The following is a 114942-nucleotide window of genomic DNA, read 5'->3' as shown; positions in this document are numbered from 1 at the left end:
CGAATCCGATCGAGCGCATGGGCACAGAGGCCTTCGCCAAGGCGGCGAAAGAAGCCGGGGTGGACGGCGTGCTGGTTGTCGACTATCCGCCAGAAGAGTGCGCTAACTTCGCCGAACAGATGCGATCTGCTGGCATCGATCCGATTTTTTTGCTTGCGCCCACGTCCACGGACGAACGTATCGCCCAAGTCGGTAAAATTGCGAGCGGTTACGTCTATTATGTGTCGTTGAAGGGCGTGACCGGCGCGGCAAATCTGGACGTTTCCAGCATCGCGAGTAAAATCCCGGCCATCAAGTCGCACGTCCCCCTGCCGGTGGGCGTCGGTTTCGGCATCCGCGACGCGCAAACAGCGCGTCTGGTGGCCGAAGTGTCCGATGCCGTCGTGATCGGCAGCCGTATCGTGCAGTTGCTCGAACAAGCGGCGCCTGAAGCTGCCGCCGAGACGCTCACGCGCTTCGTCGCCGAGGTGCGCGAGGCGATCGACAGCGTCGCGACTGCCCGATAACAGTTATTTTTGTCGTCTGTAGTGTGAACGGCGGGTTTGTCCCGCCGTTTGCGCAACCGCTGACCCCAGAAGGATTCAATATGAGCTGGATCGATAAGCTGCTCCCGCCGAAAATCAAACAAACCGACCCGAAGAACCGCAAGGGAATTCCGGAAGGCCTGTGGATCAAGTGCCCGTCGTGCGAAGCCGTGCTGTACCGCAACGACGTCGAGGCCAATCTGCACGTTTGCCCGAAGTGCGACCACCACATGCGCATCGGCGCGCGTGAGCGGCTCGACAGCCTGCTCGATCCGGAAGGCCGCTACGAGATCGGCCAGGAAATCGTGCCGGTTGACGCGCTCAAGTTCAAAGACAGCCGCAAGTACCCGGACCGCCTGAAAGAGGCGATGGACGACACCGACGAAACCGACGCCATGGTCGTGATGGGCGGCGCCATCCACACGCTGCCAGTGGTGGTCGCATGCTTCGAGTTCTCGTTCATGGGCGGCTCGATGGGCTCGGTAGTTGGGGAGCGCTTCGTGCGCGGCGCCCAGAACGCGCTTGAACAGAAGGTGCCGTTTATCTGTTTCACCGCTTCGGGCGGCGCGCGGATGCAGGAAAGCCTGCTTTCGCTGATGCAAATGGCGAAGACCACGGCAATGCTGACCAAGCTCGCCGAAGCCAAGCTGCCGTTCATTTCCGTGCTGACCGATCCGACCATGGGCGGCGTGTCGGCGAGTTTCGCGTTCCTGGGCGACGTGGTGATTGCCGAGCCGAAGGCGCTGATCGGCTTCGCCGGCCCGCGCGTGATCGAGCAAACCGTGCGCGAAAAGCTGCCGGAAGGCTTCCAGCGTGCCGAGTTCCTGCTGACGAAGGGCGCGGTCGACATGATCGTCGACCGTCGCAAGCTGCGTGAAGAAATCGCGCAATTGATGGCGCTGTTGAGCCATCAGCCGGCTGACGCGGTCGCGTAAGCTTCGCATCAACAGCCGCGCCGTGCGCTTTCAGGCGCGGCTGCCATCGGAAAAGCAGTAAAAAAATAGCGCGCCGCGAGAGTCATCAAGCGGCGCGTTGTCATTTCCGGGATAATCACGGTCTCGCAACGCAGCACAGATTCACTCGATGACCACATTCCCCACCCTCGACGCGTGGCTCACGCACCTTGAATCCGCGCATCCTGTCGGCATCGACATGGGATTGGGCCGTATCACGCAGGTACGCGACGCGATGAAGTTGTCGTTTGAGTGCCCGATCATCACGGTCGGCGGCACCAACGGCAAGGGCTCGACCTGCGCGATTCTCGAATCGATTTTGCTGCGCGCGGGCTTCACGGTTGGCTGCCACACGTCGCCGCATTTGCTGTCGTTCAACGAGCGGGCGCGCGTGAATGGTGAAATGGCGAGCGACGCAGACCTGCTGCCGCATTTCGAAGCCGTCGAAGCCGCACGCCTGAGCCTCGCCGAACCGGTCACGCTGACCTACTTCGAATTCACGACGCTGGCGATCATGAGCCTGTTCGCCTCGCGCGGCCTGGATGCGGTCATTTTCGAAGTCGGCCTGGGCGGTCGCCTCGACGCGGTCAATATCCTCGACGCGGATTGCGCGATCGTGACCAGCATCGATATCGACCACACCGAATATCTCGGCGACACGCGCGAGAAGATCGCCTTCGAAAAAGCCGGTATTTTCCGTCCGGGCAAGCCGGCGATCTGCGCCGATCCGGTGCCGCCGCAAACCCTCATCGATCATGCCGAGAAGATTGGCGCCGAACTGTGGCTATTTGGCCGCGATTTCCGCTACGAAGGGCAGGCGGGCAGCGAACGCCAGCAATGGAGTTATGTAGGGCCGACCATGCGCCGTTCAGCGCTCGCCTACCCGGCGTTGCGCGGCGCGAATCAGTTGATCAACACGTCGGCTGCGCTGGCCGCTCTTGAAGCGCTGCGCGACCGTTTGCCCGTGTCGGCGCAGGACATCCGGCTCGGCCTCGCCAACGTCGAATTGCCGGGACGCTTCCAGGTCCTGCCCGGCAAGCCCGCCGTGGTGCTCGACGTGGGCCACAATCCTCACGCTGCGGCGGTTTTGGCGCAGAACCTCGGCAATATGGGCTTTTTTCCGTACACCTACGCCGTGTTCGGCGCGATGCGCGATAAGGACATTGCCGGCGTACTGACCCATCTGAAAGGCGAAATCGACCACTGGTGCGTGACCGATTTGCCGACCCCGCGTGCGGCTTCGGCGGAAGAACTCGAAGCGGCTTTGCGCGAGCAGGGCGTGAGCGACGCCAACGACAGCAGCGTGACGCGCTACGCAACACCGGCGGAGGCATTCCAAGACGCGCTAAAACGAGCGTCAGAGAATGATAGAATCGTGGTTTTCGGCAGTTTCTATACGGTAGCAGGCGTTATGGCCTACCGTAAATCGCAGCAACACTGAACGGGCGCCAGGCTCGAACCAAGCGATTCATGGGAATTTTCTCGTTCGGCAAGAAAGACGACGCGCCCACCCGGCGCGGCGCAAATACCAGTTCCACTCGGGCCGCTCGTGGCGAGCGCGTGGAGCGGCGAACCCGCCGCACGGAGCGCGCCGTGGATGCCGATGCGATGCTGCTCGACCCCACGTTGCCGGAAAAGCAGCGTGCTCGGCGCAGGCTCGTCGGCGCGATCGCGCTGGTCGTCGCGGCGGTGGTAATTCTGCCGATGGTGCTGGATTCGCACCCTAAGCCCGTCACGGACGACATCTCCATCGACATTCCAAGTCGTCCTGCGCCGAAGGTCGCCAAGACCGACGAAGATACGCAGGCCGGCGTAGCCCCGGATAACCCGGCGCCTGATACGGCACTTGCCGCTTCCAGCCTGGCGCCGACAACGGCAGCCACGCAAGGCCAGTCCGGCGCGGCGAAGCAGCAGAGCGCCGCTACCAGCGCCGCGCCTGCCGCCAAGCCGGCTGCGAAAGCGCAGGCACCGGCCGTTGCCGCCAACACGGCGCCCGCCAAGCCGGCCAAATCGACCAACACACCCGCGCCCGCCGCGCAAAGCGTGGCGAACGCGCCAGCAACGAGCGCGGACAGCACGAATACCGCCGCCGCGAGCGCCGATGCGAATTCCGGCACGCCGGCTTCGCCGCCGGGCAGCCGTTTTGCCGTCCAGCTCGGCGCGTTTGCGAACGACGCTAACGCGCGTAATTGGGCCGCCAAGTTGAAAGCGGCTGGTGTGCCCGCATATACCGAACATCGGAAACAGGCCGACGGCTCGACGCTCACGTTATTGCGCGCTGGTCCGTTCGCCGATCGTGCAGCGGCTTCCGCCGCAATTGCGAAGGTTCGTGAGGCCGGCCTGACGTCGGGCGCGAACAGCGGCGCTGCACAGTAAGCGAGCGATGTTCACTGCCTTCGACTACGCTGTAATGGCGGTGATCGGTTTGTCAGCCTTGCGCGGCACCTGGCGCGGGTTTTTGTCCGAGATATTCGGGCTGATCGGCTGGATCGCGGCGTTTTTCATTGCGTGCCGCTTCGTCGGGTATGTCGTGCCTTTTATCCCTGCCACGTGGCCGGGGGGCGCGCTGACCCAGTGGCTTCTGGCGTTCGCGTTGGTGGTGATCGGCGTGGTGCTGGTGGCAAGCGTGCTGAACGCATTGCTAAGCCGCATTGTGCAGGCAACCGGCTTGAGCGGCGTGGACCGCTCGCTCGGTTTGATGTTCGGCCTCGTGCGCGGGGTCATTCTGGTGCTGATTCTGGTCGCCCTTGCAGGCTTGACCGAACTGCCCCAACAGGAATTCTGGCGCAACGCCTTGCTTCGGCCCTATGCGGTCGAGGGCGTGCACATAATGAAACCGCTGCTTCCCGAGACGCTCGCTGCCTACGTCCACGTGTGACGATCAGGCGGGTGGCCACGGGAAGCTTGCAGGACTCCGGCGCAATCCGGTTGCCTGTACGCACCGTCGCGTACTCACGCGGAGCATTGCAGGCACCGGCCGCCGTTACGAATTTCGTACCTTTGAAGGACATGCCATGTGCGGCATCGTAGGCGTAGTTTCCCACTCTCCGGTCAATCAGCTGATCTATGACAGCCTGCTGCTTCTGCAGCACCGCGGTCAGGACGCCGCCGGCATCGCAACCGCGAACGGCAGCAATTTCCACATGCACAAGGCCAATGGCATGGTGCGCGACGTGTTCCGCACGCGCAACATGCGCAGCCTGCCCGGCACCACCGGGATCGGCCAGGTCCGTTACCCGACCGCCGGTTCTGCATCGAGCGAAGAAGAAGCCCAGCCGTTCTACGTGAACGCGCCGTTCGGCATCATCCTCGCGCACAACGGCAATCTGACCAACTGGCAGCAGCTGAAAGATGAGATGTTCCGCATCGATCGCCGCCATATCAACACCAACTCCGATACGGAAGTGATGCTCAACGTGCTCGCGCACGAACTGCAGCTTTCCAGTTCGAGCCTGCAACTCGATCCGGCCGCGCTGTTCAAGGCCGTGTCGGGCGTGCATCGACGGGTGCGGGGTTCGTACGCGATCGTGTCGCTGATTGCCGGCTACGGCCTGCTCGGTTTCCGCGACCCGTTCGGGATTCGCCCGCTGTGCCTCGGCAAGCAGGAAACGCCGGAAGGCGTCGAGTGGATCCTGGCGTCGGAATCGGTTGCGATCGAAGGTATCGGTTTCGAATTCGTGCGTGATATTGCGCCGGGCGAGGCCATTTTCATCGACCTCGAAGGCAACCTGCACTCGCAGCAATGCGCGACTAACCCGAGCCTGAACCCGTGTATTTTCGAACTCGTGTATCTCGCGCGTCCGGACTCGGTGCTCGACGGCGTGCCGGTCTACAACGTGCGTTTGCGCATGGGCGACTACCTCGCCGAGAAGATCAAGCGTGAATTGCCCGACGTCGAGATCGACGTCGTGATGCCAATTCCCGATTCGTCCCGTCCGGCCGCGATGCAGGTCGCCAAGAAGCTGGGCGTCGAGTACCGCGAAGGCTTCTTCAAGAACCGCTACGTGGGCCGCACCTTTATCATGCCGGGCCAGGCGATGCGCAAGAAGTCGGTGCGCCAGAAGCTCAACGCCATGGGCATCGAGTTCAAGGGCAAGAACGTGCTGATCGTCGACGATTCGATCGTGCGCGGCACCACCTCGCACGAAATCGTGCAGATGGCACGCGACGCAGGCGCGAACAAGGTGATCTTCGCTTCGGCGGCGCCGCCGGTGAAGTACCCGAACGTCTACGGTATCGACATGCCCACGCGCGGCGAACTCGTCGCCCATGGCCGCACGGACGACGAAGTCGCGCGCATGATCGGCGCGGACCATCTCGTTTATCAGGACGTCGACGCCCTGAAGCAGGCAGTGCGCGATATCAACCCGGCGCTGAAGGAATTCGAGGCCTCGTGCTTCGACGGCAATTACGTGACCGGCGATGTCACGACCGAGTATCTCGACCGCATCGAAACCGCGCGTCTCGCGCCGTCCTCGCAATCGGACCGCGACGCCGCCAGCGAAGCGGCCGAGGGCGGCCCGTCGCGTTCGCAACTGCATCTGCAGTTGTCGGTAGGTTGAGTGATAACGCTTACGGCGTGGCGCGCTGCACGCCACGCCGCGAGCGTGTTAGCATGACGGCTTGCGTCGATTTGATCTCAGCTTGCGGACGCGGGGCAACCCAAAACAGCTAAAGCGAATGGTGGAAAAGCCGCAGTCATCCGCCTCCGCTCCAGCTTTCCCCGCACATGAAGCCCGCTTATGCCGACGCAAAAGCGGGCTTTTTTGTTGCTGTCGTTTGGCGTTGTTGAACTCGTCTAACGCGAGCCGCCGACGCTGAACCCAGCTATGGAACATTGGAAACCAGAACTAACATGGACGACTCCCTGAACTTCGATACGCTGGCGATCCGCTCGGGCACAGCGCGCAGCGACTTCAACGAACATTCGGAAGCGATTTTCCTGACGTCGAGCTTCGTCTTCGCGAGTGCCGCGGACGCTGCCGAAAAATTCAAGAATTCCGAAGACAACTACACCTACTCGCGCTTCACGAACCCGACGGTCTCGATGTTCCAGGACCGCCTGGCCGCGCTCGAAGGTGGTGAAGCGTGTATGGCCACGGCTTCGGGGATGGCGGCGATCATGTCGGTGGTAATGTCCACGCTGCAGGCCGGCGACCATCTGGTCAGCTCGCAGGCGCTGTTCGGCTCGACGCTCGGCATGTTCTCGCAAATCTTCAGCAAGTTCGGCATTACCACGACCTTTGTCGATCCGACCGATCTGGATGCATGGAAAAACGCCGTGCGCCCGGAAACGAAGATGTTCTTCCTCGAAACGCCGTCGAACCCGCTGACCGAAGTCGCGGACATCGAGGCGATCAGCAAGATCGCGAAGGCGGCCAATGCGGTTTTCGTGGTCGACAACTGTTTCTGCAGCCCGGCCTTGCAGCAGCCGCTGAAATTAGGCGCCGACGTCGTGATGCATTCGGCCACCAAGTTCCTCGACGGCCAGGGGCGTGTGCTCGGCGGCGCGCTGGTGGGCTCGAAGAAGTTCATCATGGAAAAGGTGTTTCCGTTCGTGCGGAGTGCCGGGCCGACTCTGTCCGCATTCAATGCATGGGTGCTGCTCAAGGGCATGGAAACGCTGTCGCTGCGGGTCGACAAGCAGTCGGCGAATGCGCTCGAAATCGCGCGCTGGCTGGAAACGCATCCTGCCGTGAACCGGGTGTTCTATCCGGGGCTTGAATCGCATCCGCAGCACGCGCTGGCCATGCGTCAGCAAAAGTCGGGCGGCGCAATTCTGTCGTTCGAACTGAAGGGCGATACGCCTGAGCAGATGCGCGCGAATGCCTGGCGCGTGATCGACAGCACGAAGATCTGCTCGATCACCGGCAATCTCGGCGATACGCGTACCACCATCACGCATCCGGCAACCACCACGCACGGTCGCGTAACGCCGGAAGCGCGTGCCGCGGCGGGGATCAGCGAAGGTCTGATCCGTCTTGCCGTAGGTCTGGAAAACGCCGGCGATATCCGCGGCGATCTGGAACGCGGTCTGGCGGGTTAAGCGTTCAGCGCGCGGGGCAGCGGTAGCAAGCAACGGTAGCAAGAAGTGCGAGCCGCCTTTTTCAGGTGGCTCGCGGATCGCCCGAACGCAATCGTCAATGACGCGGCGCGCGCCATTGACCGGGCGCCAGCCCGAAGCGCCGCGTGAAGGCGTGGGTGTAGGCGCTCTGATCGCCAAAGCCGATTTCCAGCGCGATATCGCTCAGCGACAAGCGTGGATCGGACAGCAAACTCAGCGACGTATCGAGCCGCAGACGCTGCAAATAGCGATGCGGCGTTTCGCCGAAGGCTTCGATAAAAAGCTGATGGAAGCGCCGCATGCCGAAGCCGCAATGCGCGGCAAGGTCGGCGATACGCAGCGGTTCCGAAAGATGGGTGCGCAGCCAGCGGTCGATGCGCGCGAAGTCGAGGCCGGCGCCGTATGCCTGCGCTGCGGCCATGGTGCCGGTATCGGCCACCAGCGCAGCGCCCAATCGTGCGGCTGCATCCCATTGAAAACGCCGGGCGTCCAGATTGCTGGTCTGAGCGCCGCCTGTGGCGTGCCCCGCAATCCGATGCACGAGCTGCGTGAGCGAGGCATCCACGGTGACCGCCCGCGCGCGGTCGAACAGACGCTCCGGCACGGCCAGCGAGGCGGCCGGCAGATCCAGCACCAACTGCCGGTTCTCGCCGATACCCGCGTAGTTGTGCCGCGCGCCTGCCGGAATGAGCCAGGCGGAACCGGCGTCGATCTGTTGCGCGACGCCGTCTACCGCCATCACCATCGCGCCGTCGAGTCCGAGCACGACCTGGTGAAAATCGTGCACGTCCGACGCTTCGACCGTGCCGTAACGGCGCAGCGAAACGCTAGGTGCGGTGATGGCGGCGTGACCCATTGGCTTAATGGCGCAATTACAAAACAGTGAAAACTTAGACGTCGAGCAGTTCGACTTCGAACACGAGCGTGGCATTCGGCGGAATCACGCCGCCCGCGCCACGTACGCCGTAGCCGAGTTGCGGCGGAATCGTCAGCTTGCGCGTGCCGCCGACCTTCATGCCTTGCACGCCTTCATCCCAGCCCTTGATGACCATGCCGCCGCCCAGCACGAACGCGAACGGGTCGTTGCGGTCCTTGCTCGAGTCGAACTTCTGACCGTCGGTCAGCCAGCCCGTGTAGTGCACGCTGACGGTCTTGCCGGCAACCGCTTCGGCGCCGGTGCCTTCAACGATGTCTTCATATTTCAGGCCGGATTCGGTAGTCACAGTCGACATATGTCGCTCCTTAGGTCAAAAACGTAAAACCGACATTGTAGGCGTGTTGAGGTCGTATCGCCGAGGATTGGAAGGTGGCATGCGGTTTGCGTCCACGTTAGCCGTCCGGCCAGGCTGGTTGCCCAGGACGGCATGCCTATAATGGGGTTTCGTTCAATATTCCATGTATTGCCTGAGAGGGCTCGATCGTGACAACGTCTTCCACCGGGACCACCGGCGCCAAGCCGGTTTCTTCCGGCCTCGTCGTCTCCGAACGCACCGCGCGTCTGCGCGCGGAGACTGCGCTGTTCATGCGCGATCACGTGCTGTCGCTTGTGTCACACGACCTGCGCGGTCCGCTGAACGCCATCCATAGCTGGGCGTACGTGCTCGAGCGCAAGCTCGATGCAAACGATCCCAATTCGCAGCGCGCCGTCACCGGAATTCGTAATGGCGTGGACCAGCAGGTGAAGTTGCTGGAGACGATTGTCGATGCCACGCGCGCTGAGACCCGATCGCTCGCACTTGAGTTGGCGCCGTTTCCGCTGCATCCGCTACTCGATGAAACCGTGGAGGAAGTTCGCTCGGGGTTGGCTCGTGCGCGTGGCGTCGAGCTCACGGTCGAGTCGCAACTTGCTACCGAGCAGCTCAACGGCGACCGCGAGCGTCTCGCCGCCGCGCTGTGGGTGATGCTCACGTTTGCCGTCGAAGCGAGCTCAAGGGGTGCCGCAGTCACCCTGGCCGCGCGCGCGGACGCCTCCCGGTGGTACGCCACGGTCACTTTCAATCAGAGCGCCGCCGCTCTGGACGATGCTTCGGTGCCCCATGTGCTGGAAGCTTTTGCCCTCAAACAGGCGGGTGAACCGCGCGAGGCCAAGCGGATCGCGTGGGTGTTCGCGCTGTGCAAGCGCGTTGCGGAAGCACACGGCGGCAGTTTCGAGCAAAGCGACGCATCTGAGGGCGAAACTGTTACGCTCGCGCTGCACGTGCCACTGAGTGCATCGACTCCCACGTGAGCGGCGGTTGTCGGCGCACTTCCTGGGCACGATTAACTTTCATCTTGCTTTCGCGTCTTATACTGACAACTTTTGTTGCCGGAGCCCCTCGCTTTGATCCAGGTTGTCGCCCTTATTGGTGCATTGTTTCTCGTCGCCCTCAACGGTTTCTTTGTCGCCGCCGAATTTGGTCTGGTGAAGCTGCGCCAGACGCGCGTGCAGAGCCTCGCGGCCAAACACGGAATGCGTGGGCGTTTGCTGGCGAAGGTGCATGGACGGCTCGACGCCTATCTGTCGGCCTGTCAGCTTGGCATTACGCTGGCATCCCTCGGGCTCGGCTGGATCGGCGAGCCGGCGTTCGCGGAACTGCTCACGCCGGTCTTTAGCCTGCTTGGAGTGGAATCGGAAAAGCTGATCCACGGCATCTCGCTGTTCTTCGCGTTCTCGTGCATATCGTTCCTGCATATCGTGGTGGGCGAACTGGCGCCGAAATCGCTGGCCATTCGTGAAGCGGAAAAGGTTTCGCTGTGGGCCGCCACGCCGCTCTACGGTTTCTACTGGGCGATGTATCCGGCGATCTGGGTGCTCAACTCCAGTGCCAACGCGGTGCTGAAACTTGCGGGCCTCAACGGCGAGCACGGCCACGATTCGCATTACTCGACCGACGAACTCAAACTGATCCTGCGTGGCCGCCGCGCCAACGTCGCGACTGAACTCGGTTCACCGGATGGCGCCTACAGCCAGGACGAGTGGAACACGATCGCGCATTCGCTGGATTTTTCGCGCATGACGGTGTCGGATCTGATGCGTCCGTCTTATGAAATGGTCGGCCTGCGGCGCGATTTGCCGCTGCGCGAAAACATGCAGGTGGTGGCGCGGCATCGTTTCAGCCGCTATCCGTTGTTCGAAGACGCTTCCGGCGAGCGCGTGGCCGGCATGATCCATTTGAAGGACTTGCTGCTGGCGCGGCACGCGGGCAGCACGCTCGACGACCTGTCCAGATACGCGCGCCCCGTGCAGTACGTCAAACCGGATATGCCGGCGCTCGAACTGTTTCGCCGCTTCCGCAAAGGTGCGCCGCATTTCGCGCTGGTGGGCCATAAGAACGCGAAGCCGATCGGCTTTCTCACGCTGGACAATCTGCTCGGCGCGCTGGTCGGGCAGATCCACGACGAATTCCGCCAGGGCGACGCCGACTGGACGCGCATGGACGACGGCACCTTGATGGGCAAGGGCAGCTTGCCGGTGGTCTCACTGGAACGTGCGCTTGGGATCGACATCGACGAAGGCCGGGCCGAATCGGTTGGCGGCCTTGTGATTCAGGCGCTCAACGATCTGCCTACCGAAGGGCAGCGCATCGAATTCGATCGCTTCGACGTAGTGATCAAGAAGATGAAGGGACCGCGCATCGTGCTGGTGCGCGTTTATCCGAAAACGTTCGACGATGAGGGCGGCTAAGCCGCCTCAAGCCGCCCTACACCGCCTTGAACCACTTTAACCGGCTTCGTCACCGTACTCGTCGTAAGTCGACCGCGGCATGGCTCAAGTAAAGTCGCCGTCCGTACCACGGAGCGACACGGGATATTTGCTGCTGCTATACGTCGGCTTGCCGGCCGGCACGACAACAGCTTACTTGCGGTTTGCCGTATTCCGGTTCCTGTCAGCCGTCAGCGCGCCGGCCATGCTTTCAACGAGCTTCAATGCGTCCGCTTTCATGGCGACGGGATCGTCCGCGCCATCGAGCAATTGTGCCGCTTCGCACACCATGCTGCCGATCATGCGCGCGGCGAGATACGCCTTGGCTTTTTCCTTGCCGGAGGCCTGGTTCGTCAGCGCACCGATCAGCAGACCATACACGTGCGCTTCTTCGATCTCGCGGCATCGTGCCGGACCGAGCACGGCGGGCGCGGTTTCAATGACGAGTTGCCGGTAGGCGGGCTCGGTGCAGATCTCCAGGAATTCGCGAATGCCCGCGCTTATCCGCTTTGCCTCAGGAACTGCCTCGGCGGCGGCTTTGACTCTGGATGCAGCGTCCGCCTGAAGAGCCTGCACCAGCGCGTCGAACAACTCGGCCTTGTCTGCAAAGTGATGATAGAAGGCGCCACGAGTCACGCGTGCGCTGCGCGCGATGGCTTCGATCCCGACTTGCTGGTACCCCTGCGACGTGAATAGCTCGGCCGCGGCGGCGATGAGCGCCTGCCGGGTCGCGTCCGCATATTCCTCGCGACGGGATTTTGGGGTGGGGGCTGCGCTTGGCATGAGCTTCGTTTATATCCCTTGATTTTTCACATTCTGATTGTAGTATACATACACGATGTATGTGAAAATCGAGTTGTATGTAAAATCAACCTTCTGGCCGCGGCCTGAACCCCCGGGCAACAACACCGTAGGTAAGCAACCCATTCAGGAGCAAACCCACATGACGTCAGCAGAAAAATACCTTCCCCCGAGCGCGGAGCAGTTGGCCAACGCCAGGACCGCTGTGCAACGTTTCGCTTCGGAGTGGCAGCACCCCGTCGCGGATAACCTGGAAGCCCTCATGCACGAAGACACACAAAACCTGATCCCACCCATGACGGAGCCGGCCGACCGGAAAGGCGTCATCGAACATTTCCGTCAGGTCCTGGCGCAACTGCCGGACTTGAAAGTCGACGTCCTTCAATGGGCGCCCACCGGCGACGCCGTCATGATCGAATGGCGGGCATCGGCCACCGTGGCCGGGCAGGCACTCAACTGGCAGGGTGTCGACCGCTTCAACTTGCGCGGCGACCGGATGTACAAAGGGCAGGTGTACTGGGACACGAGGCGTGTGGCGGAACAGATGGCCGAAGCCGTCAAACGTGCACAGCAAGGCGGCTCGTCGGCGTGACGCATAGCGCTGAGCGCGCCGGTCAGGGAGCCGTTGCGTGAGCCGACAAAAAAGGCGGTTAAAGCACGTGTGCTTTCACCGCCCCTGCAAGCCAGGCCTTCAGCAAACGCGCATCAACTGCGTGGCACACCGTCTTCCACCAACACCGCGATAGGCATTGCGCCTAACGCATCGCGCAGATACAGCAAGCCGTTTTCGTCGACCTTGGGTGCCGCCGGACTCAACCAGTCGAATAGCGCTCGTGCGGCCAGATCCGCCGGCATCTCGATGGCTGTATCGCCCCATTTAGCCGGATCGACCATCGGCAGATCATCGGGTTCGCTGGTGTCGCCGAGCAAGCCGGCAGCAAGCCGGCTCGCCACCACCACGGCCCACGCATTCCCATGCCGCCGTGCGAACGCGATCACATTCGCCGCATGCGGACCGCGTACCTCCAGCGGCAGATACGTGCTTTGACTCAGCAACTCCGGCAAATGGGCGCGCAAGGCCAGCACCCGTTGCACCACGGCGAGCTTGACCCGTCCATCGCGCCAGTCCGCGAGGAAATCCGAAGGGGGTGTCTGCGCCAGCAACGCTTCACGTTTGGCAAAATCGACGGGCCGGCGATTGTCTGGATCGACCAGACTGAAGTCCCATAACTCCGTGCCCTGATAAAGATCGGGAATCCCAGGCGACGCCAGCCGCAACACCGTTTGTTGCAGACTATTGAGCGCACCCGCGCGGCTGATCCGCGTGACGAACGTGGACAATTCGCGCAGGAATCCATCGCGCCGCTGCGGCGCCAGGATGTCGAACAGGAAAGCGCGGCAGCCGGCTTCGTAGGCTTCGTCGGGGGCGAGCCAGTTGGTCTGCAGCTTCGCTTCCCGCAGCGCCTTCAACTGCCATTGTGCGACCCGTTCGGCGAGTTCCTTGATGCCGGCTTCATCGTCCGCTTGCAAGCCGGGCGGCCAGCAACCCACCAGGGTTTGATACAGCATCGCTTCAGCGGCCGGGCCGGGTGCCCAGTCGTAGCTGATGTCGTGGCTGACGCTGCTGATCGGTGTACCGTCCAGAGCACGGCGATGTGGTGCGTTTAACGTCGACCACGCGCGCAACTTCGCGCTCCATTCGTCGGCGATTTCGCTCAACACCGCAAGGCGCGCGCGCACGTCTTCGCCACGCTTGTGGTCGTGCGTTGCCGTGGCGAGCATCGCGTGAGGAAAGCGCTGCGAGCGCTCGAGATTCGCCGCATGAAACTGCTCGACCGACAACGCGAACTCGCCCGGGTCCGAGCCCACTTCATTGCGCGACAGCAAACGGCCATAGCGATAGCACGCGGTATCTTCAATCGCCTTTGCGGCGACTGGTGCGGTCAGTTGCGCGAACAGCGTTTGCGCGGTGCGCCGTGCCGAACCTGCATGACTCGGCGGCGCGCCACCTGGACCCTGCTGCTGCGCTTGCGCATTGCTGCGGGCATTCGGATTCGATACTTCTTCGGCGCTCTCGCCAAGCCACGCGTTCACACGGTCGAGCACTTCATGATCCGCGCGCGAAAGCGTCTGTTTCGCGCCTGCCAGTGCCTGATCGAAATACACGTTGTCGGCGGCGCTGCGCACGCCGTTCTGCGAATAGATCCGATATACCGGAAAATGCACGACCAGTTCGGTCAGCACGCGCCGCAACGCGGTGAAGGTGAAATCACGTGTCGCGAGCGAGTCGCGGGCAATCCGATGCAACGCGCGCGTCGCGCGGTCCAGTTCGGCGGAGAGGTTCTCCGCGAGAATCTTGCGCCGGGCGGGCAACGCTTCGTCGGCGAAGCGCGGGCTGCGGGCAGTGAGTTCGGTCCACGTCTGCGCGAGCGGTTCGGCACCGGCCGGATCGTGCAAGAGGGCGCCCACGTCGTTCATGAAGTCGTAGCCGGTCGTGCCGTCCACGGGCCAGTCGTCGCGCAGCGGTTCGCCGCGGCCGAGAATTTTTTCGACGACCACATATGGCGTGGTGTCGCGCAATTCGGTGAGGCGTTGCCGCAGACGCTGACAGTACTCACGCGGTTCAGCCAGACCGTCCACGTGATCGATCCGCAAACCGTCCACGACGCCTTCCTGATACAGACGGAAAACCAGCGCATGCACTGCCTCGAATACCTCGGGCCGCTCCACGCGCACGCCGGCCAAAGTCGAGATGTCGAAGAAACGCCGCCAGTTCACTTCGTCTGAAGCAGTGCGCCACCAGGCAAGACGGAAATGCTGCCGTTCGATCAATCGATGCAAGCGGTCACGCGTCACCGGATCCGCGGGTGAATACGCTTGCAGGACCAGCTCGATTGCCGAGGCACCGTTTTGCGCGACGAACTCGCGCAACATGTCGCGTCCTTCGGCGGCGCGCGGCTGATCGGTCGGCTGCGTCGTCAGACCCTGGAAACGTTCGGCCAGCGCGTTGAGATCGGCGCGGTCGGCGCTTTGCAGAATCGCTGCGTAGTCGGTCGGACACACGGGAAATACGTGCGGGCCGTAGCCGATATAGAAGCGTCCACTATCGGCCGCGAAATGCAGCGCAATCCGGCCCTCGGCGAGTTCATCGCCGTACGGTGCACCGAGTGTCGGCAACAGCACCTTGCCACGCAGGGCTGGATCGGGCGAATGCCAGTCGACGTCGAAATGGCGCGCGTAGGCGCTATGCCTGCCCCATTCGAGGATATCGAGCCACCACGCATTGCTCGAACCGCCGACGCCCATATGGTTCGGCACCACGTCGACGATCAGCCCCATGTTGTGTGCGCGCAGTTTTTCGACGAGGCGTTTCAAGCCCGCTTCGCCGCCGTATTCCGGGTTGACCTGGGTGTAGTCGACGGTATCGTAGCCGTGCATCGAGCCCGGCTCGGCGGTGGTGATCGGCGACGCGTACAGGTGGCTGATGCCGAGCGCGGCGAAGTAGTCGACGTGCTTCGCGGCATCGTCGAAGGTAAAGCCTCGATGGAACTGGAGGCGAAGCGTGGAGCGCGGGACGGTCATGGCGTATCAGGCTCCGAAGAAACGTTGGTGGAGGCGGGAACGGTTGCGCCGCGGCGCGCGCGGTCGACGGCCAGCAGGCGATCGTTGAAGGCGTCGTCCTCGAACAATGCGTCGATCGGCAGACTCACGCGGCGGCGCCAGTTCGGATGCTCGTCGATCGAGCCGGGCAGATTGGGCTGCTCGACGAGGCCCAGCAGATCTTCGAGCGGGAATGTGACGAGCGGCCCAGGCGTGGCGGCGACGAAGGCAAGCGCTTCATCCACGGGCGCCTCGTCGGGCGGCGGCGCCGCCACGCCCGGCGCGGCGACGCCGGCCTGCTGGAACGCTTGCCAGAGCAGCGCGCGATCGGCGGCGCGTTCTTCCAGCGCCACTTGCTCCGCATCGCGGCCATCGGCGCGCGCCATGGTCTGGCCGATCCGGTTGCGCCACGTGATGTCGCTGCCGCGCCACCAGCCCGCCACGGTCGGCAGGTCGTGGGTCGTGGTGGTGCCGACGGCATTGCGATCCCACGCGTACGGCGGTTTGAAGCCCTTGCCGCTTTCCGCGCCTTCGAACCACAGCACGCGAATGCCGGCGAGACCATGCTCTTCGAGCCGTTCGCGAAAGCCGGGCGGCACGGTGCCCAGATCTTCGCCGATCACGATTGCGCGATGCCGCCACGATTCGAGCGCGATCAACCGCAGCAGGTCTTCGAGCGGATAGCGCAGATAGGCGCCGTTGCGCGCGCTCTCGCCTTCGGGCACGAGCCACAGGCGCCGCAAACCGAGAATGTGATCGATGCGGATGCCGCCCGCATGCGCGAACGCCGCGCGCAGCATGTCGATGAAGGCGGAGAAGCCCTGCGTGCGCATCGCGCGCGGCGAGAAGGTGGTGAGCCCCCAGGCCTGTCCGGCCTGGTTGAACAGATCGGGCGGTGCGCCTACCGAAACACCTTGCAGCATGTCGTCGCGATACGACCATGCATGGCTGCCGGCACTATCGCAGCCGACGGCGAGATCGGCGATCAGGCCGATGGCCATCCCGGCATCGGTCGCGGCCTGCTGCGCGTGCGACAGACCCTTGGCGGCGAGCCACTGCAGAAACAGATGAAAATCGACTTCATGCCGATGCGCTTCGGCGAAGGCTTCGACTTCCGCGCTGCGCGGATCGCGCAACGGCTCGGGCCAGTCGCGCCAGTGGCCCTTACCGTCCTCCTGCGCCAGCTGCACGGCCTGCAACGCCTCGAAGCGCGCATGATCTTCGAGCGCGCGACCGGCACGTTCACAGAAACCGTGAAATTCGAGCGCGCGCGGTGTGCCGGCTGCGCGTTCCTGAGTGCAGAAGTTCTCGTACAGCGCGCGCAAAACCTTCAGTTTCAGCACCACTGCGCTCGGCCAATCGATCAGCGGCAAGTCTTCGAGCGCCGACCATGCGCTGGTGGCCTGCGCGGCCTCCAGCGCGGCGCGCGCAGCATCCTCGCCGAACACGGCGGCAGGGTCGATATGCGTGACGTTCAGCCACAAACGCGACGACGGCGAATACGGGCTGAAGCGACCCGGTTCGGCGCTGAACATCGCGTGCGTGGGGCTGACGGCGAGCGCATGCGCGCCGCGCTTCGCGCTCTCGGTCGCCATTTGTGCGAGGGCCGTATAGTCGCCGAGGCCGCCGTCGCCCGTGCGGCGCAAACCGTACAACTGCGCGGCAATGCCCCACAGCGGCGGCGTTTGTGCCGGTTGCGCTGTTTGCGCGGCGCCGCCATGCAGCGTGCGCCATGCATCCGCGACGGTATAGCAGCGCGACGGCGCCACGGCCAATGTCATGCGTTGATCGTTGATCACCAGCGTGTGGTAGCCGGGCTCTTCGATCGGCGTGAGCAATGCTTCCGCGCCCTTCGGCACCGTGAAGCGGCCGTCGATGATCGAACCGCTTTCGAGTTCGATCCGGTAGTGACTGGCGGATTTGATCGCCGCAGCCGGCAGCGCGATGCCGCGGTCGACCTCCGCGGTCATCAACGGCGGCAATTTGCGCCCGGACAGTTCGGCGTCGAGCGTGGCCGCGCTGTGCCGGATCTGCGTGGCGTTGGCGCAGGGCAAGCCCATCCGTTCGAGCAGCACGGCGAGCGTGCTCTCCGGTACATGCTGCGTCGTATGGTGCGCATCCTGCCACTCGACCTCGAAGCCGGCGCGCGTGGCAAGGGTAGTGATCGTATCGGTCGGGCGTCGGGTGCTCACGCGTGGCGCTCCTGTTGGCTCGCGATGCGCGCATCGTGACCGATGGCGTAATCGCTGACGTCGCCGCTTACCCACGCGACAAACGCGTATGACGGCAACACGTTGGCGTCGACCTGCTCGCGCACGCGCGGTGGCGTTTCGAAAATTACCTTGCCGGCTGGCGGATCGGGAAACGCGACGTCTTCTTTCGAGAGATTCAACGCGATCGACAAGGTCTCGCCATCGCCGAGTTTCCAGCGGGCAATCAGCGCATCGGCATCGTCGCCGTTTGCGGCGGTGAGCACGGTTGCGCCGAGCGCTTTCGAATGCTTCAGGCGCGGCGTGATCAGTTTTGCCCGCACGGCAAGCGCGGATTTGTAGAAGTGCATCCAGTCGAGCCGGTCTTTCGCGTTGTCGTCCGCGGACGCGCTTTGAACAGGCTCAGGCGGCGACGAGGCCTCGAAGGTTTTCGGGTCGTTCGGATCGGGAATCTGCGCGCGACGCTGTTCGTCGCTGAACGCGGAAAAGCGGGCGAATTCGCGGCGCCGTCCTTCACGTACGGCGTCGGCGAGTTCGCCCGTGTAGTCGGTGAAAAACAGAAACGGCTGGGTCGAGCCGTATTCCTCGTCCATGAACAGCAGAGGAATTTGCGGCGACAACAGCAGCAAACCGGTGGCCGCCCGCAAGGCATCGTCCGACGTCAGTGTGCGCAGGCGTTCGCCGAATGCGCGATTGCCGATCTGGTCGTGATTCTGCAGGAACATCACGAATGAAGTGGTCGGTAGATGCCCGCTCGACTCACCACGTGGCGCGCCTTCGTGGATGGGTGACGGTTCGCCCTGATACGCGAAGCCTTCCGACAATACGCGTGCAAGGCGGCGGATGGGCTGATCTTCATAGGCGTGGTAGTAGCCTTCGGTTTCGCCCGTCAGCAGCACATGCAGCGTGTTGTGTGCGTCGTCGTTCCATTGCGCGTCGAAATGCGTTTCCAGCAGGCTTGCACTGTTGCGCTCGTTTTCCAGCACCAGATGTACATGCCGCCCGTGCTGCACTTTCGCGCGGATATGGTCGGATAAATCGCGCAGCCATGCAGGATTGTCGATGGCATGCACCGCATCGAAGCGCAGGCCGTCGAAGCGGTACTCGTTGATCCAGTAGACGGCGTTGTCGGTGAAGAAGTCGCTCACTTCGCAGCGGTCGAAATCGATCGCGGGGCCCCACGGCGTGTGCGTGCCCTCGCGGAAGAACGAGCGGGCGTATTCGTGCAGATAATTGCCGTCCGGGCCGAAGTGGTTGTACACCACGTCGAGAAATACCATCAGGCCGAGGCCGTGCGCGGCGTCGATCAGCGCTTTCAATTCTTCGGGGCGGCCGTACGCTGAATCGGGCGCATAGGGCAACACGCCGTCGTAGCCCCAGTTGTGCTGGCCGGGAAAATCGTTCAACGGCATCAATTCGATTGCCGTGACGCCGAGCGCGACCAGCGCGGGCAGACGTTTCATCACGCCGGCATAACCGCCCATCGCGCCGACGTGCAATTCGTACAGCACCGTTTCTTCCCACGGACGGCCATGCCAGTTCGTATGCTCCCAACGGTACGCGCGCGGATCGATCACTTCGCTCGGTCCGTGCACGTCTTGCGGCTGGAAGCGCGACGCGGGATCGGGCACCGCCTGTCCGCCATCGAGGCGGAAGCGATACAACGTGCCCGCGCCGCTCTCGACGGTCGTTTCGAACCAGCCGTTGCCCGTGGCGGTCATGTCGTGCGTGCCTTGGGCCGGTCCGTTTTCGATTTCCACCTGCACCGTCTTGCACGAAGGCGCCCAGAAGCGAAACCGGGTGCGCGGCTTCGCGCCCGTTGCGCCCAGCAACTGCGCGCTGAACGGCAGGCAATGCGCGTGATGGTGCGCGTGCGGATCAATCGGACTTTCGGACATGATTCATCACCATTCGGTTTTGCTTCCCGCCTACGTGGACGGCGACGTATCGCTACCGGGCATATGCGCACCCGGATCGGGCGGCAGGGCGGTCAATAAGCGCGGCCCGTGCTGCGCGCCGGCCTTCCAGCCCGTCTGCCAATCCGCTTCGCCGACCGGTTGCGCCGCCAGCATCACGAGGCTATGCGCGGCCACTTCGATGTCGGGCGTGGTCAGCGGGTGCGGCGCGCTTTCGGGCTCGGCCGTGTCTAGCAGCACGTGCCATTCCAGGTGCGGCGCGGGCGGCACGAAACGCAAGGTGTCCGCCGAAGCGTTGAGCATCATCAACAATACTTCCGTTTCGCCATTCGAGCCCGGACCCGCGCGACGCAGCGTGAACGCGCGGCCTTCGGGGTCTTGCCAGGCTTCGATAGTGAGCGGGTCGCCGTGTTCATCGAACCAGCCGACGTCGTACAGACCGGGCAGTACTTCGCGGTCGCCGAACAGAAAGCGCGTTTCGCGCAGTAGTGGGTGCTGTTTGCGCAATGCAATCAGACGCGCGACGAACTCGGTCATCTGCCGCCCGTCGGGCGACTCCATGCGATCCCAGTCGAGCCATGATAGTTCGTTATCCTGGCAATACGCATTGTTGTTGCCGTGCTGCGTGCGCAGCGATTCGTCGCCGGCCAGGACCATCGGTGTGCCGAGCGCCATCAGCAGAGTGGCGATCAGCGAGCGGGCCACGCGCTTGCGCGTTTCGAGTATCGCCGGATCGTCGCTCGGACCTTCCACGCCCCAATTGCGGCTGCAGTTTTCATTGTGGCCGTCGTTGTTGTCTTCGCGATTCGCTTCGTTGTGCTTGTGCTCGTAGGCCGTGACATCGGCGAGCGTAAAACCGTCGTGCGACGTGACGAAGTTGATCGAAGCCCATGGTTTCCTGAAGCGCCGGTTGAACAGATCGGCGGAACCGGTCAGCCGCGCGGCGAGATCGGGGCGCAGGCCCGCGTCGCCGCGCCAGAAGCGGCGTACCGTGTCGCGGAAACGGTCGTTCCATTCGGCGAACCCCGGCGGATGATTGCCGAGTTGATAACCGCCCGGGCCAATGTCCCACGGCTCGGAAATCAGCTTGCGTTCCGACAGGATCGGGTCCTGGCGCAACGCGTCGAAGAAACCGGAACCGGGATCGAAGCCGTGTTGCTCGCGGCCGAGTGTCACGCCGAGATCGAAACGGAAGCCGTCGATATTGAACTTCGTCGACCAGTAGCGCAGCGAATCCATCACCATCTGCAGGACACGCGGGTGCACTACGTTGACGGTATTGCCGCAGCCGGTGTCGTTGATATGGTGGCGTTCGTCGCCGGGAACCAGGCGGTAGTAGCTCGCATTGTCGAGGCCGCGCCACGAGATGGTCGGCCCCGCCTCGTTGCCCTCGCAGGTGTGGTTGTAGACCACGTCGAGGATCACTTCAATGCCGGCAGCGTGCAACTGGCGCACGGCGATGCGCATTTCGTCGAGCCGGTGCGTACTCAGATAAGACGGCTCCGGCGCAAAAAAAGCCGCGGTGTTGTAGCCCCAGTAATTGCGCAGGCCGCGCGCCACCAGAAAGCGGTCGTTCAGAAACGCGTGCACCGGCAGCAATTCGACTGCGGTGACACCCAGCTTCAGCAAATGCTCGATGAATTCCGGCGCAGCCAGCGCGGCGAACGTGCCGCGTTCGTGCTGGCGCAAATCGGGACGCAACATCGACACGCCGCGCACATGCGCTTCGTAGATGACGGTTTCGCCCCACGGTACATTCGGGCGCTTGTCGTGCGACCAGTCGAAAGCCTCGTCGATCACGACGCACTTCGGCATGGCCGGCGCCGAATCGCGCCGATCGATCGAGAGGTCGGCACGATTCGAGTGCACGCGATAGCCAAACAGCGCGTCGGACCAGCGAAACTGCCCGACCAGTTTGCGTGCATACGGATCGAGCAACAGCTTGTGCGGATTGAAGCGATGCCCATGCTGCGGCTGATACGGCCCGTGCGCGCGGAAACCGTACGCGGTGCCGGGGTGCGCGTTGGGCAGATAGCCGTGCCAGACTTCGTCGGTGCATTCGGGCAGCGTGAAGCGCCTGATCTCTTTGCGACCGGTGGGATCGAACAGGCAAAGCTCGATTTTTTGCGCATTCGCCGAGAACACCGCGAAGTTGACGCCGAGGCCATCCCAACTGGCGCCGAGCGGATAGGGCGAACCGGGCAGAAGCCGGTCGGGCATTGCGTGCGACATGATTCCCGTTCCTTGTTCTGTTTTATGAACGCTCTCGTGGGATTTCATGCAACGAGCGCGCAACCTGTCGGCCGCGCGCTCGCCTTACTCTTCATCCGTCAGTCCGCGCGCAGCACGATCGTCGCCAACGGCGGCAGCGTCAGCGCGGCGGAATGCGGCCAGCCGTGGCTCGAGGTGTCGTCGGTATGGATCACGCCACCGTTGCCCATGTTCGAGCCGCCATACACGCTGGCATCCGTGTTCAGCACTTCTGTCCAGCGGCCGCCGCGCGGCATGCCGATCCGGTAGCCGAGGCGCGGCACCGGCGTCATGTTGCACACCACGACAAGTTCGCGCCCCTCGCCATCGCTGCGGCGGTAGGCATACACGCTGTTGCCGCTGTCGTCGCCGACCAGCCACTGGAAGCCGCCTGGCTCGCTGTCGAGCCGATGTAGCGCGGGGTCCTCGTGGTACAGATGGTTCAGATCGCGCACGAGCATCTGTACGCCGTGATGGTTCGGATCGTCGAGCAGATGCCAGTGTGGCGACGCGTCATGGTTGAATTCGGCCATCTGGCCGAATTCGCCGCCCATGAACAGCAGCTTCTTGCCCGGATGCGTCCACATGAAGCCGAAGTACGCCCGCAGGTTGGCGAATTTTTGCCACCGGTCGCCGGGCATCTTGCCAAGCAGCGAGCCTTTGCCGTGCACCACTTCGTCGTGCGAAAGCGGCAGCACGAAACGCTCGGAATACGCGTACACCATGCCGAACGTCATCATGTGATGATGGTATTGGCGGTACACCGGGTCTTCCTGCATGTAATGCAGCGTGTCGTGCATCCAGCCCATGTTCCACTTGAACTGGAAGCCGAGGCCGCCGTCTTCGACGCGCGCCGTCACCCCTGGCCATGCGGTCGATTCTTCCGCAATCGTGATCGCGCCCGGAACGCCTGGCACATAGCCGACTTCATGATTCAGCCGCTTCAGAAACGCGATCGATTCGAGATTTTCGCGGCCGCCGTAAATGTTCGGCACCCACTCTCCGGCGTTGCGCGAATAGTCGCGATACAACATCGAGGCGACCGCATCCACGCGCAGGCCGTCGACGTGATAGCGCTTCAACCAGGCGAGTCCCGACGCCACCAGGAACGCGCTCACCTCGTTGCGGCCGAGGTTGTAGATCATCGTGTTCCAGTCCTGGTGATAGCCTTCGCGCGGATCGGCGTGCTCGTAGAGCGGCGTGCCGTCGAAGTCGATCAGGCCATGCGCGTCGTTCGGGAAGTGCGCCGGCACCCAGTCGAGAATCACGCCGAGACCGGCCGCGTGTGCCTTGTCGACGAACAGCGCGAACTGCTCGGGCTTGCCGAAACGGGCGGATGGCGCGAACTGTCCAAGCGGCTGATAACCCCACGAGCCGCCGAACGGATGCTCCGCGATCGGCATGAACTCGACATGCGTGAAGCCCATGCTTTTAACGTAGGGAATCAGCCGTTCGGCGAGTTCCTCCCAGGTCAAACCGCGCTGCCCCTCTTCGGCGACGCGCAGCCACGATTCGGCATGCACTTCGTAGATCGAGATCGGTGCGCGCGGCGTCTGTTTGTCGGCGCGCGATTGGATCCACTCGTGGTCGGTCCACGCGAACTGCTCGATTTCGTCGACGTGCGCGACCACCGACGCGGTGCCCGGCGGCTTTTCCGTTTGCATGGCACACGGATCGGCCTTCAACGGCAGCGGATGGCCGTCACGGGCAAGCAACTCGTACTTGTAACGCGTGCCCGGGCCGACGCGCGGCACGAACAATTCCCACACGCCGGCCTGGTGACGCAGTCGCATCGGATGACGGCGCCCATCCCATGAATTGAAGTCGCCGACTACCGACACGCGCCGCGCATTCGGCGCCCACACTGCGAAGCGCACGCCCGGCACGCCGTCCACTTCCATCGGGCGTGCGCCGAGGCACTCGAGCACCGCATAGGGATCGCCGCCAGCGAGACGCCCGAGCGGTTCGTCGCCGAGAATGGGGCCGAACGAATACGTATCCTCGATTTCCTGCACGGTGCCGTGCCAGTCGATACGCAGACGATAGGGCGCCGCCGAACTCACGCGACCGGCGAACAGCCCCGGTTTGAGCTGTTCGAGTTCGCCGAGCGTCGAACCATCGGCACGCGCGATAACCTTGACGTGCGAAGCGTTCGGCAGCAACGCGCGCACTACCGGACCCGCGTCCGTCTGATGCATGCCGAGCTGCGAGAAAGGATCGGGGTGACGCGCTTCGACGAGCGCGTCGATATCCAGTGGTTGGAGGCCTGCGGCCGGATCGTGCTCACTCATAATCGCCCTCGGCCGGGGTAGGCGGTGCGGCGGCGCCTGGCGCCTGGGTTGACGGATCGTGCTTACCGGTGTCGCCGAGCAGGCGGCTGGTGAGCGCGGCAAGGCCGCGTACCGGCAGACTGAGCCACGTCGGCCGATTGGCCGCTTCGTAACGGATTTCGTACGCGGCTTTCTCGATCAGGAACAGATCGAGCAGAGCCTGTTCGGCTTCCGGCGCGACGAGTTGCGTCGGCGAAGCGGCGGCAGCGGCCCGGTATTCTTTCAGGAATGTTTCGGTGGCGTGCGCGCGGAAACGCTCGAAAAGGGCGCGCTTGCGATCGGCGGTCTGCACCGGCGCGCTTTCCGTCGTGGACTGCGCCGCGGCGCTCGCATAGGACAGCGAACGCATCAAGCCGGCGACGTCGCGCAGCGGACTCGATTTCTGGCGCCGCTCCTCCAGGGTACGCGCGGGCTCGCCTTCGAAGTCGATCAGATACGCGTCGCCCTGCGCGACCAGCACCTGCCCCAGATGGAAGTCGCCGTGAATGCGCGTGCGCAACGCGCCTGCGTTGCCCGATATCAGTTTGCTGACCGCGTCGACCAGCGCCGCGCGACGGTCGATCAGGCTTTGCGCCAACGCTTTGGTGTCCGGATCGCTCATCTGCTCGATACGCGGCGCAAGCAGATCGAGCGCGCTCGCGAGCATGGATTGCGTGCCGTCGACCCACGCCTTCACCTGTTCGGCGCTGGCGGGTTCGGGGGCGAACGCCGGGTCGTCGGACGGCGAAGCGAGCGCCACGTGCAATTCGCCCAGGCGCTTGCCGATGATGCCGGCGAGCGCACTGTAGCCGTCCACGAGAATCGCTTCGTTGTCGCGGTCCGGCGATTGTGCTTCCGTATCGACCGCGATGGCGAGTTCATCCACCGAGCGGCGCAGGTAGTCGAGCGACCAGTTCCACGCGTCGCCCTGGTTGTCGATATAGCCTTGCAAGATCGCGAGTGTATGCGGCACGCCTTCGGGATCGACGCGCACCACTTCACCATACAGCGGCGCGGTGTTCGCGTAGCCGAGCTGGGTCAAGTAGCGGCTGATTTCGGCTTCCGGATGGATGCCGCTCACCAGACGCCGGACCAGCTTCAGCACCGCGGCATCGGCGATGATTAACGAGCTGTTGCTCTGTTCGGCCGCCAGCCAGCGAATCTCGGGCTGCTCGCCGAGATGAGCGAGTTCGGAGAAACGCTCGGTCGGGATGAACCTGATCTCACTCTTCTGCACGGTCGGAATCACCGCGCGCTCGCGCAGCTTGCGCAATACCCCGTGGGCGAAGATCGGCAGCGCGAACGCGTCGGTCAGATGGCCGACATTGCGGCCACGGCGAACGCGCGCCAGCGCCAGTTGAAGGAATAGCGGCGTCGTGGTTTCACCGCCCCATGTGATCGCGATCGGCACGACGTAGCGTTCGGTATGGTCGCCCACGTCGGCTTCGATTTCGGTGAACGCGAAGCCGCCTTGAGGAATCGTGGTCAACGCGGCGAGACGCACCGCGTGCATCTTTTGATCCTTGGAGGCAAACCAGCGGCGCCGGCTCAGCCACGACGGCAGCACTTCCGATTCGAGCAAGCGGACGTTTTCCGGTGTCGGACCGACCTGGCCTTCGCGGATCACGATCGTGACGAATTCGGGCAGTGGCTCGGAATGCGCCTGCGCCCAGGTCGGGCGTTGGCCGCCTGAACACAGCAAGAACCACAGGAAACCGTACGGCGGAAAGGTCAGCAGATAGGTGAGCTGGCCGATCGCGGGGAATACGGAATCCGCGGTCATTTCAACCGGCACCGCGCCATTGAATTCGGATAGATCCAGCTCGACCGCTTGCGGTGCGCGTGACAGATTCGCCACGCACAGGATCGGCGGCTCGCCGGGTAATTCGCGGAGATACGCGAGGATTTTGCGGTTCTCCGGCTTCAGGAAACGGATCGTGCCGCGTCCGAAAGTCTGTTTCGCGCGCCGCGTGGCGAGCATGCGCCGGGTCCAGTTCAACAGCGAATGCGGGTCGCGGCTTTGCGCTTCGACATTGACGGCGTCGAAGCCGTACAGCGCGCCCATTACCGGCGGCAGCACCAGTTGCTCGGGATCGGCGCGCGAGAATCCACCGTTGCGATCCGACGACCATTGCATCGGCGTGCGCACGCCGTCGCGGTCGCCAAGGTGGATGTTGTCGCCCATGCCGAGTTCGTCGCCGTAATAGATCACGGGCGTGCCGGGCATCGACAGCAGCAGCGAGTTGATCAGCTCGATGCGGCGGCGATCGCGCTCCATCAGCGGGGCGAGACGGCGGCGAATGCCGAGATTCAGGCGCGCGCGCCGATCGCTTGCATAGGTGTTCCACAGATAGTCGCGCTCGGAATCCGTGACCATTTCGAGCGTCAGTTCATCGTGATTGCGCAGGAAAATCGCCCACTGATTGCTGGGGGCGAGGTCCGGCGTCTGGCGCATGATGTCGGTAATCGGGAAGCGGTCTTCGCTCGCAATCGACATATAGATGCGCGGCATCAGCGGGAAATGGAACGCCATGTGGCATTCGTCTTCGTCGCCGAAATATTCCTTCACGTCTTCCGGCCACTGGTTCGCTTCGGCGAGCAGCATGCGGTTCGGGTACTCGGCGTCGATGGTCGCGCGAATCTTCTTCAGCACCTCGTGCGTTTCCGGCAGATTCTCGTTGTTGGTGCCTTCGCGTTCGACCAGATACGGCACGGCGTCTAGCCGCAGCCCGTCGATCCCCATATCGAGCCAGAAGCGCATGATCTGCAGCACTTCCTTCAGCACGGCCGGATTGTCGAAGTTCAGATCGGGCTGGTGCGAATAGAAGCGGTGCCAATAGTAAGCACCCGCAACCGGGTCATGGGTCCAGTTCGACGGCTCCGAATCGATAAAGATGATCCGCGTTTCCTGGTACTTCTGATCGGTATCGGACCACACGTAGTAGTTGCGATGATTCGACCCCGGCTTGGCGCGGCGGGCGCGCTGAAACCATGGGTGCTGATCCGACGTGTGGTTGATCACCAGCTCCGTAATCACGCGGATGCCGCGTGCGTGCGCTTCCTGAATGAAGCGTTTCACGTCGGAAAGCTGGCCGTAGTCCGGATGCACATTGCGATAGTCGGCGATATCGTAGCCGTCGTCGCGGCGCGGCGATGGATAGAATGGCAGCAGCCAGATCGCATTGACGCCGAGTTCGGCGATGTAATCGAGCTTCGCGATCAGGCCGGGAAAGTCGCCTACGCCGTCGTTGTTCGCGTCGAAGAACGACTTGATGTGCACCTGATAAATGATCGCGTCTTTGTACCAGAGCGGATCGTCGCTCAAGGCCGCGGGTTTGCCGCGCCGATGCGAGCGTGCTTTCGCGGCGCTGCCGGTGCTCACGTTGGTCGAGGCTTGCGGCGGAGTTTGGGCTGGATCGTCACGCTTCATGTGCGCCTTCCGTAGAGGTGGGGTTGCCAGCGTCGTCTGCGTGATAGTCGCTGTCGGCAGCAGCGGGGCGCTCGGCGGGCAGGCCGCCAAGCGGCGCGATGCGCCAGATCGAAAACGGTTGATCCGAACCGAGGCGGACATGCTGCCAGCGGCCGTGCCATTCGAAGCGGGCGCCCGTCATCTGATCGGTCACTTCCAGTGCGCCATGATCGTGCAGATTCCAACGCTGGAAAGTGTCCCACGACAATTCGATATCCGCCCCCTGTTCGTTGAACGGGTCGAGATTGATTGCCACCAGGATGACGTTATCGCGTGCTTCGGTCGCTTTCTCGAAGAACAGAATGTTGTCGTTGTGCGCGGTGAGGAACGTGAGGCCGAGATGCGTGTGCAGCGCCGGGTTCGCGCGTCGAATCCGGTTCAACGCACTGATTTCGCCGACGATATTGCCCGGCCGGTTCCAGTCCCATGCACGCAACTGATACTTTTCGGAGTCGAGATATTCCTCGCTGTTCGGCAGCGCGGCGGCCTCGCACAATTCGAAACCGCTATACACACCCCATAAACCGGCGAGTGTGGACGCGAGCGCCGCGCGAATCAGAAAGCCCGAACGCCCCGACGATTGCAGATGCCGCGGGTTGATGTCCGGCGTGTTGACGAAGAAATTGGGCCGGTAGAAATCGCGCGCGCCGGTTTGCGTGAGTTCGGTCATGTACTCGATGAAATCGCGCTTCGATTCGCGCCACGTGAAGTACGTGTACGACTGCGAGAAACCGATCTTGCCGAGGCGGTTCATCATGCGCGGCCGCGTGAAGGCTTCGGCGAGGAAGATCGTGTCGGGATAGCGCGAGCGCACGTCGTTGATTACCCATTCCCAGAACGGCAGCGGCTTGGTGTGCGGATTGTCCACCCGGAAAATATGCACGCCGGCTTCGATCCAGAACAGGAAAACGTCGCGCAGCGCGAGCCACAAATCAGGTTTGGCGTCGTGCGCATAGAAGTCCGGATTGACGATGTCCTGATACTTCTTCGGCGGATTTTCCGCGTAACGCAGCGTGCCGTCGGGACGCCACGCAAACCAGGTGGGATGCTCCTTGAGCCACGGGTGATCCGGCGAGCACTGGATCGCGAAATCGAGTGCGATTTCGAGGCCGTGCGCGTGCGCGGCGGCCAGCATCTGCTTGAAGTCGTCGAGCGTGCCGAGTTCGGGGTGCACGGCGGTGTGGCCGCCTTCGGCCGCACCGATTGCATACGGGCTGCCGACATCGCCCGGTTGTGCATTCAGCGTGTTGTTGCGGCCTTTGCGGTTCGTCATGCCGATCGGGTGGATCGGCGGGAAGTACAGCACGTCGAAACCCATGTCGCGGATGCGTGGCAATTTTGTGACGACATCGGCAAAGGTGCCGTGACGCGACTCGTCGTCGCTCATCGAACGCGGGAAGATTTCGTACCAGCTGGCGAAACTCGCGGCGGTCCGCTCGGCGTCGATCTTGTAGACGATCGGATCGCGGCTCAGGAACGGCCGGTGGCGCGCGGCGCTCATGGCCTGCGCGGTGGCCGGCTCGAGCAGCAAGGCGAGCTTCGTTGCGGCGTCCGCCTTGGTGAAGCGTTTGACGATTTGCTCGAGCGGTTCGGTCACGGCGCCCTCTACCGTTTCCACTTCGGCGAGCACGAGTGCGAACAGATGCGCGGCTTCTTCGAGTTCGAGTTCGACGGTTTGGCCCGCTTTCAGCTTCTTCTGGATATGCTCGACCAGCGAAGCAAAGTCGTCGCGCCATGCAATGACCGTGAATTCGTGGCGGCCGAGCCGTTCCAGCGGAATGCGCGCGCTCCAGATATCCAGGCCAGCCGGTTGTGCCGGGCGCATCGGGACTTCGTGCCAGGCGGTTTCGTCGGCTGCGCGCCAGATGACGGCAGCGGCGATCTTGTCGTGTCCTTCGGCGAAGATCGCGGCGGTGATTTCGGCGCGCTCGCCCACCGTGCGCTTGGCGGGAAAGCGGCCGTTGTCGACCGCGGGCGTCACGCTCTCGATCGCCACGCGCGGCGCGTTGATCGCTTCGAGCACCGTCTTGTGGCCGCTGCGCTTGCCGGTCGCCTTGTCGATCGGCGGCGCGAGCCGGATCGGCTGCTCGGCGACGCCGCGGAACAAGCGCACGGCGCCGGCTGCGAGCGTGAATGGTGTCAACGTGGCGGGCGTGGCATGTCCGGGCGCGTCGAGCGGCACGAAGCGCGTGAAATTGCCCGGTACGCCCGCCAGGAAGCGCGCGGGATCGACGCGCACAGGCGCACCGAGTTCGGGATTGATGGCGATCAGGATTGCTTCGCCGGCGTCGCGCAGATCGGCCGTGTCGGCGCGCAGCAACACGGCTGCCGGCGCGCCGGGCCCGCTTAGCGGACGCAATTCGCCGTTGCTGTGCAACGTTTTCGTCTTGCTTACCAGTTGGTTCGCATGGCTGATCCGCTCGGAGAGATCGAATCGCTTCGACTGGCTGGCAAGCGCGAACTGCGCCGCGTCGCCGCGTGTTTGCGACATCGGCTCGGCGATGCCGTACTCGAAGCCCATCGGCATCATCCAGCCGGTGCCGATGGAGGCCGACGCGAACAGCGCGCGCCGGTAGGCCCGCTCGACGATGGCGGCGTCGTGCGCCTCGCCGAGGTCGGCGGCAAGGCGGGTGCCGTAAGGCGCTTCCGGAAAGGCGACCGGGGCGGCGATGCGGGCGAGGGCCGCATGTTCTTCCACCATCCAGCTGGCGCGGAAGTCCCACCAGCGCACTGACGAAAACACGCTGTCGAAGCCCGCGCCTGCGAGGCCGAGCAGATCGCCACGGGCGAGACCCGGCGTCGCGGCGAGGAAGCGCACTTCCGGGTGCTTTGCGCGAACCGCGTCGCCGAGTTGCCGCCAAACGGCGGCCGGCACACGGTGTGGTGAATCGAAGCGGAAGCCGCTCACGCCCGCGTCGGCGAGTGCCAGCAGTTGCTGGGTCCACCAGCCAACTAGCGCCGCACGGCTGGCGCCGTCGTTGAAGTTGGCATACGCGACGTTGTCCTCGCGGTGCACGTGGCGCGGATCGAGGCGTGCCTCTTCAGACTCGAATGGGTGGAACCAGTCTGCATGTTCTGCGTATAGCACGCCATCGGCGGCCATCCGGTCGATCACCAGATCGACCAGCAAGGCCAGGCCATTCTGGCGAGCGGCCTGTGCCAGCGTGCGGATCGCTGTCGTGGCAGATTGCTGGGTCTCGAACACAGGATGCAGCCGGCTGTGGTTGCCGACCACCTGCCCATGCCCGCCTCGCCCGGGCTCGAAGACGCTGCCAATCAGCGCGTGATCGAAGCCCAGCCCGGCTGCGTGAGCAAACTGTGCGGGCCATGCATCGAGCGGCCCGACGAGAAGTGAATGAAAAAAGTAAATCCGCGGCGCGTACCCGTTTGGGGATTCCATCGGTCGTTTCCAGATTCGTCCTGCTGCGGTGTGGATGCAATTGACATGCGATCACAGCGCTCATTGGGCTTCCAGAGCCGGATACCGCGCGATGCGCAAAGCGAGGGCGCGTACTGGTCAATGTAGTGCAAAGATCGTCACGCCGCTGGCCAGTAACAGGTGCTTTGACGCCAGGCGTCGAAAGCGCGCGAGCGGCCAGAACTATTCGCAAGACGCAGCAAACGTTGTGCCAGTGCGTTTTTAGACCGGATGGACCGAAGCGAAAAGGTGGGGATGCGCGCCTGGCAGGAAGGGGCGCGGAAGTGGCATCGGGGCGAAGTTGCCCGCGGGCGCGGGCGGCCCGCGTGTAAAACGGGCGGGCGTCGTCCGGGTTTTACACGGCTACGAACCGAGCAGGCCCGCTGCGATGTTCACGCACAAGCCGAGCACGGCGACGTTGAAGTAGAACGACAGGATCGACTGTGCGAGTGCCGCGCGGCGGATCGACCGCGAGCGCAGCACGACATCCGAGGTTTGCGAGGCCACCGCGATGGTGAACGAGAAATACAGAAAGTCCCAATAGTTCGGCTGGAGCTTGTGGTCGGGAAACAGCAGCGCGGTTTCCGTCGTATCCAGGTCGTAGTACAGCCGCGCGTAGTGCATCGTGAAAATGGTCGGAATCAGGAACCATGCACCGAACAACGTGAGCCCGGTCAGAAGATAGTGCCAAAGCGTCGAGGCGCCGGCCGTGCCCTTCACCGAGGCAAGTTCGAGCACGATCGCAACAATACTGGCGATCGTGGCTGCGCAGATCACGACCAGCACCACGCCGGCGTTTTCATCGTCGCGCCGTGCGAACTCGCGGACCCGGCCTTCGTCGGCCATAGCCATGTGCATCCAGATCAGCACGAGATAGCTCCATACCGCGGCATCCCAGCCGGCCAAGGTGCGCGCCATCGGGCTTGCGTGTTTGGGGAGCAGCAGCAGTGCGACCACGAGGCCGACGGCGAGGCCCACCAGCATACGTGGTCGATTGCGAAGAACCTGTGGATAGTATTTTATGGACATGTGATCAAGGGAAGGCCGACTGTGTCGCGAATTCTACTCGCGCTTCGAGCGCCATTTGTCGAATCGGTGAATCACAGGCTATAGTCTTTTGCAGTGGTCCAGCTTACGGGGTCTGATTGAAAGGCGATTGGCAGGCGGCACGCCTGTCGCCTTGCATACCGTGCGCCCAGGCCGGTCACGAGCCTTTCATCAACACAACGTAATGCGCTTCGCATCGGCATCATGCAGTCTCACGAGACCGCTTAAGCGGCGCCAGGCCAGATTTTTTGGGGTAGAGAAATCGAGGTAACGCGCGGGCGCTTTTCGCGCCATGCCACATTACGGCGGCGTTGCCCGTTGAGAATGACTCACGATCGACTCACCATCTGGAGTCCCCATGACAGATGCTTCCGAGAACAAAGATGCGCACCACGAAGTGACGCATTTGGCCCGGTTCCCGTCGTCTACTTCATCGTCCTCGCAGTCGCCTCCGCTTCAAGTTTCGCGTTCGTTTTCAGCCTCGCGCCGGGCGTGGGTGCTGGGCGCGTGTGCCGCTGCCGCGGCGCTCGCGTTTGCCGGCGCGGGCCGTTCGTTCTCGTGGGTCGCCCCGGCGTTTGCCGACGCGCCCGCCGGCGGCGGGCTCGACGCTTTCCTCGCGCTCTCGCAGCGTCTCACCGGCCGCACGGGTTTCGACGCCGTGCTCGGCAAGCGGGTCTATGACGCGCTTGCGAAATCCGACAGCCAGTTCGCGCAGAACGTCGCCGCGCTCAACACGTGGCTGCAAGGCCACGGCGGGGTGCCGTCCGACACCGTCACGCAGGCACTGGCGGCCGATCAGCCCGCGCTCGCCAAGTCCGTCAGCGCGATCATGCGTGCGTGGTATCTCGGTCTCGTGGGTGACATGCCGCATGTCGACGTGGTCGCTTATGAAAAAGCGCTGATGTTCGAACCGGTCAAGGACGTGCTGACAATTCCGTCCTATTGCCGCGACGTGCCGTTCTATTGGACGCAGAAACCGGTGAGCACCTGAACGACGTTCCTCTCGCGCGTGCCGTATCGATTGTCGTAGCGCCGGATCGCCTGACTGAGCCGTTCGACGAAACGCCGGCACGTGGGATCAGCAAGCAACGATAAGCCAGGATAAGAGGGCAACAATGGCAAACTCAAATTCCGCCGACATCGTCGTAGTCGGATCGGGCGTGGCAGGCGGGCTGGTTGCACATCAGATGGCGCTGGCCGGTGCGTCGGTGATTCTGCTCGAGGCCGGCCCGCGAATTCCGCGCTGGCAGATCGTCGAGAACTTCCGCAACTCGCCGGCCAAGTCCGACTTCGCGACGCCCTATCCCTCCACGCCTTACGCGCCGCATCCCGAGTACTCGCCGGCCAACAATTACCTGATCCAGAAGGGCGACTATCCGTACAACTCACAGTATGTGCGGCTGGTGGGCGGTACGACGTGGCACTGGGCGGCCGCCGCCTGGAGGCTGTTGCCGGCGGACTTCAGGTTGCACACGCTGTATGGCGTGGGACGTGACTGGCCTTATCCGTATGAGACCCTGGAGCCGTGGTACCAGGCGGCCGAGGTGCAACTGGGTGTTTCCGGCCCGGACAGCACGGTCGACCTCGGTTCACCGCGCTCGCAACCTTATCCGATGAGCCAACTGCCGCTTTCGTACATGGATCAGCGCTTTAGCGACGTGCTCAACGCGCAGGGCTTCAAGGTGGTGCCCGAGCCGGTCGCGCGCAACAGCCGTCCCTACGATGCACGGCCCACCTGCTGCGGCAACAACAACTGCATGCCGATCTGCCCGATTGCGGCGATGTACAACGGCGTGGTGCATGCCGAGAAGGCCGAGCAGGCCGGTGCGAAGCTGATTGCCGAGGCGGTTGTGTACCGCGTCGAAGCGGACAACAAAGGGCTCATTACGGCTGTCCACTACAAGGACCCGAACGGCAACAGCACGCGCGTGACCGGCAAGCTGTTCGTGCTCGCCGCAAACGGCATCGAAACGCCGAAGCTGATGCTGATGTCGACCTCCGACAAATTCCCGCACGGTGTCGGCAATAGCTCCGACCAGGTGGGCCGTAACCTGATGGACCATCCGGGCACCGGCGTCACCTTCCTCGCCAACGAACCGTTGTGGCCTGGGCGCGGGCCGATGGAAATGACCTCGATCGTCAACTTCCGCGACGGCGCGTTCCGCTCCGATTACGCGGCGAAGAAGCTGCATCTGTCGAATGGCGTGCCGACCATGGGTGTGACCGCCGACCTGCTGAAAAAGGGTGTGACGGGCGCCGAGCTCGACCGCCAGATTCGCGATCGCGCGGCTCGCACGCTGAACATCAACAGCTTTCACGAGCATCTCCCTGAGCCGCAGAACCGCGTGGTGCCATCGGCGGATCACAAGGATGCGCTGGGCATTGCGCAACCCGAGATCTACTACTCAATCAACGACTACGTGAAGAAGAGCGCGGCGAACACGCATGAGCTTTACGCGCAGATCGCCGCGCTGTTCGGCGGCGCCGAGGTCTCGTTCGACGATACGTTCGCGCCGAACAATCACATCATGGGTACCACCATCATGGGCAGCGATCCCGGGGATTCGGTCGTCGACGTGGATTGCCGCACGCACGATCACTCGAATCTGTTCATTGCCAGCAGCGGCGTGATGCCCACTGCAGCCTCCGTGAATTGCACGCTGACGATCGCGGCCTTGTCGCTGAAACTGGCGGACAAGCTCAAGCGTGAAATCTGAGCCTGAACGGAGAGCCAACATGATGAAAAACACCTCTCGCGTGCAGCCGGCCGCTCTGCCTGTTCGGAGCATGCGTCGTCGCCGTTTGCGGGTGGCGACGCTGGCGGCCATTTTTGCGCTATTCGCGCTGTACGTTGCGTGGCACGAAGCACGTGGGCCGGGCGAACGGCATAACGATGAACTGCCGATCACGCAGGCTCACGCGGACGATGCCTCGCAACCGTCCAATGCGGCGGGTACGCCGGCGGCGGTGGCCGGCGGCGATCTCGTGAAGCGCGGCGAGTACCTTGCGCGCGTCGGCGATTGCGTCGCGTGTCACACAGCGGACAAATCACGCCCGTTTGCGGGCGGCCTGCCGATCAACACGCCGGTCGGCACGATCGTGACGCCCAACATCACGCCGGATCCGGACACCGGTATCGGCCAATGGAGCGACGCCGATTTTCTGCGCGCGATGCACGAAGGTATCGGCAAGGGCGGCGAGCGGTTGTATCCGGCGTTTCCGTACGTGGAGTACACCAAGGTCACCGATCAGGACGTGATGGCGATTCGCGCGTATCTGAAGACACTGACGCCGATCCATTACGCGCCGCCGGGCAATACCCTGAAATTCCCCTTCAACCAGCGCTGGCTGATGGTGTTCTGGAATCTGTTCAATTTCAACGAAGGCCGCTTTGTTCCCGATCCGAAGCAAAGCGCCGAGTGGAATCGCGGCGCGTATCTGGTCGAGGGACTCGCGCATTGCGAGGAGTGCCATACGCCGCGCAATTTCATGCAGGGCTTGAAGACGAGTTCGCGTTTCTCCGGCGCGGTGCAGGCCGGCTGGCACGCGTACAACATCACACCGGATAAGAACAGCGGCGTGGGCAACTGGAGCGATGACGAACTGGCCACGTATCTGTCGACCGGGGCGGCGCCGGGCCGCGCCAATGCGGCCGGCCCGATGGCCGAAGTCGTGACCGACAGCACGCAATACCTGACGCAAGAGGACGTCGGCTCAATCGTCAAGTATCTGCGTTCGCTGCCGCCGATCAGCGGCGGAGAATCCCGTCCGCGCGACCAGTGGGGCAATCCCGCCGCCGACGACGTCACCACGTTGCGCGGCACCACGGTCAATGCGGTGAACGGCGCGCAGCTGTTCATCGCCAATTGCGCGACGTGCCATAACTGGACGGGTCAGGGCATCGGCGCAAGCGCGCCGGGGGCGTACCCCTCGTTGATTCACAACTCGGCGGTCGGCGCGAGCGACGCCAACAATCTGGCGATGGTGATTCTGCACGGCGTGACTCGTACGACGAAACAGGCCGATGTGCTGATGCCCGCCTTCGGCACCGAGCTCACCGACGATCAGGTGGCGGCGATCACCAACTACGTGACCAAACAGTTCGGCAATCCGCAGTCCACGGTGACGGTGGATCAGGTGGCCAGGTTGCGCACTCAGCAATAACGACTGCGTCAATGGCGCGTTTCCCGGTAAGTTATGCCGGCGGCGCGCCATTTTTGCGTAGTTTCTACGTGATCCCGGTGCTTTGGCACGCCAGGAAAAGATAGGGAGCGCGCATACGCATTTGTGCATGCCGATCTATCATGAACGCATGGCTTCCGTACCCGTCAATCCCGTCCAGCATCATTTGACCAATTCAAGCGGCCGCGACTTTGTCGTAGGCGATTTGCATGGCTGCGTCGATGCATTGCGCTATCTGCTGCGCGACATCGCGTTCGACCCGGCGCGCGACCGGCTGTTTTCGGTCGGCGACCTGGTGGACCGCGGCGAACATTCCGAGCAGGCGCTGGCCCTGCTCGACAAGCCCTGGTTTTACGCGGTGCTCGGCAATCACGAAGACACCTTGTGCGCGGTCGTCGATGGACGCATGCGGCGGCAGTGGTGGTATGGAATCGGCGGGACGTGGGCCGCGAATGTCCCCGACGAACGCTTGCAGCAGTACGCCGAACGTCTCCGGACGCTGCCGCTCGTGCGGGTAGTGGGCAGCGGTAAGGAGCGCTTCAATATTCTGCATGCCGAATTCTTCGGCACGGACGCTGAACTCGACGCCGGGAATTATTCCGACGAAACGCGCCAGCAATTGCTGTGGGGGCGCGATCTGGCCGTGGGCAATGGCGATCCGCAGCGCCAGCGTGGCCTTTCGCTGACCTATTGCGGTCATACGCCCGTACGCGATATCCAGCAGATCGGCTCGCAGGTGTTTATCGACACAGGCGCATTCGGGCCCGGCGGCAAGCTGACGATTGTCGAGCCGCTGGCGTTACGGCGCTGGTCGATCTCGGTCGAGGCGGCGCGGGAGAGTGGCGCGGCGGCGTTGGCCCTGCCCTGATGGCCGCTCAACCCACCTGATTGAGCTCGAACACGATATCGACGGTGGTGCCGTTCCAGTTGTATTCCAGATACGCCGCGTGATGGCAGTCGCGCAGCAGCGTGGTTCTGAACGCGGCGAGGCATTCGCCTTCGTCATCCCGCACCGACGGATACACAATGCCCGGCGCGCCGGCCTCGCGTACGGCGCGGCCTAGCGATTGCCCGGCGACGTAATCGTCGGGCGACAGCACCGCCGGATCGAGCGACGCGTCGCCGCGGATATCGACCACATTGCCTTGCGCCACCACGGTATAGAGGCGCATCTGCTGGCGCATGGGCGGCTCCGCGGTTGCCTCCAGAAACTTCCCTGTGTGATAGCGCGTCTCGGCGATTGCCGTGGCCCGTGAGCGGGCACAGTAGAACACGCCATACGTGCCGTCCGAGAAGCGGCTGCCGAGTGGATTCAGGTGCGTCAGCGCGGCCATGATCGGGCCGTATCCAGGGCCGAAACGGCGCTCTTCGCGGGGCACGAGATCGAGTTCGCCGACTTCGGTGCGCAAGCGGTCGTTGGTCATTGCTTCGAGCGCATAGAGCGCGTCGAAGTCTTCGGGCGAGGCGACCCGATCGAACAGATTGACGGCCGGAAAGCGCGTGGGAATCACGCGATACGCGGGCGACCAGTCGAGCGGCGCGCTGCGCCAGCGGTCCTGCCAAAGCGGTTTTGTCACGCCCAGCCGCCTCGCATTGCGTCGAGATACTGGCGCACGGCCACGAGATCGCTGATGTTGCCGGCCAGCATGCGGTCGAGCGCGCGGCGGCCGCCGAATGGCGGCGCGCTATTGGGGCGCTTGACCCAGGTGTCGGCGGCGCCGGGTTGCGGCAGCAGGATTTGTAGCGACTTATAGATGCCTAGCAGCAGCGACAGGCGTTCCAGCGTGTCGCGCCCCAAGCGTGCCGTTTGCGGGGCGGATTTCCATTTGAAATAGGTGGAGCGGCCCGGCGAGCCTAGCAATACGATCTGCTCTTCGGCGCTCAAATCCCAGTCTCGCGCGATATTGAAGAACGCGCGCAAGCCTGCCGCCGACATTTCGGTAAGCGTGGGTTCCGAAGCAGGCCGACGAATCGGCAGTTCGGGTTGCGTGGCGCGGGCAGCGTGAGCCATGACTGAGTGAGTCCTTATCTGTACTTGTGATTGATATTAGTCTAAAAATGGATTTTTGCAAGAGAATATAATCCCGGCTCGTTATGAGGCCGAAGATCAGGAGAAGCAGGAGATGTGGGTTCGTGCAGTAGCAACAGCAGTTGCAGTGTGGTGTGTGTCGGGTGCGGCAATGGCCGCTGGTTATGCGGAAGTGTGGAACCCGCCCGAGGCGACCGGGCACGCGGCGAAGCACGCAAAGAAAGCGGCAGGTGCCACCAAGGTCAAGCCGGTCGCCGGCGCAAAGACGGGTTTGACGCACGCGGCGAGCGCTCAGCATGGCGCGCAACGGGCTGCGTCGGCGTCGAAGAGCGGCGTGCATGGCGACGTAAAGAAGGTCGCCAGCAAGAATGTTGGCCACGGCGGCGCGCTCAAGGGCGCGGGCAAGCCTAAGTCGAAAACAGCCGTGATCGCGCAGGGTAAAAAGCCGCACGCAAAAATCGCTCAGGCGAAACCGGGGAAACCGGGCCAAGGCAGGGTCATGCGCGCCAACCTGATTCAAGGCCATGCAGCACCTACTCACGCGGTCAAGGTGACGGCGAAAACCGGTGCTTCGACCTCAATGAGCGCGCCGGCCAAGGCCGTAAACGGAGCGCCGGGCCCCGCTGCCGCGAACGTCACCGCAAGTCCCGCAGGCTCAAACACTAATCCCGCGACCGCCAGCAGCGGTTCGTTGCCACCGATCCTTCACTAACTATTCACCGGTTCAGGCGGCGCGTTTGCGTTTGGTCTTTGCCCCCGGCGGCCCAAGCGCGGCGCGGCCGAGTTCGACGATGCGCGCCGAGAGCGTTTCGAGCCGTGGCGACTGGACCTTCCAGGCATGCCAGTACAACTCGACGTCGGTGGGTTGCTTCGGCGCGAGATCGACCAGTTCGCCGCGTTCCACCGCGTCGCCGAATTCCAGTTCGGGCACCATGCCGTACGCCAGGCCACGCTGGATTGCCATGTAGCGCGGCACCGGTGCGGGCACGTAATGGCACGGATAAGCCTCCGGCGGCAGACCGAAGCGTGTCTCGAGAAAGCGCGCCTGCAACGCGTCCTTGCGTGAGGACAGGATGACCGGCGCGCGCCGCGCGCTTTCACGCGTCAGGCCATTCGGAAACCAGCGCTCGACGAACGCAGGCGACGCCACCAGCCGGTAGCGCATCGCGCCGAGCCGTTCCGCGAAACAACCGCGCATGGGAGCCGGTTCGGTCGTAATGCAGCCGATCGCGAGACCGGAGGCGAGCAGCGCGTAGGTGTGATCCTGATCGTCGACGGTCAGATCCAGCAGGACGTTTTCCCGCAGAAGGATCTCGGCGAGCGCGGGGAAAAACCACGTGGAGAGCGTATCCGCGTTGACGGCCGCGGCGACGTTCAGCAGCGCTTCATTGGCGCCTGCCAGATCGCTGGCAAAGTCGTCTTCGAGCAGGGCGGCGCGACGCAAATACTGCAATAGGCGCTGGCCCATCTGCGTTGCGCGGCACGGGCGGGTGCGCACGATCAGCGGACTGCCGAGGCGTGTTTCGAGCGCCCGCACACGCTGCGATACCGCCGACGACGTGATGTTCAGGCGCGCGGCGGCCTGCTCGAAACTGCCGGTTTCGATGACCGCGCGCACCGCGGTGGTTTGTCGGGGGTCGAGGTCCACTAAGTGCCTTTGCGGTGATAAGCGGTGATAACCCTCATGCGGCCTTTCGCGGCCGGCCGCCTTTCTTCCCGTTCTCGCGCGCAGCCGCCGATTTCGCCTCGGATTTCACGCTGCCGCCAGTACGGCCAATATCGCGCATCCATGCTTTTGAGCCGAACACACCGTCGATCAGACCATGCACCGACACGACCACATCAAGCGCCGGAAAAACGAGCGCCGAGCCGAGACCGAAAATCTCGATCGAGCGCAAATCGACAGCCGACGCATTGTGCAGCCCCTCAATATAGGCGACGGGCACTAACAGCGAAATGTCGTTGGTCAGCGTGATTTCGAGCCGTTTCGTGCGCGGTTTATAACATGCGCTGCGCGCGGCCGGACGCCTGGCGGTTTCGGCGCCGCGCTCCCGCGCAAGCCGCCATTCTTCGCTGCGATTCATGAGTGGATTCCTTTCCATGCGGAGCACAGGAACGGCACCATTTCGGTAATGCGTTTTGCCAGCCGGCGCGCTTCGCGTTCTGAATACCTTCGGGCCTCGCGGATGGAAACCGGGCCGTTGGGACAATTCAAGATAAAGATAATCTCACCATCCGGACCTAGAACATGAACATGAACATGAGGCGGGGCGTGATCGTGAGGGTAGATAACCACGATCAGCCCGTCGATCCGGGCAATGATGGGCATGGCAACGATTATATACCGTAGCCGCTTGGGTTTTTATGAAAGCGCGTCTGAATGCCTCAACCGCTGGCCAGGCCGTTCGTCACCAACCGCAACGTCTCCATCGACCGCTTGTCCCGCACCCGCGAATGCAGCGTCACGCGCGATTCCGGCAACTGCGGCAGCCCTAGCCGCAGACCCACATCGACCAGGCCTCGCGGCGCGACTCTACGCGCCAGCGGCGACACGGCGAGGCCGGCCGAGAGCGCGGCGCCGACCGCCGCCACGCCGCCGCCGACGAACACTTCCTGCCACGCCAGCCCCGCCTTGTTCAGCGCGTGCAGCGCGACTTCGCGCACGTTGCATGGCGGACTCAGCAGCGCTAACGCCAACGGCTCGCCAGTACGCGGCAGCCATTCCGGCGTGGCGAGCCAGCCAAGCGGCTCGCTGAACAGCACCTGCGCGTCGTCACGCGGAGGCTCGTCGGCGCCATAGCGAACGATCACCGCGTCGAGGCGGCGCTCGTCGAATTGCGCGACTAGCGCCGCCGACGTGCCCAGATGCAACTCGACCACCAGACCCGGATCGTGCGCGTTGAGCCGCGCCAGCAACTGCGGCAAATTCGGTCCCGCGACATGCTCGCTCAGCCCCAGCGTGAGCCGCCGGCGCTCGACCGACAAGGAACCGAGCGCCCGCTCATGCGCGCTCAGCAGATCGCGAGCCGCGACAAGGAACGCGTTGCCATCCGCGGAGAGACGCACCACGCGCGGCGTGCGCGCGAGCAACTGCTTGCCGAGGTGGGCCTCCAGCCGCTTGAGCTTCAGGCTGACGGCCGATTGCGTGGTGTCGAGCGCATCGGCGGCCCGTGTGAAGCTATGCAGGTCGGCGACCAGCACGAAGGCACGCACCGCATCGAGATCGAGGACTTTCATTTCAATTGAATATAGATGAAATAGCCAGTGATGTCTGTTTATTATGAATGAGCGCGCCTAAGCTGTGTTTACCCCATCACAGCAAGCAAGGAGTTTCACCATGCCGCTCACACGAATCGCATTGCGCGCCGGCAAGCCGGCGCAATACCGGAAGGCGCTGACGGACAGCATTCAGCGTTCGCTCGTGGACACCTTCAATGTGCCGAAAGACGACATCTTCATGCTGATCACCGAGCACGACGCCGGCAATTTTGTCTACGACAAGCAGTATCTGAACGTCGAACGCAGCGACGATCTTGTGATCATTCAGATCACGTTGAACAACACGCGTACGCTCGAACAAAAGAAGGCGCTGTACCAACGCATGGCGGATGAACTGGCGGAGTCGCCGGGGCTGCGGCGAGAGGATGTGTTCATCAATCTCGTCGAAGTGCTGAAGGAAAACTGGTCGTTCGGAAATGGGATTGCGCAGTACGCGCTTTGAGTGAGCGGCGGGCGCGGCAGGCGGCGTGACGAACCTGATGCGCTGCCGCCGGAGAGTACCGCGTCGCTATAATGGTTCGCTGTCCTTTCCTCGCACAACGAACCCGCCGCCATGACATCCCACCGCATCGATCCGCCTCACGAATCCCTTGAACTCGGTGGCTCCATCTGGTTTCAGGCGGGCGCGCAAACGCTCGGCGGCGCGGCGCGAATCGCGCTGCTTGCGGCGATCGGCGAGACCGGTTCAATCACCAGCGCGGCGAAAGCCATCGGCATGAGCTACAAAGGCGCGTGGGATGCCATCGACACGATGAACAACCTCGCTGGCGAGCCACTCGTCGTGCGCTCCACCGGCGGTAAGGGCGGTGGCGGTACGACGCTCACGCCGCGCGCGGTGAAACTGATCGACACGTTTCGCGCGGTCGAGCGGGAGCATCGGCGGTTTCTTGAACGAGCGGGTGCGGCCATTGAGGGGTTTGCGACCGAGTGGGATCTGATCGGCCGCATCGGCGTCAGAACGAGCGCGCGTAATCAGCTCTATGGAACGGTATCGGCGATCACGCGCGGCTCGGTCAACGACGAAGTGTCGCTGGCGCTGCCGGGCGGCCACACGATTGTGGCCGTGCTCACGCATGAAAGTACCGAGACGCTGGGGCTTGTTACGGGCGCGCCGGCGTTCGCGTTGATCAAGGCATCGTGGGTCGTGCTGCTGGTGGAGAACGACAACGGCGCGCCGCTGCAACTGTCCGCGCGCAATCAGTTGCGCGGCACTGTGCAGAGCGTGAAGCGCGGGGCGATCAACGCGGAGGTGTCGTTGGTGCTGGACGGCGGCACGGTGATTACCGCGGTCGTCACGAACGAAAGCGTCGACACGCTCAAGCTTGTGGAAGGCGGCATCGCGGTTGCGGCATTCAAGGCGTCGAGTGTGATTCTGGGCGTGAAAGACTGAGTGAGCCAGGGCGCAGGGCGCGGAAAGGGCGCGCCCTGTGCTCAAGACTCACTGCGTACGTAGCCCGCGAACGTCTGATTCTCGCGCACGCAGCCATCGCTGACCTGTACGACCTGATCGCCGAAGGCGGCGACGTCGTCGGGATCGTGCGTGATCAACACCATCGGGATATCGAGCCGCGTTTGCAGGTCCGACAACTCGCTGCGCATGCGCTGACGCAGCGCGCTATCGAGCGCGGAAAACGGCTCGTCGAGCAGCAGCAACTGAGGCTGCGCGACCAGTGCCCGCGCTAGTGCTACGCGCTGCTTCTGTCCTCCCGAAAGCTGCGCAGGATAATTGCCGGCCACGCTTTTCAATTCGAGCGCTTCGAGCCAGTAATCCACTTGTGGATGCGAGAATCGCGCGCGCGGATTGAGCCAACTCTGCTGCAAGCCGAAGCCGATGTTTTGCCGCACATTCAGATGCGGAAATAGCGCGTAGTCCTGAAACAGATAGGCGATCTTGCGTGCCTTCGGTTTCTGATCGACGCCGCGCGCGCTGTCGAATAGCGCGTTGCCATGCAGTGTGATCGACCCTTCGTCGGGACGCAGCAAGCCGGCGATAGCCTGTAGCGTCAGGCTCTTTCCGGCGCCGGACGGCCCGAACAGCACGACCCGCTGCGTCGTCGTCCTGAACGCGACATCGAGCGTGAAACGGCGCTCGGCGCTCTGGAAGGTCTTGCGGATGTCGACAGCAAGCGGCATATCAGCGGGACGTCAAAAGCGTGTGCTGCGGCACCAGACGGCCCGCGAGCAACAGGATCACGACACACGTCACCGAAGTCACGAGCACGAGGAAATTGGCGGTGCTGTCGTCGCCGGCCTGCACGGCTGAATAGACCGCCACCGAAAGTGTCTGCGTGCGCCCCGGCAAGTTGCCCGCGATCATCAGCGTCGCGCCGAATTCGCCGAGCGCCCGCGCAAACGCCAGCAATCCGCCGGCGAGAATGCCGCGCGCGGCGAGCGGCAGCGTCACACGAAAAAAGATCGCCGTCTCGCTGATGCCGAGTGTGCGCGCGGCCCGTTCGAGCTGCGGATCGACCGCCTCGAAAGCGGCGCGGGCCGATTTCAGCACGAGCGGAAACGCCACCACTGTCGATGCGATGACCGCACCCTGCCACGTGAACACCAACTGGATATCGAAACGGTCGAGCCACCCGCCGATCACGCCGCGCCGGCCGAGCACGACGAGCAGGTAGTAACCGAGCACGGTGGGCGGCATCACGAGCGGCAGCATGAGCAACGAGTCGATCACGTCGCGCGCACCTGAGCGCCAGCGCGACAAACCGAAACCGGCCGCGACGCCGAACACCAGATTGAGCGCGGTGGCCCAGGCCGCCACTTTCAGGGACAGCAGGAGCGGAATCCAGGCCTGTTGCATGAGCGCGGTACCTGAGTTAGTGCGCGGGCTTGAAGCCGTACTTCGCGAGCACGGCCTGGCCGGCCGGCGAGAGCACGAAGTTCATGAAGGCCTGCGCGTCGGCAGCATGACGGCTGCCTTCGACCTGCGCGATCGGATAGGTGATCGGCGTTTGCGTCGGCACGTTCAGCGCGACCTTGACCTTGTCCGGCATGACCGCGGCGTCGGTACTGAACACGAAGCCGGCGTCGACTTCGCCACGCGACACGTAATCCAGGCTCTGGCGTACGTTCGATGCCAGCACGGCCTTCGCGCTGACTGCGTCCCACACGCCCGCGGCCTGCAGCGCGCCTTGCGTATAACGGCCAACCGGCACCGAAGCCGGATCGCCATAAGCCACCCGCTTCACATTTGCCGACGTCAGCTCGTTCAGGGAGGCAGGCGCGAAATGGCTATCGGTCGGCACGATCAGGACCAGCGAATTGGCGGCGAAATCCTTGCGCGTGGCCGGAACGATCACTTTTTCCGCCGCGGCTTTGTCCATCGCTTTCTGGTCGGCGGAGGCGAACACGTCGGCCGGTGCGCCCTTGACGATTTGCTGCATCAGGACGTCGGACGCGCCGACGTTCAGCAGGACCTTGGTGCCGGGATGCTGCTGTTCGAACACCTCGCTCACTGCTTTGAACGCGTTGGTCAGGCTCGCGGCGGCCGAGACCACCAGTTCGTCGGCGCGTGCGTTGGCGCTGACGGCAACGGAGACGGCGCTGGCGATGAACAGCGCATGTTTCACAAGGCGGCGGGACAATGTCATGAAGGTCTGGATGTCCGGCCCAGGCCGGAGCGATGGGTTAAAACGCTATCGTAATATACGTAAGGTTATAGCGGTACCCATGACGATTATTCAATTGCGCGCATGAAGTGGCAGCGCGGGTCGGTGAGCGTGGGCTTCAATTACCGGTCGGGCACCCGGCCGGATGTGCTTCAGACGTCGGACGAGTGCGGCAGCGTGAGCGTGTTGAGGGTTTGCGACAGCGGCGCCGCGCCCGGGCGTGCGTCGCGCAAGGACCGCCATTTGGCGCGGATGAACGGCCGGTCGTGACCCGACACCTTCAGCGCGATGTGCGTGACCCAGCGCTGCGTCGGCACGTGCACGCCGTGCATCAGTACCGCGAGGACCATCAGAGACGCGGTGACGGGCCACGCCGACAACCGGCCCGGCTCGAGATTCCACGCCATGCGCACAAAGACCAGCGCCGCCAGTGCGCCGACCAGGCAGCCGGTGACTGCTTCAGACGGCGAATGGGCGCTCAGCACGACGCGCGACAAGCCGACCGCGACGCCCGCGGCCAGGCCGAACACGACGCCAAGCAGGCGCATGGCGGGCCGCGCCGGCAGCAGCATCAGGAACAGCGCGACCGGATAGACGGCGGTAGACAGCATGGCATGACCGCTGACGCCGGTGAAATCCAGTTCGCGTATGCCGACACCCCAGCCGAGAAAGGCCAGCTTGGTCACCGTCACAACGCCGATGGCCGCGCCAAGCAGCAGCGACCAGCCGACAGCCATGCGCCACGTGTAGCCGATTGCCAGCCAAAGCGCGATGGCGAACGCGAGCGGCAGCGTCATGCCGGCGCTGCCGAGGCTGGTGATCGAGTACCACAGGTGGACAGGTAAATCGGGCATGGCAAAAGAGCGACCAAGGCCGCGTAGAATCGGTTGGTAATGGATTTAACGCGCGAACGGCGCAAATCGCCGACGCCGCGAAGGCGTGTTCCGAAATTAATTACCAGCCAGTATAGACGGGTGCTTCGGAGCAGGCTTGCCGCGCGCCAGGCTTTTTGTCACGGGACGTTGGCTGGCGAACAAGGCTTGCAGAGGTTTGACGATGTTGCGGCTGCAAGGTTCGCCGCGCGGAAAAATCGGTGTTCGGCAGTGGTTCTGACCGCCAGCATCGCATGAGGATTGGTGTTATTGTGCATTGCACAACAAAGCGTCGTTCTATCGAACGGCACCTGTCCCTTTTTGCGAGGTTACCCGCCGATGGCAAAAAGTCTATCGAAAATCTGGCTGCGCGGTCTCAAGCGGCTGCTCGCTATTCAAACCGAGCACGCCCACGCAACGACCAAGCGCGCTACCGCACGGCCGACCCGCGCCGCCACCAGCAAACCATCAGCTAAGGTTCGTCCTGCCAAGCCGGTGGCCGCGCTGCGTGCATCCGCGAAACGCGAAGCGCCGCGCGCCGCGCCGCGGGAGTCGCGGGTTCGCCCGCGTGCTTCGGCATGGGCGAGCGGCGCGTGGACGCGCTCGTTTCATTCGGCGCCCGCCGCGCCTGGGCGGCTCGTCAACCATCTTCAGTACGGTTTGTATATCCCGTCCGGCCATGCGCACGACTCCATGCCGCTGGTCGTGATGCTGCACGGCTGCACCCAGTCGATCGACGAATTCGCGGAAGGCACGCGGATGAATGTACTGGCGGACCGCTACGGCTTTGCGGTGGTTTATCCGGAACAGTCGAAGCACGTGCATGCGCATCGCTGCTGGCATTGGTACGACGCCGGCGATAGCGCGGGCGGCGCCGAGGCGCGTGCGGTCGTCTCGCTGGTGGATGCGCTGGTTGCCCAGCATGGCTTCGACAGCGAGCGCGTGTATGTTGCCGGCATCTCTGCGGGCGCCGGCCTGGCAGCGCTTCTGGCCGTCAACTATCCGGAGCATTTCGCTGCGGTCGCACTGCATTCCGGCCCCGCTTTCGGGGAGGCACGCTCGGGTATTACGGCGATGGACGTGATGCGGCGCGGCGCCCGCCGTGAGCCGGCCGAACTCGTCGACGAACTCGTCAACGTCGCTGAGTATCCCGGCATGCCGGCCATCATTCTCCACGGCGACACCGACCATGTAGTCGCACCAGTCAATGCGGAGCAGTTGGCGGTGCAATTTCTTCGCCTGAACCGGATCGTCGACGAGAAAGGCGCGCGCAAAGCCGGCGAAGTCAAGGAAGAGCGCAAAGGGGGCGTGGTGATGCGCGACTATCTGCGCGGCGGTCGGCGTGTGGTACGGCTGTGCCGTGTGCAAGGGCTCGCGCACGCGTGGAGCGGTGGCGACGACGCCGTACCGTTCCATTCCGCCAAAGGTCCGGACGCGAGCGCCATGGTGTGGGAATTCTTCAGGCATCAGCGGCGCACAGGGACTGGCCGTATCGCTGAAAGCACCGCCACGGAAGCTTCGGCCGACGCACGGTGAGGTTTGAGCAACACCTCGAAATGAGTATTAGCGCGTTCCTAGGGTTTTCCCTATAATAGGGGTTATCCCTTAGGCGTTAACGCCTAAATTCATTGTCGAGGTTGACCATGTATCTGCTTAGCCGCCTGTTTCTGTTTCTGACCAAATCGCCCGATCAACTCGCGAAAGAACGCGCTGACGCCTTCCTCGCAGAAGCAACCGATCTGTACGATCTGGAATTCCGTATGCGCAAGCTGGACCGTGAGGCGACCACCCGTCATCCGTCGTGGATGAGCCAGCACTAAGCTGCGCGGGTTTGAGCATCGGCGTGTAGTGAAGAACGCCGGTGTTTGGGGTCAGGCGCCCCAACTGTCGAGTCGTTATAAGCACGGCGACAGCAAAAACGCCTCGCTCAGTCTCCTCCAGACATTTTCGAGCTAACCACGTTAGTGGGCACTTACTTGCCGAAACGGGCAAGTGTGCGTTGTCGTGCCTCGGCATGATCGACGATCGGCGCCGGATAATCCTTGCCCAATACCACGCCGAACTCCGCTAGCCGTTCCGCACCTGCCAGCCATGGCGCGTGAATCCATTTGGCTGGGAGTTTCGCAAGCTGCGGTAAGTAGCGCTTGATGAAGCGGCCATCCGCATCGAATTTTTCGGACTGCGTGATCGGGTTGAAAATCCGGAAATACGGTTGCGCATCGCATCCCGTCGATGCCGCCCATTGCCAGCCCCCGTTATTCGCCGCGAGATCGAAGTCGTTCAATTGTTCGGCGAAATAGCGCTCGCCGAGCCGCCAGTCGATGCCCAAATCCTTTACCAGAAAGCTCGCCGTCACCATTCGCAGGCGGTTGTGCATGTACCCCGTGCGGTTGAGCTGCAGCATGGCGGCGTCGACTAACGGATAGCCGGTATGGCCGTCGCACCATGCGGCAAATGCTTCGTCCGCTGCCCGTCCTTGCTCCCAGCGCAGCCGCTCGTATTCTTCCTTGAACGACGCGCCGGCTGCCAGCTTTGGATGATGCGCGAGGATCATGAAGTAAAAATCCCGCCAGATCAGCTCCGAAAGCCATGTGGCTGAGCCTTGCCCGTCGGGCTGCAGTGAGCTTTCGTGCGCGAACCGTGCGAGCGTGCGGATCGAGACCGTACCGAAACGCAGGTGCATCGACAGATAGCTTGGTCCTTTGACGGCGGGAAAGTCGCGCCGGTCCTGATAGCTGTCGATGCGGGTCATGAAGTCGTCGAGCAGACGTTGCGCGCCGCTCATCCCGGTGGGCAAGCTGAGTTCCGCGAGATTGCTCGGTGCGAAGCCGAGTTGATCGAGCGTCGGTAACGCGCGGTCCAGCCCCGGCGGTAGGGTGGCCAGATGGTTCGCGTAGCTTTCTACCGGATACGGCTTCAAATCGAAGGCCGTCAGTTGCTTGAGCCATGCGTTCTTGTACGGTGTGAACACCGTGAACGGTCTGCTCTGGCCCGTTAGCACCTCCTCACGCTCAAAAATCACCTGATCCTTGAACGTCAGCCATTGCCGTCCAGCCTCGGCGAGCCGCCCCCGCACCGTTTCATCGCGCTCGATTGCGACTGGTTCGTAATCGTGATTCGCGAATACCGCGTCGACCTCGAGTTCGTCTGCAAGCCTGGGTACGAGATCGGCCGGATCGCCGTACAGCACGACGAGGCCGCCGCCCTTGGCGCGCAGCGCGTCGTCCAGTTCGCCCAATGCAGCAAGGATGAGCTCGATGCGGCGGTCCTGCGCTTGCGCGCCCGGATTTCGGGTTTGCCACGCGTCGATCAGCGGTTGCAGAATTGTCGTGTCGAATACGAACACGCACCACACGCGCTCGCAATGCTTGAGCGCGTAGTAGAGCGCGGCGTTGTCCGTGTTGCGCAGGTCACGGCGAAACCAGACCAAACCGGTATCGAAGGTATTGCTTAGGCGTCGGACGCGTGTCATCGGAATTGTGGACAGGGTGAATGGCTGGGGATCGAGCATCGGCCTGCGCAATGACAAATTGCCAGGCGGCGATATGACGGATCCGGACAATTATCCATAGGATCGGCGATGGTAAGTGATTGCCAACTCCCTTAACGCACTTTGCGTGCCGCATCCATGAACGGCGCAGCGCCCGGCCCCGTTTTACTGGGTGCGGGCGCTGTCCAACGTCGCGCGGTTTTGCCGCGCACGGTCAATTATTCATCAACGAGCCGTTCAGGCCACGGCTTACGCGAGCTGCAGGCGCACCGCGACGTTGTTGCGCGTAGCGTTCGAGTACGGGCAGACCTGATGCGCTGCGTCGGCCAGTTCCTTGGCCGCATCAGGAGCAAGGCCCGGCAACGAGACGCGCAGATCGATGTCGAGCGCGAAACCGCCTTTGTCGTTCGGGCCGATTCCCACTTCTGCCGTAACTTGCGTGTCAGCCGGCAAAGCCTGCTTGCGCTGGCCGGCAACGAATTTCATCGCGCTCAGGAAACATGCCGAATAGCCGGCTGCAAAGAGTTGTTCCGGGTTGGTGCCCGCGGCGCCCGTACCGCCCAGTTCACGCGGTGCCGCCAGTTTCACGTCCAGCGCGTTGTCCGACGACACTGCACGGCCATCACGTCCACCGGTGCTCGTTGCGCTTGCCTTGTACAGGATGTTCATGGTGCTGCTCCTCAATCTGGGTTGTCAGGGTCTGCTTGCTTGCCGCTGTGTGCTTGCCAGCCGTTCTGGCGGAGTGCTATCGAAGCGGCATGTGATAAAGATAGTACACAAATCATTTGTGTGCAAATGAATTTTTGCATCGTAGCGATAGCATGCTTTTCCGGCAGGCTGGCTAGTGGTCCATGTAATCGTTGAGCGTAGCGCGCAAACGTGTCAGATCGTCGCGCAGGCGGAGCAGGAATTCCGGTGATTGCTGGGTCGCGCAGAATATTTCCGCCGGCACTTCGCGTGCCTGACGCTTCAGTGCGGTGCCCGCTTTGGTGAGCCGGATATAGACGAGCCGCTCATCCTCGACGCCGCGTACCCGTTCCAGGTAGCCCTGCGCTTCGAGCCGCTTGAGCAGCGGTGTGACCGTTGCCGAGTCGAGATTCAATCGCGCGGCGAGGTCCTTGACCGTAACGTCGTCGGCTTCCCAAAGCGCCAGCATTGCCAGATATTGCGGATAGGTGAGGCTGAGCTTGTCGAGCAGCGGCTTGTACGCCTTCGTCATCGCAAGCGAGGTTGAATAGAGGGCGAAGCAGAGTTGCTCGTCTAGTGTGAAGGGCAAAGCAGGGCGCTGGGTCATGTTGCATCTCGCGTGAAAAGAGCGTGCAAATCGATTGCGCGCAAACTATTGTGCCGCAAATTGACGCAACTTGACGAGTAGGGCGGGGATTCACGGGAGCGGCGCGCCGCGCCCTTTAGGACCGGAGGGCGAGAGTGGGCGTCAGAAAACGCCCGCCCCTCGAAAGACAATCAAGCCGCGGGAGTGGTCGGCAGGTCTGGTGCTTCGGGCGTTTGCACACCGAAGCAGCCGCGATAGGTCGCGTAGAACGAGCAGTACAGCATGGTTATGACGATCATCGTGGCGGGCATCAGGATCGCGAACGCGAAGTCGCCTGCGCCTAGTGCCTGCATCAACGCGGTCAGGCCGAACGAGACCGTGGTTGCTACGGCGAACCATAGTGCGCCGAACACAATGAACGCACCACGATTGCGCCAGCAACTGACGACGCTGAAGAACATCGCCTTGACGGGGGGTACGTCGTGCCACGCGGTAAGAATCGGTGAGAACCAGAAAATCATTGCTACGGGTACGTAGAACGCGAACGCAGTGAGCACCGCCAGCGGGATATTGCTGTTGGCGACCACGTCCTGATCCACCGTCGCCATGCCGAGCATGACCTTCAGCAGCATGCCGCCGTCGGCAAGCGCCGAGCCGGCCAGCACCAGCGCCATTGCGACGACGTACAGCACGCCCAGCAGCAGCAGGCGCTTGGCGACCCCCGGGCCATACGAGTGAAAACCGTCCACCAGAATGGTCGGGAACACCGGCTTGCCCGCGATGGTGTTGCGGCACGCCGCCATGAAGCCAACCGCCACGCCCGGAATGAAGACCAGTGGCAACACGCCGCCGATCACCGGAATCTGCGCGGCCAGCGTCATGACCAGCAGATAGGTGAAGAACAGCGTCAGAAACGCGAGCGGGTTCTTGCGGAACAGCCAGATACCCTGCCGGAACCAGACGTAGCCGGTTTTCGCGGGGACTTCGATCAGTTGCATGAGCTATGAATGCCTGGAAGAGCAGCGCCGGTCAGGCGTTCGCGCAGGATGCGCTCGAAATGGCCGGGGTCGTGCGGTTTGAGCATCTCGGCCGCGCGCGGCAAATGAAAATCATACAGGCGCGAGACCCAGAAGCGGTAGGCGCCCGCGCGCAGCATATCGCCCCAATGGCGGTTTTCTTCGACGGTGAACGGGCGCACGGTTTGGTACGCGCGCAGCAGGGCCTCGGTGCGCGCCTCATCGAGCTTGCCGGTGGCGAGGTCGACGCACCAGTCGTTGACGGTGACCGCGACGTCGAACAGCCACTTGTCGCAGCCGGCGAAATAGAAGTCGAAGAAGCCGCCTAGGCGCACCTCGTGGCCGCTTTCCGGCGCTGCATGCGCGAACAGCGCGTTATCGCGGAACAGGTCGGCGTGGCAGGGACCTTCGGGCAAGCGGGCGTAATCCGCTGACGCGAAGAACGCCTCCTGATGCGCCAGTTCGGACGACAGCAAGTCGCGCTGCGCGCCCTCGAGGAACGGCAGGATGGTCGGCACGGTTTCCTGCCACCACGGCAGGCTGCGCAGATTCGGCTGATAGCGCGCGTAATCGCGTCCCGCCAGGTGCATGCGTGCGAGCATTTGCCCGACTTCGACGCAGTGTTCGACTTGCGGCGCCATCTCCGGCGCGCCTTCGAGTTTGGTCACGATGGCTGCGGGCTTGCCATGCAATGTGCCGAACAGCGCGCCATCTTCGCGCGGCATGGGGTCCGGCACCGGCACGCGGTGCGCGGCCAGGTGGCGCATCAGATCGAGATAGAACGGCAGTTGTCCGGCCGTCAGCTTCTCGAAAATGGTGAGGACGTATTCGCCGCGCGTCGTCGTCAGAAAGAAATTGCTGTTCTCAATACCGGACGGGATGCCGCGAAACTCGACGACTTCGCCGAGATCGTAGTGACGCATCCATTCTGCTAGTTGGGGTTCGGTGACAGCGGTGAAGACAGCCATGCGGGAAACGTCGAGTCAGGTTAGTCGGGCTGGCGCGATGCGGCCAGTGCGAGGTGTGAGGTGCTGAAAATCGGCAAGCAGGCTGAAAGCCCGGGGCGACGCCCGCGGGCCGCACAGATCCAAGGGGCGGCTTACGCCGGCCGCCCACCCGGGCAACGATCAATAAGTCAGGTTCACCGACGGCAAACGCGTGCTGGCGCGGCCGTTGTCGCGCACGGTAGGCGACGAGTCGAGCGGCGCGCTCATCTGGTAGCGCGTGCCGAGATTCGAGTGCACGTTGATTTCGACGGGTTTGCCCTTGTCGCGATACTCGGTGATTTCGGTGCCGTTAGCGCTGCGTTCGTAGAAGCTCGGCGTGCGCGGGACGTTGATTTCGACCTTCGAGCTGACCTCGGCGGCCGGACGATTGATCTTCGCCAGGTCAGGCAGGCCGGCCCGTTCATTGGCGGACTGGGGCGTACCGGGAGGCGGCGTGTCATCGACAGGCTGGGCAGCCATCGCGGCGTTGCCAAAGGCGAGGGCCAGTGCAACGGCGACGGGAAGGAACGGCTTCATGGTGATTCTCCGATATGGTGCCCCGATTCTAGCAAATCCAGCCTTGCTCCCGGGCGCGATCACCTTATTTTGCGCCGCTTTCGCGCGGCGTGCGCGCAATCTTGCGATCACCGCCGTGGCATTTGTGGTAGGCGCCGCGAGGTCATTTGGCGATCACGGGTTCCGTGGTAATGTCGTCTCATCAATCGAGGTGAATGAAGATGAACAACGATACCAATCAACGCGCGGTGCAGACTCCCGCCAACAGCTTCCCAACCGAATCCTTTGACGACGCGACCGAGGCCGTCACGCGCCTGTCGGCGATCTACGAAGCGAACACCTCGTTCCTGCGCGACGCCTTCGCGCGCTATCGCCGCAACGAACTGTTCGAACGCCGCGTGCGGGCCTGCTACCCGTACGTCAGGGTACGCACCGAAGTCAACACGCATATAGACTCGCGCCGATCATACGGGTTCGTCGCGGGTCCGGGCGTGTTCGAGACGACCGTTACCCGGCCCGATCTGTTCGGCAATTACTATCGCGAGCAATTGCGCCTGCTGGCGAAGAATCACCACGTGAAGATCGAAGTCGGCGTGTCCGAACAGCCGATTCCGATTCACTTTGCGTTTTCCGAAGGCATCCATCTCGAGGGCGATCTGGATCGGGAACGCCTGTTCCTGATGCGCGACGTGTTCGATACACCGGACCTCGCGCTGCTCGACGACCGTATTGTCAATGGCACGTATGAACCGCTGCCGGGCGAGCCGCATCCGCTCGCGCTGTTCACGGCGGCGCGGGTGGATTTCTCGCTGCATCGGCTGAAGCATTACACGGCGACCTCGCCCACGCATTTCCAGAATTACGTGCTGTACACGAACTACCAGTTCTATATCGACGAGTTCGTCAAACTCGGCCGCACGATGATGGCGCATACCGACGAAGAGGAATTGCGTGCCTATCGCAGTGAATACACGTCATTCGTCGAACCGGGCGACGTGATTACGTACAACGAGAATCTCGGCGAGCAGGCGCAGGAAGGCACGGCGCCGCCGCGGCTGCCGCAGATGCCCGCGTATCACCTGAAGCGGGCCGATGGCAGCGGCATCACGATGGTCAATATCGGCGTCGGGCCGTCGAACGCGAAGACGATCACCGACCACATCGCCGTGCTGCGTCCGCATGCGTGGATCATGCTCGGTCATTGCGCGGGTCTGCGCAATACGCAGCGCTTGGGCGACTACGTGCTGGCGCACGGCTATGTGCGCGAAGACCACGTGCTCGACGACGATTTGCCGCTGTGGGTGCCGATTCCCGCGCTGGCCGAAGTGCAGGTGGCGTTGGAACGCGCGGTCGCGCAGGTTACGCAACTGGATGGCGTCGAATTGAAGCGTGTGATGCGCACGGGCACGGTGGCGAGCGTGGACAACCGCAACTGGGAGCTACGCGATCATCGTGAACCGGTGCAGCGGCTGTCGCAAAGCCGCGCGGTCGCGCTCGATATGGAAAGCGCGACGATCGCCGCGAATGGGTTTCGCTTCCGCGTGCCTTACGGCACCTTGCTATGCGTGTCGGACAAGCCTTTGCATGGCGAATTGAAACTGCCGGGCATGGCGGATCAGTTCTATCGCGCGCAGGTCGATCAGCATCTGCAAATTGGCGTGAAGGCGATGGAGTTGTTGCGGATGAATGGGCTGCATCGTTTGCATAGCCGGAAGTTGCGCAGCTTTGCGGAAGTGGCGTTTCAGTAAGCGTCGGTAAGGGATGAGGAAGCCGGGACGAGCATCTGCTTGCTCGCCCTGGCCTCGAGACTTAGAACTGCCCAAACCCCGTCAGCCCAATCAAACTCCCAGCCGCCAGCAGCCACAGCGGATGAATCCGCGTCTTCAGCGCTAGCACAGCGGTAAACGCGCAGATTGCCCACGCAATCGCCGTCGGGTTCGACGCTTCGGCGATCAGCGCGGCGCTCGCCGCGACGATGCCGGCAGTCACCGGCACCAGGCCCGCTTGCGCATAACGTCGCCACGGACGGTCCTTGAACCGATCCCACGCGTGCAGCGCGAGGATCGTGACGAGCGACGATGGTCCGAACTTCGCCACTGAAGTCACCAGCATCCCCGCCCAACCCGCCACGTGCCAGCCGATCAGCGTGACGATCATCAGGTTCGGCCCCGGCGCGGCTTGCGCGAGCGCGAACAGCGCGCTGAACTCGCTGGCCGGCATCCAGTGATGCACATCCACGACCTGACGCTGCATCTCCGGAAGAATCGTATTGCCGCCACCGAACGCCAGCAAAGAAAGCTGGCTGAAAATAATGGCAAGAGAAATCAGCGTGTCGTTCATCGTGCGGCCCTCGATGCGATGTAGATGCTAAGCGGCGTGAGCACCAGCATCGTGGGCAGAAGCGGCAGACGCATGATGGCAATCGCGATAAAACCGAGCGCCGCGATAAGCGCGGCCATGGGTTTGTCCCGCAACGGCAGCAGGATCTTCACGGCCATCGAGATCAGCAGGCCGGACGCGGCCGCCGCGAGGCCGGCGAACAGATGGCGAACGTGCGGGTCGTTTTGCGTGTGTTCGTACAGCACGCCAAGGCCGATTACCACCAGCGAAGGCCCCGCGATCAAGCCGAGCAAACCCGCCAGCGCCCCTGGCACACCGCGAAAGCGCATCCCGATCGCCACTGAAAGATTGATGACGTTGCCGCCCGGCAAGAATTGGCATAAACCGAGCAGATCGGTGAATTCCGCGCCGCTCAGCCAGCGCCGTTGCTCGACCAGGGCGCGCCGCGCCAGCGGCAGCGCACCGCCAAACGAGATCAGCCCGAGGCCGAGAAAGCCGCCAAAAATCTCCCGCAATGTGGGCGTGGGCGCGAGATCCATCTCGGCCGAGGTGAGTTCATGATCCATTTCGCTACGCTTCCAGTTCAAGCTCAGGAGGTTAGCGCCGAACCAGTTCTGGGCAAAACGATTTTTGAGCGCGCCTTTGTGATCTAGAATCACAAGCATGGCCCGCAATCTCCCTCCTTTTCCGGCGCTCCGCGCGTTCGAAGCCGCGGCGCGGCATGAAAGCTTCACCGCCGCGGCGAACGAATTGCATGTGACGCACGGTGCAATCAGCCGGCAGGTTGCTGCTTTCGAAACCTGGCTCGGCGTGCAGGTGTTCCATCGCCGCGGCAAACGCGTGCGTCTGACCGACGACGGTCGCCGCTATCTGGCCACCGTCCAGGCCGCGTTCGACAGCATCGCACTTGCTACCGACCAACTGCGCGATACGGGCGTCGTTCACGTCTTAAGGGTGAATGCGTTGCCGACGTTCGCAATGAAATGGCTGCTGCCACGACTCCATCAGTTCCAGCGCAAGGTGCCGAATGTGGAGCTGCGCTTGTCGACTTCAAACGCCCCGGTCGAAACCCTGGATAGCTTCGACGTCGCGGTGCGGCGCGGTCCGGCGCATTGGGCGAACAGCGTAAGCGGCCATTTCCTGGGGGAGAGCGAGATTCCGGTGTGCAGCCCCGCGCTCCTGCAACGCTCGCCGATCAGCGTAGCCGACGATCTTGCGAGGCACGTGCTGCTGCACTCGGACACGCGGCCCGATGCATGGGGCATCTGGTTATCGGCAGCAGGCGTTACGGCGAAATGCAGGAAGAAGCAGTCGTTCGATCACTTCTATCTGGCTTTGCAGGCCGCGGTGGATGGCCTCGGCGTGGCGCTCGGTCCATTGCCTTTGCTGGCGGATGAACTGGCATCGGGACGGCTTGTCGTGCCGTTGGCCGGCCCGCGTATCGATGCACGCGGCTATTGGTGGGTGGCGAGGCGGGAAGTCGCGCAGGCGCCGCTCGTGGCGCAGTTCTGCGAATGGCTGCAAGCGCAGGGGGATCAGACCGATGTGGCGGAAGCGAGCGACCTGGAGGCCGCCCGCTAGGACCTGCGCGTGCTGTCCGATGCACGTTGAGCGGCCCGCGACTGGTCCGCGCGCGCATTTGCTGCACCTACTTCGCGCACGGAGCGCGAAGATCCGGCATCACAGATAGAACATCCGGTCTTCATCCGACTTGGCCGGATGCGGTTCGGCTTCTTCGCGGTCTTCGTAGAACTTCAGCACCGCTTCGAGCACCTGATCCGGGTCGTCGATCACCTGCATCAAGTCCATGTCCGCCGGATTGATCAGGCCCATCGGCGTAAGCGAGTTCTTGAACCACGCGAGAAGGCCTTCCCAGAACTCGCCGCCCACCAGAATAATCGGCACGTGGCGCGACTTCTTGGTTTGAATCAGCGTGAGCACTTCGGCGAGTTCGTCCAGCGTGCCGAAGCCGCCCGGCATGACGATCACCGCGTCCGAGTTCTTCACGAACGTGACCTTGCGCGTGAAGAAATGGCGGAAGCGCAGCGAAATGTCCTGCCACTGGTTGCCCGATTGCTCGTGCGGCAGTTCGATGTTCAGGCCGACTGAAGGAGCCTTGCCGGCATGAGCGCCCTTGTTGGCCGCCTCCATAATGCCGGGGCCGCCGCCCGAGATGACCGCAAAGCCGGCGTCCGACAGTTTGCGCGCAATTTGCGTGGCGAGTTTGTAATAGGGCGAGTTCGGTTTCAGGCGCGCTGAACCGTAGATGCTGACAGCCGGACGAATCTCCGAGAGGTACTCGGTCGCCTCGATAAACTCTGCCATAATCGTGAACATCTGCCACGATGCGCGGGCCTTCTTAGCCGTAGCGCGCTCTTGATCTGCGAGTGATCGCAGACTCGGAATCACTTTTCTCTTAGTCATAATGCCTGAAGAACGAAGCCTTGAAGGTAAGACCCTGCTATTGGTCGACGGTTCGAGTTATCTGTACCGGGCCTACCATGCGATGCCTGATCTGCGCGGACCCGAAGGTGGTCCGACGGGGGCGCTCTATGGAATGATCAACATGCTGCGGCGCATGCGCAAGGAAGTCACCGCAGAGTATAGCGCGTGCGTGTTCGACGCCAAGGGCAAAACGTTCCGCGACGACTGGTATGCCGACTATAAGGCGAACCGCCCGTCGATGCCGGAAGACCTCGCTCGCCAGATCGAGCCGATTCACGTCGCCGTGCGCGCGCTCGGCTGGCCGCTGCTGATGATCGAGGGCGTCGAAGCGGATGACGTGATCGGCACGCTCAGCACCGAGGCCGAGAAGCGCGGTATGAATGTGATCGTGTCGACTGGGGACAAGGATCTGGCGCAGCTCGTGTCGGATCATGTCACCCTCATCAATACGATGACGAACGAGAAGCTCGACCGCGAAGGCGTGATCGCCAAATTCGGCGTGCCGCCGGAACGCATCATCGACTACCTGTCGTTGATCGGCGATACCGTCGACAACGTGCCGGGCGTCGAGAAATGTGGCCCGAAAACGGCCATCAAATGGCTCACGCAGTACGAGACACTCGACGGCATCGTCGCACATGCGGACGAAATCAAAGGTGCGGTAGGAGACAATCTGCGACGTGCGCTCGATTTTCTGCCGATGGCGAAGAAACTCGTCACCGTCGAACGCCAATGCGATCTGACCGGCCACATCGTGTCGATCGAAGAGAGCCTGCAAAGCCGGCCGGAATCGCGTGAGGAACTGCGCGACGTGTTCACGCGCAATGGTTTCAAGACCTGGCTGCGCGAAGTGGAAATCGCCGATGCTGTGGAAGGTCCGGAGACCGACGTGCCGCCGGCGCTCACCGTGGATCACGAACGCCACTACGACACCGTGCAGAGCTGGGAGCAGTTCGACGCGTGGCTCGAGAAAATCAACGCCGCCGAATTGACGGCGTTCGATACCGAAACCACCTCGCTCGATCCGATGACCGCGCAAATCGTGGGCTTGTCGTTGTCGGTCGAACCTGGCCGCGCGGCTTACGTGCCGCTCGCGCACCGTGGCCCGGACGCGCCCGTGCAATTGCCGCGCGACGAAGTGCTGGCGAAGCTCAAGCCGTGGCTGGAAAGCGCCGAGCACAAGAAAGTCGGCCAGCACATGAAGTACGACGAGCAGGTGCTGGCGAACTACGGCATCGAAATGCGCGGCGTCGAACACGACACGCTGCTGGAGTCGTACGTGCTCGAATCGCACCGCACACACGACATGGACAGCCTCGCGCTGCGCCATCTAGGTATCAAGACGATCAAGTACGAAGAGGTCGCGGGTAAAGGCGCGTCGCAAATCGGCTTCGACGAAGTTGCGTTGGACAAGGCCGCCGAATACGCGGCGGAAGACGCCGATATCACCTTGCGTCTGCATCAGGCCTTGTATCCGCAGGTGGCCGCGGAGAAAACGCTCGACTACGTGTATCGCGATATCGAAGTCCCCACCTCGCGTGTCCTGCGCAAGATGGAGCGCACCGGTGTGCTGATCGACGCGGAAAAACTGCGGGCGCAAAGCAGCGAAATCGCCACGCGTCTGATTCAACTGGAAAGCGAAGCGTACGAGCTGGCCGGCGGCGAATTCAACCTGGGCTCACCCAAGCAGATCGGCCAGATCTTCTTCGAGAAGCTCGAATTGCCGGTGGTCAAGAAGACCCCGAGCGGCGCGCCGTCCACCGACGAAGAAGTGCTGCAAAAGCTCGCTGAAGACTATCCGCTGCCGAAGATCCTGCTCGAACACCGCGGCTTGTCGAAACTGAAATCGACCTACACCGACAAACTGCCGCGCATGGTCAACGCCACCACCGGCCGCGTGCATACGAACTATGCGCAGGCAGTGGCGGTCACCGGCCGGCTGGCGTCGAACGATCCGAACCTGCAGAACATCCCCGTGCGCACCGCCGAAGGCCGCCGCATTCGCGAGGCGTTCATTGCACCGCCGGGCCACAAGCTCGTCTCCGCCGACTATTCGCAGATCGAATTGCGCATCATGGCGCACATTTCCGGCGACGAATCGTTGCTGCGGGCGTTCTCGCAGGGCGAAGACATTCACCGCGCCACCGCGGCGGAAATTTTCAGCGTGACGCCGCTCGAAGTGTCGAGCGATCAGCGGCGTGTCGCGAAGGTCATCAACTTCGGCCTGATCTACGGCATGAGCGCGTTCGGTCTTGCCGCGAACCTCGGCATTACGCGTGACGCGGCCAAGCTGTACATCGACCGCTACTTCGCGCGTTATCCGGGCGTCGCGCGGTATATGGACGAAACCCGTCTGAGCGCGAAGTCCAAGGGCTACGTGGAGACGGCTTTCGGCCGCCGCCTGTGGCTTCCGGAGATCAACGGCGGTAATGGTCCGCGCCGTCAGGCCGCGGAGCGTGCGGCTATTAACGCGCCGATGCAGGGCACCGCCGCCGATCTGATCAAGCTCTCGATGATCGCGGTGCAGAACTGGATCGAAGAGTCCAAGGTCGGTACGCGCATGATCATGCAGGTGCACGACGAACTGATTCTCGAAGTGCCGGACGCGGAATTGTCCGATGTACGTAAGCGTTTGCCGGAACTGATGTGCGGCGTCGCCGCGCTGAAAGTGCCGCTGGTCGCCGAAGTGGGCGCCGGTCTGAACTGGGAGGAAGCGCATTGACGTGCATGTGACGGGACGCCTGAAAGGCGATAACGTCGTGCACATGTCACATATGCGTATTGACAGCTTGTGACAACCCGTGCCGCTCGCGGACAATCGGTCAAGACAGGCGGTGCGCCCTTGAAGCCTGGGGGAGGCTTGAGGCGCGCCGTCGCGACGCATAACCCATCGGCAAATACGGAGAGTTCAATGCATCGTTTTATCGTCGTTGGCGGAGGCGCGGGGGGGCTGGAACTGGCGACGCGCTTAGGCGACCGCTATGCGCCCCACAAGAACAAAGGCGGCGTGCGCGCACAAGTGACGCTCGTCGACCGTAATCCAACTCATATCTGGAAGCCGCTACTGCATGAAGTGGCAGCCGGCAGCATGGACCCGTTCACCCAGGAGCTCGAATATGCGGCGCAAGCGCGCTGGCACGGCTTCGAGTTTCAGCAGGGTGATCTGACCGGTCTGGACCGCGCGAACAAGCGTCTGACGCTCGGCACCGTGCTCGACGACGACGGCGCCGAATTACTACCCGCGCGCGAACTCGAATACGACACGCTGATCATCGCGATCGGCAGCACCACGGCGTTTTTCGGCGTGAAGGGTGCGCCCGAGTTTTCGCTCGCGCTCGACACGGTCGCCCAGGCGGAGCGCTTCCGCAAGCGCCTGATCGCGGCCTGCATGCGCGCGGAGCATCAGGCGCATGAACCCGTTGAATCGACCCCGGGCACGGCGGTTTCGTCAGAGCCGCGCATCCAGGTGGCGATCGTCGGCGGCGGCGCGACGGGCGTCGAACTCTCGGCTGAATTGCGCAATACGGCCCAGGTGTTGTCCGCTTACGGGCTGCATAAGCTCGATCCGCGGCACGACGTCGGCATTGTGCTGATCGAGGCGGGGCCGCGCATTTTGCCGGCTTTGCAGGAGCGTGTATCGGCCGCTACCGCCGAGTTGCTCACCAAGCTCGGCGTGAAGCTGATGATCGGCGAGACCGTGGCGGAAGTTGCGCCCGGCATGATCCGCACGGCGAGCGGCAAGACGGTGCGCGCCGATCTGACGGTATGGGCAGCAGGCATCAAGGCACCGGCCATCCTGAGCGAACTCGACGGCCTGCCGGTCAACCGGCTGGGGCAACTCATCGTGCGCCGTACGCTGCAAACCGAAATCGACGACAACATCTTTGCGCTCGGCGATTGCGCGGCTTGCCCATGGCCGGGCAACGAGCGCAACGTGCCGCCGCGTGCGCAAGCGGCTCACCAGCAGGCAAGCTTCCTGATGAAAGCGCTGGCGGCCCGGCTCGAGAACAAACCGCTGCCGGAGTTCACCTACCGCGACTTCGGCTCGCTGGTGTCGCTCGGGCACTTCAGCGCGGTGGGCAATCTGATGGGTGGCGTGATCGGCGGCAATATGCTGATCGAAGGGCTGTTTGCGCGCTTCATGTACATGTCGCTTTACCGGCTGCATATCGCGGCGCTGCACGGCTACGCGCGGATGGTGCTCGATACCTTCGCGCACTGGCTGCGGCGCACCACGCTGCCGCGGGTCAAGCTGCACTGAAGGCTAGACGCTGAACGCGCTGGGAAAGGATGCATCTGCAACAGGATGCGGGTGAAGCGTATCCTGTTGCATCCAATCTTTCCGCGAGGAGCGCCGCATGCTGAAACCCGAAATCGACAGCCTGATCCCGCACGTTCCTTTCAATCGGCGTACCTTCATCAAGGCCGCGCTCGGCACCGGTTTCGCCGCTGCTGTGCTGCCGGTGTCGGCGCAAACCATTCATACCGATAGCGACGGCCTCGAGGCCGGCGAGGTCGCGGTGCAGTCGGGCGACACGCTGGTGCCGGCTTATCGCGCGCAGCCCAAGGGCAAGACGCATTTGCCGGTAATCATTGTCGTGCACGAGATTTTCGGCGTGCACGAGCATATCGCCGACGTGTGCCGGCGTTTCGCCAAACAGGGTTATCTGGCGATCGCGCCGAATCTGTACGAACGGCAGGGCGATCCGGGCGTGTACACGAGCATGCAGCAGCTCAACGATCAACTGGTCAGCAAGGTGCCGGACGACCAGGTCATGGGCGATCTCGATGCAACCGTCGCGTGGGCGGGTGAACACGGCGGCGATCTGAGCCGGCTGGGTGTTAACGGTTTCTGCTGGGGTGGCCGGATTGCGTGGTTATATGCCGAGCACAATCCGCGGCTAAAGGCAGGCGTGGCCTGGTATGGGCGCGTAACGGGCCAGAAAACCGCGATGACGCCGGCCAACCCACTCGACGAAGTGGCGCAGTTGCACGCGCCGGTTCTGGGTTTATACGGACGCCAGGACCAGAGCATCCCGCAAGACACACTTCAACAGATGAAGCAGGCCATCGCGCAGGGTCCGCAGGCCGGGCGCGGCTCGCAATTCGTCGTGTATGACGATGCGGGTCACGCATTCTTTGCTGACTACCGGCCGAGCTATAAGAAAGCTGACGCTGAAGATGGCTGGCGACGTGCGCTGGCGTGGTTCAAGCAGCATGGCGTCGCCTGAAGGGGCGCGTTCGATACCTTCGTTTGACGTGCCGTAGCGGCGTGACGATGCGCTCGGCTGGAGAATGTAAAAGTCCTGCTTGACGGACCGCTTAAGGATTCGGACCCGTTGCAACCGGCCGCTTCGGGTCAGAACTCCATTCGCTCCATGATCCCGCGTACAGCGCCGCGCCGTGCATGCCGGCGACTTCCATGGCGAGCGCGTTCACACATGCCGTCACGCCCGAGCCGCATTGCAGCACGACGTGTTCCGGCGACGTATCGCCCAGCAACGCATGGAATTCCTCCCTCAGCGTGTGGGCCGGTTTGTAACGGCCGTCGGCGGTGAGATTGTCCTTGAAGAACCGGTTGAGCGCGCCGGGAATATGGCCGCCGACGCGATCCAGCGTCTCGTTCTCGCCGCGATAGCGATCGTTCGCGCGCGCATCGACCACCACGCGTTCTTTCGTGTTGAGATTGCGCTCGACCGTCTGCGCGTCGACGGTGACGGAAAGCGGTGCGCCGGCCTTGAAGTCGCCGGTGTTTTGCGCCGGGACATCCTGCGTCAGCGCATGGCCGGCGGCCTGCCAGGCCTGCAAGCCACCGTCGAGCAACGCAACCGCGTCGTGGCCGAGCCAGCGCAGCAGCCACCACGCGCGCGCGGCGTACATGCCGCCCTGCGCGTCATAGGCGACCACCTGCTGACCCTGCTTGAGTCCGCGGGACTCGAGCGTCTCCACCAGCCGCGCGCGATCCGGCAGCGGATGGCGGCCATTGGTGCCGTTCTTCGGCCCCGACAGATCGCGATCGAGGTTCAGATAATGCGCGCCGGGCAAATGCCCGGCCAGATAGGCTTTCTCGCCCGCCTCGGTGTCGGCCAGATCGAAACGGCAATCGACGACGAACACGCTGCCTGGCGCGGCGGCCAGCCGTTCCGCGAGATTGGCCGCGGAAATGAGGGTGGTGTAGTGAGTGTGCGGCATGACGTCTCCGGTCCCAGGCAAGATGGTTGTAAAGCGGGCGATTGTGGCGCTCGCCCGGCGGCTTGGCGCCGTTAGCGAATGGCCGAACGATACTGATAGTCTAAACAAAAAAAGACGGGCCGAAGCCCGTCTTTCCATGCTTAGATGCCACTCGCGCAAGGGTCGGTTCAAACGCCGATGCATGCGGAGCACGCCCGGAGCGTGCGCTGATCAGATCGTGCCGAGTTCGCGCCGCAAGAACTCGTGGAAGTGCTGCATGCCGTCTTCCATCGGGCTCTGATACGGGCCGACCTGCGATTCGCCGCGTTCCATTAGCGCGCGGCGGCCTGCGTCCATGCGCTCGGCGATCTCGTCGTCTTCGCGAGCCGTTTCCATATACGCGGCGCGCTCGGCTTCGACGAACTCGCGTTCGAACAGCGCGATTTCCTCAGGGTAATAGAACTCCACCACATTGGTGGTTTTCTGCGGACCGCGCGGAATCAGCCACGACACGACTAGCACGTGCGGATACCACTCGATCATGAGGCCCGGGTAGTACACCATCCAGATCGCGCCGAACTCGGGCGGATTGCCGCCACGGAAGCGCAGCACCTCGTCGTGCCATTTACGGTACGTTGGGCTGCCCGGCTGCTCCAGATCCTTGTGGACGCCGACCGTCTGCACGCTGTACCACTCGCCGAATTCCCAGGTCAGGTCGTCGCAATTGACGAAGCTGCCGAGGCCCGGATGGAACGGCGCGACGTGGTAGTCCTCCAGGTAGACCTCGATGAAGGTCTTCCAGTTGTAATTGCACTCGTGCACTTCGACGTGATCGAACATGAAGCCCGAAAAGTCGAAGTGCTGCTTGGTGCCGAGGCGCGCCAGATCCCGCGCGACGTCGCGCCCCTGCGCTTCGAACAGCAGGCCTTGCCAGTTCTGCAGCGGCGTGGCGCCGAGATTCAGACAGGGGTTGTCCGCAAAATGCGGTGCGCCGAGGAGTTGTCCATTCAGGTCGTACGTCCAGCGGTGCAGGGGGCAGACGATGTTCTCCGCCTGGCCGCGGCCATTGAGCATGATGGCTTGCCGGTGGCGGCACACGTTCGACAGCAGTTCGACTTGCGACTGCTGGTTACGGACGAGTACGCGCCCTTCGCTCTCGCTGGGCAAAGCAAAATAATTCCCCACTTCGGGCACCATGAGATCGTGGCCGATGTAGCGAGGACCTTTCTTGAAAAGGGTTTCGATTTCGCGCGTTAGAAGCGCTTCGTCAAAGTAAGCCGTGACTGGCAGCTGGCTGTGGACAGACCGCAACTGCAATGCATTGCTCAGATTGGACATTCCCACTCCCGTGAAGACGTGAAAGCAGTGAACAACCCAACCATCGATGGATTCGATTTAGGGAGCCCGCGATTATACCCGATTCCCCTTGTCTGGGGCGCTTAAGTGCCTGATTTGGGTCAAAAATGTCGGGGAAGTTCACGGTTTTCGCCGCAGACCAATCGATTTTTTTCTGCGAGACTGAGGGTCGGATACGGGGGGTAATGGCGAGGCGCGGGTCGGCGATGGGATCGGAAATGTCGCTTTTGCCGTAGAATGTCCGACTTGTTTTAATTTTGCGACTATTCATGGCGAAGACCGCGTCGAAAGATACTGCTGCCGCGTCGGCTGAAGGCGTCGACACCACGCCGCTGCCCGAGAATTACGAAGCGGCCCAGGCTGAGCTGGAGGCGCTGGTTGCGCGCATGGAAAGCGGCAACCTCAGCCTCGAGGAGTCGCTCGCCGCCTACCGGCGCGGTGCGGCTCTCGTCGCATTTTGCCAGCAGCAGCTCGAGAAGGTCGAGCAGCAGGTGCGCGTGCTCGATGGCGAGACGCTCAAGCCGCTGCCCATGAATACCGCAGGCACAGCCGCTACTGAAAGCGGGGACGACCTATGACATTCGAACAATGGACTCGCGCGGTACTCGAACGCGTCGAATCGGCACTGGAACACTATCTGCCCACGCAGGCGACCGAGCCGGCCAAACTGCACGAAGCCATGCGCTATGCGGTGCTGGGCGGCGGCAAGCGGGTGCGCCCGCTGCTGTGCCACGCGGCCGGCGAGTTGACCGGCGCGCGCGCCGAGTGCCTGGATGCGGCAGCGGCGGCACTGGAAATGATCCACGTGTACTCGCTCGTGCACGACGACATGCCCTGCATGGACGACGACGCGCTGCGTCGCGGCAAACCCACGGTACACGTCAAATATGACGAAGCCACGGCGCTCCTGGTCGGCGACGCGCTGCAGGCGCAGGCCTTCGTCGCGCTGACGTCGGACGTGCTGGCGCCGGCGCAGCAGGCGTCGCTCGTGCGTGAACTGGCATTGGCGAGCGGCTCGATCGGCATGTGCGGCGGTCAGGCTATCGACCTGGCGAGCGTCGGCCATACGCTGACGCGCGCCCAACTGGAAACCATGCACCGGATGAAAACCGGTGCCTTGCTGCGCGCCGCGGTGCGCATGGGCGCGCTGGCGGGCGAAACGCCGAATGCGGACGCCATGCGCTCGCTCGACGCGTATGCGGCCGCTGTCGGCCTCGCGTTTCAGGTTGTCGACGATATTCTCGACGTCACGACCGATTCCGCGACGCTTGGCAAGACCGCAGGTAAAGACGCGAAGGACGGCAAGCCGACCTACGTGTCGATTATTGGGCTAGATGCGTCGCGTGCGCTTGCCGCGCAACTGCGCAGCGACGCTCACGCTGCGATTGCGCCGTTTGGCGCGCGCGCGCAGCGTCTGGCCGAATTGGCCGACCTGGTGGTGAACCGGGTTAGCTGAACGCGAAAGCCCGCCGCCGCGCACCTTCGCTACGAGGTGCATGTATGAAGTGCGGGCGCGTAAGTTTTCCTACAATGGAACGACGATGTACGACTTGCTGAAAACCATCGACGACCCGGCAGCTTTGCGCCGCCTTGATCGCCGCCAATTGCAACCGCTTGCCGACGAGTTGCGTGCTTTTGTGCTCGACAGCGTATCGCAGACGGGCGGCCATCTTTCGTCCAATCTCGGCACGGTCGAGTTGACCATTGCTCTGCACTATGTGTTCGACACGCCGCGTGACCGGATCGTGTGGGACGTCGGCCATCAGACCTACCCGCACAAGATCCTCACGGGCCGCCGCGACCAGATGCACACGCTGCGCCAGCTCGGCGGCATCTCGGGCTTTCCGAAGCGCGACGAGTCGGAATACGACACCTTCGGCACCGCCCACTCCAGCACCTCGATTTCGGCCGCGCTCGGCATGGCCGTTGCCAGCAAGCTGCAGGGCGAGAACCGCATGGGCATCGCCGTGATCGGCGACGGCGCGATGACGGCCGGCATGGCTTTCGAGGCGATGAACAACGCCGGCGTCGAAGACGACGTGCCGCTGCTGGTCATCCTGAACGACAACGACATGTCGATTTCGCCGCCGGTCGGCGCGCTGAATCGCCATCTGGCGCGCCTGATGTCGGGCCGCTTCTACGCCGCCGCGCGTGCGGGTGTCGAACGCGTGCTGCGTGTCGCGCCGCCCATGCTCGATCTCGCGCGCAAGCTCGAAGAGCACGCGAAGGGCATGATCGTGCCGGCCACGCTCTTCGAAGAGTTCGGTTTCAACTACATCGGCCCGATCGACGGTCACGATCTCGATTCGCTGATCCCGACTTTGCAGAACATCAAGGAGTTGCGCGGTCCGCAATTCCTGCACGTCGTAACGAAAAAGGGTCAGGGCTACAAGCTGGCCGAAGCCGATCCGGTGCTGTACCACGGTCCGGGCAAGTTCAATCCGGCTGAAGGCATCAAGCCGGCCACCACGCCGTCGAAGAAGACCTATACGCAGGTGTTCGGCGAATGGCTGTGCGATGCGGCCGAGCTGGACGCGCGCGTGGTCGGCATCACGCCGGCCATGCGTGAGGGCTCGGGCATGGTCGAGTTCGAGAAGCGCTTCCCGGATCGCTACTTCGACGTCGGTATTGCCGAGCAGCACGCGGTGACGTTCGCCGGCGGTCTGGCCGCGGACGGCATGAAGCCAGTGGTCGCGATCTACTCGACCTTCCTGCAACGTGCTTACGATCAGTTGATCCACGACGTCGCGTTGCAAAACCTGCCGGTGGTGTTCGCCATCGACCGGGCGGGTCTGGTCGGCGCGGACGGCGCGACGCACGCGGGCGCTTACGATCTGGCGTTCATGCGCTGCATCCCGAATATGACGGTGATGGCCGCATCGGACGAAAACGAATGCCGTCAGATGCTGTACACGGCATTGCAGCAGCCGAACCCGACGGCAGTGCGCTATCCGCGCGGCGCCGGCACGGGCGTGGCCACCGTCAAGCAGATGACGGCGCTGCCGCTCGGCAAGGGCGAGATCCGTCGCGAAACGTCGCAACCGGCCGGCAAGCGGATCGCGATTCTGGCGTTTGGCACGATGGTTGCACCTTCGCTCGCGGCGGCTGAGCAACTGGACGCCACGGTGGCGAACATGCGCTTCGTGAAGCCGCTGGACGCCGAGCTGGTTCGCCAACTGGCTGAAACGCACGACGCCATCGTCACGGTCGAAGAAGGCTGCGTGATGGGCGGCGCGGGCTCTGCCTGCGTCGAAGCCCTGCTTGAGAGTGGGGTTATGCGACCCGTACTACAATTGGGCCTTCCGGATCGCTTCATCGATCATGGAGATCCAGCCAAACTGCTCGCCGCGTGCGGTCTCGACGCTACGGGCATCGCAAAGTCGATTCGCGAACGCTTTCTTTCCAGCGGCGCGGTCGCCGGTCAGTCCTCGGTGAAGCGGGTTGCTTAACTGCGGCGCTTAGTGAAGTTGCTTAGTTAGGTCACCGAGTTGCGTTACTTAACTGTGTCGTCGATTGCCTGAGTCATTCAGCCGCCCCGCCGTGTGCAATGCTGCGGCTATGGCGGCCATAGCAATCTCCACATGAGTCGATGGACCTTCGGGTCCATCATTCAACGCCGGCAGGGGCCGGCGTTCGCCATTGTGCGGCCTGACTTGCAGGGTCGCTGAAGGCACCCAAATCTGTCGCTTCGCGACAACCCCTAATGGGGCAATCCGCTAATCTTCCTTGGGGACTTTCCTCGGAGCGGAAACTTGGGATGGCCCGGCGTTTTCTTGAAAGGACAAGAATATGAACCAGATGAACCCCGCCTTTGTGATGCCCGACGTGCAAAGCACGCCCGATACGCGTCAGATTCCGATTCAACGAGTCGGCGTCAAGGCAGTGCGTCATCCATTGACGGTGCGCACGCAAGGCGGCGAAGTACAGCCCTCGGTCGGCACGTGGAATCTCGACGTGCATCTGCCGGCCGATCAGAAGGGCACGCACATGTCGCGTTTCGTCGCGCTGCTTGAAGAGAACAAGGCTCCGCTCGAGGCTGCTACGTTCCGCACCATGCTTGCCGCGATGCTCGAAAGGCTCGAGGCGGAGGCGGGGCGTATCGAAGTATCGTTCCCGTACTTCGTGAACAAGACCGCGCCGGTGTCGGGCGTGCAAAGTCTGCTCGACTATGAAGTGACGTTGACGGGCGAGACCCGTAACGGCGCAACGCGTCTGTTCCTTAAAGTATTGGTGCCGGTCACGAGTCTGTGCCCGTGCTCGAAGAAGATCTCGCAGTACGGCGCGCACAACCAGCGCTCGCACGTCACGATCAATGCCGAGTTGGCGGGCGACGTGGCCGTGGAAGAACTGGTTCGCATCGCTGAAGAAGAAGCTTCGTGCGAACTGTGGGGCTTGCTCAAGCGTCCGGACGAAAAGTTCGTCACCGAGCGTGCGTACGAAAATCCGAAGTTCGTCGAAGACCTCGTGCGTGATGTCGCGCAACGTCTGAACGCGGACGAGCGCATCGTCGCGTATGTGCTCGAAGCTGAGAACTTCGAATCGATTCACAATCACAGCGCGTATGCCGTGATCGAGCGGGATAAGCGGGTAGCGTGATTTGCGCAGGCTCGACCCAATGCTCAAATAAAAAGCCGCTCAACAGAGCGGCTTTTTTACGCCATCAGGTCGCGGTATTCAGCGTGCGAGTGAGGTCAGATCCCAACGCGGCTTCACGGTGAACGCGTAGTCTTTAGCCGATTGATCGGGCCAGCGCTGCAATCGCAATGCGCCTGCCAGCGCGATCATCGCGCCGTTGTCCGTGCACAGCGACAAATCCGGGTAGTGCACAAAGAAATTGCGTTTCTTCGCCGCGGCGGAAAGGGCTTCGCGCAGCTGCCGGTTCGCGCCGACACCGCCTGCCACCACCAGCCGATTGAGCTTGGTCCGTTTGAGCGCGGCCAGCGATTTCGCCGCCAGCACTTCCACGGCCGCGTCGACGAAACCGCGGGCCAGATCGGCCTTTGCCTGCTCGCAGATATTCGCGCCGCCGAGCTTCTTGGCGTGCGTGAGGACGGCGGTTTTCAGCCCGCTAAAGCTGAAATCGAGGTCGCCGGAATGCAGCATCGGGCGCGGCAGCACGACTGCGCCGGGTGTGCCGAATTCAGCCATTCGCGATACTTCCGGGCCGCCCGGATAGCCGAGACCCAGCAGTTTGGCGGTTTTGTCGAAGGCTTCGCCGGCGGCGTCGTCCAGCGTTTCGCCGAGTGTTTCGTAGACGCCTATGTCCGTCACGCGCATCAATTGCGTATGGCCGCCCGACACCAGCAGCGCGACGAACGGAAACGGCGGCGGCTCGTCCACCAGCAGGGGCGACAGCAAATGCCCTTCGAGATGGTGGATGCCGATGGTCGGCTTGTCCCAGGCCATGGCCAGCGAATTGGCGACGCTCGCGCCGACCAGCAATGCGCCCGCGAGGCCGGGCCCCTGCGTATAGGCGATTGCGTCGATGTCGCCGCGTACCGCGCCGGCGCCTTCCATCACCTCTTCGAGCAGCGGCAGCGCGCGCCGGATGTGGTCGCGCGAGGCCAGCTCCGGGACCACGCCGCCATACTCCCGGTGCATCGCAATTTGCGAGTGCAGCGCGTGCGCGAGCAGCCCGCGCTCTGTGTCGTAGAGCGCGAGACCGGTTTCGTCGCAGGAGCTTTCGATGCCGAGAACGAGCATGTTGGGTGGGTTTGAGCGGGCGCGCGAGTGAACCAACCCGGCGTCCAAATATGAAAAGGCAAGCCTGAAAGTATAGCAGCGCGGGCGAGGGGCCGCAGACGCGCGGGTACAATGCGGCCCCATGGAATCCTTCGATATCGCAGTGATCGGCGCGGGCGCGGCCGGCATGATGTGCGCGGCCGTGGCCGGGCAACTCGGCCGGCGCGTGGTGCTGATCGACCACTCGCAGCGCCTCGCGGAGAAAATCCGCATTTCCGGCGGCGGCCGGTGCAACTTCACGAATCTGTACGCCGGACCGGCCAATTACCTGTCGGCCAACCCCCATTTCTGCCGCTCGGCGCTGGCGCGCTACACGCCGCGCGACTTCATGGCGCTCCTCAAACGCCATCACGTGACATGGCACGAGAAACATAAGGGGCAGTTGTTCTGCGATCAGTCGAGCGACGCGGTTATCAACGTCCTGAAGAGCGAGTGCGACGCGGGCCGCATTGCGTGGCGCACGCCGCTCGCGGTCGAGCAGGTGCGGCATGACGCCGAAGGGCGCTTCACGCTGGATACCCACTCGGGTCCGATCACGGCCCGCGCGCTCGTGGTGGCGACCGGCGGCCTGTCGATTCCCAAGATCGGCGCCACGGATTTTGCCTACCGCGTTGCCAAGCAATTCGGCCACAAGCTGATCGACACCCGCCCCGCGCTGGTCCCGCTGACCTTCGCACCAGCCGACTGGGAGCCGTTCGCGGCGCTTTCCGGCGTGTCGCTCGAGGTGCAACTGGCGACCGGCAATAAGAAGACCGGCGCGGAATTCAACGAAGACCTGCTGCTCACCCACCGCGGACTGTCGGGTCCGGGCGTTCTGCAGATTTCGAGCTACTGGCAGCCCGGCGAGCCGATTCACATCAATCTGCTGCCCGAGCAGGACGCGACGACCGCGTTGCTGGAAGCCAAAACCGGCACGAAGCGCCAGATCGCCAATCTGCTCTCGGAATGGGTGCCGCAACGGCTTGCCCACGTCTGGCTCGAAACCCACCAGATTCCTGCCGAAGCGCGTGTGGCGGACCTGCCGGACAAGACCCTGCGCCGCGTCGGTGAGGCCTTGTCGCGCTGGACGCTCACCCCGAATGGCACCGAAGGCTATCGCAAGGCCGAAGTCACGCGCGGCGGGATCGACACGCGCGACCTGTCGTCGGCGACGATGATGAGCGCCCGCACGCCGGGTTTGTACTTCATCGGCGAGGCGGTCGACGTGACCGGCTGGCTCGGCGGCTACAACTTCCAATGGGCGTGGGCCTCCGGCGTGGCGGCCGGCCAGGCGGCCGCGGAGTACGTTCTGGGGGCTTGACGGCGCATTAGCTTTGTGAGAAAGCTCTGCTATACTCCTGAACCTTTACAAAGTTCCGTTATTGAAAAATGACGACCATCCGCGTAAAAGACAACGAGCCCTTTGAAGTTGCCATGCGCCGCTTCAAGCGCACGATGGAAAAAAACGGGTTGCTAACGGAACTTCGCGCCCGTGAGTTTTACGAAAAGCCTACGGCCGAGCGCAAGCGCAAGAAGGCGGCTGCGGTTAAGCGTCATTTCAAGCGTCTGCGGGGCCAGATGCTGCCAAAGAAGTTCTACTGATTCTGGCGTTGCCGCGGTTCCTGTCGAACGGAGCGGCGACATCCAACGGTGGCGGCACAGCAGGTGCCGTCGCGGAAAACACGGCCCTTCGGGCCAGCCGGCAGGGTCGCATCCACTACGCAAAATCGCGCCAACCCGCTTGAGGAAGCTGTCCCAAGCGGGCGTTTGTGTTGGATACGGCGTGTCGATGCGGGGCAGGTTGGGGCTAGCCGGCCGGTTTTTAAATTTTCAACGCATTCAGGTGAGTGATGAGTCTCAAGGACCAGATCAACGACGATATGAAAGCTGCCATGCGGGCGCGCGAGACCGAGCGTCTCGGCACGATCCGCTTGCTGCTCGCGGCGGTCAAGCAGCGCGAAGTCGACGAACGCGTCACCCTTGACGACGCGGCGATCACCGCCGTCATCGACAAGATGATCAAGCAGCGCAAAGACTCGATCAGCCAGTTCGAAGCCGCCGGCCGCACGGATCTCGCCGACAAGGAAAAGGCCGAACTGGCCATCCTGTCCGCCTATATGCCGGCGCAGATGTCCGAAGCGGAGATCGTTGCCGAAGTTCAGGCCGCGGTCGCGCAAACCGGCGCTGCCGGCCCGCAGGACATGGGCAAGGTGATGGGCGTGCTCAAGCCGAAGCTGGCCGGCCGCGCCGACATGACCGCTGTCTCGGCGCAAGTCAAAGCCGCACTCGCGAAGTAATTCCTGTATTTCCGGTCTGCACGCGCCGTTGTTCGACGGCACGCGCAGCCTTGAGCTTTTTAGGTAGCGTCATTCACTGTGATTCCACCGTCATTCCTGCAGGACCTGCTTAACCGCGTCGATATTGTCGACGTGGTCGGCCGGTACGTGCAGTTGAAAAAGGGCGGCGCGAACTTCATGGGGCTATGTCCGTTTCACAACGAGAAAAGCCCCTCGTTTACGGTTAGTCCGACTAAGCAGTTCTATCACTGCTTCGGTTGCGGCGCGCATGGTACGGCGATCGGTTTCCTGATGGAGCACGTCGGTTCCACCTTCCCGGAGGCGGTCAACGAACTCGCGCAATCGGTCGGCTTGACCGTGCCGAACGAACCGTCGCCGGGCTATGGCGGTGGGGGCGCTGGCGGTTCCGGCGGGTATGCGCCCGGCGCATCCAAGGCCGTCACCACGGCGCTGTCCGATGTCATGCAGACCGCCTGCGACTTCTACCGCAAGCAGTTGCGCAGCGCGCCGAACGCGATCCAGTATCTGAAGAAACGTGGCCTGACCGGCGAAATCGCCGCCCGCTTCGGCCTCGGCTATGCACCGGACGGCTGGCAGAACCTCGAACCCGCGTTCCCCAACTATCGGGACGATTCACTGGTCGAATCGGGTCTTGTAATCGTCAGCGAAAAGTCGGATGCACAAGGCCAGAACCGCCGGTATGACCGCTTTCGCGAGCGGATCATGTTCCCGATACGCAACGTGAAAGGGCAGGTAATCGGCTTTGGCGGGCGCGTGCTGGACGGCGGCGAGCCGAAGTATTTGAATTCGCCCGAAACGCCTCTATTTAACAAAGGCAGCGAGTTGTATGGGCTGTTCGAGGCACGTCTGGCGATTCGTGAACAGGGTTACGTGCTGGTGGTCGAAGGCTATATGGACGTGGTCGCGCTGGCCCAATTGGGGTTCCAGAACGCGGTAGCCACGCTCGGCACGGCTTGCACGCCGATTCATGTGCAGAAACTGATGCGCCAGACCGACACGGTCATTTTCAGTTTCGACGGCGATTCGGCCGGGCGCCGCGCCGCGCGCCGGGCGTTGGATGCCTGCCTGCCGCACGCGGCGGACAACCGGACCATCCGGTTCCTGTTTTTGCCGTCCGAGCACGATCCGGACAGCTATGTGCGCGAATTCGGCACCGCAGCGTTCGCCGAGCAGGTCGAGCGCGCCATGCCGCTGTCGCAGTTCATGCTGAACGAAGTGCTGACCGGCAAGGAGCTGGACCAGCCGGAAGGCCGCGCCCGCGCGCTGTTCGACGCGAAACCGTTGCTCCAGCAACTGCCGGCGAATGCGCTGCGCGCGCAGATTATGCATATGTTCGCCGACCGGCTGGACGTGCCGTTCGAGGAAGTAGCCGCCTTATGCGAGGTCGACGCCCGGATCGCGGCGGCCGCCCGATCGGCGCCGGCCCGCAAAGACCGGCGCAGTGTGACCGGGATCGAAGAAAAGACGCTGCGCAATCTGGTGATGTATCCGCGCACGGTCGCGGTACTCGACGAGGAGGCCGAGCAGGCGCTCCTGAGCGTCACGCGGCATGGCGAACTGTTCGAAGAGGTGACGACGCATGCCCGCGCACTGGGCGATTCGGCGGAGTTTCAGTTGCTGTCCGACCTATTGCGAAACGGCGCAAATGCCCCAACTTTCGAGGAAATCTTTCGCAAAATTCTAGACTATGATGAAAACGTCCGGGATTTGCTGCTGAAGGACCCGGAGGATGCGACCGTCATCGAGGAACGGCGCGAGCAGGAACGGATCGTCGGAGAGGAACTGAAAGCGGCGATTCTGAAGATGCGGTACGACGCTTACTGCGATCGCCTCGAGCAGCTTTCGCGGCAATCCCGGCACACGCCGGAGGAGTTTGCGGAGCTGACGGGGTTGAATCAGAAACGGGCTGAGATGAAGCGCCAGCTGGGGCTGTAAGCGAGGTGGCAGAAGGCCGGGTGGTATAATAAAAGGTTTCTAGCGGTTTGTTTTTTCAATGGTTTTCCTGGCAAAGGCGAAAAGGCGATTGCGATGGCAAAGACACCAGGCGGAAAAAAAGCAACAGGCACGGGCTCGAACGAGTCGACCAGAAAGGTCACTGAGGCCAAGTTAGCTTCTTCCCCTAAAAAAACGTCTGCCGCAAGCGTCACACCTGCTGCCGGGAAGAAATCCTCGACCAGTTCCGCTGCGCGCGCGGAACCGGTCAGGGCGGCGAAAGCTGTACCACTACCGGCCGCAAAACGGCCGGGTGTCAGAAGCGCAAGGGAAGCGCCTGCCGCGCAGGACGATGCGGTAGAGCGCGAAATTCCAGTATCCACGGTTCAACCGGCTGTTGTCCAACAGCCGCGAGTCGAGACTACAGCCGGTACGACGAACTCCATGACGAAAAAGCTGAACGAAACACCCGTCGATGACGACGCAACCCAAAGCGAAGAAACTCCTGCGGCCGTTCCCGGCAAGGTGGAGAAGGTCAAGGCTCGCGATCGTCGCGCAAAGGAAAAAGCACTGCTGAAAGACGCGTTCGCGTCATCGCAGCCGGGCACCGTCGAGGAACTCGAAGAGCGCCGCTCCAAACTGCGCGCGCTGATCAAGCTCGGCAAGGAGCGCGGCTTCCTCACGTACGCGGAAATCAACGACCACCTGCCGGACAACTTCACCGAGACCGAGGCGATCGAAGGCATCATCAGCACGTTCAACGACATGGGCGTGGCCGTGTACGAGCAGGCGCCGGATGCTGAAACGCTGCTGTTGAACGACAACGCGCCCGCCGCTTCGTCAGACGACGAAGTGGAAGAGGAAGCGGAAGTCGCGCTCTCCACGGTCGACTCCGAATTCGGCCGTACAACGGACCCGGTCCGCATGTACATGCGCGAGATGGGTACGGTCGAGCTGCTCACGCGCGAAGGCGAAATTGAAATCGCCAAGCGGATCGAAGACGGTCTCAAGCACATGGTGATGGCGATCTCCGCGTGCCCGACCACCATCGCCGACATTCTGGCGATGGCTGAGCGCGTCGCGAATGAGGAAATCCGCATCGACGAACTGGTCGACGGCCTGATCGACGCCAACGCGGAAGATGCTGACGGCTTCTCGGTGCAGGAAGCGGAAGCGATCGAGAACGAAGACGAGGAAGAAGAGGAAGAAGAGTCGGACGACGAGGAAGAAGACGACGGCGCGGCGCAAGCCACCGCCAACGCGGCGCAAATGGAAGCGCTCAAGCGTGCGTCCCTCGAGAAGTTCGCTCTCATCAGCGAATGGTTCGACAAGATGCGTCGCGCGTTCGAGAAGGAAGGCTACAAGTCCAAGTCGTATCTGAAGGCTCAGGAAACGATCCAGAACGAACTGATGACGATCCGCTTTACCGCGCGCACCGTCGAGCGTCTGTGCGACACCTTGCGCGCGCAGGTAGATGAAGTGCGTCAGGTCGAGCGTCAGATTCTGCATACGGTGGTCGACAAGTGCGGCATGCCGCGTGCGGAATTCATCGCGCGTTTCCCGGGCAGCGAAACGGATCTCGAATGGGCCGACAAGATCGTCGGCGAAGGTCACGCGTATAGCGCGATCCTTACGCGTAACATTCCGGCCATTCGCGAACAGCAGCAACGTCTGCTCGATTTGCAGGCGCGTGTCGTGCTGCCGCTGAAGGACCTGAAGGAAACCAACCGTCAGATGGCGGCGGGTGAGCTTAAGGCGCGTCAGGCGAAGCGCGAAATGACCGAGGCGAACTTGCGTCTCGTGATCTCGATCGCGAAGAAGTACACGAACCGTGGTTTGCAGTTCCTCGACCTGATTCAGGAAGGCAACATTGGCCTGATGAAGGCGGTGGACAAGTTCGAATATCGTCGCGGCTACAAGTTCTCCACGTATGCAACGTGGTGGATCCGTCAGGCCATTACGCGTTCGATCGCTGACCAGGCGCGCACGATCCGGATTCCGGTTCACATGATCGAAACGATCAACAAGATGAACCGCATCTCGCGTCAGATCTTGCAGGAAACCGGTCTCGAGCCGGATCCGGCAACGCTGGCTGAAAAGATGGAAATGCCGGAAGACAAGATCCGCAAGATCATGAAGATCGCGAAGGAACCGATCTCCATGGAAACGCCGATCGGTGACGACGACGATTCGCATCTGGGCGACTTCATCGAAGATACGAACACGGTCGCACCGGCCGACGCCGCGTTGCATGCCAGCATGCGCGATGTCGTGAAGGACGTGCTCGACTCGCTGACGCCGCGTGAAGCCAAGGTGTTGCGCATGCGTTTCGGTATTGAGATGAGCACCGATCACACACTCGAAGAAGTCGGTAAGCAGTTCGACGTGACGCGTGAACGGATCCGTCAGATCGAGGCGAAGGCCCTGCGCAAATTGCGTCACCCGAGCCGCTCGGACAAGCTGAAGTCGTTCCTCGAAGGGAATTGATCGAAGTTGGCGGGAGGTAGGAAATTCAGGGGCTTCCGGGTTGTTTCGCAAGAGCGAAGCGGTCACGGAAGCCCCTTTTTCGTGTAGTATGTCGGCCAATCGGAATGGGCCCGGCCTTCATGACCGGGTCTTTTTCTTTGGTTGCGTCTGGTAGTCGTCGGATACAGTAAAATCGTCGGTTCTCAGGGCCTCTAGCTCATGCTTGGTTAGAGCAGCGGACTTAGCAAAGGCTCACCTAAACCGGGCAGCACGGCATGGTGAGTCATGAATGGGTTGCCTTGGGGTAAGTTAGCTCTGCCCCCTGGTAGAACTGCTCAAATTCGGGGAACCCTCTGTTGCCTTGGCAGCGTGGAAATCCCGAGCGAAGCTCTCTTGTAGAGAACGTGTAGAGACTGAACGGGCAGGTCGTAAAGACAAGAGACAGTCCAGACCACAAACCCGAAAGGGGCGGTGAAAACCGTAGCTGGTAAGCATAATCCGTTGGTGCCGTGTTCGACTCACGGGAGGCCCACCAAATACCTGAAAGCCACTCTTCATGAGTGGCTTTTTCTTTTGGCGCGCTCTGCCTACTTCGGCTTTCGCTGCTGCTGACACGAAAGAAATTAATTAGGATTCCATCTTGCCGCTCATCCCCAGTCGGTCGCAGGACGGATTGCCGAGGTGCTGTGAGCGCGTTTGCGTTTTACGTAAGTGTCGGGTTTGCCCGGACTCGTTACGACTCACCCGGGTTGTGAAGGAGAGTTCCGGGGATTAGGGAAACTCCGTGTAAAAAATAGTCCCCGCGACGCCGTTAATTGAATACGGAAGGCTGTTCGATATATGCCGTCCGCTTTCAGCACGGGCCTCTGTCACGCGGCGGTCGGCGCCGCAACTCACCTCCGGGCAACGCCCGTGCTGAAGGCTTTACCTCGGCGCGCTTGCCGCCTCTTTGTCGCCCGCTTTGCAGCCCACTTCGTCAAGCCCGGGACGATCGCCTTTTTTGCAGCTCGCCTTAGGCCCGGCTTAATCACGGCTATTCGACGGCCGTTCCCAAGCGTATTCTGGGTTGCTAAATCGGCGACCGTATTAAATCAATTAAGTTCCCGCTTTTCTAAAATAAATTTATATCGAGCGGAATTGAACCTGTTGCAAATGCCTGATTTTCAGGCAATCAGCCATCTTTCGCTTTTGCAACGGTCCGACCCGATTACGTCGGGCATATTAAACGCTGTTGCATACACACAACTTTAATATTGATATGTTGCGAACAAATTCTGTCCAGAGCAGGCGCGGCGCAGCTCGTATTTTGCGATAAACGTATGAAAAATAAAGACTTAGTGCCCGCCTCGATTCGATTGTTGCTGATTCTGAAAAATCCTGTTGCGTAAATTGCGGGCGTCCCTACTAGGGTCTCCCCCTACACTCACGCTTCGTTTAAAGGGTGCCCGGCTGATCCGAAACGGTTCAGCCAACAGGGTGGCAGCGACTGATGTATGCGCTGCTGAGGCTGGTTCCGCTCCCCGCGTAAATTTATCGAACTGGAGTCCCACGCATGAAAAAGAGTCTCATCGTTGTTGCGGTTGCCGCATCGTTCGCATCCGTCGCTCACGCACAAAGCAGCGTGACCCTGTATGGTCTGCTGGACGCAGGTCTGACGTACACCAGCAACGTCGCGCCCGCCAATGGCGTCGGCCACGGCAACGCAAAGTGGGCAGCAGGCAGCGGCGGCATCAACCAAAGCATGTTCGGTCTGCGTGGTTCGGAAGATCTGGGCGGCGGTCTGAAGGCAATCTTCACGTTGGAAAGCGGCTTCAACATCAACAACGGCAAGTTCGCTAACAACAACGGCATGTTCAACCGTCAAGCGTTTGTCGGTCTGTCGAGCGCGCAATTCGGTACGGTCACGCTGGGTCGTCAATACGACGCAGCACAAGACTACCTGGCACCGCTGACCGCAACGGGCAGCTGGGGCGGTACGTACTTCGCTCACCCGTTCAACAACGACAACCTGAGCACGAACGGCGGCTACGCAGTTAACAACTCGATCAAGTACTCGAGCGCTAACTACGCAGGCTTCACGTTCGGCGGCACGTACGGCTTCTCGAACCAGGCTGGCGCATTCGCAAACAACCGCGAATACAGCGTTGGCGCTGCATACCAGTGGCAAGGCCTGCGTTTGGGCGCTGCTTACGCACAGCAGAACAACCCGGGTGCAACGAACGCAGCAGGCACGGCAAGCAACGGCGGTGCTTCGGACGGTTCGATCCTGGGCCTGACCGGCAACTTCCGTCAGCGCGAATTCGGCGCAGCTGCTTCGTACTCGTTCGGCCCGGCAACGGTCGGTGCTGCATGGACGCAGTCGCGTATCGACAACGTCGCTGGCGCGCAACAATCGCTGCGCGCTAACAACTACGAAGTGAACGGCAAGTACAACCTGACCCCGGCTCTGGGCCTGGGCGTTGCTTACACGTTCACGGACGGCAAGGGCTACGGCGTTACTGCAGACGGCGGTTCGGCATCGGTGCGCTACCACCAGATCGGCCTGCAAGCTGACTACTCGCTGTCGCGTCGTACGGACGTCTACGCTCAAGCCGTGTACCAACACGCAATGGGCGACGGCGGTGTCGCTTCGATCTACAGCGGCGACAACACGCAACTGCCTTCGTCCTCGAAGAACCAGACGGCTGCTACGGTCGGTCTGCGTCACCGCTTCTAAGCTTCAGCAGAAGCTGGTTGTTGTAAAAAAGGTGCCGTTCGCGGCACCTTTTTTTATGGGCGCGCCATTTGCATGCATGGTCGGCGCCCGGCGCGAAGCCGGATGCCGTGGCGCGTCCTGCTGGATCTTGCCGTACCGCGCGGTACCTGGGAAATCGTGCGCGGACCTGGCGCGTATTCAACCAGAGCGATCGGCGTATTGCGATTTCTGACAATTGCACACACGAGCCTGACAATAATTGACTTTCTTGAGGGAGTGCTTGGGGTAGTCTGAAAAATGATCAATTAATAGACACCATTTTCGCGGCGGCGCTGGCATTTGCGCTGCGGGTGCGCGTTCTTACTGCATGGATACTCCCCCTTCAAACCTGCCGGCCCGCTCACCGGCCGTTCAGGATCTCACCGACGAGCAATGGCATCGCATCGTGCCGCTCCTGCCTGAAATGAAAGACCTCGGGCCTCGGCGTGGCCGTCCCAGCATCGACATCCGTTGCGTGGTGAATAGCGTGCTGTGGGTGTTGCGCACGGGCAAGCCGTGGCACGCGATGCCCGACCGATATGCGCCGTATCAGACCGCGCATCGCTACTATCTGCGCTGGAAGAATTCAGGTGTGCTGTCGAACATCGCGTTTGCGCTATTCGACGATGATGCGATGCTGGCGCGCCCGGTCACGCGCCGGAGCGACCCGCGCGCTGCGTAGCAGTGTCTACGCGGGTACCGTCTGCAAAATAGAAAAAGCCGTTATCCGCCTGGTGGGTAACGGCTTTTTTATCGGCAGCATTGACGAGCTATGCCGTGCGACTACATCGCAAGCCGCTCAATCACGCCTGCTGTTCGACCTTGAACACAGCAACCGCATTTCGCAGACGTTCGGTCTGCTCATCGAGCGAACCCGCCGCGGCCGCCGCTTGCTCGACTAGCGCGGCATTGCGCTGCGTGACGTCGTCCATCTGACGGATCGCGAGATTGACTTCACCGATACCCGAGCTTTGCGCTTTCGAGGCCGCCGAAATCTCATTCATGATCGCGGTGACGCGGCGCACGGCGTCGACGACTTCACCGATCGTGCTGCCGGCCTTACCTGCCAGCGTCGAACCCTCTCCGACCTGCGCGACGGACTGGTGAATCAGCACCTTGATCTCCTTGGCCGCGGTGGCGCTGCGCTGGGCGAGATTGCGCACTTCGCCCGCGACGACCGCGAAGCCACGGCCTTCTTCGCCGGCGCGCGCCGCTTCCACCGCGGCGTTTAGCGCCAGGATGTTGGTCTGGAACGCGATGCCTTCGATCACGCTGATGATCTCGCCGATCTTGCGCGAGCTATCGGTGATGCCGGCCATTTTCTCGACCACGTCGTTGACGACCTGGCCGCCGCGCGCGGCGATATTCGATGCATCCGTCGCGAGTTCCGACGCGGTTGCTGCATTGTCGGCGTTCTGCGTGACGGTCTTGGTGAGCTCGTCCATGCTTGCGGCGGTTTGCTGTAACGAAGCCGCCTGTTCTTCGGTGCGGCTCGACAGATCCAGATTGCCCGCGGCGATTTCCTTCGAGGCGACCGTGATCGTCTCGGCGGAGGTCTTGATCCGCGCGATGGTGGCAGCCAGTTGATTGCGCATCTCGCGCAGCGAGAACAGCAGGCTCGACGCATCGTCATGGCGCAGGTCGATGTGCGTGGCGAGATCGCCGCGTGCGATCTGCATGGCAAGCGCTGCCGCCATGGAAGGTTCTCCGCCGATCGAACGCGACACGTTGCGCACCACGCGCGACGCCACGAACGACACCACCACGCCGAGCAACACCAGCATGCCGGCCGACCGCGCGAGCGTGGCGTAGAACTGCGCCTGGATGTCGTCCATATAGGCGCCGGCGATAAAATCCCAGTTCCACGGGGTGAAACGCTTCACATAGCCGATCTTTTCGCTCGGCGCCGTTTCACCGGGTTTCGGCCACCAGTAGCGCAGATAGCCTGCGCCGCCCGGCGAGCCGCCTGCCTGCGCGATGTCGTGGTACAGCGCGTTGCCTTTGGCGTCGCGAAAGCCGCTCATATCCTTGCCATTCAGCTTTGGGCTCATGGGATGAGCGACCATGACCGAATCGCTGCGCACGATCGTCACGTAACCCGAGGTGCCATAACGCTGTGCATTGATGCGGGCGATGGCCTGCTGTTTGGCTTCTTCGACCGGGAGCTTGCCCGCGTCGGCGAGCTTCGCGTAGTCAGCGACGATCGATACCGCCATGTCCGTGACGTCGGCGAGGTCCGCACGCCGTGCATCCATCTGGGCGTTGCGCGCATCGAGCGCGTTCACGACGGTAACGATCAGGAGCGCCGCCCAGCAAAGCAGTATCGGCACCCATAATTTCTGTTTCAGTGTCAGACGGTTCATTATCGGCTTTGACCACACGTTGAACTCGGAATAGGGAGAGTCTGCAATCTGCGTTGCATAGTCGGCATAACGGCCATTGCTACGGATTCTTTATTGCGGGATCCGAAATTGCGCCATGGAACGCGAGCGTCCGCTCTGATGCGGCCGATGAAAAGCGGGGAAACACCGGGGAAAAGCGGGGAAAGTGAAGTCAAACCCGCGGAAAATGCGAGGAAATCAAGGGCCGGCGCTCGCGCGTGTCCGGACCTAGATCTGTTCCTGACCAAACGCCCCCAGGCGCTCAAGATCAAGCACGTCGATCTGGTTGTACGAGAGGCGCACAATCTGCAGCTTTTCGAGGTTTTGCAGTGCCTGGTTGATCCGTTGCCGCGATACGCCGGCCAGCAGGCCGAGCTCTTCCTGTGAAATGGCCAGCGTGCGCCCGGTGTCGGGATAGAGATCGGGATTGAACAGTTGTGCGAGCGACTGGGCGACACGTGCATCGACGTCGAGTAGACGGCTATTCTGGATCGTCGCGATGAATTCGCCCATGCGGTTATTCAACTGCCGGATCACGAAGCCGGTAAACGGCAGGCTCGATTCCAGCAGTGCATGGAACGTCTCCGACGGCACGAACATCACGAGCGACGCCTGGATGGTGGCCACGTCGTACTTGCGCAATTCGCGCTTGATCACGCTGCCTTCGCCGAACCAGCCGCCGGGCGGCACGCCGGAGAGCGTGCAACTGCGTCCCGAGGCGTTGTAGATGGCGAGTTTGATGAGGCCGGAATAGACCCCGATCCAGTAGTCCGACGGCTCCTGACGGCGCGCGATCCAGGCGCCTCCCTCGAGGCGCTCCGCGTAGGCGCTGGCAAGAACCATGGCCTGATGCTCGGCGGCGAGCGCCCGGAACCAGGCGCAGGTGCCGAATAATTGCGGCAGGTCGGCGCGCGGGACCCGTTCAGGCCGATGCGAGGGCACGTCTGCGAGAGCGGGGAACGGGGCGTCATCCATGGGCGGCTAGCGGGGCGTAAGCGGGTGAAACCGGTTGGGTAGAGCCAGGGCGCGCCACTCTGTCATTTGAATGACAGACAGTTCACCATGACAGTTGTTAGGCTAGTTCGCTAGTCCATCAAGCAGAAAAATTGACGGCGCGGCCAGCGCCTCAGGAGACAAAGCGATGATGCAGATGTTTGAAGACGGCCTCCAGCGGCGCGAGGCCAATTATGTCCCGCTCACGCCCATCGATTTCATCGTGCGCGCAGCGGAAGTCTACGGTGAGCGCCCGGCAGTCGTCCATGGGGAGATTCGCCGAAACTGGCGCGAAACTTACCAGCGTACGCGGCGCCTCGCCAGCGCGTTGCGGCAGGCCGGTATCGAACGCGGCGACACGGTTGCCGCTTTGCTGCCGAATATTCCTCCGATGATAGAAGCGCATTTCGGCGTGCCGATGGCCGGGGCCGTGCTCAATACGCTGAATACGCGGCTCGACGTGTCGTCGCTATTGTTCATGCTGCGCCATGGCGAGGCGAAGGCGCTGATCGTCGATACGGAGTACAGCGAATTCGCGCACCGCGCGGCGCTGGAGTTTCCGGAGTTGCGTGTGATCAGCGTGGCCGATGCGATGCCCGCCGACGCGGACAAGTTCATCCGCGCAACCGACTATGAAGCGTTCCTGCAAAGCGGCGACCCGGAGTTCGCATGGACCCTGCCCGCTGACGAATGGGACGCGATCGCGCTTAACTACACTTCGGGCACGACCGGCGACCCGAAGGGCGTGGTCTACCACCATCGCGGTGCTTATCTGAACGCGCTCAGCAATATCCTCGAATGGGATATGCCCAAGCATGCGGTTTATCTATGGACCTTACCGCTCTTTCACTGCAACGGCTGGTGTTTTCCGTGGACCGTCGCCGCGCGTGCCGGCGTCAACGTCTGTCTACGCAAATTCGACGCAAAAACGGTGTTCGAACTGATTCGCCGCGAAGGCATCACGCATTATTGCGGCGCGCCGATCGTGCAAAGCGCGCTTGCGAATGCGCCCGCCGAATGGCGTGAAGGCATCGCGCATCGCGTATCGACGATGGTGGCGGGCGCGGCCCCCGCGCCGGCGGTGATTGCCAAGATGAAGGAAATCGGTTTCGATCTGACCCACGTGTACGGACTTACCGAGACCTACGGCCCGGCCGCAGTCTGTGCGAAACAGGAGGAATGGGAAACGCTCGACGACAACGCGCGTGCCGAAATGAACGCGCGGCAAGGCGTGCGCTATCACTTGCAGGCAGCCGTCACGGTGCTCGATCCGGATACGCTCGCGCCCGTGCCCGACGACGGCGAAACGCTCGGTGAGATCATGTTCCGCGGCAACATCTGCATGAAGGGATATCTGAAGAACGAGCGCGCCACGGAAGCGGCCTTCCGCGGCGGCTGGTTTCACACCGGGGATCTCGGCGTGCGGATGCCTGACGGCTATATCCGCATCCGCGATCGCAGCAAGGACATCATCATTTCCGGCGGCGAGAACATCTCGAGCATCGAGGTCGAAGACACGCTGTACCGTCATCCCGCGGTCTCCGTTGCCGCCGTGGTGGCGATGGCCGATCCGAAGTGGGGCGAAGTGCCGTGCGCCTTCGTCGAGCTCAAGGAGGGTGCTCAGGTGAGCGCGGAGGAGATCATTGCGCACTGCCGGCTTTTTCTTGCGGGATACAAGTTGCCCAAAGCGGTGCGCTTCGGCGAATTGCCGAAGACGTCGACGGGAAAAATTCAGAAGTTCGAACTGCGCGCGCGGATCAAGGCGGAACAAACCGGATAGATCGCGCACGCTAGTCTGGTCTAGCGCGCCGAATGGCGCGCTAAGTGTTGTGGAACGATGCAAGCGCGGGGTCCCGCGTGCATCGGGTTCGACAAGCGCTTAACCGCGCGTGTCGACCCAGCGGCGTGCCCAGCGTGCGGAGTGCTGCAGTGCCTGTTCTTCGTTCGGGAAGTAATCGAGCGAGTAGAACTGGTAGCGCCCTTCGGTACGTGCGCTGTCAGCGCGTTCGAGCAACAGGTTGGATGAAAAGCTACCGTCGGGCAAACGATGCGCCGAGGGTTTGACGGCATAGCCGTTGTAATGATGAATATGTTTGTTTTGCATTTTATATTTTAATAATGTTCGAGTGCGCGCCTGCCGTGCGAGCCGTGGTACGGGTCACGCGGACGAGCCGATTCGAGCCATTGCGAGCCGAATCCAAACGCAGTCGGAAAGCTAAAAAGGGCGTTGAAGCCAGAGGGGAGAATGAGGTGCAACGAGGCGTTTGGCGCTTAGGCTAGCTGCTCGACACACATGCAGCTAAAAGCGATCGCGCCAACTGTGGGAGACAAATCTCCGCGAGGATGTCGCTGCAGCCCGATGTCCGTTGCCGGACACCGAGCCCTTCAAACTTACAGCGGCTTGATGTTAGCCGCTTGCAGACCCTTCGGGCCTTGCTTCGTTTCGAAGCTCACCTTCTGATTCTCAGCCAGCGTCTTGAAGCCGTCGCCGCTGATTTCGGAGAAGTGCGCGAACAGGTCGTCGCCGCCCTTGTCCGGGGTGATGAAGCCAAAGCCTTTGCTGTCGTTGAACCACTTAACGGTACCGGTATCCATGAGGAATCCTTGAGTAAAAATAGAAAAATTTGCTCTGTTGAGGAGCGCGTGAAGCATCAAGGAGGGAGAGGACAACGAATACCGCTGAGGAGCGAGACATTGATGAACAGCAATCGAACTTCTTGAACTTCGGACGCCACAGTAACCGCCGGGCATGCCCGGCGTCAACACTTATCTTGTAACTGTTTTGTTATGAATGTGGCTTGCCTGTGTACGGCTTGGGACGATGCGGCCCCGTTACCGGCTTGCCAGGTCGTACGGACACGGCAAGCCATTCGAGCAGCCTTTCCGTTTCAGATACCCACTTTGTGCGCTGTCAGGATCAGGCGTAATCCCAGTGCGGCGACCGCGCTCGCGGCGACGCGATCGATCCAGGCTTTCCACTGCAAATACATTTCGCGCGGCCGCTTGCTCGAGAAGCACAGCGCGACCACGGTGTACCAGCCGGCCTCAATGGCGAAGATCGCGGGGGGCAACGCGAAGTAGCACCACAGCGGCGGATGTTGCGGAAGCAGGGCCGCGAAGATACTGCCGTAATAGACCGCCGTTTTCGGATTGCTGAGTTGTGTGCTCAAACCAATCCAGAATGATTTGCGCGCATTGGTGTTGGCGCCTTGCGCGGTATCGAATGCGAGCGGTTTGGCGGCGCCGCGCCAGATCTTCGACGCAAGGTAGATCAGATAAAGGCCGCCGGCCACTTTCAAGCCGACATATAGCCACTCTACGGTCGCGAGCAAGGTGTACAGACCGAGCAACGCGATCGCGCTGAAGAACACGCCGCCGATGCCCATGCCCGCTGCTGTCGCGAGGCCGTCGCTGCGCGAGAGACCGATTGCATTGCGGGCAACGATGACAAAGCTCGGTCCAGGGCTCATGGCGCCGAGCAGCAGCGCGGCGAGGATTGTGGCGATGGCGGTCGAGGCGGGCATTTCTGTATATCTCCTGAGAGACGGCAATGTGAGGCCGTTGGATCAACGAAACATAGCATGGGAGAGTGGGATTTTGCTCTTTGGCCGGTGTGAATAGAACTCGTAGGAATTCGCACAAGCCTGTGCTGGGCGTAATCGGAAATCACACGGAAATCACAAAAAAACCGCGTGTTGCAGGCAAGCAATCAGATACTGCAAGCAGCGGAAATTGGATGCTAGAATCACTTCCCATACGCTAAAGCAGCCTTGGAACACCAAGGCCGACCGGGCGCGATTCGAGCCGCTTGCCAATGAGTTTCTCTAAATCCAGCATTTATTGGGCATGATTCCAGATGCGAATTGTCACGCATCGGGAGAGGCGTCGTGAGTTCGCTTTGCACCCAACCCATCTGATTTACGCACAGGCTTCGCGTTGTTTAGCGAAGTCTTTTGTTTTTCGAACGCGCGCACTATCAGCCGCGAAACCGGTACGTTATGAAAGAGCGAGAAGAACAACGGCTGTTCGACCTCGACGGGAATGCGCGTGAGCGCCTGATCGTGTGGATCCGCCGCCGCATGGACGAATACGGCATAACAATGGAAGCGCTTGCCGAAGCGATTGAGGCCGACAAAGCGGCAGTCCGCGCGGTGATGTATCGCGACGCCTTCGGTAATACTTGGGATGGTCATGGCGATAAACCGGACTGGCTCGCGCGCGCGATCTACGCCGGACAGAACATCGACCATTTCCGCTGCTGAGCGCAAAAAAAAGCCCGCGCGGGGCGGGCTTAACTACTCGGAGTTTCGCGATCCAGTCGCTAGACGGATCATCCTCAGTGTATGTGAAAGCTATATGAAAGTATAGAAAATTCACATCACAGGTCGAAAAACACCGTTTCCTTGTCACCCTGCATATGGATGTCGAACCGGTACACGTTGGCGGCATTCGGTTCGCGCCGCGCGATCAATGTGCCGCGTCGGTCCGCCGGAACTGCCGCCAGCACGGCATCCCGTTCGTTAGCCTCGGCTTCGTCTTCGAAATAGATACGAGTGAAGGTGTGCAGCAGCATGCCGCGCATTGTCACAACCACGTTCAGATGCGGCGCTTCGTCCGGGCTTGCGCGGCCGGGTTTCACCGTTTCGACGACAAAGCGTTTCTGCGGATTGGTACCCGTGCCGACGCGGGCAAAACCACGGAAGCCCGTTTTCAGCGTTTCCTCGCGTGATTCCGGGTAGTGGCCTTGCGCGTCCACCTGTGAGATTTCCAGCATTGCATCGCCGATCACCTGGCCGTCGCCATCGAATACCTGGCCGATTAGCGTGATGTGTTCGCCGGCCGCTTCGCGGTCGGCCAGAACTGGCGTGAACAGGCTCTTGAAATCGAAATCGTATTGCTGCGGGCACAGACCGTAGGCGAAGTACGGTCCAACCGTTTGCGAAGGCGTTTGCTTGAGAGTTGTCATGGCCTAGCGCTCCATCGGAGTTTCGTTGCGGCCGCGCAGCACGATGTCGAAGTCGTAACCGAGCGCATAGGCCTCTTGCGTCGTATCGAGCGAGAAGTTTGCAATCAGGCGCTCGCGGGCGTGCTCGGGCGTGCCCTGGAAAATCGGGTCGAAAGCCAGCAGCGGGTCGCCGGGGAAATACATCTGCGTGACGAGGCGTGAGCCGAAATAGTCGCCGAACAGCGAGAAGTGAATATGGTTCGGACGCCACGCGTTCGGGTGATTGCCCCAGGGGTAAGCGCCCGGTTTGATCGTCAGAAAGCGGTAGCGGCCTTCCTTGTCGGTAATGCAGCGGCCGGCGCCGAGGAAGTTCGGATCGAGCGGCGCGTCGTGCTGATCGTTCTTGTGCACATAACGGCCGGCCGCATTGGCCTGCCAGATTTCAACCAGCGTATTGCGCACCGGCCGGCCGCCTTCGTCGAGCACGCGGCCCGTCACGATGATGCGCTCGCCAAGCGGTTCGCCATTACGCACCGCGTTGCGCGTCAGGTCGTGATCGAGCGCGCCGAGGTCTTCGGTGCCGTAGACCGGCACGCGCTGGTCGCGCAGCTTTTCTTTGAGCGGAATCAGCGGACGCGTCGGGCCGCGTTTGACCGACGAACCGTAGCCGGGATAAACGTAGGCGGGGTGGGACGCGAAGTCGCGCTTGGTGAGAAAGGACTCGTCCATCAGTGTCTCCTTCGGGGAATTGTGGGATACAGCGTATGGAGCGACTTTATCCAACCTGTGCGGTTATGCAAAATGACGTTTTCGCCCTTTTCGTATAACCTCTCGTTATGCAACGCAGCCTCGCGGATAGCCGCGTCAAATTCCGTCATCTCCAGTGCTTTCTGGCCGTCGCGCAGTTCGGCGGCGTGCAGCGGGCCGCTGCGAGCCTGTCCATTACGCAGCCCGCGGTCTCCAAGACGGTGGCCGAACTCGAAGCGATTCTCGGCGTGAAGCTGTTCGAGCGCGGCCGCCACGGCGCCGTGCCGACGCGCGAGGGGCAGCTTTTCATGCCGCATGCGAGCGCGTGTGTCAGTGCGTTGCGGCAGGGCGTCGATTTATTGGCACGAGCGGAAGGCGCGGCCGCCGCCACGGTGGAAATCGGCATTTTGCCGACCGTGGCGGCCGCGCTGATACCACCGGCGTTGAAGCGATTCGCCGCGCTTTGGCCCCGTGTGATCGTGCGTCTCGCCACCGGCGCCAACCCCGAGTTACTCGAACGCCTGAAGGCCGGCACGATCGAATTCGCCATCGGGCGCCTGGCGGACCCGGAAAGAATGGTCGGGCTCAGTTTCGAGCAGCTTTTCAGCGAGCCGTTGATTGCCGTGGTGCGCGCCGGGCATCCGTTGGCGCTCGTGGCAGGTTTGCCGGCCACGTCGCTGGAGGATTTTCCAGTGGTGCTGCCGCCGTTCGGCACCTTGATCCGGCAATCTGCTGAGAGCCTTTTGAGCGCGTGGGGCGTGCCGCCGTTGTCGGGGTTTGTCGAAGTACTGTCGGTGTCCACCGGGCGCGCTTTGACGCTGGAGAACGACGCGGTGTGGTTCGTGCCGCTGAGCGCGGTCGAATATGAACTAGGGCACGGGATGCTGGTGCGTTTGCCGTTGCCGTTCGCGGGCACTGGCGAGCCCGTGGGCTTGATCCGGCGCTCGGATACGCAGCCTTCGCCGGTGGGCCGGGCGCTTATCGATGCCGTGCGCAACGTCGCGCAGCAGCGTATGGCGGCCGCCGCCGTCGGCGAACCTGGAGCCAAACGCGCGTCGAGGTCCAAGTCCAAGTCCGGGTCCGGGCGTGGCCGCGGCGAGACGCCAAAGATCTGACGCATACCGCGCAGGGGCCGCGAGAAACGCGGAGGATGCACGTCAGCGTCACGCTGCGGCCCAAATCGCCGCGTGTGAACCATCTGGTACAAAATGACGGTTGCGAACGCCCTGCTACCCGGTGTACAAACACGGTGCAAAAGCCGCCGTACGCTGAATCGATGCGGCACACCGCGCAAGCGGTGTCACACTGCGTGTAGACGGCAGCTTGCACCAGAGCACAGAAACATCACAAATACCCGGAACGCTGTACGAAAAACCGTACAAGGAGATTGCCATGCCCAGCGACTTGCCCACCCCAGACGCCGCGCTACGCGCCGTGTCGGCGCCTGAGCACAATCCGCTCGGCACCGCCGGCCTCGAATTCGTGGAGTTCGCTTCGCGCGAGCCGAAAGCACTCGGCGAGACCTTCACGAAACTCGGCTTCAAGGCGATTGCGCGCCATATCAGCAAGGACGTCACGCTGTATCGCCAGGGCGAGATGCATTTCCTGATCAACGCCGAGCCGGATTCATTTGCCGAGCGTTACGCCGAGGAGTACGGCGCAGGCATCTGCGCAATCGGCATTCGCGTGGCCAATGCGCAGCGCGCCTTCGACCGCGCGATCGAACTCGGCGCATGGGCGTTCGAAGGTGAACGGATCGGCACGGGCGAGCTGTTGATCCCGGCGATCCAGGGCATCGGCGATTCGCACATCTATTTCGTCGACCGTTGGCGCGGCCGTGGCGGCCAGCGCGGTGGCCTGGGCGATATCTCGATCTTCGATATCGACTTCCGTCCGATCGAGATCGATACCGCAGAAGCCGATCTGAATCACGCGGGCACCGGCCTCGTCGCGGTCGATCATCTGACGCAAACGGTCGGCGAGGGCCGGATGCAGGAGTGGCTCGATTTTTATCGCGACCTGCTCAATTTCCGCGAGATTCACGAGCTGCACGCGAACTGGCATGTGGCGGCGGAGTCGCGCGTCATGGTCTCACCGTGCGGCGCGATCCGCGTGCCCTTGTATGAAGAAGGCACCCGCCGCACGAATCTGATGCACGAATATCTGCCGGATCATCCGGGCGAAGGCGTGCAGCACATCGCGCTCGCCACCGACGATATCTTTGCGTGCGTCGAGCAACTCCTCGCGAACGGCGTCGAATTCGTCGAGCCGCCGCCGCGCTATTACGAGCAACTCGATGCGCGTCTGCCAGGCCATGGGCTCGATGTCGAGCGGCTCAGGCGCACGCATGTTCTGGTGGATGGCGAGATCGGCGCCGACGGCGTGCCGTTGCTGTTCTTTCAGACTTTTGTACGGCGCGGTGCCGGAGAGATTTTCTTTGAGATCGTGCAGCGGCAAGGGCACCACGGTTTTGGCGAGGGCAATTTGAGCGCTTTGGCGCAGGCGCGCGAGCAAGCCGGGGCGTAGCATTCGCCCCCGCCGCATAGCGCGAAATCAATCGGTATCGGGATTGCCGGCCAGTTCAGGATTCCCCGCGCTGTATGCGGCCGCTTCGCGCAGCAGCCACTCGCGAAAGTTCGTGAGCGGCTTACCGTGGCTCAACTCGGTCGGATAGACGAGGTAATACGCCGAGTCGGCGACCGCGGGCGCGTCGAGTGGAATCACGAGTCCCAACTGCCCGAGTTGTGTATCGACGAAAAAGCGTGGCACGAGCGCGATGCCGAGACCGGCCGCGGCGGCACTGATCAGCATGGTGTGGAGTTCGTAGCGCACCCCTTGCATCGTCCGGTTATCGTCGACACCGAGACCGGCGAACCACGACGCCCAGCCGTCCGGCCGGGTGGTGGAATGCAGCAGCGGGTAGTCCAGCAGATCGGCCGCCGTGTCAACCGGGCGCGTCAGCAAGCTCGCCGCACAGACCGGCACAACTTCTTCACTGAACAGAAATTCCGCCGAGGTGCCGGGCCATGTCGGTTTGCCGTAGTGAATCGCCGCTTCGAAATGCGTCTCGGCGAACGGGAAGGTGCCGGTGCGCACGCCCATATTGACCCGCACATCCGGATGCTGCGCGTTGAACGCCGCCAGTCGCGGAATCAGCCATTGCGAGGCGAAAGTGGGCAACACCGCCAGTTCCAGATACCCGCCGCCGCTGCCATGCGCAATGATCGACAGCGTGTCCCGGTCCAGTTGTTCCAGCGAGCGCCGCACCTGCGCGCTATAGACCTTGCCCGCCTTGGTCAGGACCACGCGCTGTTTGACGCGCACGAACAGCCGCACGCCGAGATTGCTCTCCAGTGTATTGATCTGCCGGGACACCGCGCTTTCGGTCAGGAAGAGTTCGCGTGCCGCATGCGTGAAGCTCTCGTGCCGCGCGGCGGCTTCGAAAGCGAGCAGCGCGCCCATGTTGGGGATCTTGAACTTTCGCACATTGATTCCAAAAACGCATCAAGTGGCGATTTTATCTCGCTTTACGGCAGCGCCGCGGATTTGAATAATCTCGCATCCAACGATGCCGCGTTTGCGTCCTGAAGCCGTGCCGACAGAGCGTTTTCAGGCACGCGAAAGCGTTTCACCGCACCTTGCCCGGAACCGATATGCGAAACATCAAGAATGCGAATGTCGAACAACTGCTGCTGAAACTGCTCGGCGCCGAGAAAACCGCGAGGCTGTTCGCCACGTTGAATCATCCGCGGATTCTCAATGAATGGGAGGACGGCACTGTCACACGCGCCGAGATGGCGCAGGCGATGAACATGGCGCTGTTTGAGGATTTGCTGGGGCGTTCGGCAAATGGCCGCCGCTACACCGAGGAAACGACTGCCGCCGGCGGCAGCGTCTATTTCGACCACGGCGCGTTGCGCACCGTGCGCTGGGCCGCCAGCGGTGCGTTGCCGCCTGGCGAGGCGGCTTTCGCACGCATCCTGCGGCCGCTTGGTTTCAGCATCAATGGCCGCTACCCGCTCGACCGTCTCGGTATGACGGGCCGTGCCTGGGCGCATGACGACGCGCCCGATGAAATCGCGCAGTTCTTCGTCAGCGAATTGCATCCCGAGCGATTTTCGACGGCATTCCAGCAGGCCGTGACGAACGTGATCGGCACTTCGCGCGATCCGCTGACGCCGCAAGCGGCCGGCCAGTTGTGGGAGCTCGAACGCGAAGGCGTGCTGCCGCTGGAGGCGGCCCATGCGCTGCTGCCGGTGATCGTCGGCGCGTTCGCACGTCAGCATGAGATGCCACGCGAAGCCGATTACGCAGTATTGTTGAACGAGTCGGCGGAAATGGCGTGGATCGCGACCGAAGGCAACGCTTTCAATCACGCTACCGATCGCGTCGCGGACGTGTTCAAGCTGTCCGATGAGGAGAAGGCGAAGGGGCGGCCGATGAAGCCGGAAGTCGAGCGTTCGCGCTCGGGCCGCGTGTTTCAGACCGCGTACCGCGCGGATGTCGTGCGGCGCGAATTCCGTGCGGCCGACGGCAGCATCGTGACGCGCGAGGTGCCGGGCTCGTTCTACGAGTTCATCACGCGCAAACGGACTTTCGACCAGGACGCGCGCCGCTGGGAAACGGACCTGCGTTTCGACGCGGGCAACGCGCAGGGCATCTTCAAGATGACCGCGAGCCAGGCTGCGTGATGCGCAGTTTGGATCATGGCGCGGGCGTTGGACACGAGACGTGAGGGACGCGGTGGGAACGTCATTGGATGAAGAGCAGGGCGCGGGCGTGAATGCTTCGTTGCGTGCCGCAGCTGACAGCGCGTTGAAAGCGCCGCGCGTTGCAACGCCGTTTCAGGGCACTGCCACTGTGATGCAGGCGCTCGAAGCCGACCTGCGTCGCAATGTGCGCGGCGAAGTGCGCTTCGATCACGGCTCGAAAGCGCTGTATGCGTCGGATGCGTCGAACTATCGGCAAGTTCCGCTCGCCGTGGTCGTGCCGTCGGATGTCGACGATCTGCTGGAAACGCTGGCTGCCTGCCGTCGCCATGACGTGCCTTTCCTGCCGCGCGGCGGCGGCACGTCGCAGAACGGCCAATGCGTGAACGTCGCGGTGGTGGCCGACGCAAGCAAGTATGTGAACCGCGTCGTGTCGGTCGATCCGGTCGCGGGGATCGCACTCGTCGAACCGGGCGTGGTGTGCGATACCTTGCGCGACGCCGCGGAACAGCATGGCCTGACGTTCGCACCCGATCCCGCAACGCACAGCCGCTGCACGCTAGGCGGCATGATCGCCAACAACTCGTGCGGCGCGCATTCGGTGATGGCCGGCAAGACGGTCGAGAACGTCGAGGCGCTGGAAATCGCGACTTTCGATGGTGCGCGCTTCTGGGTCGGCCCGACGCCGGACGACGAACTCGACCGCATCATTGAGGCGGGCGGTCGCCAGGGTGAAATTTACGCTGCGCTCAAGCAACTGCGCGACACCTACGCCGATCAGATCCGCGCAAAATTCCCGCAGATCAAGCGGCGCGTGTCGGGCTTCAATCTCGATCAACTGCTGCCGGAAAACGGCTTTAACGTCGCGCGTGCGCTAGTCGGCACCGAGGGCACGTGCGCCGTGACCTTGCAGGCGAAAGTGCGGCTCGTGAAGAGTCCGGCGAAACGCGTGATTGTCGTGGTCGGCTTCACCGATATCTATACCGCCGCGGATGCCGTGCCGCATTTCATGCGCTGCGGGCCAATCGCGATCGAGGGGCTCGACCGCGCGATCATCCGCGGCCTGCAGGCGCGGGGTTTGAAGAAGGACGAGATTGCGTTGCTGCCGGAAGGCGATGCATGGGTCGTACTCGAATTTGGCGCCGATACGCAAGACGATGCGGTACGTCAGGCGCAAACCGCCGCGGCGTACTTTTCGTCGGGCGAAGCGGGACCGAATGTGTCGGCGATGCTCGTCGAGGATCGCGCATTGCAGGCAAAGGTGTGGTCGATTCGCGAGACCGGGGCGTCGGCGGTGGCCTTGTCGGTGGATGCCGGCACGCCCGATCCGGTGGTCGGCTGGGAAGATGCGGCGGTCGATCCGTTGCGTCTCGGCGACTATCTGCGCGCGTTTCAGGCACTGGTGGATCGTTACGGCTACGAGACGAGTCTGTACGGCCATTTCGGCGACGGCTGCGTGCACGCACGCATTACCTTCGATCTGCGCAGCGTGGAAGGCGTCGCGACGTGGCGCAAGTTTCTGCGCGAAGCGGCACAACTGGTGGTCGAGTTCGGTGGCTCGCTGTCGGGCGAACACGGCGACGGTCAGGCCAAGGCCGAGTTTCTGCCGATCATGTACGGCCCTGAACTGATGCAGGCCATGGAGCAGTTCAAGGCGATCTGGGATCCGGCCAATCGATTGAATCCGGGCAAGGTCGTGCATGCATATCGCGTCGACGAAAATCTGCGCATGGGTCCCGCGTACAAACCGGTGACTCTGCAAACAAAGCTTACGTTCGCCAGTCAGCAAGGCGACGGCTTTCAGCGCGAGATCGAACGATGCATCGGCATGGGCAAGTGCCGTTCGCTCGAAGGCGGCACGATGTGCCCGAGCTATCGAGCAACACGCGAAGAGCAATTCTCGACACGTGGCCGCGCGCATCTGTTCTGGGAAATGCTGCAAGGCGATGTGATCGCCGACGGCTGGCAAAGCCGCGAAGTGAAGGCGGCGCTCGATACCTGCCTCGCGTGCAAGGGCTGCAAATCCGATTGCCCGACGCACACGGATATGGCTTCGTACAAAGCGGAGTTTCTTTCGCATTACTACGAGACGAATCGTCGGCCGCGCGAGGCGTGGTTCATGGGGCGGATCGGCGAATGGGCGCCGTGGGCGGCACGGTTTCCGAGGCTGACGAACTTCATGACTTCGGCGCCGGGCCTGGCTGCGCTCGGGAAATGGGCTGCCGGGGTCGCGCAAGCGCGGGAATTGCCGAAGTTTGCCGTGCGGACTTACCGGCAGATTGCGCGGCGATCGCTCCAGACCGTGGGCGACGTTCGTGCTGATCGTGGGGTCAAGAAAGTCATTCTGTGGGTCGATACCTTCAATGACCACTTCACGCCCGAGATCGCGCAGGCCGCTGCCGATGTGCTGACGCAAATGGGCTGGCACGTCGTGCTGCCGAAGAAGCGTTTGTGTTGTGGGCGTCCGCTCTATGACTTCGGTTTGCTCGACCGTGCGCGTGAGTTGCTGACCACGATTCTTGACGACCTCGGCGACGATATTGCCGCGGGCGTGCCGTTGGTCGGTCTTGAGCCCGGTTGTTTATCGGTGTTCAAGGACGAGTTGCTAAAGCAGCTTCCCGGTCATGCATTAGCGAAACAACTGTCGGCGCAAACTTTCCTGTTCTCCGATTTCGTCGCGCGTCAGCCGTTCGAATGGCCGACGCTTGCCGCGGATGTCATCGTGCACGGGCATTGCCATCAGAAGGCGCTGTTCGGTATGCAAGGCGATGCCGCGCTGCTGGGCAAGCTCGGCGTGAAATGGAAGTTGCTCGACACCGGATGCTGCGGAATGGCGGGCTCGTTCGGCTTTAACGACAAGCATCACGCGCTATCGGAGAAGATCGGCGAAGACCGGCTGTTTCCCGCCGTGCGTGCCGCGGCAGCTGCGAATGCGGAAACGATCGTGCTGACCAACGGCTTCAGTTGCCGAGAGCAGATCGAGCAGGGGACGGGCCAACATGCGATGCATATCGCGCAACTGGCGCAGCGGGCGTTGGCGGGGCGTTGCTAAAGTGCGGCCGCGCGTGCCAAATGCCTTCGTTATTTTTTCGCCGGTTCTGCCGTAGCCGTGGCCGAAGTCTGCGGAATATCGGCACTGGTTGCCATCCACAACACTTCGGCGTCTTCTTCGCTGGTGGAGACCGCGGCGTGGCCCGTGCGGCTGTCGAAATAAAGGCTGTCTCCGGCGTTCAGATGCGTCGGCGCGTACAGCTCGGAATAGAGGCACACGCTGCCGCTGATCACGTACAGAAATTCTTCGCCTTCGTGACGGCCCCAGTCATCGAACGCGTCCAGCGTGTGTGCCGAAATGCGGATACGGAACGGCAACATTGCTTTGTGCGCCAGATCCGTGGCGAGTAATTCCATCTGATAGCCGCGGTACGCGTGGCGCTGACCTTCATTCTTGCGGGTCAATGCACGACGGCCGCTGGCGCTGACCTTCGGTGTTGAGCCAAACAGTTCGCCAATCTCGATCTTCAGACCGAGCACGATTTTCTGCAGGACGTCGAAAGTCGGGGACATCAGGCCGTTTTCGACTTTGGAGAGCGTGGAGCGGGAGACGCCGCACAGGCGGCTCGCGGTTTCCAGCGTCAAGTCCTGGGCCTGGCGGGCGGCGCGGACGCGGCGGCCGAGGTCGGTCGTGGAGGGGTCGGCGGGTTTGGTGAGGTGGGTGTCCATGGGGTGTGGCTCAAATGCGCGCCTTGGTGAGGCGTCAGATGTTTCCGATCATAACATTTGAGTCGATGGTGCAAGCCGGACGTGCTTCGGCAATGAGTGTTCACGAATCTTTCTCATCGGAAACGAGGGACAGGATAGCCGTGTGGAGCATGATTGCCGCTCTGGACTCGTTGTGCCGCCGGGTGAGATCGCGCTTCCACGTATTGACCCGGCGTTTCGCCCAGCGATCGAAGCGATCCACCGGAATCGTTACAATCGTTCGGATGAATCGCTCCTCTCAACCGAATCGCACGCCGGACACGCTGACCTCTTATTTCTGGAGTGGCGACACTATCCGCAGCCGGCGTGTGAGCGACATCGTGCGAACCGGCATAGTCGAGGTGCCTGCGCTGCCCACACGTCTGCTGGCCGATTGGGACAGGGAGATAGCGTCGCGCGTGGTCCTCGAACCTGGCGACGTCGAGGTCATGCCTCTGGCGCGCGCGCGGATGCGCTGGCCGGACTACACGCGCTGCGTGCAGTCCATGTCCAACTGGACGGGCGCGCTTGGACTGCCCGGGGTACTGGCCGCCAGCGATGTCGCCCTGATGGCCTGCCGCGGCGCGCGATACCACCATGACGGCGAGCAATATGGCGGCGCTGTCTTCTGCAATCTTTTCCTGAGCGAGGATAAGGGGCTGGACGTGCATTTCCCCTCTCTGGACTTGCGCATTCCGCTGACTCGCGGCACGGCGGTGATATTCGATACATGCCAGCCTCATGGCGTTATTCAGCGCCACAGTGGTGGCTTCAACGCGGCTGACTTCAGGCCTGATCAGGATTACGTCCAGATGTTTCTGACGTGGGAACTGCCCATAGAAGATGCCCATGTCGGGCAAGTGCTCGATGTTGCCTTCGACGTCGACCCTTCGACCGCGTCGCGACTGGATGCCGAGCAAGTCCGGTTGAACGGCGAACCGGTCATGGTGTGCCCGGAATCCGGCCGTTGGCGGCGCACGGATTAATCGCCACGACCACCACGGTGCGGCGTCGCTCGAAACAGGGGCGCCGTTCGATGCAGGACGCTGACCGGCGCCATCGGCCGCCTGTATGATGGCGGGCTGGCGCCGACCCGAAAGCCCGCGCAGACGAATCGATTCGCGCAGATTGCCTGTCGTGCTGTCGTCCGCATGCTGCCATGCGGCGCCAACGCATCCATTCACGAAGATCCAGAGGAAGACCGCCATGACGGCCGCAACGCAATTCGATCAGGTTTCAGTTATCAAACGAGCCAACGTCTACTTCGACGGCAAGTGTGTCTCGCACACGGTTCTCTTTGCCGACGGCACGCGCAAGACGTTGGGTGTCATCCTGCCCGGCGCGCTCAACTTCGGCACCGACGCACCGGAACTGATGGAAGTGCAGGCCGGCCAGTGCCGCATCCGCCTCGAAGGCAGCGACGAGTGGAAGACGTATGGTGCGGGCGAGTCATTTTCTGTGCCCGGCAAGAGCCGCTTCGATATCGACGTGATCGAAACGCTCGACTACGTTTGCAGCTATCTCCCTGTCTGACCCCGGGAGCCGGGCCGCGGCTACAGCCAATGCCAGATGCCCGCGGCCCAACCGGTGAGCGGCCGATGCGCCCAGGTGGCGACGAGCCAGACGAAGAGGCCGCCCAGCAGCGCGTGCGAGCCGAATCCACCCAACTGCGCACGGCCGCCGGCGATCGCCGCGAATGGCAGGTAGCTCGTCTTCGATTCCCATACCGGCCAGAGATCGGGCTGGAGCCGTTCCTTCTTCCGGTCCTGCAAAGCAGCGCCAACCAGTGCGAGGAAGACGACAGCCGCCGCGAGGATGAGGCTCTTGGCCACTGGGAACACCGCCGCGTGGCACAGCCCCCAAAGCGCGAACGACCACATCATCGGATGGCGCGTTATCGCGAACACGCCGCGCGGCGTTTCCGGGAACGGGCCGGGCTGGCCGCCGGTGGGGATGGCCGGGTTGCGGATCAGCGAGCCCATCAGCAGGATCGACGCGATCAGCATCACTACGGTTGCCACCCCCCAGAGCACATCTCCTGCCAGCCATAACGGCGCGGTGAGGGGCGCGTGCACGTAGGCCACGATCAGCCAGCCGAACGTGGCGAATGCCACCAGCGAATAGACGCCGAGGAACCCCTTTTCGCCGATTGCGCGGACGAGAAGCCCGCGCAGAGGATGAGACAGAAGAAAGTGGCTTCCCACGAAGGCGATTGCCGCCGCTGCAACTGCGCTGGTGCTTCCCATTGGCCTGGCTCCTCAAGTCAAATCGTCGACTGACCGCATTGCCCTCATCCGCGAAGAGGCGCGCCGGACGGAGTCGCCGCTGCCGGCATGACGTGCACTTCAGCACTGAAGAGGCCTTCCTCTGGACAGGTCGTCAGGACAATTCAGACCGCCATCGCGGGGCGGGTTATGGCCCCGCTTCCGTGTCCAGTACCGAAGATTACTCCTGACGCGGGCGAACCGGTCGATTACGCGGTAACCCGCGCAGGAGCGGGCACTCCAGCGTGCCTTCGGCGCGCAGATCCACGACATCCGGATTCATGGACCCAATTTGCAGCAGGGTGAGCAATCGCACTCTGCGGTACATTTATCACTATGTCCGATGTGGACGCGGCGACTGCACCGCGGTGGCAAAGCGTCTTTGGGCAGTCGGCAGTGCTTGCCGTGCGGTGAAGCCTGCCTGCGTGGTAAATCGGCCCCTCCTGTCAGTCTCGTGAGCAAGGAGCAAGAGCTTGGACGATCGCGTTCATAAGGCAGCCAGACCGGCGACGAGAACCGAGCGCACCACGCTTGCGGTAAGAGCGGTATTGGAAGGCCGCCGCGGCGGTGCGCTGATGCTTCTGCCGTTCGCCGGGCCGGCCGTGGTGGTCTCGGTTGCCTATATGGATCCGGGCAACTTTGCGACGAATATTCAAGCCGGCGCCAGATACGGCTACGCGTTGCTCTGGGTCGTGCTGTTGGCCAACCTTGTGGCGATGCAGTTTCAGGCGCTCTCGGCGAAGCTCGGCATCGTCACCGGGCGAAACCTTGCGGAGCTGTGCCGCGAACGGTTTCCGAAACCTGTCGTGCTGGGCATGTGGGGCGTCAGCGAAATTGCCGCGATGGCAACCGATCTGGCTGAATTTCTCGGTGGTGCAATCGGACTGTCGCTGCTGTTTCACATGCCGTTGCTTGGCGGCATGGTGGTCACGGCGATAGTGACCTACGGGCTGCTGTTGTTTGAGAGCGCCGGCTTTCGTCCGCTTGAACTGGCGATCGGAGCACTCGTCGGCATCATTGGCTTGTCCTACCTCGCCGAGCTGTTCATTACGCCGGTTGCGTGGCCGAGTGTCCTCGCCCATACCTTTTCCCCCCGGTTGCCCGACGCGAGCGCGCTGACGATCGCAGTGGGAATCTTCGGCGCAACCGTGATGCCGCACGCGCTTTTCCTGCACTCCGGACTCACGCAAGGTCGAGCACCCGCAAGAACGGAGAGCGAGCGGGCAAAGCTGCTGAAATTTTCGAATATCGAAGTCGTCATCGCGCTGACCATTGCGGGTCTTATCAATATGGCGATGGTTATCATGGCCGCCGGTGCATTTCACAGCGGGCACCCGGACGTGGCGGAAATCGAAACGGCCTATCACACACTGGCGCCGCTATTAGGGATTGGCGCGGCAGGAATTTTCCTGCTGTCGCTGATTGCTTCGGGTATTTCGAGTTCCGTCGTTGGTACCATGGCGGGCCAGATGATCATGCAAGGGTTCGTGGGCTTTCGCATTCCGTTATGGCTGCGCCGCGCCGTCACCATGGTGCCGAGTTTCGTCGTGGTGTCGCTCGGGGTCAATGCGACTCAGGCGCTCGTTCTCAGCCAGGTTGTATTGAGCCTCGCGTTGCCGCTGCCGATGGCTGTGCTGGTATGGTTCACCTGTAGCAAGGAGGTGATGGGCCCATATAGAAATCGCGCGCTCGTTGCCGTGATCGCTACGCTGGCGGCATTCATCGTCTTATCGTTCAATCTCGTGCTGATCCTGCAAACGTTCGGCGTTGAGATTCCTGGCTTGCCGGGCTGACGCCATTCATAGCCACTCCTACACGTTATTGCCGTATGCCTCGACAGCCGAATCCGTCACCGCTCAAACCGCGCAGAGCGCCCAGTCAGCCCCGCTCCGAGCGCATGGTTGCCACCTTGCTCGAAGCGGCCGCACAGGTGCTTGAAACAAAGGGACTCGAAGGTTTCAATACGAACGCGGTCGCGGAGCGTGCCGGTGTCAGCGTCGGTTCGCTGTATCAGTACTTCCCCGGCAAGGACGCGTTGACGATCGCGTTGATGCAGCGAGAAAAGGAGCGCTTCTATCAGGATGCGCTGAGCGCGCTCGATCACGCGAACGGACCCGCCGCGCTCAATCATCTGATTGGCTGCTCGGTGCGGCAGCAGTTCGCGAGACCCACGCTCGCACGATTACTCGACGTCGAAGAGAGCCGACCGCAATTGCGCGAGGCGCTAACCGGCACCGGCACGATGCACGCATTGCTAGCGCAGATTCTTACGAGCGACGGTTTGCCGCCGCAGGACGACACGGTGCTCGCCGCGCACGATCTGATGGCGATCGTCCGTGGTCTCGTGGACGAGGCCGGTGAGCGGGGGGAGACGGATATGACCGGACTGACTCGCCGCGTGACGGCAGCCGTGCTGGGCTATCTGACGATGATGTCGAACGCCGGTGCCGGATGGAATAGCGATTCGCCCGCCACGGAAACGCCGCAATCCGCGAGCAAACGCGAGCACGCTGCACGCGAGGCGCCGACGCGCAGGCTGAAACGCCCGTAGCACGGGCTTTAGCGGCGATCAGCGCGAGCGCGGCGATGCGAGTATTGAACGCGAGCTTTTACTCGTAACATTCTCCGTATGGAACGCAACGAGCGATCCAGATCAACGGAGATTGACATGACGAGTATCACCACCACCATGAAGCTCAATCACGCGAGCTTCCCCTCTTCCGATGTGAGCGCCACCGCCAGCTTCTTCGAGGCTCATCTGGGCTGTACTGTTGCGATGCGAGGCGCGAGCTGGTTGCTGAAACGTCCGGGATTCGACATCGTGATCGAGGACGCCGCCGACCATCCGGTCGAATGGCCGCATAACTTTCACATTGGCTTCGAACTGCCGACCGTCGACGATGTTCGCGCGCTTCATGGGCAGATGGCTGCCGCGAACGTCGTGATGAAAACCGACGTGTTCGCGCATGAGCGCGGTTCGCGATTCTTCTGCGAAGTGCCAGGCGGCGTGCTTGTCGAAATCAATACCCGTTCAGATGCCGACGAGAAGTATCGTGGCACCTTCGACCGGTAACCTGGTCGCTTTAGGGTGAATGTATTCGCTGCCAAGCGATAAGGAGCAGGACGGTGGCCCGTAACAACGGGCCACCGCGCTCATACGCGTTTGAGATGCGCGCAATGAAAACTTGCTGCCGGTACCGAAAGCAATCGGTTTCTATCCGCTTGCTTAGTGTCCGTTCAGCAGGACATTTGCAATGACGCCGGTCGCGACGGCGGCGAGTACATAGTCCCCGTTCACGCCGACCCACTGATAGCCGCGCGGCGGCGCTTGCAGGCCGTGCTCGTGCCAGTTGTCGACGACGTAATTACGGTCGCGGTACTCCGCCGGAAGCCGCTCACCCTTGTGCCAATCGTTGTGAGGAACCGGACCGCCCGGGCCTCCCACAGACGCTTCGTGAGGCGCGGGTCCGTGACCGTGGCCATGCTGGCCGCCATGACCCGGATTCTGCCGCTCGTGCTGCGGCGGGCCGCCGTGATTGTCGTCGTGCTGTTGCGCGAAGACAGCGGTGGACGCGCCGAGCAACGAAACGATCAAAAGGGGTGCGGCGATTATCAACTTCATGGTTTTTCCCTGAGTGAATGACGCAATAGCAGTCTGGTGCTCGAAGCTATGCTTGCCACGAAGCGCCTGCTACGTGTTGATTGCCTCGCTACGCGACGTGGTTCGCTTATTAACGCTTACATCGTCTGCGTTGGCAAATAATGTCATAAGAACGTCAGTTCGCCAAAGTCGCGCGTGCTTGCTTCGACGAGTCGGGTCACGTGACCTGGCGATATCACAGGACAGCGCTTTGACCGTTATATTGGGGCTAAGGCCAGCAGGCTGGTTTTCTTACTGTTCGACTTGTCCCGCCGCAATGTCTTCGAGCGACCTTCCGCGTGTGGGCACGCCCATGAGCACCACGGCTATCGCACCTGTCAGCAGCACCAGCGTCGTCGCACCGAACACGCCGGCAAATCCCAGTAGCGGATAGACGTAACCGACAAGGATAGGCGCGGCGATCGCGCCCAGCCGGCCAATTGACGATGCGAGCCCGGTGCCCGTGGCGCGCACGTCGGTAGGAAACACCTCGGGCGTGTAAGCGTAAACGCCCGCATAGGTGCCGTTCATGAAGAACGAAAGCAGGATGCCCGACACCATGATGCCCGCGTCCGTGCGCGTCAACGCGAGCCCAAGTGCCGATACGCCGCCCAATATCATGTATGACGCGATCGTTGCCTGGCGGCCGATCTTCTCGTTGAGCCACGCACCCGAAAAGTACCCCGGGATCTGTGCAATGTAAATCACGAGCGAGTACGAAAAGCTGCGCGTGATCGTCATTCCGTTCTGAACCAGCAAGCCGGGAATCCACGTGAAAAAGGCGTAATAGCTGAACGTGATGGATAACCACATCAGCCACGTCATTGCCGTGATGCGCGCGAGTTTTTTTGTCCACAACGCCTTCACGTTCGCGACGATCGAGGCACGTCCCGCCGCGAGCGGAACGCTTGCGTCACGCATGGCGGGCAGCGGTTCCAACCGTATGCCTGCCTGGGTCACCTCCGCTTCCATCCGCGACACGATCGCGTCGGCTTCCGCGTGCCGGTCGCGCGCCTCGAGCCAGCGCGGCGACTCGGGCAACGCGCGGCGCCACCAGAGGAGCATCACAATGGGCAGCGCGGTGATGACCATGACCGCGCGCCATGCATTCGGTGCGAGCGGAATCACCAGGTAGCCAAGCAGCGCGGCTGCCACAAAGCCGAAGGAGAAGAACCCGGCAAGACTGCCAGTGAAACTGCCGCGATACCGCCGTGCCACGAACTCCGAGAGAAACGGCGCGACGATCGCGCTTTCCGCGCCCGTTCCCAAACCGGCGACGATGCGCGTCGCAAGAAAAAATCCCCAATCATTCGCGAGCGCACTGGCAAGAGACGCCACACAGTAAATCACGAGCGCGTACATCATCACTTTGCGCCGGCCGATGATGTCGCCGAGCATGCCCGCGAACATCGCGCCGACGAAATAGCCGATGAACGTGCCGCTTCCCAGCACCCCCGTCTGCACACTCGTCAGCCCCCATTGCGTGCGCAGCACCGGCAGCAGGAAGGCAAGCACGGCGGCGTCCATCGCATCGAAGGTATAGCCGAGCCCGCCCATCAACAGCAGACGGCGGTGAAAACCTGAAAACGGCAGGCGTTCGATGCGGGCGGCGATCGTCGACATGAGCAGGCTCCGATAAGAACGGTGGGCGCGACAGACGCGCGCTTACGCGGTCAATGCCCTTCGAGTTCGTTGACGAAGAGCCGGCCGTCCTTCATCACGAGCCGAATATGCTCGCCTTGACCCAACAGGCAATCGACAGACTTCAGAGGATTGCCATCGACCACCAGCACATCGGCGTGAGCACCCGGCACGATTCTGCCGAGCTTGTCCTGCATGCCGAGCACTTCCGCGCTGACGACCGTCGCACTTGCGATCACCTCGGCCGGTGACAGGACTTCGGCCAGAATCCGGAACTCGTCGCTTTGCAGACGCTGGGCTTCGCCGAGCAGGTCCGTGCCGAAACCCATTTTGACGCCGGCCCGTTTCATGATCTCGATTGAGTGCAGACCGGCGCCATGCACGTCCGCGATCTTGGCGATGCTTTCCGGTGGCAACCCATATTTCTCGCCTTCGCTTGCAAGCGCGTCGTAAGTAACGAGGGTTGGCACGACATAGGCACCGTGTTCGGCGACGACGCGTGCCGTTTCATCGTCGATCAGGTTGCCGTGTTCGATCGTGCGCACGCCGCAGCGCACCGCACGTGCGATCGCCGCCGGCGTGTAGGCATGCGCGAGTACGTAGGTGCCGCGCCCCTGAGCCTCGGCCACGATCGCGCGGATCTCGTCCTCGGAGTACCCGAATGCGCCGACCGGGTCGGTTGGCGAGGCCACGCCGCCCGAAGCCATGATCTTGATCTGATCGGCGCCCATCTGCAGTTCTTCACGCACGGCCCGGCGCACTTCATCGACGCCGTCCGCCACGCGGCCCAGTGCGCCTACGCGCACGCAGCATCCGCAGGGTGAGTCGGGCGGCATGTAGTCGGAGCGGGCGCGCGGATCGGCATGACCGCCGGTCTGGCTCAGGGCCCGGCCGGATACGAACAGGCGTGGCCCCTCGACGAGCCCCGACTCGACGGCCTGCTTGAACGGATATCCGGCGCCGCCAGCGTCGCGCACGGTGGTGAAGCCGCGGCGCAGCATCGCGCGCATGATCGGGACGGCGCGCAGCGTAACCAGCACGTTGGGTAGCGTCGCGACACGCGGCAGGTTGAACTCGATCGCGACGACGTGCACATGCAAATCGATCAGACCCGGCATGATCGTTTTGCCTTTGACGTCAATGACGTGCGCGTTGTTGCTCTTTATCGGCTTGTCGGATACCTCGCGGATGAAGCCATCTTCGATGAGAATCTCGAAGCCTTCCAGCAGGTCAGGATGATCAGGATCGAGAAGCGCGCCGTTACGGAAAAGGAAGGTGGTCAACTATGCTCTCCTTCAGGTTTCGATCGCAGCGCCCGGTATTCGGGGCAATGCCCCGAGTATGCAGGTATGACGCCTGGAAGCGCTGCCAGGATATTCATCAGGATCGGTCAGGTACAGATCATGTCTGTGCGCTGACCAACACGTGGTGCGAAGCGGCCATCTTTCATCGGACGGCCAGTCATGCTGCACCGCGACAGCTTTACGAAGGTACCGTAAATATGCAGTAAAAAGCGTTTCCCACATGTTGATCTATTGGACACCTCAGCATTATGATGGGTGCCTTGGCGCGCGACATGCCACCGAACACACGGTGACATCCCGCAGCAGCCATCCCCGAATTGATCCTGCTCGCGAGGCGAGGCCAACGGATCAGGTTCCCAGCGAAGCAGCAGGCTCAGCCAGGAGACGGAGATGCTCAGTCCACATGAATTCGCGACCCTCATGCTACTCAAGGATGCGCCGGATCTGCTGAGTCTGGACAGCGCCGATCTGGAAGCGCTTCTGGATCGCCAACTCGTTACCGTGGAGGATCTGGCTTCCGGGCAGCGACGTCCCCTCATCACTCACGACGGACAGATGTTTCTGAAGGCTTTCGCCCGTCTCCCGAACCACGAATGACACGTAGCGCTTGATCAGTCTGACAGTCAGGGAGTCTTTCGTGGCCGAATCGTGGACTGGAATCGTGGTGGGTCTGTGTGGGCTAAGCGCCGCTGTGCTGTTGGTGGCCGTTCACTACTGGCGCGAAATGACGCGACGGCGGAAACTCGAACGAATGGACCATCGCGATTGTTGGGAAGTGATGCGGGACAGACGCTGAACATACGTTTCCTGATTCGTCGATAGTCACGACATGAAGTGATTCGCGGAGATTTAGCGAGCACTCCTGACCTGCAAAAACGCAGCTCACATGAAAGCCGATCATGATCTGGTTAGCCGATACGGTGCTGGTCGTGCATGCGCTGCTTGCGTTGTTTATCGTGTGCGGACTCGTCGCGATCTGGCTGGGAGCGGCGCTCGGCTGGAAGTGGATACGTCAAAGGCTTTTCCGGTTCGCGCATCTGTCTTTGATTGTGATCGTGTCGACGCTGTCGCTGCTTGGAATCGCGTGCCCGTTGACGACGCTGGAGGACTGGCTGCGTACGGGTTCGCTGGACACAAACGGATTCACACCCGGTTTTATCCAACGTTGGGTGAGCGGTCTGCTCTACTACAATTTTCCCGTCTGGGTATTCACGCTCCTATACGTCGCTTTCGGTCTGGTCGTGTTACTGACCTGGCGGCTGGTCCCCCCTCGCAACACATTCCACTCGAAGACAACGCGCCGGTGAACGACGCATCGAATCTCCCGTCATTGCATTGCTCATCGAATCGCTTTCTGCCAAGGCGGAGCGGCAAAGACTTCGGCGATCCACTCCACGAACGCGCGACTCTTTGCCGGCTCATGTTGAACTGAAGCTAGGTGCGGACTTGACGATCAACGATCAGGCGACGCCCGGCTGGGACGAGATCGTGCTCGCGGCAACGGACGGGAACGGTGCGGATCTGGTTGCCGAGACGATCGGTGCAAGCACCTTTGCGCGCTCGCTCAACGCGGTGGCCATTGCGGGGACGATCTTTGTAGTGGGCTTTGTCGGTGGCATGGAGCTTTCGATTCCCATCCTTCCGATCAACCTCAAGACGTTGACGATGGTCGACAACAACACAGGATCGACGGCGAACCTGGCAGATGCCGTGCGCGCGATCGCCACGGCCGGCATCGAGCCGGTGGACGACCGCACGTTCGGGTTTGAAGCCGCCGCCGAAGGCTATCGGTTTCTGGAAAGTGCGGCGCATTTCGGCAAAGTGGTGATCGACATGGATGCCTGAAGATCGATCACCAGCTCGTCGGATTTCGCTCGCGACACGCCGTCAAGACGCCGTCGGGCAAGACACCGAGCACGCACTCATGCATTCACTGAATCGGTCACATGCCGCGCGCATCGTTCAGTTTGATGCGCTGCTGCCGGGATCATGCGCTGGGAGCCGGTTCGCCGCCCGCGGAACCCGGCTGGCGACGAGTGCGCTCGCGGCTCAAGTAGGGCCGTGCAAACAGGTAGAGCCCCGTGAACAGCAGGAGCGCCAGCGGCAGCAGCGGCGTGTAGGTGATCCAGGGCGGCGGCAGGCCTTTTCTTAGGGCCATGGCGACGAAGTTGGCGATCACCGTCAGCGTGAAGATGATGGATATCCACCGGTGAAATTGGCGAATCCAGTCGTTGGCGTTCATGTTGCGCTCTTCGGGGCCTGGATCATCTTCCAGCCGTTGCCGGCAGGGTCGCGGAAACCGGCATCGACGCTGCCAAAGCGATCTATCGGCTCCTGGGTGAATTCCACGCCGCGGGCTTGCAACTGGGCATAGCTGGCGCGGCAGTCGGCCACGGAAAGGACGAGAGGCGGCATGGCGCCCTTGGCGACCATCGCGCGCAGGGTTTGCGCGGTGGCCTCGTCGTGGATGGGCGGGCCGGGCGTGAACAGGCCGAGCTGGAACGACGGCTGCTCGGGATGCTGGACCGTAAGCCAGCGGTAAGGGCCGTTGCGCACGTCCGTATGGACGCGGAATCCAAGCTTGTCGACGTAGAACGTGAGCGCTTCGTCCTGGTTATCGACGTACAAGCCCACCACATTGATACCTTGGGTCATGGTTCCTCCTTGGTTGATGGAGGGAATGTATCTTTGGCCACGCGCCGGCGCTTCTCCAAAACTGCGATGGTGAGGTCGGGGCGCTGCGCGGCTTTCAGGACGCAAGCGGGCACGCGGTCGAGTCGAGGCAGGTTGGCTTGCGCCTCAAGCCTCATGGCGCTGGGGCTTTGGCCGGTGATGTCGTGAAAGGTGCGCCCGAACGTGCCCAGGCTCTCCCAGCCAGTGGCGAAGGCAATTTCCGTGATGCTGAGTCCGGTGTCGCGCAGCAGGGTGGTGGCTTGCTCGATGCGCCGGCTCAGCAGGTAGCGGTGCGGCGGGACACCGAAGGCCCGCTTGAAGGAGCGCGCGAAATGGGCTTCGGAGACGCCACTGACTTCGGCCAGCCGTTTGACGGGCCAGGCCTCGTGCGAGGCGGCATCCATGCGGTCTTTGGCGCGCAGCAGGCGGCGCAGCAGGGCCGGGTCCTGCAATGCGTCGGCGCTGTCTGGCGCGGAGGGCGGGGCAGGCGGCTGGGCATTATGGTCTTCGCGAGCGGGCATGGGTTCCGAGGGGCTGTGGCCGTATGCGCGTAGTTTAGGCGCGGCACGGGTGCCCGCATAGCGGCGCGCGAGTCGTCGGGTTGACCCGCTGGCGGTGGTACACAGCCTGCGCTGAAGTTTACGTTTCCGCCGGACTCAGCATAGCGTCGGCAGAACAAAGGGGCGAATGTTATCGTTCGTTACGTCATTACATTTTGGTAGTGATCCTTACTTTTTAATGTTGAGCAGTCCCGGATCGAACGGTGTCTTCGCACTGGAATCTCGAGGCTAAGACAGTTTCCTCTTGAGGTTGAGTGAGTAATTCCTGACCTGACGATAGGCAGCCGCGGAACAAGTTGGTCGATCGCTTTGTTATAAAAGGCGCAACTGCGTGTAAATTCGGATCTAGTGGTTTTCGACTCGCCACCGCGTTTTCGATTCGGTCGTCATTGGAGTCGGTCCGACAGTAGTCGTACAGGAGCCGGTATGAGCACAAAGCATAATAAAAAGGGACATCTTGAAGCCGCGGCTTCACATCACGAGCAGGCCTCGCGATATCACCGCGCGGCGTCGCGGTATTTCGAGGCCGGTCAAGACCACACCCACGCTGCGCACCAGGCAATGATGGCCCATGGCCACACGTTGCACGCAATCGATCAGGCACACGAGGCGGGGACGCACAGCGCCAATACGCCGCCGATCGCGGCTGCATCGAGCGGCTCCGGCTCGGACAGCGCGAACGCGGCAAAACATCACGCAACGGCAGCGGAGCTTCATGACCAGGCCGCGCAACATATGCGCCACGCCGTCAAGCTCTTCGATCAGGACCGCAGTGCCGTCGCTCACGACGCGCAGCTAGCGCTTTCTTTTGCACTGCGTGCTTTGTCCCATGGCAACGAGGCCGCCAAGCTGTTTGTCAGGCTCGTTGCCGCCGATGCTTCGTGAATGATGCTGTATGAATTCGACCCGGTGGCATCGCGTCCAGCCGCACGTTATGCAACGACTCGTTTGTCGTGCGGATCTACGGTCGTGGGCCGGCCGTGGATCCGCGCAACGCACACGCGGCAAACCCGCTGTGCCTTCAGGACTATGCTTTCGGGTGCAGCAGGTCCGCCGCAATGGACTTGGCATGCGCGACGGCTGCGTGTGCGTCAGGGAATACACCGAGCTGTTCCCAGCGCTCTTCGACGGCATACGTTCCTTTCATGCCGAGGGCTCTTTGTACGCGCAATTGCGCCGCGTACTTGCCGTCCTCCAATGGTTGGGCCGTTGCAACCACTTTGTGCGGGAGATCGGAGCGCTCCGGCTGAATCAACTCAACAGCGCCGCCCGGCGCGCCGACGTTTTTCAGCTCGTTTCTCGCTTTGCAGTCCGGGCAGTAGAAGCACCACCCCTCGTTCTCCTGAATGGACCTGACTTGTCCGCGGGCCAGCACGGCGCGACATTCAACGTTTTCACAGATGAACGGCATAGCAGTCTCCGGAGTTGTTTGACGGAAATCCTAGCACGCCCGCCGACGGTCAACCATCGGCATTGTTGCCGTGCCTGCTCCGCGTTGCTAAAAGCCGGAAACCATCCTTATCCTGTTCGTCGAAAAACCGTCAGGCACGGGTCGGCGCGATCGCGGTACGCGGGCGCAGCGTTGCCATGATCAGGTAGATGCCGCCGCCAATCGCCACGCCGAAGAACCACCCGTAGGTATTCCACCAGACCGGCAGCAGGCTGGTGAAATTAGGCAGAAAGGTCGAAAACACGCTGCCGACCGCTGCCGCGACCAGCGCATTGACGTTCCAGCCGCCTTCATAGCGGTACTCGCCATACTCCTGATAAAGCGCCGCAACGTTGATGTTGCCCTTGGCCACCAGGTAGTAGTCCACCAGAATGATTCCGAGCAGCGGGCCCATCGTCGCGCCAATGGCGTTGACAAAGTGCGCGGCGTTGCCTTCCCAGGGCGCGAACGGATAGAGCACCAGCGCGATGAGCGCGGCGATGTAGCCCCCCTTCTTGAAGCCGATCTGCCTGGGGAACGTGTTGGAGATGTCGAACGCGGCCGAAACGAAATTGGCCACCACGTTAATACCCAGCGTCGCGACCGCGAAGGTCAGCGCCGCGATGAGCGCCAGCACCCAACTGTCGAACTTGGCGGAGATCTGTTCTGGGTGGAGCAGCACTTCGCCGTACACCCTGAAGGCGGCGATCGTGGTGATACCCGCAACCAGCGAGAACGCGATCAGGTTGACCGGCAGGCCCCACAGATTGCCTTTCTTGACCGCGTCGCGATTTTTCGCGTAGCGCGAGAAATCGCAGAAGTTGAGGTAGAGCGCTGCGAAATAGGTGATCCAGGTTGCACCTACGGCCATCAGCGCCCAGAACGAACCGGGCTCGCCGCTGACGCCGGCGTCGCTGGTCTTTTCGAGCAGCGCGTTCATCGGAATGCCATGGGAGAACGAGAAACCGCCGGCCTTGACGCACAGGCCGATCGCGAGAATCAGCATTGCGACCCACACTGCGGGACCGGCCCAGTCCTGGAATTTGCGCACCGTCTCCATGCCTTTCTGGATGATGAGCAACTGCAGCGCCCAGATGATCACGTAGCAGATCACCTCCAGCGGCGAGTGGCCGAGCCACTGGGTGCTCTTGTGGAATGCCATCAGGCTGTCGCTGCGGATCAGCAGCGCGACCATCGCCCCCGACGCGGCGGCGGTCTGCGCGCCGTACCAGAAGCAGGCCACCACCGCGCGCACGAGTGCCGCGAGGTTGGCGCCCCACACGCCAAAGGAGGCGCGCGCCAGTACCGGATAGGGCACGCCGGTCTTCTCGCCGGCATAACCGATCAGGTTCATCAGCGCGAAGATCACCAGCGAGCTGAGCCCGATTGCCAGCAGGAAGTTGGTAAAGCTGCCGCATAGCAGGAACAGGCTGGCCGCGAGGTAGTAGCCCCAGAGACTGTGCACGTCCGAGGTCCAGACGTTGAAGATGCTGAAGGCGCCCCAGTTGCGTTGCTTCGCGGGCGCCAGATCTTCGTTGTAGAGGCCGGGGGAGGGATCGCCGATTTCCATCTGTTATCTCCTTTGAGTTTGTGGAACCGAGGAAACACCGCTGGGCATTCCTGGTGGAGATGTCCCCGCTTCTGAAATCACTGCGGAGTTAATACTGCCCGAGCAAAAAAAACCCGCCAAGGCCTATGCAGTCGAATTATTTGCGGCGCAATGATTCTGTTTCGCAGACCGTTTCGGCCTTGTCAGCCAATCTTGCAGCGCAGCATCCAGTCCGCAATCGCGTGCGTCAATCGGATACGTCAATCGGGTGCGTCAATGCTCATCGCGTACCCGGGGTTTTGCCCTGATCCACCGAGCGGCTCTTCACATGATCGATGAAGGCACGCAGCTTCGGCATCATTTGCCGGCGGCTGGGATAGTAGAGAAACACGCCCGGTATCAGCGGCGCGAACGACTCGAGCACCTGCACCAGGCTTCCCGCTTTCAATCCTTCAGCGACCATCGGCGCGGGTAGTTGCGCGAGGCCCATGCCTTCGACTGCCGCGCCGAGCATGGTGGGAAAATCGTGGGCGATGAAGGGACCGGATACGGCGATCTCGATCGCGCGTCCGTTGTCGTCGAATGACCAGAGCGCTAGCGCGCCGCTGGATCGCCGCCATCTCAAGCATGCGTGTTGGCGAAGATCGTCCGTGTGGTTGGGTCGGCTGTGCTGCGCGAAGTAAGCCGGGCTGCCGACCACGCTAAGACGCAGCGGCGGTGTCAAAGGTACGGCAACCATGTCCGCGTCGACCAACTGACCGAACCTGATACCGGCGTCGAACCCTTCCGCTGCAAGATCGACCAGTTCCTTGCTCGTGGCGATCTCTACTTCAACCTCGGGATAGGCCTGGCAGAAAGATGCGATCAGGGGTTCGAGCAGGATCGGCACGACCGCGCGCGGCACAGACAGACGCAACAACCCGGTGGGCCGTTGACCGAGTCCGCGCGCAACCGCACTGGCGGCGACAAGTTCGTCGAAGGCAGGCTTTGCGTGCGAAAGATACCGTTCGCCCGCTTCAGTCAGGCCGACACTGCGCGTGGTGCGAATGAAGAGCGCTGCGCCGATACGCGCTTCAAGTACACGCACTGCCTGGCTGACGGCCGACGGTGTCACGCCGAGTTCCGCGGCTGCCCGGCGAAAACTGCGATGCTGGGCAACGCTCAGAAACACCTCCACGCCGTCGAGCGCGCCCTGCCTGACTGTGAAGTTCTGCTTCATAGCCCGTCAACATTGTGATGAATAGTCGCTCGCGAAAGGCCATGGTACACCTACGCCTGCAGATGACGCGCCGGCTGATCCCCATCTCCCGGCCTCAATGCACCGAACCACATCTGACAGGAGGCAACATGCCAACGGAGCTTCTCTTTCAATTGCATCTCGTT

103 protein-coding genes (2 of these 103 running past the window's edge) are annotated in these 114942 nt (G+C 62.4%); 51 read left to right on the top strand and 52 right to left on the bottom strand.

Annotated elements, in window-relative coordinates; all coding sequences use genetic code 11:
* The 7 genes from trpA to HWX91_RS00700 all read left to right on the top strand — a co-directional run.
* A protein-coding gene (gene trpA, locus HWX91_RS00730) for a tryptophan synthase subunit alpha (protein ID WP_028196123.1) crosses the window boundary here: on the top strand, positions 1 to 506 show its 3' portion. It extends 307 nt beyond the left edge of the window; the window shows 506 of its 813 coding nt (coding positions 308-813); the start codon falls outside the window, past its left edge; it ends in the stop codon at positions 504 to 506.
* Positions 507 to 586: 80 nt separating this feature from the next.
* Complete coding sequence (gene accD / locus HWX91_RS00725; protein ID WP_028196124.1) at positions 587 to 1459, top strand: acetyl-CoA carboxylase, carboxyltransferase subunit beta; 873 nt, start codon at positions 587 to 589, stop codon at positions 1457 to 1459.
* A gap of 148 nt (positions 1460 to 1607) precedes the next feature.
* Positions 1608 to 2918, top strand: coding sequence for a bifunctional tetrahydrofolate synthase/dihydrofolate synthase (gene folC, locus HWX91_RS00720; RefSeq protein ID WP_028196125.1), 1311 nt, complete (start codon positions 1608 to 1610; stop codon positions 2916 to 2918).
* A 29-nt stretch (positions 2919 to 2947) separates the two neighbouring features.
* Entirely contained in the window at positions 2948 to 3853 is a 906-nt protein-coding gene (locus HWX91_RS00715) for an SPOR domain-containing protein (RefSeq protein WP_028196126.1), read from the top strand.
* Positions 3854 to 3860: 7 nt separating this feature from the next.
* Complete coding sequence (locus tag HWX91_RS00710; RefSeq protein ID WP_028196127.1) at positions 3861 to 4355, top strand: CvpA family protein; 495 nt, start codon at positions 3861 to 3863, stop codon at positions 4353 to 4355.
* Between the two features lie 136 nt (positions 4356 to 4491).
* On the top strand, positions 4492 to 6039 hold the full coding sequence (gene purF / locus HWX91_RS00705) for an amidophosphoribosyltransferase (RefSeq protein WP_028196128.1): 1548 nt from the start codon (positions 4492 to 4494) through the stop codon (positions 6037 to 6039).
* Between the two features lie 293 nt (positions 6040 to 6332).
* Positions 6333 to 7523 carry an O-succinylhomoserine sulfhydrylase gene (locus HWX91_RS00700; protein WP_028196129.1) on the top strand — a complete coding sequence of 397 codons (1191 nt, stop codon included), beginning with the start codon at positions 6333 to 6335 and terminating at the stop codon, positions 7521 to 7523.
* Between the two features lie 94 nt (positions 7524 to 7617).
* Here HWX91_RS00700 and HWX91_RS00695 read toward each other — a convergent pair whose 3' ends face one another.
* A complete protein-coding gene (locus HWX91_RS00695; protein WP_028196130.1) occupies positions 7618 to 8397 on the bottom strand; it encodes an AraC family transcriptional regulator in 780 nt (259 codons plus the stop codon).
* A gap of 34 nt (positions 8398 to 8431) precedes the next feature.
* Complete coding sequence (locus tag HWX91_RS00690) at positions 8432 to 8773, bottom strand: FKBP-type peptidyl-prolyl cis-trans isomerase (RefSeq protein ID WP_006047612.1); 342 nt, start codon at positions 8771 to 8773, stop codon at positions 8432 to 8434.
* A 188-nt stretch (positions 8774 to 8961) separates the two neighbouring features.
* On the opposite strand from HWX91_RS00690, the gene HWX91_RS00685 reads away from it, so the two are divergent.
* Together HWX91_RS00685 and HWX91_RS00680 are read left to right on the top strand one after the other, a co-directional pair.
* A complete protein-coding gene (locus HWX91_RS00685; protein WP_028196131.1) occupies positions 8962 to 9768 on the top strand; it encodes a sensor histidine kinase in 807 nt (268 codons plus the stop codon).
* A gap of 93 nt (positions 9769 to 9861) precedes the next feature.
* The gene (locus tag HWX91_RS00680; RefSeq protein WP_028196132.1) at positions 9862 to 11205 is read left to right on the top strand and encodes a hemolysin family protein; all 1344 of its coding nucleotides are present in this window, start codon (positions 9862 to 9864) and stop codon (positions 11203 to 11205) included.
* A 171-nt stretch (positions 11206 to 11376) separates the two neighbouring features.
* Here the strand turns inward: HWX91_RS00680 and HWX91_RS00675 are convergent, their stop codons facing one another.
* Complete coding sequence (locus tag HWX91_RS00675) at positions 11377 to 12006, bottom strand: TetR/AcrR family transcriptional regulator (protein WP_052660712.1); 630 nt, start codon at positions 12004 to 12006, stop codon at positions 11377 to 11379.
* Positions 12007 to 12067: 61 nt separating this feature from the next.
* Here HWX91_RS00675 and HWX91_RS00670 point away from each other — a divergent pair, with 61 nt between their 5' ends.
* Positions 12068 to 12616: a nuclear transport factor 2 family protein gene (locus tag HWX91_RS00670; RefSeq protein ID WP_162181289.1), complete on the top strand. Its 549-nt coding sequence runs from the start codon at positions 12068 to 12070 to the stop codon at positions 12614 to 12616.
* A gap of 113 nt (positions 12617 to 12729) precedes the next feature.
* Here HWX91_RS00670 and treY read toward each other — a convergent pair whose 3' ends face one another.
* The 8 genes from treY to HWX91_RS00630 all read right to left on the bottom strand — a co-directional run bounded on the left by treY (position 12730) and on the right by HWX91_RS00630 (position 32225).
* Positions 12730 to 15606, bottom strand: a complete 2877-nt coding sequence (treY, locus tag HWX91_RS00665; RefSeq protein WP_028196134.1) for a malto-oligosyltrehalose synthase — start codon at positions 15604 to 15606, stop codon at positions 12730 to 12732.
* Positions 15603 to 17816 (bottom strand): 4-alpha-glucanotransferase, encoded by a 2214-nt coding sequence (gene malQ, locus HWX91_RS00660; protein ID WP_028196135.1) that lies wholly within the window; start codon positions 17814 to 17816, stop codon positions 15603 to 15605. The genes treY and malQ overlap by 4 nt, the downstream gene beginning before the upstream one ends.
* Positions 17813 to 19732 carry a malto-oligosyltrehalose trehalohydrolase gene (treZ, locus tag HWX91_RS00655; RefSeq protein ID WP_028196136.1) on the bottom strand — a complete coding sequence of 640 codons (1920 nt, stop codon included), beginning with the start codon at positions 19730 to 19732 and terminating at the stop codon, positions 17813 to 17815. Before treZ ends, malQ begins: the two co-directional genes overlap by 4 nt.
* Before the next feature lie 30 nt (positions 19733 to 19762).
* A complete protein-coding gene (glgX, locus tag HWX91_RS00650; protein WP_028196137.1) occupies positions 19763 to 21982 on the bottom strand; it encodes a glycogen debranching protein GlgX in 2220 nt (739 codons plus the stop codon).
* A gap of 98 nt (positions 21983 to 22080) precedes the next feature.
* Positions 22081 to 24291: a 1,4-alpha-glucan branching protein GlgB gene (gene glgB, locus HWX91_RS00645; RefSeq protein ID WP_028196138.1), complete on the bottom strand. Its 2211-nt coding sequence runs from the start codon at positions 24289 to 24291 to the stop codon at positions 22081 to 22083.
* Positions 24284 to 27739, bottom strand: a complete 3456-nt coding sequence (gene treS, locus HWX91_RS00640) for a maltose alpha-D-glucosyltransferase (RefSeq protein ID WP_028196139.1) — start codon at positions 27737 to 27739, stop codon at positions 24284 to 24286. Before treS ends, glgB begins: the two co-directional genes overlap by 8 nt.
* The gene (locus tag HWX91_RS00635; protein ID WP_081833030.1) at positions 27729 to 31178 is read right to left on the bottom strand and encodes a maltotransferase domain-containing protein; all 3450 of its coding nucleotides are present in this window, start codon (positions 31176 to 31178) and stop codon (positions 27729 to 27731) included. Before HWX91_RS00635 ends, treS begins: the two co-directional genes overlap by 11 nt.
* Before the next feature lie 381 nt (positions 31179 to 31559).
* Complete coding sequence (locus HWX91_RS00630) at positions 31560 to 32225, bottom strand: DUF1345 domain-containing protein (protein ID WP_028196140.1); 666 nt, start codon at positions 32223 to 32225, stop codon at positions 31560 to 31562.
* A gap of 376 nt (positions 32226 to 32601) precedes the next feature.
* Between HWX91_RS00630 and HWX91_RS00625 the strand changes: the two genes are divergently transcribed.
* The 4 genes from HWX91_RS00625 (at position 32602) to HWX91_RS00610 (ending at position 37293) form a co-directional block, all read left to right on the top strand.
* A complete protein-coding gene (locus HWX91_RS00625; RefSeq protein ID WP_028196141.1) occupies positions 32602 to 33234 on the top strand; it encodes a sugar dehydrogenase complex small subunit in 633 nt (210 codons plus the stop codon).
* A gap of 124 nt (positions 33235 to 33358) precedes the next feature.
* Positions 33359 to 34960, top strand: coding sequence for a GMC family oxidoreductase (locus HWX91_RS00620; protein WP_028196142.1), 1602 nt, complete (start codon positions 33359 to 33361; stop codon positions 34958 to 34960).
* A gap of 19 nt (positions 34961 to 34979) precedes the next feature.
* Complete coding sequence (locus HWX91_RS00615) at positions 34980 to 36407, top strand: cytochrome c (RefSeq protein ID WP_028196143.1); 1428 nt, start codon at positions 34980 to 34982, stop codon at positions 36405 to 36407.
* A 148-nt stretch (positions 36408 to 36555) separates the two neighbouring features.
* Positions 36556 to 37293, top strand: a complete 738-nt coding sequence (locus tag HWX91_RS00610) for a metallophosphoesterase (protein ID WP_028196144.1) — start codon at positions 36556 to 36558, stop codon at positions 37291 to 37293.
* A 7-nt stretch (positions 37294 to 37300) separates the two neighbouring features.
* Here the strand turns inward: HWX91_RS00610 and HWX91_RS00605 are convergent, their stop codons facing one another.
* Positions 37301 to 38002: an RES family NAD+ phosphorylase gene (locus tag HWX91_RS00605; protein ID WP_028196145.1), complete on the bottom strand. Its 702-nt coding sequence runs from the start codon at positions 38000 to 38002 to the stop codon at positions 37301 to 37303.
* Complete coding sequence (locus HWX91_RS00600; RefSeq protein WP_028196146.1) at positions 37999 to 38436, bottom strand: MbcA/ParS/Xre antitoxin family protein; 438 nt, start codon at positions 38434 to 38436, stop codon at positions 37999 to 38001. Before HWX91_RS00600 ends, HWX91_RS00605 begins: the two co-directional genes overlap by 4 nt.
* Before the next feature lie 112 nt (positions 38437 to 38548).
* Between HWX91_RS00600 and HWX91_RS00595 the strand changes: the two genes are divergently transcribed.
* Entirely contained in the window at positions 38549 to 39166 is a 618-nt protein-coding gene (locus HWX91_RS00595) for a hypothetical protein (protein WP_028196147.1), read from the top strand.
* A gap of 12 nt (positions 39167 to 39178) precedes the next feature.
* Here the strand turns inward: HWX91_RS00595 and HWX91_RS00590 are convergent, their stop codons facing one another.
* The 4 genes from HWX91_RS00590 to HWX91_RS00575 are packed head-to-tail and all read right to left on the bottom strand — an operon-like array spanning position 39179 to position 41691.
* Positions 39179 to 40102, bottom strand: coding sequence for an HTH-type transcriptional regulator ArgP (locus HWX91_RS00590; RefSeq protein ID WP_028196148.1), 924 nt, complete (start codon positions 40100 to 40102; stop codon positions 39179 to 39181).
* 34 nt (positions 40103 to 40136) lie between these two features.
* Entirely contained in the window at positions 40137 to 40538 is a 402-nt protein-coding gene (locus HWX91_RS00585) for a DUF2442 domain-containing protein (RefSeq protein WP_028196149.1), read from the bottom strand.
* Positions 40535 to 40783 (bottom strand): DUF4160 domain-containing protein, encoded by a 249-nt coding sequence (locus tag HWX91_RS41270; RefSeq protein ID WP_081833033.1) that lies wholly within the window; start codon positions 40781 to 40783, stop codon positions 40535 to 40537. The genes HWX91_RS00585 and HWX91_RS41270 overlap by 4 nt, the downstream gene beginning before the upstream one ends.
* Positions 40784 to 40839: 56 nt before the next feature.
* Complete coding sequence (locus HWX91_RS00575) at positions 40840 to 41691, bottom strand: LysR family transcriptional regulator (protein WP_028196150.1); 852 nt, start codon at positions 41689 to 41691, stop codon at positions 40840 to 40842.
* A 100-nt stretch (positions 41692 to 41791) separates the two neighbouring features.
* On the opposite strand from HWX91_RS00575, the gene HWX91_RS00570 reads away from it, so the two are divergent.
* On the top strand, positions 41792 to 42175 hold the full coding sequence (locus HWX91_RS00570) for a tautomerase family protein (protein WP_028196151.1): 384 nt from the start codon (positions 41792 to 41794) through the stop codon (positions 42173 to 42175).
* A 111-nt stretch (positions 42176 to 42286) separates the two neighbouring features.
* Entirely contained in the window at positions 42287 to 43123 is an 837-nt protein-coding gene (locus HWX91_RS00565; protein ID WP_028196152.1) for a TOBE domain-containing protein, read from the top strand.
* A 41-nt stretch (positions 43124 to 43164) separates the two neighbouring features.
* On the opposite strand, the gene HWX91_RS00560 is transcribed toward HWX91_RS00565, so the two are convergent.
* From HWX91_RS00560 to HWX91_RS00545, 4 genes are all read right to left on the bottom strand, one after another.
* On the bottom strand, positions 43165 to 43866 hold the full coding sequence (locus tag HWX91_RS00560) for a sulfate/molybdate ABC transporter ATP-binding protein (RefSeq protein ID WP_028196153.1): 702 nt from the start codon (positions 43864 to 43866) through the stop codon (positions 43165 to 43167).
* 1 nt (position 43867) lies between these two features.
* Entirely contained in the window at positions 43868 to 44542 is a 675-nt protein-coding gene (gene modB, locus HWX91_RS00555) for a molybdate ABC transporter permease subunit (RefSeq protein ID WP_028196154.1), read from the bottom strand.
* A 16-nt stretch (positions 44543 to 44558) separates the two neighbouring features.
* The gene (gene modA / locus HWX91_RS00550; RefSeq protein WP_028196155.1) at positions 44559 to 45332 is read right to left on the bottom strand and encodes a molybdate ABC transporter substrate-binding protein; all 774 of its coding nucleotides are present in this window, start codon (positions 45330 to 45332) and stop codon (positions 44559 to 44561) included.
* Between the two features lie 170 nt (positions 45333 to 45502).
* On the bottom strand, positions 45503 to 46204 hold the full coding sequence (locus HWX91_RS00545; RefSeq protein ID WP_028196156.1) for a phosphatase PAP2 family protein: 702 nt from the start codon (positions 46202 to 46204) through the stop codon (positions 45503 to 45505).
* A 357-nt stretch (positions 46205 to 46561) separates the two neighbouring features.
* Here HWX91_RS00545 and HWX91_RS00540 point away from each other — a divergent pair, with 357 nt between their 5' ends.
* Both HWX91_RS00540 and HWX91_RS00535 read left to right on the top strand, forming a co-directional pair.
* Positions 46562 to 47758 (top strand): extracellular catalytic domain type 1 short-chain-length polyhydroxyalkanoate depolymerase, encoded by a 1197-nt coding sequence (locus HWX91_RS00540; protein WP_028196157.1) that lies wholly within the window; start codon positions 46562 to 46564, stop codon positions 47756 to 47758.
* A gap of 107 nt (positions 47759 to 47865) precedes the next feature.
* Positions 47866 to 48042: a DUF3563 family protein gene (locus HWX91_RS00535; protein ID WP_081833034.1), complete on the top strand. Its 177-nt coding sequence runs from the start codon at positions 47866 to 47868 to the stop codon at positions 48040 to 48042.
* A 152-nt stretch (positions 48043 to 48194) separates the two neighbouring features.
* On the opposite strand, the gene HWX91_RS00530 is transcribed toward HWX91_RS00535, so the two are convergent.
* The 6 genes from HWX91_RS00530 to HWX91_RS00505 all read right to left on the bottom strand — a co-directional run bounded on the left by HWX91_RS00530 (position 48195) and on the right by HWX91_RS00505 (position 53524).
* The gene (locus HWX91_RS00530; RefSeq protein ID WP_028196158.1) at positions 48195 to 49694 is read right to left on the bottom strand and encodes a cryptochrome/photolyase family protein; all 1500 of its coding nucleotides are present in this window, start codon (positions 49692 to 49694) and stop codon (positions 48195 to 48197) included.
* A 267-nt stretch (positions 49695 to 49961) separates the two neighbouring features.
* Positions 49962 to 50381 carry an organic hydroperoxide resistance protein gene (locus HWX91_RS00525; RefSeq protein ID WP_028196159.1) on the bottom strand — a complete coding sequence of 140 codons (420 nt, stop codon included), beginning with the start codon at positions 50379 to 50381 and terminating at the stop codon, positions 49962 to 49964.
* A gap of 172 nt (positions 50382 to 50553) precedes the next feature.
* Positions 50554 to 51006: a MarR family winged helix-turn-helix transcriptional regulator gene (locus tag HWX91_RS00520; protein ID WP_028196160.1), complete on the bottom strand. Its 453-nt coding sequence runs from the start codon at positions 51004 to 51006 to the stop codon at positions 50554 to 50556.
* A gap of 170 nt (positions 51007 to 51176) precedes the next feature.
* Positions 51177 to 51983, bottom strand: coding sequence for a BPSS1780 family membrane protein (locus HWX91_RS00515; RefSeq protein WP_028196161.1), 807 nt, complete (start codon positions 51981 to 51983; stop codon positions 51177 to 51179).
* Entirely contained in the window at positions 51974 to 52969 is a 996-nt protein-coding gene (locus HWX91_RS00510) for a homoserine kinase (RefSeq protein ID WP_028196162.1), read from the bottom strand. Before HWX91_RS00510 ends, HWX91_RS00515 begins: the two co-directional genes overlap by 10 nt.
* A 159-nt stretch (positions 52970 to 53128) precedes the next feature.
* Entirely contained in the window at positions 53129 to 53524 is a 396-nt protein-coding gene (locus HWX91_RS00505; RefSeq protein ID WP_028196163.1) for a hypothetical protein, read from the bottom strand.
* 200 nt (positions 53525 to 53724) lie between these two features.
* Here HWX91_RS00505 and HWX91_RS00500 point away from each other — a divergent pair, with 200 nt between their 5' ends.
* Complete coding sequence (locus HWX91_RS00500; protein ID WP_028196164.1) at positions 53725 to 55251, top strand: AMP nucleosidase; 1527 nt, start codon at positions 53725 to 53727, stop codon at positions 55249 to 55251.
* Between the two features lie 61 nt (positions 55252 to 55312).
* Here the strand turns inward: HWX91_RS00500 and HWX91_RS00495 are convergent, their stop codons facing one another.
* Together HWX91_RS00495 and HWX91_RS00490 are read right to left on the bottom strand one after the other, a co-directional pair.
* A complete protein-coding gene (locus tag HWX91_RS00495; RefSeq protein WP_028196165.1) occupies positions 55313 to 55843 on the bottom strand; it encodes a chromate transporter in 531 nt (176 codons plus the stop codon).
* The gene (locus HWX91_RS00490; protein WP_028196166.1) at positions 55840 to 56409 is read right to left on the bottom strand and encodes a chromate transporter; all 570 of its coding nucleotides are present in this window, start codon (positions 56407 to 56409) and stop codon (positions 55840 to 55842) included. Before HWX91_RS00490 ends, HWX91_RS00495 begins: the two co-directional genes overlap by 4 nt.
* 97 nt (positions 56410 to 56506) lie before the next feature.
* Between HWX91_RS00490 and HWX91_RS00485 the strand changes: the two genes are divergently transcribed.
* Positions 56507 to 57424, top strand: coding sequence for a transcriptional regulator GcvA (locus HWX91_RS00485; RefSeq protein ID WP_028196167.1), 918 nt, complete (start codon positions 56507 to 56509; stop codon positions 57422 to 57424).
* A gap of 99 nt (positions 57425 to 57523) precedes the next feature.
* On the opposite strand, the gene HWX91_RS00480 is transcribed toward HWX91_RS00485, so the two are convergent.
* Complete coding sequence (locus HWX91_RS00480; RefSeq protein ID WP_028196168.1) at positions 57524 to 58267, bottom strand: LOG family protein; 744 nt, start codon at positions 58265 to 58267, stop codon at positions 57524 to 57526.
* 1 nt (position 58268) lies between these two features.
* Here HWX91_RS00480 and polA point away from each other — a divergent pair, with 1 nt between their 5' ends.
* From polA to HWX91_RS00465, 3 genes are all read left to right on the top strand, one after another.
* Entirely contained in the window at positions 58269 to 61010 is a 2742-nt protein-coding gene (polA, locus tag HWX91_RS00475; RefSeq protein ID WP_028196169.1) for a DNA polymerase I, read from the top strand.
* Between the two features lie 189 nt (positions 61011 to 61199).
* Positions 61200 to 62549: an NAD(P)/FAD-dependent oxidoreductase gene (locus HWX91_RS00470; protein ID WP_028196170.1), complete on the top strand. Its 1350-nt coding sequence runs from the start codon at positions 61200 to 61202 to the stop codon at positions 62547 to 62549.
* A gap of 97 nt (positions 62550 to 62646) precedes the next feature.
* Entirely contained in the window at positions 62647 to 63519 is an 873-nt protein-coding gene (locus HWX91_RS00465) for a dienelactone hydrolase family protein (RefSeq protein ID WP_028196171.1), read from the top strand.
* Positions 63520 to 63610: 91 nt separating this feature from the next.
* Here HWX91_RS00465 and HWX91_RS00460 read toward each other — a convergent pair whose 3' ends face one another.
* Together HWX91_RS00460 and HWX91_RS00455 are read right to left on the bottom strand one after the other, a co-directional pair.
* A complete protein-coding gene (locus HWX91_RS00460) occupies positions 63611 to 64480 on the bottom strand; it encodes a sulfurtransferase (RefSeq protein ID WP_028196172.1) in 870 nt (289 codons plus the stop codon).
* A gap of 210 nt (positions 64481 to 64690) precedes the next feature.
* Positions 64691 to 65797, bottom strand: coding sequence for an aromatic ring-hydroxylating oxygenase subunit alpha (locus HWX91_RS00455; RefSeq protein WP_028196173.1), 1107 nt, complete (start codon positions 65795 to 65797; stop codon positions 64691 to 64693).
* 287 nt (positions 65798 to 66084) lie between these two features.
* Between HWX91_RS00455 and HWX91_RS00450 the strand changes: the two genes are divergently transcribed.
* The 4 genes from HWX91_RS00450 to folE2 all read left to right on the top strand — a co-directional run bounded on the left by HWX91_RS00450 (position 66085) and on the right by folE2 (position 70411).
* Complete coding sequence (locus HWX91_RS00450) at positions 66085 to 66393, top strand: exodeoxyribonuclease VII small subunit (RefSeq protein ID WP_028196174.1); 309 nt, start codon at positions 66085 to 66087, stop codon at positions 66391 to 66393.
* On the top strand, positions 66390 to 67271 hold the full coding sequence (locus HWX91_RS00445) for a polyprenyl synthetase family protein (protein ID WP_028196175.1): 882 nt from the start codon (positions 66390 to 66392) through the stop codon (positions 67269 to 67271). The genes HWX91_RS00450 and HWX91_RS00445 overlap by 4 nt, the downstream gene beginning before the upstream one ends.
* A gap of 85 nt (positions 67272 to 67356) precedes the next feature.
* Positions 67357 to 69264 carry a 1-deoxy-D-xylulose-5-phosphate synthase gene (dxs, locus tag HWX91_RS00440; RefSeq protein ID WP_028196176.1) on the top strand — a complete coding sequence of 636 codons (1908 nt, stop codon included), beginning with the start codon at positions 67357 to 67359 and terminating at the stop codon, positions 69262 to 69264.
* 340 nt (positions 69265 to 69604) lie between these two features.
* Positions 69605 to 70411: a GTP cyclohydrolase FolE2 gene (gene folE2, locus HWX91_RS00435; RefSeq protein ID WP_028196177.1), complete on the top strand. Its 807-nt coding sequence runs from the start codon at positions 69605 to 69607 to the stop codon at positions 70409 to 70411.
* 78 nt (positions 70412 to 70489) lie between these two features.
* Here folE2 and tsaD read toward each other — a convergent pair whose 3' ends face one another.
* Entirely contained in the window at positions 70490 to 71518 is a 1029-nt protein-coding gene (gene tsaD / locus HWX91_RS00430; RefSeq protein WP_028196178.1) for a tRNA (adenosine(37)-N6)-threonylcarbamoyltransferase complex transferase subunit TsaD, read from the bottom strand.
* Positions 71519 to 71639: 121 nt separating this feature from the next.
* On the opposite strand from tsaD, the gene HWX91_RS00425 reads away from it, so the two are divergent.
* The 7 genes from HWX91_RS00425 to HWX91_RS00395 all read left to right on the top strand — a co-directional run bounded on the left by HWX91_RS00425 (position 71640) and on the right by HWX91_RS00395 (position 81668).
* Complete coding sequence (locus HWX91_RS00425) at positions 71640 to 72857, top strand: BaiN/RdsA family NAD(P)/FAD-dependent oxidoreductase (protein WP_028196179.1); 1218 nt, start codon at positions 71640 to 71642, stop codon at positions 72855 to 72857.
* Between the two features lie 68 nt (positions 72858 to 72925).
* Positions 72926 to 73138 carry a 30S ribosomal protein S21 gene (gene rpsU, locus HWX91_RS00420; RefSeq protein ID WP_028196180.1) on the top strand — a complete coding sequence of 71 codons (213 nt, stop codon included), beginning with the start codon at positions 72926 to 72928 and terminating at the stop codon, positions 73136 to 73138.
* A gap of 248 nt (positions 73139 to 73386) precedes the next feature.
* Positions 73387 to 73833: a GatB/YqeY domain-containing protein gene (locus HWX91_RS00415; protein ID WP_028196181.1), complete on the top strand. Its 447-nt coding sequence runs from the start codon at positions 73387 to 73389 to the stop codon at positions 73831 to 73833.
* Positions 73834 to 73911: 78 nt separating this feature from the next.
* Positions 73912 to 75789: a DNA primase gene (dnaG, locus tag HWX91_RS00410; RefSeq protein WP_028196182.1), complete on the top strand. Its 1878-nt coding sequence runs from the start codon at positions 73912 to 73914 to the stop codon at positions 75787 to 75789.
* A gap of 93 nt (positions 75790 to 75882) precedes the next feature.
* Positions 75883 to 78273: an RNA polymerase sigma factor RpoD gene (gene rpoD / locus HWX91_RS00405; RefSeq protein ID WP_081833035.1), complete on the top strand. Its 2391-nt coding sequence runs from the start codon at positions 75883 to 75885 to the stop codon at positions 78271 to 78273.
* A 1531-nt stretch (positions 78274 to 79804) separates the two neighbouring features.
* Positions 79805 to 80968 (top strand): porin, encoded by a 1164-nt coding sequence (locus HWX91_RS00400; protein ID WP_025495862.1) that lies wholly within the window; start codon positions 79805 to 79807, stop codon positions 80966 to 80968.
* A gap of 346 nt (positions 80969 to 81314) precedes the next feature.
* The gene (locus tag HWX91_RS00395) at positions 81315 to 81668 is read left to right on the top strand and encodes a transposase (RefSeq protein WP_025495861.1); all 354 of its coding nucleotides are present in this window, start codon (positions 81315 to 81317) and stop codon (positions 81666 to 81668) included.
* Between the two features lie 121 nt (positions 81669 to 81789).
* On the opposite strand, the gene HWX91_RS00390 is transcribed toward HWX91_RS00395, so the two are convergent.
* The gene (locus tag HWX91_RS00390) at positions 81790 to 83349 is read right to left on the bottom strand and encodes a methyl-accepting chemotaxis protein (protein WP_028196183.1); all 1560 of its coding nucleotides are present in this window, start codon (positions 83347 to 83349) and stop codon (positions 81790 to 81792) included.
* A gap of 246 nt (positions 83350 to 83595) precedes the next feature.
* Positions 83596 to 84342 (bottom strand): Crp/Fnr family transcriptional regulator, encoded by a 747-nt coding sequence (locus HWX91_RS00385; RefSeq protein ID WP_028196184.1) that lies wholly within the window; start codon positions 84340 to 84342, stop codon positions 83596 to 83598.
* A 166-nt stretch (positions 84343 to 84508) separates the two neighbouring features.
* Between HWX91_RS00385 and HWX91_RS00380 the strand changes: the two genes are divergently transcribed.
* A complete protein-coding gene (locus tag HWX91_RS00380) occupies positions 84509 to 86140 on the top strand; it encodes an acyl-CoA synthetase (protein ID WP_028196185.1) in 1632 nt (543 codons plus the stop codon).
* Between the two features lie 99 nt (positions 86141 to 86239).
* On the opposite strand, the gene HWX91_RS00375 is transcribed toward HWX91_RS00380, so the two are convergent.
* The 3 genes from HWX91_RS00375 to HWX91_RS00365 form a co-directional block, all read right to left on the bottom strand.
* Positions 86240 to 86464: a hypothetical protein gene (locus tag HWX91_RS00375; RefSeq protein WP_025495857.1), complete on the bottom strand. Its 225-nt coding sequence runs from the start codon at positions 86462 to 86464 to the stop codon at positions 86240 to 86242.
* Between the two features lie 287 nt (positions 86465 to 86751).
* Positions 86752 to 86955 (bottom strand): cold-shock protein, encoded by a 204-nt coding sequence (locus HWX91_RS00370; RefSeq protein WP_012428559.1) that lies wholly within the window; start codon positions 86953 to 86955, stop codon positions 86752 to 86754.
* Between the two features lie 293 nt (positions 86956 to 87248).
* Positions 87249 to 87884: a LysE family translocator gene (locus tag HWX91_RS00365; protein ID WP_025495856.1), complete on the bottom strand. Its 636-nt coding sequence runs from the start codon at positions 87882 to 87884 to the stop codon at positions 87249 to 87251.
* Between the two features lie 474 nt (positions 87885 to 88358).
* Between HWX91_RS00365 and HWX91_RS00360 the strand changes: the two genes are divergently transcribed.
* Entirely contained in the window at positions 88359 to 88622 is a 264-nt protein-coding gene (locus HWX91_RS00360) for an H-NS family nucleoid-associated regulatory protein (RefSeq protein WP_025495855.1), read from the top strand.
* A gap of 116 nt (positions 88623 to 88738) precedes the next feature.
* Here the strand turns inward: HWX91_RS00360 and pcaG are convergent, their stop codons facing one another.
* Positions 88739 to 89326: a protocatechuate 3,4-dioxygenase subunit alpha gene (pcaG, locus tag HWX91_RS00355; RefSeq protein ID WP_028196186.1), complete on the bottom strand. Its 588-nt coding sequence runs from the start codon at positions 89324 to 89326 to the stop codon at positions 88739 to 88741.
* 3 nt (positions 89327 to 89329) lie between these two features.
* A complete protein-coding gene (gene pcaH, locus HWX91_RS00350) occupies positions 89330 to 90034 on the bottom strand; it encodes a protocatechuate 3,4-dioxygenase subunit beta (RefSeq protein ID WP_028196187.1) in 705 nt (234 codons plus the stop codon).
* 107 nt (positions 90035 to 90141) lie between these two features.
* On the opposite strand from pcaH, the gene pcaQ reads away from it, so the two are divergent.
* A complete protein-coding gene (pcaQ, locus tag HWX91_RS00345; protein WP_042274777.1) occupies positions 90142 to 91167 on the top strand; it encodes a pca operon transcription factor PcaQ in 1026 nt (341 codons plus the stop codon).
* 277 nt (positions 91168 to 91444) lie between these two features.
* Positions 91445 to 92578 (top strand): 4-hydroxyphenylpyruvate dioxygenase family protein, encoded by a 1134-nt coding sequence (locus HWX91_RS00340; protein WP_028196188.1) that lies wholly within the window; start codon positions 91445 to 91447, stop codon positions 92576 to 92578.
* 27 nt (positions 92579 to 92605) lie between these two features.
* On the opposite strand, the gene HWX91_RS00335 is transcribed toward HWX91_RS00340, so the two are convergent.
* On the bottom strand, positions 92606 to 93538 hold the full coding sequence (locus HWX91_RS00335) for a LysR substrate-binding domain-containing protein (protein ID WP_028196189.1): 933 nt from the start codon (positions 93536 to 93538) through the stop codon (positions 92606 to 92608).
* Positions 93539 to 93705: 167 nt separating this feature from the next.
* Between HWX91_RS00335 and HWX91_RS00330 the strand changes: the two genes are divergently transcribed.
* Entirely contained in the window at positions 93706 to 94743 is a 1038-nt protein-coding gene (locus HWX91_RS00330; protein WP_042274781.1) for a DUF1338 domain-containing protein, read from the top strand.
* A 52-nt stretch (positions 94744 to 94795) separates the two neighbouring features.
* A complete protein-coding gene (locus HWX91_RS00325; RefSeq protein WP_028196191.1) occupies positions 94796 to 97813 on the top strand; it encodes an FAD-binding and (Fe-S)-binding domain-containing protein in 3018 nt (1005 codons plus the stop codon).
* Between the two features lie 29 nt (positions 97814 to 97842).
* Here HWX91_RS00325 and HWX91_RS00320 read toward each other — a convergent pair whose 3' ends face one another.
* Positions 97843 to 98481 (bottom strand): helix-turn-helix domain-containing protein, encoded by a 639-nt coding sequence (locus HWX91_RS00320; protein ID WP_025495847.1) that lies wholly within the window; start codon positions 98479 to 98481, stop codon positions 97843 to 97845.
* Positions 98482 to 98744: 263 nt separating this feature from the next.
* On the opposite strand from HWX91_RS00320, the gene HWX91_RS00315 reads away from it, so the two are divergent.
* Positions 98745 to 99485 carry a hypothetical protein gene (locus HWX91_RS00315; RefSeq protein ID WP_042274819.1) on the top strand — a complete coding sequence of 247 codons (741 nt, stop codon included), beginning with the start codon at positions 98745 to 98747 and terminating at the stop codon, positions 99483 to 99485.
* A 220-nt stretch (positions 99486 to 99705) separates the two neighbouring features.
* A complete protein-coding gene (gene ppnP, locus HWX91_RS00310; RefSeq protein ID WP_028196193.1) occupies positions 99706 to 100032 on the top strand; it encodes a pyrimidine/purine nucleoside phosphorylase in 327 nt (108 codons plus the stop codon).
* Positions 100033 to 100052: 20 nt separating this feature from the next.
* On the opposite strand, the gene HWX91_RS00305 is transcribed toward ppnP, so the two are convergent.
* Positions 100053 to 100745, bottom strand: a complete 693-nt coding sequence (locus tag HWX91_RS00305; RefSeq protein ID WP_028196194.1) for an NnrU family protein — start codon at positions 100743 to 100745, stop codon at positions 100053 to 100055.
* A 491-nt stretch (positions 100746 to 101236) separates the two neighbouring features.
* Between HWX91_RS00305 and HWX91_RS00300 the strand changes: the two genes are divergently transcribed.
* The 3 genes from HWX91_RS00300 (at position 101237) to HWX91_RS00290 (ending at position 103836) form a co-directional block, all read left to right on the top strand.
* Positions 101237 to 102556: an Nramp family divalent metal transporter gene (locus HWX91_RS00300; RefSeq protein WP_028196195.1), complete on the top strand. Its 1320-nt coding sequence runs from the start codon at positions 101237 to 101239 to the stop codon at positions 102554 to 102556.
* A 104-nt stretch (positions 102557 to 102660) separates the two neighbouring features.
* The gene (locus HWX91_RS00295) at positions 102661 to 103314 is read left to right on the top strand and encodes a TetR/AcrR family transcriptional regulator (protein ID WP_063627876.1); all 654 of its coding nucleotides are present in this window, start codon (positions 102661 to 102663) and stop codon (positions 103312 to 103314) included.
* A 117-nt stretch (positions 103315 to 103431) separates the two neighbouring features.
* On the top strand, positions 103432 to 103836 hold the full coding sequence (locus HWX91_RS00290) for a VOC family protein (RefSeq protein ID WP_025495841.1): 405 nt from the start codon (positions 103432 to 103434) through the stop codon (positions 103834 to 103836).
* A gap of 153 nt (positions 103837 to 103989) precedes the next feature.
* On the opposite strand, the gene HWX91_RS00285 is transcribed toward HWX91_RS00290, so the two are convergent.
* From HWX91_RS00285 to HWX91_RS00275, 3 genes are all read right to left on the bottom strand, one after another.
* Complete coding sequence (locus tag HWX91_RS00285; RefSeq protein WP_025495840.1) at positions 103990 to 104385, bottom strand: RcnB family protein; 396 nt, start codon at positions 104383 to 104385, stop codon at positions 103990 to 103992.
* A 270-nt stretch (positions 104386 to 104655) separates the two neighbouring features.
* Positions 104656 to 106026, bottom strand: a complete 1371-nt coding sequence (locus HWX91_RS00280) for an MFS transporter (RefSeq protein WP_025495839.1) — start codon at positions 106024 to 106026, stop codon at positions 104656 to 104658.
* 50 nt (positions 106027 to 106076) lie between these two features.
* On the bottom strand, positions 106077 to 107327 hold the full coding sequence (locus HWX91_RS00275; RefSeq protein ID WP_028196196.1) for a metal-dependent hydrolase family protein: 1251 nt from the start codon (positions 107325 to 107327) through the stop codon (positions 106077 to 106079).
* Between the two features lie 411 nt (positions 107328 to 107738).
* Here HWX91_RS00275 and HWX91_RS00270 point away from each other — a divergent pair, with 411 nt between their 5' ends.
* The 3 genes from HWX91_RS00270 (at position 107739) to HWX91_RS00260 (ending at position 109193) form a co-directional block, all read left to right on the top strand.
* The gene (locus HWX91_RS00270; protein ID WP_028196197.1) at positions 107739 to 107945 is read left to right on the top strand and encodes a hypothetical protein; all 207 of its coding nucleotides are present in this window, start codon (positions 107739 to 107741) and stop codon (positions 107943 to 107945) included.
* A gap of 302 nt (positions 107946 to 108247) precedes the next feature.
* Entirely contained in the window at positions 108248 to 108655 is a 408-nt protein-coding gene (locus HWX91_RS00265) for a DUF2784 domain-containing protein (RefSeq protein ID WP_028196198.1), read from the top strand.
* A 28-nt stretch (positions 108656 to 108683) separates the two neighbouring features.
* On the top strand, positions 108684 to 109193 hold the full coding sequence (locus tag HWX91_RS00260; protein WP_162181290.1) for a zinc-binding dehydrogenase: 510 nt from the start codon (positions 108684 to 108686) through the stop codon (positions 109191 to 109193).
* Between the two features lie 142 nt (positions 109194 to 109335).
* Here the strand turns inward: HWX91_RS00260 and HWX91_RS00255 are convergent, their stop codons facing one another.
* From HWX91_RS00255 to HWX91_RS00245, 3 genes are read right to left on the bottom strand one after another with little or no spacing between them, the layout of a single operon-like run.
* A complete protein-coding gene (locus tag HWX91_RS00255) occupies positions 109336 to 109590 on the bottom strand; it encodes a hypothetical protein (RefSeq protein WP_028196199.1) in 255 nt (84 codons plus the stop codon).
* Entirely contained in the window at positions 109587 to 110003 is a 417-nt protein-coding gene (locus HWX91_RS00250) for a VOC family protein (RefSeq protein WP_028196200.1), read from the bottom strand. The genes HWX91_RS00255 and HWX91_RS00250 overlap by 4 nt, the downstream gene beginning before the upstream one ends.
* Positions 110000 to 110542: a helix-turn-helix domain-containing protein gene (locus HWX91_RS00245; protein WP_028196201.1), complete on the bottom strand. Its 543-nt coding sequence runs from the start codon at positions 110540 to 110542 to the stop codon at positions 110000 to 110002. The genes HWX91_RS00250 and HWX91_RS00245 overlap by 4 nt, the downstream gene beginning before the upstream one ends.
* Before the next feature lie 465 nt (positions 110543 to 111007).
* On the opposite strand from HWX91_RS00245, the gene HWX91_RS00240 reads away from it, so the two are divergent.
* The gene (locus tag HWX91_RS00240) at positions 111008 to 111466 is read left to right on the top strand and encodes a hypothetical protein (RefSeq protein WP_028196202.1); all 459 of its coding nucleotides are present in this window, start codon (positions 111008 to 111010) and stop codon (positions 111464 to 111466) included.
* Positions 111467 to 111608: 142 nt separating this feature from the next.
* On the opposite strand, the gene HWX91_RS00235 is transcribed toward HWX91_RS00240, so the two are convergent.
* The 3 genes from HWX91_RS00235 to HWX91_RS00225 all read right to left on the bottom strand — a co-directional run bounded on the left by HWX91_RS00235 (position 111609) and on the right by HWX91_RS00225 (position 114778).
* Positions 111609 to 111992: a hypothetical protein gene (locus tag HWX91_RS00235; RefSeq protein ID WP_028196203.1), complete on the bottom strand. Its 384-nt coding sequence runs from the start codon at positions 111990 to 111992 to the stop codon at positions 111609 to 111611.
* Positions 111993 to 112122: 130 nt separating this feature from the next.
* The gene (locus HWX91_RS00230; protein ID WP_025495828.1) at positions 112123 to 113580 is read right to left on the bottom strand and encodes an NCS1 family nucleobase:cation symporter-1; all 1458 of its coding nucleotides are present in this window, start codon (positions 113578 to 113580) and stop codon (positions 112123 to 112125) included.
* 259 nt (positions 113581 to 113839) lie between these two features.
* Positions 113840 to 114778: a LysR family transcriptional regulator gene (locus HWX91_RS00225; protein ID WP_028196204.1), complete on the bottom strand. Its 939-nt coding sequence runs from the start codon at positions 114776 to 114778 to the stop codon at positions 113840 to 113842.
* A 128-nt stretch (positions 114779 to 114906) separates the two neighbouring features.
* Between HWX91_RS00225 and HWX91_RS00220 the strand changes: the two genes are divergently transcribed.
* Positions 114907 to 114942, top strand: partial view of a hypothetical protein gene (locus HWX91_RS00220; protein WP_025495826.1) — the 5' end (the start) only. It continues 468 nt past the right edge of the window; 36 of the gene's 504 nt are visible here — the first part of the coding sequence; it begins with the start codon at positions 114907 to 114909; the stop codon falls past the right edge of the window.

It is taken from the genome of Paraburkholderia fungorum, assembly GCF_902833645.1.
Classification (GTDB): domain Bacteria; phylum Pseudomonadota; class Gammaproteobacteria; order Burkholderiales; family Burkholderiaceae; genus Paraburkholderia; species Paraburkholderia fungorum.
Note: the sequence above shows the minus strand (reverse complement) of the source record. Positions and strands in the feature narration are given on the sequence as shown.

Bases quoted from the DNA above. Each gene is read 5' to 3' on its own strand.
- HWX91_RS00415 (WP_028196181.1), top strand. From the start codon at position 73,387: ATGAGTCTCAAGGACCAGATCAACGACGATATGAAAGCTGCCATGCGG.
- HWX91_RS00585 (WP_028196149.1), bottom strand. From the start codon at position 40,538: ATGAATCGCAGCGAAGAATGGCGGCTTGCGCGGGAGCGCGGCGCCGAA.
- pcaH (WP_028196187.1), bottom strand. From the start codon at position 90,034: ATGGACGAGTCCTTTCTCACCAAGCGCGACTTCGCGTCCCACCCCGCC.
- HWX91_RS00290 (WP_025495841.1), top strand. From the start codon at position 103,432: ATGACGAGTATCACCACCACCATGAAGCTCAATCACGCGAGCTTCCCC.
- HWX91_RS00280 (WP_025495839.1), bottom strand. From the start codon at position 106,026: ATGTCGACGATCGCCGCCCGCATCGAACGCCTGCCGTTTTCAGGTTTT.
- HWX91_RS00520 (WP_028196160.1), bottom strand. From the start codon at position 51,006: ATGACCCAGCGCCCTGCTTTGCCCTTCACACTAGACGAGCAACTCTGC.
- HWX91_RS00635 (WP_081833030.1), bottom strand. From the start codon at position 31,178: ATGGAATCCCCAAACGGGTACGCGCCGCGGATTTACTTTTTTCATTCA.
- HWX91_RS00630 (WP_028196140.1), bottom strand. From the start codon at position 32,225: ATGTCCATAAAATACTATCCACAGGTTCTTCGCAATCGACCACGTATG.
- HWX91_RS00495 (WP_028196165.1), bottom strand. From the start codon at position 55,843: ATGAACGACACGCTGATTTCTCTTGCCATTATTTTCAGCCAGCTTTCT.
- HWX91_RS00620 (WP_028196142.1), top strand. From the start codon at position 33,359: ATGGCAAACTCAAATTCCGCCGACATCGTCGTAGTCGGATCGGGCGTG.
- HWX91_RS00690 (WP_006047612.1), bottom strand. From the start codon at position 8,773: ATGTCGACTGTGACTACCGAATCCGGCCTGAAATATGAAGACATCGTT.
- HWX91_RS00695 (WP_028196130.1), bottom strand. From the start codon at position 8,397: ATGGGTCACGCCGCCATCACCGCACCTAGCGTTTCGCTGCGCCGTTAC.
- HWX91_RS00255 (WP_028196199.1), bottom strand. From the start codon at position 109,590: ATGAACGCCAACGACTGGATTCGCCAATTTCACCGGTGGATATCCATC.
- HWX91_RS00320 (WP_025495847.1), bottom strand. From the start codon at position 98,481: ATGGACACCCACCTCACCAAACCCGCCGACCCCTCCACGACCGACCTC.
- HWX91_RS00700 (WP_028196129.1), top strand. From the start codon at position 6,333: ATGGACGACTCCCTGAACTTCGATACGCTGGCGATCCGCTCGGGCACA.
- HWX91_RS00375 (WP_025495857.1), bottom strand. From the start codon at position 86,464: ATGCAAAACAAACATATTCATCATTACAACGGCTATGCCGTCAAACCC.
- polA (WP_028196169.1), top strand. From the start codon at position 58,269: ATGCCTGAAGAACGAAGCCTTGAAGGTAAGACCCTGCTATTGGTCGAC.
- HWX91_RS00395 (WP_025495861.1), top strand. From the start codon at position 81,315: ATGGATACTCCCCCTTCAAACCTGCCGGCCCGCTCACCGGCCGTTCAG.
- HWX91_RS00565 (WP_028196152.1), top strand. From the start codon at position 42,287: ATGACATCCCACCGCATCGATCCGCCTCACGAATCCCTTGAACTCGGT.
- HWX91_RS00610 (WP_028196144.1), top strand. From the start codon at position 36,556: ATGGCTTCCGTACCCGTCAATCCCGTCCAGCATCATTTGACCAATTCA.
- HWX91_RS00250 (WP_028196200.1), bottom strand. From the start codon at position 110,003: ATGACCCAAGGTATCAATGTGGTGGGCTTGTACGTCGATAACCAGGAC.
- HWX91_RS00505 (WP_028196163.1), bottom strand. From the start codon at position 53,524: ATGAAGCCGTTCCTTCCCGTCGCCGTTGCACTGGCCCTCGCCTTTGGC.
- HWX91_RS00245 (WP_028196201.1), bottom strand. From the start codon at position 110,542: ATGCCCGCTCGCGAAGACCATAATGCCCAGCCGCCTGCCCCGCCCTCC.
- treY (WP_028196134.1), bottom strand. From the start codon at position 15,606: ATGACCGTCCCGCGCTCCACGCTTCGCCTCCAGTTCCATCGAGGCTTT.
- HWX91_RS00230 (WP_025495828.1), bottom strand. From the start codon at position 113,580: ATGGAAATCGGCGATCCCTCCCCCGGCCTCTACAACGAAGATCTGGCG.
- accD (WP_028196124.1), top strand. From the start codon at position 587: ATGAGCTGGATCGATAAGCTGCTCCCGCCGAAAATCAAACAAACCGAC.
- HWX91_RS00510 (WP_028196162.1), bottom strand. From the start codon at position 52,969: ATGGCTGTCTTCACCGCTGTCACCGAACCCCAACTAGCAGAATGGATG.
- HWX91_RS00490 (WP_028196166.1), bottom strand. From the start codon at position 56,409: ATGGATCATGAACTCACCTCGGCCGAGATGGATCTCGCGCCCACGCCC.
- HWX91_RS00235 (WP_028196203.1), bottom strand. From the start codon at position 111,992: ATGCCGTTCATCTGTGAAAACGTTGAATGTCGCGCCGTGCTGGCCCGC.
- pcaQ (WP_042274777.1), top strand. From the start codon at position 90,142: ATGCAACGCAGCCTCGCGGATAGCCGCGTCAAATTCCGTCATCTCCAG.
- modA (WP_028196155.1), bottom strand. From the start codon at position 45,332: ATGACATTGTCCCGCCGCCTTGTGAAACATGCGCTGTTCATCGCCAGC.
- HWX91_RS00525 (WP_028196159.1), bottom strand. From the start codon at position 50,381: ATGAACATCCTGTACAAGGCAAGCGCAACGAGCACCGGTGGACGTGAT.
- HWX91_RS00625 (WP_028196141.1), top strand. From the start codon at position 32,602: ATGACAGATGCTTCCGAGAACAAAGATGCGCACCACGAAGTGACGCAT.
- HWX91_RS00285 (WP_025495840.1), bottom strand. From the start codon at position 104,385: ATGAAGTTGATAATCGCCGCACCCCTTTTGATCGTTTCGTTGCTCGGC.
- HWX91_RS00485 (WP_028196167.1), top strand. From the start codon at position 56,507: ATGGCCCGCAATCTCCCTCCTTTTCCGGCGCTCCGCGCGTTCGAAGCC.
- HWX91_RS00470 (WP_028196170.1), top strand. From the start codon at position 61,200: ATGCATCGTTTTATCGTCGTTGGCGGAGGCGCGGGGGGGCTGGAACTG.
- HWX91_RS00305 (WP_028196194.1), bottom strand. From the start codon at position 100,745: ATGGGAAGCACCAGCGCAGTTGCAGCGGCGGCAATCGCCTTCGTGGGA.
- HWX91_RS00425 (WP_028196179.1), top strand. From the start codon at position 71,640: ATGGAATCCTTCGATATCGCAGTGATCGGCGCGGGCGCGGCCGGCATG.
- HWX91_RS00455 (WP_028196173.1), bottom strand. From the start codon at position 65,797: ATGTCCAATCTGAGCAATGCATTGCAGTTGCGGTCTGTCCACAGCCAG.
- glgB (WP_028196138.1), bottom strand. From the start codon at position 24,291: ATGAGTGAGCACGATCCGGCCGCAGGCCTCCAACCACTGGATATCGAC.
- folE2 (WP_028196177.1), top strand. From the start codon at position 69,605: ATGAACCAGATGAACCCCGCCTTTGTGATGCCCGACGTGCAAAGCACG.
- HWX91_RS00340 (WP_028196188.1), top strand. From the start codon at position 91,445: ATGCCCAGCGACTTGCCCACCCCAGACGCCGCGCTACGCGCCGTGTCG.
- HWX91_RS00330 (WP_042274781.1), top strand. From the start codon at position 93,706: ATGCGAAACATCAAGAATGCGAATGTCGAACAACTGCTGCTGAAACTG.
- ppnP (WP_028196193.1), top strand. From the start codon at position 99,706: ATGACGGCCGCAACGCAATTCGATCAGGTTTCAGTTATCAAACGAGCC.
- HWX91_RS00385 (WP_028196184.1), bottom strand. From the start codon at position 84,342: ATGGATGACGCCCCGTTCCCCGCTCTCGCAGACGTGCCCTCGCATCGG.
- rpsU (WP_028196180.1), top strand. From the start codon at position 72,926: ATGACGACCATCCGCGTAAAAGACAACGAGCCCTTTGAAGTTGCCATG.
- glgX (WP_028196137.1), bottom strand. From the start codon at position 21,982: ATGTCGCACGCAATGCCCGACCGGCTTCTGCCCGGTTCGCCCTATCCG.
- folC (WP_028196125.1), top strand. From the start codon at position 1,608: ATGACCACATTCCCCACCCTCGACGCGTGGCTCACGCACCTTGAATCC.
- HWX91_RS00615 (WP_028196143.1), top strand. From the start codon at position 34,980: ATGATGAAAAACACCTCTCGCGTGCAGCCGGCCGCTCTGCCTGTTCGG.
- HWX91_RS41270 (WP_081833033.1), bottom strand. From the start codon at position 40,783: ATGCCCATCATTGCCCGGATCGACGGGCTGATCGTGGTTATCTACCCT.
- HWX91_RS00370 (WP_012428559.1), bottom strand. From the start codon at position 86,955: ATGGATACCGGTACCGTTAAGTGGTTCAACGACAGCAAAGGCTTTGGC.
- HWX91_RS00675 (WP_052660712.1), bottom strand. From the start codon at position 12,006: ATGCCAAGCGCAGCCCCCACCCCAAAATCCCGTCGCGAGGAATATGCG.
- HWX91_RS00540 (WP_028196157.1), top strand. From the start codon at position 46,562: ATGGCAAAAAGTCTATCGAAAATCTGGCTGCGCGGTCTCAAGCGGCTG.
- HWX91_RS00710 (WP_028196127.1), top strand. From the start codon at position 3,861: ATGTTCACTGCCTTCGACTACGCTGTAATGGCGGTGATCGGTTTGTCA.
- HWX91_RS00460 (WP_028196172.1), bottom strand. From the start codon at position 64,480: ATGCCGCACACTCACTACACCACCCTCATTTCCGCGGCCAATCTCGCG.
- dxs (WP_028196176.1), top strand. From the start codon at position 67,357: ATGTACGACTTGCTGAAAACCATCGACGACCCGGCAGCTTTGCGCCGC.
- HWX91_RS00560 (WP_028196153.1), bottom strand. From the start codon at position 43,866: ATGCCGCTTGCTGTCGACATCCGCAAGACCTTCCAGAGCGCCGAGCGC.
- pcaG (WP_028196186.1), bottom strand. From the start codon at position 89,326: ATGACAACTCTCAAGCAAACGCCTTCGCAAACGGTTGGACCGTACTTC.
- HWX91_RS00265 (WP_028196198.1), top strand. From the start codon at position 108,248: ATGATCTGGTTAGCCGATACGGTGCTGGTCGTGCATGCGCTGCTTGCG.
- HWX91_RS00595 (WP_028196147.1), top strand. From the start codon at position 38,549: ATGTGGGTTCGTGCAGTAGCAACAGCAGTTGCAGTGTGGTGTGTGTCG.
- tsaD (WP_028196178.1), bottom strand. From the start codon at position 71,518: ATGCTCGTTCTCGGCATCGAAAGCTCCTGCGACGAAACCGGTCTCGCG.
- HWX91_RS00530 (WP_028196158.1), bottom strand. From the start codon at position 49,694: ATGACACGCGTCCGACGCCTAAGCAATACCTTCGATACCGGTTTGGTC.
- HWX91_RS00465 (WP_028196171.1), top strand. From the start codon at position 62,647: ATGCTGAAACCCGAAATCGACAGCCTGATCCCGCACGTTCCTTTCAAT.
- HWX91_RS00545 (WP_028196156.1), bottom strand. From the start codon at position 46,204: ATGCCCGATTTACCTGTCCACCTGTGGTACTCGATCACCAGCCTCGGC.
- HWX91_RS00365 (WP_025495856.1), bottom strand. From the start codon at position 87,884: ATGCCCGCCTCGACCGCCATCGCCACAATCCTCGCCGCGCTGCTGCTC.
- HWX91_RS00600 (WP_028196146.1), bottom strand. From the start codon at position 38,436: ATGGCTCACGCTGCCCGCGCCACGCAACCCGAACTGCCGATTCGTCGG.
- HWX91_RS00295 (WP_063627876.1), top strand. From the start codon at position 102,661: ATGGTTGCCACCTTGCTCGAAGCGGCCGCACAGGTGCTTGAAACAAAG.
- HWX91_RS00500 (WP_028196164.1), top strand. From the start codon at position 53,725: ATGAACAACGATACCAATCAACGCGCGGTGCAGACTCCCGCCAACAGC.
- HWX91_RS00225 (WP_028196204.1), bottom strand. From the start codon at position 114,778: ATGAAGCAGAACTTCACAGTCAGGCAGGGCGCGCTCGACGGCGTGGAG.
- HWX91_RS00570 (WP_028196151.1), top strand. From the start codon at position 41,792: ATGCCGCTCACACGAATCGCATTGCGCGCCGGCAAGCCGGCGCAATAC.
- modB (WP_028196154.1), bottom strand. From the start codon at position 44,542: ATGCAACAGGCCTGGATTCCGCTCCTGCTGTCCCTGAAAGTGGCGGCC.
- HWX91_RS00535 (WP_081833034.1), top strand. From the start codon at position 47,866: ATGTATCTGCTTAGCCGCCTGTTTCTGTTTCTGACCAAATCGCCCGAT.
- purF (WP_028196128.1), top strand. From the start codon at position 4,492: ATGTGCGGCATCGTAGGCGTAGTTTCCCACTCTCCGGTCAATCAGCTG.
- HWX91_RS00270 (WP_028196197.1), top strand. From the start codon at position 107,739: ATGCTCAGTCCACATGAATTCGCGACCCTCATGCTACTCAAGGATGCG.
- HWX91_RS00445 (WP_028196175.1), top strand. From the start codon at position 66,390: ATGACATTCGAACAATGGACTCGCGCGGTACTCGAACGCGTCGAATCG.
- HWX91_RS00480 (WP_028196168.1), bottom strand. From the start codon at position 58,267: ATGACTAAGAGAAAAGTGATTCCGAGTCTGCGATCACTCGCAGATCAA.
- HWX91_RS00715 (WP_028196126.1), top strand. From the start codon at position 2,948: ATGGGAATTTTCTCGTTCGGCAAGAAAGACGACGCGCCCACCCGGCGC.
- HWX91_RS00450 (WP_028196174.1), top strand. From the start codon at position 66,085: ATGGCGAAGACCGCGTCGAAAGATACTGCTGCCGCGTCGGCTGAAGGC.
- HWX91_RS00360 (WP_025495855.1), top strand. From the start codon at position 88,359: ATGAAAGAGCGAGAAGAACAACGGCTGTTCGACCTCGACGGGAATGCG.
- HWX91_RS00380 (WP_028196185.1), top strand. From the start codon at position 84,509: ATGATGCAGATGTTTGAAGACGGCCTCCAGCGGCGCGAGGCCAATTAT.
- HWX91_RS00315 (WP_042274819.1), top strand. From the start codon at position 98,745: ATGAATCGCTCCTCTCAACCGAATCGCACGCCGGACACGCTGACCTCT.
- treZ (WP_028196136.1), bottom strand. From the start codon at position 19,732: ATGTCCGAAAGTCCGATTGATCCGCACGCGCACCATCACGCGCATTGC.
- HWX91_RS00240 (WP_028196202.1), top strand. From the start codon at position 111,008: ATGAGCACAAAGCATAATAAAAAGGGACATCTTGAAGCCGCGGCTTCA.
- rpoD (WP_081833035.1), top strand. From the start codon at position 75,883: ATGGCAAAGACACCAGGCGGAAAAAAAGCAACAGGCACGGGCTCGAAC.
- HWX91_RS00575 (WP_028196150.1), bottom strand. From the start codon at position 41,691: ATGAAAGTCCTCGATCTCGATGCGGTGCGTGCCTTCGTGCTGGTCGCC.
- treS (WP_028196139.1), bottom strand. From the start codon at position 27,739: ATGAAGCGTGACGATCCAGCCCAAACTCCGCCGCAAGCCTCGACCAAC.
- HWX91_RS00400 (WP_025495862.1), top strand. From the start codon at position 79,805: ATGAAAAAGAGTCTCATCGTTGTTGCGGTTGCCGCATCGTTCGCATCC.
- HWX91_RS00515 (WP_028196161.1), bottom strand. From the start codon at position 51,983: ATGCAACTGATCGAAGTCCCCGCGAAAACCGGCTACGTCTGGTTCCGG.
- HWX91_RS00390 (WP_028196183.1), bottom strand. From the start codon at position 83,349: ATGAACCGTCTGACACTGAAACAGAAATTATGGGTGCCGATACTGCTT.